The organism is Pigmentiphaga sp. NML080357, assembly GCF_002188465.1.
Lineage (GTDB): Bacteria > Pseudomonadota > Gammaproteobacteria > Burkholderiales > Burkholderiaceae_B > Pigmentiphaga.
In genome coordinates, this window is the sequence record NZ_NINW01000038.1 from 56979 (window position 1) to 171358 (window position 114380).

Below are 114380 nucleotides of genomic sequence, written 5' to 3' on the forward strand. Positions count from 1 at the left end.
CGCGGACGCAAGCCCTGGGCCAGCGTGAATTTCATCACGGCGCACGACGGCTTCACGCTGAACGACCTGGTGTCCTACAACGACAAGCATAACGAGGCCAACGGCGAGGACAACCGCGACGGCCATTCCGACAACCGTTCCTGGAACTGCGGCGCGGAAGGCCCCACGGACGATCCCGCGATCCAGGCCTTGCGCGAACGCCAGAAGCGCAACATGCTGGCCACCCTGCTGCTGTCGCAAGGCACCCCCATGATCCTGGCTGGCGACGAATTCGGCCGGACCCAGCGCGGCAACAACAACGCCTATTGCCAGGACAACGAAATCAGCTGGGTGGACTGGGAGGGAATCGACGAGGCCGGACATGCCCTGCAGGAGTTCGTGCGCAAGCTGACCTACCTGCGCCGGCGCCTGCCCGTGCTGAGGCGCAACCGCTTCCTGACCGGGGAATACAACGAGGCGCTGGCGATTACCGACGTGCAATGGCTGTCGCCCGCCGCCACGCCGCTGACGGCCGAACAGTGGGCGGACGACGCCATGCGCTGCTTCGGCATGCTGATCGACGGCCGCGCCCAGGCATCGGGCATCAAGCGGCCCGCCTCGGATGCGACGCTGCTCCTGGTTTTCAACGCCCACCACGACGCCGTCAACTTCACACTGCCCGACGTTCCGGGCCCCGACGCGTGGACCTGCCTGCTGGACACCAACATGCCCGTGCGCGAAGACCTCCCCGTCTTCAACGCCGGCGAGGTCTACCAGGTCACGGCCCATTCCCTGCTGCTGTTCGCGCTCGAGGCCAAGGGCGCCTCCGCCCGCGTACTGGCCAATATCGAGACGCGCCTGACCGATTCCACCGAGTAGATCCAATCGGTCCCGCGGCTTGAGCAGGCTCACGAGGAGATTCCCAGCACAAAACGAAGTGGGTACAATGCGGCCCGGCCGCAACAAGTAACCCTTTATTTCAATTGATACCATATTCCCGATGTCGGCTGACCGAGCGAGCCTCCAAGTGACCGATGCCGGAGCCTTTTCCCCCAAGCCTGTTGCCGTACGGCCGCGCATACGCGGGCGAGGCCTGATCTACGGGCTCTCCGCCCTGGCCCTCCTGGCCTGCTCGGTCACCGGAGGGCTCCACTGGCCGATCGCGCTTCCCCTCATCGCCACCCTGGTGGCCGGCGCCATCGTCCTGCCGCTGCGAGAATCGACGCTGCTCGCGATGGCCGCCGTGGTCTTCACCTCGCTGCTGGATTTCTGGAGCTGGGTCGTAGGCCCGCTGCCGCTCATCTGGCGCATGCCCGAGGTCCCGGCGGCCCCGTTGTTCGCCGTCACCGCCCTGCTGTCGGTCGCCATCGTCCATCTCTGCCTGTCCGCCGCCCAGGCGGCAACCGAGGACGCGGCGGCCCGCGCGGCGCAATCGCCGACCAGCCGGCCCGCCTCGCGCCTGGAACCGCTGCTGGATGCCCTGCCCCACGCGGTGGCCATTGCCGACGCCGGCGGCGCGCTGACCTACGCGAACGGCCCTTATCTCGCCCTGCTCGACAAGCCCTCGTCGGTCGCGCTGGGGCGTACCCTGGCCGAGCTCTGGCCCCGCCGAGCCGCCTCGCTCCTCGCGCCTCCCATGGAGCAATCGTCGCACGGCAAGGCAACCAGCTTCCGCCTGCCGTTCACCACCCCGGACAACGTCAAGCGCGAGTTCGACGTGTTTCTTTCGCCTCATGGCGACGGCCAGGGCGGCGCGCACGCGACGCTCATGATGCTGGTCGACGTGACGGACGCCGTGCGCGCCAAGCACGGGCTGATCGAACGGGAGTCGATGTACAAGGCCGTAATCGAGCACGCGCCGATCGGCATCCTGAGCCAGGTCGACGGACTGCTGATCTACGCGAACCCCGCGGCGCTGCTGATGCTGTCGGCGGACTGGTCCGGGCGCGCCATCGGCAGGCCGTTTTCCGACTTCATCATCGAGCGGGACCGTGAAAAGGTCCGCCGCCGCATCGACGAACTGGCCCAGGCTCCCGGGTTCGCGGAATTCAAGCCCTACCGGCTGGTCGCGCTCGACGGCCAGAAGCGGGACGTCGAACTGGCGGCGATCAGCGTCACGCGCGACGGCAAGCAGCGCGTGGAATTGTTCTGCGTCGACGTCACGGAACGCCGCCTGACCGAGGACAAGATACGCCAGTTGAACGAAACGCTGGAATTGCGGGTGGCCGAGCGTACCGCCGAGCTCGAGGCCTTCACCAGCTCCGTCAGCCACGACCTGCGCGCGCCAGCCCGACAGATCATGTCGGCGGCCGACATCATGCTGCGCAAGAGCGGGCAGCCCGGCAGCGACCTCAAGCCCATGCTGTCCGCGCTGCTGACCACCGCCGAGCGCATGAACCGCACCATCGATGCGCTGCTGGAGCTCTCGCGCCTGGGACGGGCCGGCATCGTGCCCTCGCTGTGGCCCCTGGGCACCATGGTGCAGGAGATCCGTTCCGAATTGACCGCCAGCCTGGGCGACCGGTCGATCGCCTGGCGCATCGACAACCTGCCGCGGGTCTTCGCCGATCCGCACCTGATCCGGCTGGTGATGGTGAACCTGCTCGACAATGCGATCAAGTTCACACGCTACACGCCCAGCCCGCTGATCGAGATCTGGGCCGACGAATACGAGCAGACCATCGCCATCAACGTGCGCGACAACGGCGCCGGATTCGACATGCGTCATGCGGGCAAGCTGTTCACGATGTTCAGCCGCCTGCACTCGAACCGCGATTTCGAAGGCACGGGCGTCGGCCTGGCGCACTGCCGCCGCATCGTCGAACGCCACGGCGGACGCATCGTCGCGCATGGCGAGCCGGGCAAGGGCGCCACGCTACGCTTTACGCTGCCGCACGAACCCCATCCCGCCTGAAGGCCGCTGCGCCGCCGGCCGCGCTTGTCGAGCATAAAAAAACCTCCCGCGACGGGGAGGTTTTGCATCGAACGGCGCTCGCCTCGCGGAGCGCCTCCGGGGCAACACGTCCCCCGGTCTTACTTGCCGGCCTGCTGGTAGCGGCCGATGCTCTGCGTGATCTCCTGGCGGGCCGCGTCGGGGCCGTCCCAGCCCTTGACCTTGACCCACTTGCCCTTCTCCAGGTCCTTGTAGTGCTCGAAGAAGTGCTGGATCCGCAGGAGGTATTCGGGGGGCAGGTCTTCGGGCTTCTGCCAGTCGCGGTAGATCGGCAGGATCTTGTCGACCGGCACGGCCAGCAGCTTGGCGTCGCCGCCCGCTTCGTCGTCCATGTTGAGGATGCCGATGGGGCGGCAACGCACGACGGCGCCCACGGTGACCGGATGAGGCGTGATGACCAGCACGTCGACGGGATCGCCATCGTCGGACAAGGTCTGCGGCACGTAGCCGTAATTGCACGGATAGTGCATGGCGGTCATCATGAAGCGGTCGACGAACAGCGCGCCGGTTTCCTTGTCGACTTCGTACTTGATCGGATCCGCGTTCATCGGGATCTCAATGATGACGTTGAATTCTTCCGGCGCCTTTTTGCCGGGACCGACTCGATCGAGATTCATAACTGCCTGGGAGGTTGAGAAAATTACTGGACCGGCCGCGCGGGGCGGCCGGCATGGAGATTCCGGCCGGCGCTACAGCCCGGCGGCGCGATCGGGCGCGACGGCCTCCTCGCTTTCGAACTGCGGGCGCGACGCCGCGGCGCCGAACAGCACCGTGTCGTCGGCCTTGAGCACCGGCACGCCTATCATGCCTTCGGTCGCGAGCCGCCAGTGGCGCACGGCCTCCACGGCGCGATCGGTGCGGTCGTACAGGCTGGCCAGCAAGGCGTGCGTGCGGGAATCGTCGCGCTCGCTCAGGCTGCGCTCCAGGTACCGCTGCGCCGGCCCCCACAGGCGGCCGCACAGGCACAGCGTGCCGAGCGACTGCAGCAGGTCGGGATCGTTCGGGTGCTCGCGCAGCCAGCCTTCGGCCTTCTCGAGCCGAGGCTGGATCTGCTCGGGGGTGCAGCGGGCATAGGCCTGCAGCAGGGCCGGCGTCAATTGCGCATCGAGCGCGGCCTCGAGGATCCTGCGGGTGCGCATCTCATCGCCATCGGCCTCGAAAACGGCGGCGCCGGCCAGCGCGACTTCGGGCAGGATGCGCTCGTCGTCCTTCAGGTCTTTCCAGATCGCCCGGCGCGTGGCGGCATCGCTGGCCGAACGCAGCAACTCGGCCGCCGCGGTGGCGATCATGCGGTTGCTGGCGGCAGGATGCAGCGCATTGCGCTTGGACAAATTGCGCGCCAGCTTCAGCACCTCGGCCCAATGCCCGAGGTCGCGATGCGCGCGCAACGTGAGCCGCAGCGAGTGCATGTGCCGCGGACCGCTTTCATGCAACTGGGACAACAGCGCCAGGGCTTCTTCGGGGCGCTGCTGATCGAGGAGCATGTCAGCCTCGACGATGGCGACGGCGGGCTTGAGCGCGGTGTCGGAGCCCGCCGCTTCGCGCGCCTGCGCGAGCAGCGTGTCGCGCCGGGCGAACTCCTGCATGGCGTGGGCGGCGCGGGCCGCCGACAGGTTGGCCAGCACCCGGCGCGAAGGCACGTCGGTCTGGCCCGCCACGCCGCTCATGTCGGATTCGGCCTTGGCATAGCGTCCCTCGAGCAGGTTGATCCAGCCCCGTTCGAGCAGTTCCTGCTGCTGGGCGAGCGCCCGGCGCGCGCGCCAGCGGCGTACGCGCACCGGCAGGTCCAGCGTCCAGGAGATGGCCCGCAGCGCGGCGTACAGTGCCGCGAATAGCACGAGCAGGATCAGCGCCGCCAGGCTGGCCGACAATTCCACGCGATACGGCGGCAGGAGCAGCGCCACATTGCCCGAGTGATAGCGCAGCCCCACCGCGAGTCCGACGGCGGCCACCAGCAGCAGCAGGGTCCAGAACCAGGTGCGCATGCTTACCTCTGCACGCCCGGAGCCGCGCTGCGCGGCAGGACCGAGCGCACCGCGGCCAGGCTGTCGTTGAGGCTGGGCAGCTCGATGGAAATATCGGTCTCGCGGATCTGCTTGAGCAGCGCCATGGCGTTGCGCGTGGCGGGCGCGGCGGGATCGAAATAGGCGGGCAAGGCCTGGGCGACGGCGTCGAGGTCGGCGCGCCATGCCTGCTCCTGGCGCGACAACAGGGCCAGGCGGGCATTGAGCAGGCGCAGCTTGAGATTCTCGCGCACCATGCTGCCTTGCTCGGGCGATACCAGCAAGGCCTCGGGCTTGTCGATGCGGCGGATACGGATCAGGTCACGCATGTCGTCCATGAAGCCGTCGCGCAGCGGCCCCCACCAGGCGAAGGCGCGCTTCCACCAGGACGCGTCCTCGCCGGCCGGCGGCTCGGCGGCCGGCGCATCCGGCGTCGCAACGCCGTCGGCTTCGTGGGCCGGCTGCACGCTGGCCAGGAGCGGAAGCCGGTCGAGCAGCGCGATCAACTGGTCGATCTTCACCACCAGGCCGGAGACGTCGATGGACGGCAATCCCCGCAGGCGTTCGAGGTCCTGGGCGATGGCGCGGCGCACCGCGGTGAATTGCGGGCGGTCGGCGCGCGCCAGGCGGGCATCGGCCACCTGCAGCGCGGCGATCGAATTCTGCACGTTGCCCGCCAGTTGCAGTTGCTGCGCGGCGATGGACAAGGCCTGCTCGACCTCGATCAGCGTCCATTCGTCCTCGCCGCGCGACAGTTCCTGGTAGAGCTGCTCGAGCGCGGCCTGCTGGCTCTGCGACTCCAGGACCTTGGATTCGAGCACGGCGAGCTTGTCGGTATTGCCCTGGGCGACCGACAGCGCCTGGCGCGCCCTGGCCTGCGCATCCCGCGCGAAGGAATCGATCTCGTTGAAACGGCGGGCCGATTCGCGGCCGATGGCATCGACCAGCTGCTGCTGGCGCCACAGGGCTGCCGCCAGCACCACGATCACGATCAGCGCGAAGGCGAGCACGGTGCCCAGCCAGGGGAAGGAGCGATTGGCCCTGCCCTTGGAAGCGCGGCTGAGGCGCTCGGTTGCGGAACGGGAATCGTTGGGCGCAGGCCCCTGAGCGGAAGCGGGAGATGCGTTCTCGGATGCAGTCATGACACCGATTCTATCGCGGCCAGGATTTCCTCATCCCTGGGCGCGCAAGTTTGTAACATTGGCGGGCCGCCGCGGCCGTGCGCCGCCTGGGCGACCACCGATATTAAATGCCGGGCGATCCGCGGATGGGTTGCAATGAGGCGACAATCCGCCCACCAGGCGAGCAGGCCGTGAGGCGCGAGTTGCGCCCGGATGGCGTCCACTCCTTCGGCGCTGGTCAGCAGCCAGGTTGCCGGCTGCCCTTGCCGGGCCAGCGTGCGCAGCGATTCGATCTGTGCCGGCGTCCATGCCTGCGGCCGGCGGCGATAGGCGGCGTACACCGTCAAGGCGGTGCCCGATTCGCGCAGGCGCGCCGCCAGCCAGTTGCGGCCGCTGCCCTGGTCGCCGTGGCCGCCGCGGACGATCAGCGCCCTGGCGGGGGGCGCCTGGGCCGAGAGGACCGCCCACAGCGCTTCGGAATCGAATTGCGGGCTGTCGGCCGGCGGCTGCAGCAATCGCGGCGCGGCGCCGAACGCCGGATGCTCGCGCAAGGCCCGGGCGCTGGCAGGGCCGACCACCGCCGCGGCGCAATGCGCCGGCCAGGACCAGCCCGGGCCGCCCGTCGCCCGCCATTTGTCGAGGAACACGCGGACGGCGTTGCCGCTCACGAACACGACGAGGTCGAAGTCCGCCGGATCCGGCGCGGCGCCTTCCTGCGGCGTCAGGCACAGCGCGGGCAGGTCCAGCACCCGCCATCCGCGCGCCGCCAGCGCCTGTCCCAGGACGCCGTTCTGCCCCTGCGGGCGGGTCAGGATGACGGTCGGCACGGGTGACGGAGCCGGCATGGCGGCTCAGCCCAGGGTAGCGAGTAGATCCGCCGCGCCGGCCTGCAGGAGTTCTTCGGCGACCGCCAGGCCGAGCGCCTCGGCCTGCGCGGCGGGTCCGACGCGTTCGGCGCGTATGATGCGGCTGCCGTCGGGCATGGCGACCAGCGCGCGCAGCCGCAGGGAATCCCCTTGCGTCTGCGCATAGGCGGCCAGCGGCACCTGGCACGATCCACCCAGCCGGCGCGACACCGCGCGCTCGGCCAGCGCCTGGGCCATGGTGGGCGCATGGGTGAGCGGCGCCAGCACCGCGCGCAGGTCATTGCGGTCGGCTCGTATTTCTATGCCCAGCGCGCCCTGCCCGGCCGCCGGCAGGCTGTCCTCCGGCGCCAGCAGCATGCGGATCCGGTCGGTCAGGCCGAGGCGCCGCAACCCGGCCGCCGCCAGCACGATGGCGTCGTACTCCCCGCGATCGAGCTTGCCGAGGCGGGTCTGCAGATTGCCGCGCAGCGGCTTGACCTGCAGCTGGGGATGGCGCTCACGAACCTGGGCCTCGCGGCGCAGGCTGGACGTGCCGACCACCGCTCCGGGCGGCATCTCGGCCAGACTGCCGTAGCGCTGCGATACCAGCGCATCGCGCGGGTCGTCGCGCTCGGTGACCGCGCACAGCGCGAACTCCGGCGCCAGGTCGACCGGCACGTCCTTGAGCGAGTGCACGGCGAGGTCGGCGCGGCCGTCGTGCAGCGCCGCTTCCAGTTCCTTGACGAACAAGCCCTTGCCGCCGACCTTGGACAGCGTGCGGTCGAGGATGCGGTCGCCGCGCGTGGTCATGCCGAGCACTTCGACGGTGCAGTGGGGGTACAACGCACGCAGCCTCGCCTGGACGTGCTCGGCCTGCCACATGGCCAACTGGCTTTCGCGCGTGGCGATGATCAAACGGTCGGTATTCAACGAGGGAGTCTCTGATTGGATGCGGACGGGCTTCCGCGCATGCGGCGCCCCCCTTCGGAATTATAGAAGTATTCGATACGCGGCAGCTTTTCATCGCCGGGCCGCCTCAAGATGAAAAGCGTCCCCTCGGGGGGCAGCGCAGCCGCGACGAGGCAAGCGTGGGGGCATTTTTCATGGCATGCTTGTCCTGGCGCCGCACGGCGCCTTTTTGCAGCAGCCGACTCCAACGACAACACGCGCGACGCTCCATGACCTCCTCGCTTCACGATCCCGACCTACCCCTCCGCAACGACATCCGACTGCTGGGCCGCCTCCTGGGCGACGTGATCCGCGCCAGCGAAGGCGCTGGCGTTTTCGACACCATAGAAACCGTACGCCGCACGGCCGTGCGTTTTCGCCGCGACGGCAACGCCACCGACGGACGCGCCCTGGAAAAACGTCTCAAGCAACTGGCGCCCGACGAAACCAACTCGGTGGTGCGCGCCTTCACTTATTACCTGCACCTGGCCAATATCGCCGAGGACCGCGACCAGAACCGGCGCCGCCGCGCCAGCCTGCTGCAGCAGGACGCGCCCGCGCGCGGCAGCCTGCAGGACGCCGTGGCCCGGATGCGGGCGGCCGGCATCGGCCAGGCGCGGATGCGGCAACTGCTGGATGACGCGCTGATCTCGCCCGTGCTGACCGCGCACCCGACCGAGGTCCAGCGCAAGAGCACGTTGGACGTGCACAAGGAAATCGCCCACCTGCTGCAAGGCCGGGATGTTCCGCACACCACGGAGGAGGCCTTCGAGCAGACGCTGGCGCTGCTGGGCCGGATCACGACACTGTGGCAGACGCGCATGCTGCGCAATTCCCGCCTGACCGTGGCCGACGAAATCGAGAATGCGCTGTCTTATTACCGCAGTACGTTCCTGGCCGTGATCCCGCAGCTCTATGGCCATCTTTCGCGCCTGCTGGGCCGCGAGCCCGGCGATCCGTTCGGTCCCCAGCCCGGTCCGCTCAAGGCCTTCCTGCGCATGGGCAGCTGGATAGGGGGAGACCGCGATGGCAATCCCAATGTCGACGCGAATACGCTGAACCTGGCCTTGCTGCGACAGAGCACCACGGCCTTCGAATACTACCTGGACGAGACGCACGCGCTGGGCGCCGAGCTTTCCATGAGTTCGCTGCTGACTCCGGCGTCGCAGGCGTTGAGCGCGCTGGCCGAGCAAGGCGGCGACGTTTCCGAGCATCGCCGCGACGAACCCTATCGGCGCGCCCTGATCGGCATCTACGCCCGCCTGGCCGCCTCCGCCCGGGCCCTGACCGGCCGCGAACTCGCCCGCCGCGAGGCGCCGCCCGCGCAGCCCTACGCCGAGCCCGGCGAATTCGCCGCCGACCTCGCCGTGATCGCCGCCTCGCTGGACGGCCACCATGCCTCGCCTGTGGCGCGCCTGCGCCTGTCGGCCCTGCGGCAGGCGGTGGACGTGTTCGGTTTCCACCTCGCCACCATCGACCTGCGCCAGAGTTCGGACGTGCACGAGCGCACCCTGGCCGAACTGTTCGCGCGCGCCGGGGTGGAAGCCGACTACGCCGCGCTGGACGAACCCGCGCGCATCGCGCTGCTGCGCCGGGAATTGGCCGAGGCCCGTCCGCTGGTCTCGCCATGGATACGCTACAGCGAGGAAACCACCCGCGAACTGGACATCTTCCGCGCCGCGGCCCTGGCCCGCCAGCGATTCGGCGCGCAGGCGGTGCATCATGCCATCGTTTCCCATACGGAAACCGTGAGCGACCTGCTGGAGGTGCTGGTGCTGCAGCAGGAGACCGGCCTCATCGCGCCGGGCAGCGGCGCCGGCGCCAAGCATCCGCCCGCCGACGGCGAGGGGCTGATGGTGGTGCCTTTGTTCGAGACCATCCCGGATCTCGCCAACGGCCCCGGAATCATGGCGCAGTTCCTCGACCTGCCCGAGGTCAAGGCCCGCGTCAGGCATGCCCAGCGCGGCGTGCAGGAAGTCATGCTGGGCTACTCCGACAGCAACAAGGACGGCGGCTTCCTGACGTCGAACTGGTCGCTCTACCAGGCCGAACGCGCGCTGGTCGAAGTCTTCAAGGCGCGCAAGGTGCGGCTGCGGCTGTTCCACGGACGGGGCGGCACGGTCGGGCGCGGGGGCGGCTCCAGCTTCGACGCCATCCTGGCCCAGCCGCCGGGCACGGTGGCCGGACAGATCCGGCTCACCGAGCAGGGCGAAGTCATCCAGAGCAAGTACAAGGACGCCGACATCGGGCGCTGGCACCTGGAATTGCTCACCGCCGCCACGCTGGAGGCCAGCCTGGCCGACAGCACCGAGAGCGCCTCGGCCGAGGACGCGCTGTTCGCCAGCTACGGCCCCACCATGGACAGGCTGTCGGAAACGGCGATGCGCGCCTATCGGGCCCTTGTGTACGAGACGCCCGGCTTTGCCGAGTACTTCTTCGCTTCAACGCCGATTTCGGAAATCGCCGAGCTCAACATCGGTTCGCGGCCGGCATCGCGCAAATCCACGGGCCGCATCGAGGACCTGCGCGCCATTCCGTGGGGCTTCTCGTGGGGGCAGTGCCGTCTGCTCCTGCCGGGATGGTACGGCATGGGCTCGGCGATCGACGACTACCTGCGCAACGGCGAAGGCAACCGGCGCGACCGCATCCAGCACCTGCAGGCCATGGCGCGCGACTGGCCCTTCTTCCGCACGCTGCTGTCCAACATGGAAATGGTGCTGGCCAAGACGGACCTGGTCATCGCGTCGCGCTACGCCCAGCTCGTCCCGGACACCGCGTTGCGCAAGCGCATATTCGGCGCAATCAGCGACGAATGGAAACGGACCATGAGCGCGCTCAAGCTGGTGACCGGCCAGCGGCAATTGCTCGCCGACAACCCGTCGCTGGCGCGGTCCATCCGCGATCGCATCGCCTACATCGATCCGCTCAACCACCTGCAGATCGAACTGATCCGCCGCTACCGCGCGGGCCGGGGCAAGAGCGGACGCGCCAGGACCGATCCGGCCGGGCGGACCCAGAACGGCATCCACCTGACCATCAACGGCATCGCCGCCGGCTTGCGCAACAGCGGCTGACGTGGAGAACGGACGGGCCGCCGCCTGCGCGGCCGTCCTTCCGCCCCGGGACTCGGTGCCGGCCATCTCGGGACATCGAGCTGCCGGCGCTTGCATTTAGCGACCGAACGGTCCATATTCTGGCGGATGACCGCAACCGCCGTTCCACGCCAGCCCCGAGGCCGCCCCCGCGAGTTCGACCCGGACCTCGCCGTCCGGCGAGCCATGCATGCGTTCTGGTCCGGTGGCTACCATGGCACGTCGCTGCCCGACCTGCTTCGCGCCACCCGGCTGTCCCGGGGAAGCCTGTACACCGCCTTCGGAGACAAGCGCGGCCTGTTTCTGCATGCGCTTGACCGCTATATCGACGAGTCGCTGGCCCGGGTCGATACGGAACTCGACCCCGCCCGGGGCGCCGTCGCGGGCCTGAAAGTGTTCCTCGCCGGTTATGTGGACCGTGCCAGCGGCACCAGGGGGAAACGGGGATGCCTGGTCGTGGCCACGGCCATGGAGCTTGCCGGGCAGGACACCGAGGTGGAAAGACGCATCCGCCGCTTCTTCCGCGCCCTGGAAAACCGGCTCGCCGACGCATTCGCGCGAGCCAGGGCGGAAGGACATCTGGCCGACGGCGTCGATCCCGCCGACGCCGCAAGAGCCCTACTCGGCCTGGTCGAAGGCTTGCGCGTCATCGCCAAGACGGGCGTGGACAGAGCCGTCTGGCAGGCCACCGCCGACGCACTGCTCGGCCGCTTCACGACGTAGCGCTTCCGCATCACGGCTCTTTCGCTTCTTTCGCGCCGATTTTTGAACCGATCGGTCTTTAATTAATTCACCACGCACCGTGGCCATTCGCCGTACCGTCAGGAGCACACGCATGAACGCCAGTACACGCCAGGCAACTACCGCGGACGACCCGGTCAAGATCGCCGTGGTGACTTACGTCTCGGGAGGCGCCGCCGGCCCTTTCGGCTTTCCCGCGCGCAATGCCGCGGAGCTGATGGTCGAAGCCCTCAACATGGGGGACGAGCTGCCGGCTCCCTACGAGGCACCGGGTTTCGGCGGCCGCAAGCTGCGTCTGAACGTCTACGACGAGGCCGGCTCTCCCGCCGAGCAGGTGGACCTGTTCCGTCGCATCCATGCGCAGGGCGCGGACGTGGTGGTCGGCTATGCCGGCAGTGCGGTCGCCTCGGCGATCGCTCCGGTTGCCGAAGAACTGGGTCTGCTCACCGTCATCTCCGGCGCCGGCACCAGCCAGCTGTACGCCGGGCAAGCCTGGAACTGGGTGTTCCGCACCCAGACCACGACCGTCACGGACTCCATCGGTGCCGCGCGATACGTGGCGGCCCAGCCCTGGATGGCCGGCGCGGCGTTCGGCGGAATCAACCAGGACTACCTGTGGGGTACGGACAGCTGGACCGAATTCCGGGCCGCGCTGCTGCGGCTGCGTCCGGATGCCCAGGACCTGGGCGGCCACTTCGCCCCGCTCTATTCCGCCGCCGTGGAAACGCCGCTCGTCCGGTTGCGGGAAGCGGGCGCCAGGCTCATCCACTCGGGCAACTGGGGTATCGATCTCTTCCGGCTGGCGGAGATGGCCCCGCAATTGGCTCCCGGGGCGCGCCTGCTGCTGGTGGCCGCGGAAAGCGGGCTTTCCCGGCTGGCCGCGTCCATCCCGGAAGGCGCCATCATCGGCGGCCGGGGTTCGCACGGCTGGCTCGCTCGCGACACGGCGCTGAACCGCTGGTTCGCCGCCAGCTACCGCGATCGCTACGAAATCTCTCCCATTTATCCCAGCTACGGAGTCGCGAACGCCCTGCTCGGGCTGAAGGCCGCCTGGGACAAGGCGGGCGCGGACGCCTCGACGGCGGAAGTCGCGGCCGCGCTGGCCGGCTCCACCTTCGAAGGGATCGGCTCGACGATCGCGATGGCGCGCGCCAATGGTCGCCAGGCCATCGCCGAGGCCGCCTACGGAACGGTGAAACGGCATGCGGGCAGCGGACGAATCGAACTCGCCGACGTGCTTCGTTTTCCTGCCGACAGCGTCAATCCGCCGGACGGCGTGCCGGGCCTGGCATGGATCGAGAACGGTTTTCGCGAGGTATCCCGCCCTCAGTGACTTCCCCATGTTGATCCAGCCTGGATTTAAGTTTTATATTCAAAAAAAGTTTTCTAATACAAAACAAAAGGCTGGATATGAAAGACGTGGACATCGCGATCGTCGGCGCCGGCATAGGCGGCATGGCCGCCGCCATTGCGCTGCATCGCGCCGGATTCGAGGTCGGCATCTACGAACAGGCGCCCAGGTTCGGGCGCGTGGGTGCCGGCATCAATCTGACGCCCAATGCCGTCAAGGCGCTGGACGGGCTGGGTGTCGGCGCCGCCCTGCGGGAGACGGCGTACGAGCCTCTGTGCCGCGTCAGCCGCCTCTGGGACACGGGCGAGGAAACCTCGCGGCTGGAACTGCATGCCCAAGGCCAGCGCCGATACGGCGCGCCGCAACTGACCATCCATCGCGCCGACCTGCTCTCGGCGCTGGAATCGGCACTTCCCGCCGGTTCGGTGCACCTGGGCAGCAAGACCGTGAGCGTGGGACAGGACGAGACCGGCGCCTGGGTGGAACTGGCTGGAGGCGCCCGCGTCGCCGCCCGGGCGGTGATCGGATGCGACGGCATTCATTCGGTCGTGCGCGAAGCCCTGGCCGGTCCCGAGGCGCCCCGCTTCACCGGCAAGGTGGCTTTCCGCTCGATCGTCCCCACCGCCCCGCTCTCCCGCTACGACCTGACGCCCACCACCAAGTGGTGGGGGCCCGACGCTTCCAGCCAGATATTCACCTTCCTCATCAACCGCGGACGCGAGCTTTTCGTGTTCGCCACCGTGCCCGAAACCGAATGGACGCATGAGTCCTGGTCCATACAAGGTCACAAGGAAGAACTGCTGCGCGCCTACGCCGGCTTCCACGAGGAAGCCCGGGCCATCCTCGATCAATGCGACGTGGTGCTGAAGACAGCCCTCTACGCGCGCGACCCGATGCCGCGCTGGACACACGGCCGCATCACCCTGCTCGGCGACGCCTGCCACGCCATGCTGCCTTTCATGGCGCAGGGCGCGGCCATGGGCCTGGAGGACGCGGTGGTCCTGAGCCGTTGCCTGCGGGAGGCCCCCGGCGATGCGCCCGGCGCGCTGCTGCGCTACGAACAGGCCCGCCTGGAGCGGGCAAGCCGCATCCAGCGGGGTTCGCTGCAGAACGATTGGCTGCGGTCGGACACGAACGCGGACTGGGTCTATGGCTACGACGCCTGGGCCGAAGCACTGCCGCCACGGCCGGCGCATTGATCATCCCCCTTCCCATTGCGGAGCCTTGCCATGCAAAGACGACATTTCCTCGGCACGCTGATCGCCGGCGCGGGAGCCGGTACGGTCCCGGCCGTTCGCGCGCAGCCGCCCTTCCCCTCCCGGCCGATCCGGATGCTGGTCGGATTCGCCCCCGGCGGCGCCACCGACGTGGCCTTTCGCGTGCTCGCGCAGAACGCGGCCGGCATCCTGAAACAACCGGTCATCGTCGAAAACAAGCCGGGCGCGGGCATGGTGATTCCTGCCCAGATCATGCAGACCACCGCGCCCGACGGCTACACCATCGCGCAGATCGCGGTGTCGGTATTCCGCACGCCCTACCTGGTCAAGACCGCCTGGGATCCGCTCAAGGACCTCAAGTACATCATCGGCCTGGCCGCCTATCCCTTCGGGCTCGTGGTGCCGGCGGCCTCGCCCATCCGGACGCTGGCGGACTACATCGCCTACGCCAAGGCCAATCCGGGAACGATGACCTACGGCACGCCCGGCACGTTGTCCTCGCCGCACCTGACCATGGAAGACCTCGCATTCCAGGCCGGCGTGAAGTTCAACCACGTTCCCTACAAGGGCGGCGCCGAGGCGCTGGCCGCGCTGCTGGGCGGCCACATCATGTCGCTGGCGGATGGACCGAGCTGGGCCCAGTATGTCGAAGCGGGACAATTGCGCCTGCTCGCCACGGGCGGCGAATCGCGCAGCGCGCGTTTTTCCGCCGCGCCCACGCTCAAGGAATCCGGCTACGACATCGTGCAGAACGCCCCGTTCGGCCTGGCCGCGCCGCGCGATACCGATCCGGCCGTGGTCCGCATCCTGCACGACGGGTTCAAGCAAGCGATGGAAATGGACAATTACCGGGCGGCGCTCAAGCAGTACGACCTGGAACCGGCCTACCTCAGCAGCGAACAGTTCACGCGATTCGCCTCCGACACCATGCAGAAGGAAAAACTCCTGATCGACCGGATCGGCCTGCGCAAGCTATAGAATGGCGAGGCGGCGGCGCCCGCCGCCTCTTCGTTGCGTGCCCTTTCCATGACAGACAAGAAGAAGCCAGCTACCGACGACAGCGACGGCTCGCCCGAGCACCCTTCCACGCCCCGCAAGGATCCATACTGGGTCGACGCGCTCGCCCAGGGCCTGGCCGTGCTCGAGGCCTTCGATTGCGACCAGCCTTCGCTCACGCTGACCGAACTGGCGCAGCGGCTGGGATGGAGCCGCAGCAAGCCCTACCGCTTCGTGCATACGCTGGAAAAGCTCGGTTTTCTGGAACGCGAGGAAGTCGGCCGCCGCTACCGGCTCACCGCGCATGCGATGAAGCTGGGGTTCGCCTACCTGAGCCGGCTGCCCCTGGTCGAACTGGCCCAGCCGGTACTGAACCGGTTGCGTACCGAAGTCGGCGCCTCGGTGCACATGGCCATCCTCGACCGCGGCGAACTGGTCTACGTGGCGCAGGCCCGCATCCCCCTGCCCACGTCCATCGACATCCACGTGGGCTCGCGCATGCCCCCCCATTCCTCGTCCATAGGACGCATCCTGCTCGCCTTCCAGCCGGCCGAGGAAATCGACCGGCTCCTGGGCGACGCGCCGATCCCGGCCTTGACCGAGAAATCCACCGTCGACCCCGCCGCCTTTCGCGCGCTGCTGGCCAACGCCCGCCAACGCGGCTACGTCTACAACGACGAAGAATTCCACCGCGGCGTACGTTCGATCGCCGCCCCGATCTTCGATGCCTCGGGCGCCGTGGTGGCCGGCCTGAATGCGACCGCCATGGTCTATACCTTCACCGACGAGCTCGTCACGCAAACGGTGATACCGGCGGTGGTGCGCGCAGCGCGCGAATTGTCGCAAGGACTGGGCTATCGCGAACGATCGATGCCGCTCGCTGCGGATCAGCGCAGGTAACTCACCGCAATCGCCACCGCCACGCCTATCGCGCCGATCAGCACCAGCATCTGCATCAGCGTCATGCCCTTCTGAAACTTCTTCATATCATCCTCTGGCGCCCCGCAAACCGGTGGCGCGCTTTCTGAAAATTCCGCAGAAACGACGACGCCCTGCCAGGCAGGGCGTCTCGCACCGGTGCGCCGGAGCCCGTCCCCGGGCCCCGCCGGCATCAAGCTTGCTCGGGGGCTTCCGCCTTCTTGCGGCGGGCCAGCAAGGTTCCCACGATCACGACGATCAACGCGCCCACGATTTCCGCACCGTAGGTGATCTGCGTATTGTAGGGCGCGAGCGAGCTCGGCTGAATCACGTTGCTTTGTACCGCCACGTCGGTCGCCAGCATGCCGCCGGCAATCCAGCCCAGCAGCGCGCCGCCCAGCGTCACGACGATGGGGAAACGGTCGATGAGCTTGAGCACCAGCGTGCTGCCCCAGATGATGATGGGCACGCTGACCAGCAGGCCGAACACGACCAGGCCGATCTGGTGGGCTTCGTCGGCTTGCTGGGCCGCGCCGGCGATGGCGATGACGTTGTCCAGGCTCATGACGAAGTCGGCGACGATGATGGTCTTGATGGCGCTCATCAGGGTAGCGCCGCCTTGGATGTTCTCGTGCGACTCATGCTCGGGAATCAGGAGCTTGATGCCGATCCAGAACAGCAGCAGGCCGCCCACGACCTTCAGGAACGGAATCTGCAGCATCGTGACCGCGAAGGAAATCAGCACCACGCGCAGGATGATGGCGCCCGCGGTTCCCCACAGGATGCCCTGCATGCGCCGCTTGGCCGGAAGATTGCGGCAGGCCAGCGCGATCACCACCGCGTTGTCCCCGCCCAGCAGAATGTCGATCAGAATGATCTGGAATACGGCCGCCCAACTGAGCGTCTGAAGAAACTCGAGCACGTGTAACTCCCTGAGAGATTCGTCGGATCGGCGAACCTTCCTGCCGGAATATCCGCCCTTCCTTTTTCTTTGAATTCAACCGACTCCCCCGATCAGCCTGCAGACGCCCGCATGCCGCCAACGCCGCCTCGGGGGGAGAAGGCCGGCCCGGCATCGATGCCAGGCCGGTGCACTACGACAATTGCGACCCCCGGCGCCTCAGGCGGGCTGGTCGCCGGAACCACGCCGCGACATCAGCACCTTGCCGATCGCCAGCACGATGATCGCGCCCACCACGCCCGCGGCGATCTCCGCGCCATGGTGCGTCAAGCCCATGGACGCTTCGAGCGCTTCGGCATGCAGGGCCGGGTCGTTGACGAACAGCTCGCCGGCGATGAAGCCCAGCAATGCCGCGCCCGCCCAGACGATGAGCGGGAAACGCTCGATCACCTTGAGCAGCAGCGCGCTGCCGAAGATCACGAGCGGGATGCTGATGGCCAGACCCAGCACCAGGAGCACGGTATTGCCCATGGCGGCGGCCGCCACGGCGATCACGTTGTCCAGGCTCATGACCAGGTCGGCGATCAGGATGGTGCGGATGGCGGCCATGAGGCCGTTCTTGGCCAGCTTGCCTTCGTCCTCTTCGCCTTCCGGCATCAACAGCGAAACACCGATATACAGCAACAGCAGCGAGCCGATCAGTTTCAACCAGGGCAGTTGCAGCAGTTGGGCCGCAACCAGCGTCAGGATGATACGCATCACGATGGCGGCCGCAGAGCCGATCACGATTGCTTTCTTTTGTTGATGGGCGGGCAGCGAACGCGCTGCCAGCGCGATGACCACCGCGTTGTCCCCCGACAACAGGATGTTCACCCAGATGATTTGAATGAGGGCCAATATGAAGGCCGCTGAACCGAATTCCACGCCTATCTCCTGAAAATGCCAACGGGCGCGGCGAAGTCCGCCGCGCCCGTCATGCTCGTTTTTCTTACAGCACGGACTTGAGCAGCTTGCCCATCTCGGACGGGTTCTTGGTCGTCTTGATGCCGCAAGCTTCCATGATCTCGAGCTTGGCCTGCGCCGTGTCGGCGCCGCCGGAGATCAGCGCCCCGGCGTGACCCATGCGCTTGCCGGCAGGAGCCGTGACACCCGCGATGAAGCCCACGACCGGCTTCTTCATGTTGTCCTTGGCCCACTCGGCGGCATTGACCTCGTCCGGACCGCCGATTTCGCCGATCATGATGACGGCGTCGGTGTCGGGATCGTCATTGAACATCTTCAGCACGTCGATGTGCTTCAGGCCGTTGATGGGGTCGCCGCCGATGCCGACCGCGCTCGACTGGCCCAGGCCCAGTTCCGTGACCTGCGCCACGGCTTCGTACGTGAGCGTGCCCGAACGGCTGACGATGCCCACGCGGCCCTTGCGGTGGATGTGGCCGGGCATGATGCCGATCTTGATTTCGTCGGGGGTGATGAGGCCCGGGCAGTTGGGTCCGAGCAGCAGCGTACGCTTGTTCTGGGCGCGCATGCGATTGCGCACTTCCAGCATGTCGCGCACCGGGATGCCTTCGGTGATGCAGATCACCAGGTCCAGGTCGGCCTCGACGGCCTCCCAGATCGCGGCGGCGGCGCCCGCGGGCGGGACGTAGATGACCGACACGGTGGCGCCGGTGGCAGCCTTGGCGTCGGCGACGTTGGCGTAGATGGGCACGCCTTCGAAGTCCTCGCCGGCCTTCTTGGGGTTCACGCCCGCCACGAAGCAGTTCTTGCCGTTGGCGTACTCGCGGCACATGCGGGTGTGGAATTGACCGGTCTTGCCGGTGATCCCCTGCGTGATGACCTTGGTATCTTTGTTGATCAGAATCGACATTTCGAGTCCTTAATATCCTTTGCTGAGCGCAACGATTACTTCTTGGCGGCGGCCACGACGGCGGTGGCGGCTTCGGCCATCGTGTCGGCGCTGATGATGGGCAGTCCGGAGTCGGCCAGCATCTTCTTGCCGAGCTCTTCGTTGGTGCCCTTCATGCGCACCACCAGCGGCACGCTCAGGCTGACGGCCTTGCACGCGGCGATCACGCCTTCGGCGATGACGTCGCAGCGCATGATGCCGCCAAAGATGTTGACCAGGATGGCCTTCAGGCCGGGGTTCTTCAACATGATCTTGAAGGCTTCGGTCACTTTCTCGGCCGTGGCGCCGCCGCCGACGTCCAGGAAGTTGGCCGGTTCGCCGCCGAACAGCTTGATGGTGTCCATGGTGGCCATGGCCAGGCCGGCGCCGTTCACCAGGCAGCCGATGTTGCCGTCGAGCTGGATGTAGGCCAGGCCGAACTTGCTGGCCTCGATCTCGGCGGGATCTTCTTCATCGGTGTCGCGGTAGGCCACGATCTCGGGGTGGCGGAACAGCGCGTTCGAATCGAAGTTGAACTTGGCGTCCAGGGCGATGATCTTGCCCGATCCGGTGACGATCAGGGGGTTGATCTCGGCCAGGTCGGCGTCGGTTTCGACGTAGCAGGTGTACAGCTTCTGGATCTGGTCGGCCGCATCGGCGATCGAGGCGTCGGGAACGCCGATGCCGCGGGCCAGTTGCGAGGCTTCCTCGGTGGTCAGGCCCTTGGCGGGATCGACGAACACCTTGAGGATCTTCTCGGGGGTGGCGTGGGCGACCTCTTCGATCTCCATGCCGCCTTCGCTCGAGGCCATCACGCAGACGCGCTGCGAGCTGCGGTCGGTCACGATGCCGACATACAGTTCCTTCTTGATGTCGGCGCCTTCCTCGATCAGCAGGCGGCGGACCTTCTGGCCTTCCGGGCCGGTCTGGTGCGTGACCAGCTGCATGCCCAGGATCTGGCCGGCCAGCGTGCGCACTTCCTCGATGGAACGGCCGAGCTTGACGCCGCCCCCCTTGCCGCGGCCGCCCGCGTGGATCTGGGCCTTGACGACCCACACCGGGCCGCCCAGTTGTTCAGCAGCCTTCACGGCCTCGTCCACCGAGAACACGGGGATGCCGCGCGGAACGGTGACGCCAAATTTTTTCAGAAGCTCTTTGCCCTGATACTCGTGGATTTTCATGCGGAGCCTTCGCTGTCGGGGAGACGTTGAATGTTCGGTTGAAGAAGACCAGCGCCATGAGGGGTCATGCGCATGGCTGCGGATGGGGATAGCGCCTTCGTGGCCGCGGCCGGATAAACAAATGCCCACGCACCCGCGCTCAGGACGAGCGAGGTCGCGGGCGTTCGCATAGCGAGGCAGTTGGCGATTACGGACATGCGCTAAAGGATGCCCGGTTGCATCAGGCGCTGGCAGACAGGGACGCAGCGGGGAAGCAATGGGCGGGCGATAAAACCCGATGAGTATAACCCAGCCTGCCAGGGCAACCCCGTCCGGGGTTGCCCCCAATCCGGGGGCCGGGTTTGTATCGCCTTATGACAGGACGGGGAGGCGGCGCCCCGGCGCGGCCGTCCGCCGCGCCGGATCCCGCCCCGTCATGCCGGTTGCGCGGCCTCTTCGCGCAAGATGCGCGCCGCCGCCACCATTTTCACCAGGGCCGCCTCCGTTTCGGGCCAGGCGCGGGTCTTGAGCCCGCAATCGGGGTTGACCCAGAGCCGCTCCCTGGGCAGGCGCGCCGCCGCCTTCTGCATGAGCTCGACCATCCACCCCACCTCCGGGACGTTCGGCGAATGGATGTCGTACACGCCAGGGCCGATGTCGTTGGGGTAGCGGAAATCCTCGAAGGCCTTGAGCAACTCCATGTTGGAGCGCGAGGTCTCGATCGTGATGACGTCCGCGTCCATCGCCGCGATGGCCTCGATGATGTCGTTGAATTCCGAATAGCACATGTGGGTATGGATCTGGGTATCGTCCTGGATGCCCGCCGTGCTGAGCCTGAAGCAGTCCACCGCCCAGTCCAGGTACCCGGCCCACTGCGCCCGGCGCAGCGGCAGCCCTTCCCGGAAGGCCGGCTCGTCGATCTGGATGACCCGTATGCCGGCCGCCTCCAGGTCCAGCACTTCTTCGCGCAAGGCCAGGGCCAATTGCTCGCAGGTCTTGCTGCGCGGCTGGTCGTCGCGCACGAAGGACCATTGCAGGATGGTGACCGGGCCGGTCAGCATGCCCTTGACGGGCTTGTCGGTAAGCGACTGCGCGTAGGCGGCCCAGCCGACGGTCATCGGCGCGGGACGCGAGACGTCGCCGAAGATGATCGGCGGCTTGACGCAGCGCGAGCCATAGCTCTGCACCCAGCCGTTCTGGGTGAAAGCAAAGCCGGCCAGCAGCTCGCCGAAATATTCGACCATGTCGTTGCGCTCGGACTCGCCGTGCACCAGTACGTCCAGGCCGACCCGCTCCTGGAAGGCGATGCTGTCGGCGATCTCCTTGCGGATGGCCTTTTCGTAGGCCGCGTCGCCCAGCGAACCGGCGCGCCAGTCGCGGCGCAGGGCGCGGATCTCCGGCGTCTGCGGAAACGAGCCGATGGTGGTGGTGGGAAAGGCCGGCAGCCGCAGCCGCGCCTGCTGCGCGGCAATGCGCCGGGCAAAGGGCGCGCGCTGGCGCGGGAGGTCACCGGCCGCCTGCTGGCTGGCCCGGACCCGCGGATTGTGGATGCGGCTCGATTCGGCGCGCGTCCGGCAGGCGCGGCGCTGCACCGCGAGCGCATCGGCGACGGACGCGACCGCGTCGGCCGAATCGCCCAGCGCCACCGCCTTGGCCAGCAGCGCCAGCTCGTCCAGCTTCTGGTGGGCGAAGCTGAGCCAGCTCTTCAATTCATCGTCGAGCAGCGTTTCCGCGGACACGTCCACCGGCACGTGCAGCAGCGAGCAGGACGGCGCCAGCCACAGGCGGTCTCCCAGCGCCGCCGCGAGCGGGGCCAGCCGGGTGCGCCACGCGTCCAGGTCGGCCCGCCAGACGTTGCGGCCGTCGATGACCCCGGCCGATAGCACCTGGTCCGGCCTCAGGCCGGCAGCCACGCGGGTCAGTTGCTCGGGGGCGCGCACGAGGTCCACGTGCAGCCCGGCCACCGGCAGGGCTAGCACGGTCGGCAGATTGTCGTCCAGGCCGCCGAAGTACGTGGCCAGCAGGATGGACACGGGCGTCCGCGCCAGGCGCTCATACACCGGCGCAAACGCATCGCGCCAGGCGGCGGGAAGATCCAGGACCAGGACGGGCTCGTCGATCTGCACCCACTGCACGCCGGCCTCCGCCAGGCGAGCCAGCACCTGCTCGTACGCCGGCAGCAGCGCTTCCAGTAAGGCCAGCTTGGCGGCATCCCCCGCGCCCCGGTAGGCGTCGCCCTTGCCCAGCCACAGCCAGGTCAGCGGACCGGGGATGACCGGCTTGGCGGCATGGCCCAGGGCCTGCGCTTCGCGCACCTGGTCGAACAAGGCCGAGCGGGCGACGCGGAATTGCTGCTCCGGATGCAGTTCGGGGACCAGGTAGTGGTAATTGGTATCGAACCACTTGGTCATCTCGCAAGCGGCCGCGGGCGGGCCGCTCGGGGCGCGTCCGCGTGCCATGCGGAAGACCGTGTCCAGCGCCACCGGCTCGTCCTCGGGCTGGGCGAAGCGGGCCGGCACGGCCCCCAGCGTGGCCGACCATTCGAGCATGTGGTCGTACCAGGCGAAATCGCCTACCGGGACGAGATCGATGCCCGCCTGCGCCTGGACCGCCCAGTGGCGGGCACGCAGCTCTCGTCCGGTGGCCTCCAGTTCCTGCGCCGAGGATAGTCCGGCCCAATAACTTTCCAGCGCGCGCTTGAGCTCGCGCTGCACGCCCACGCGCGGAAAACCCAGGTTATGCAAGGTAGCCATGATGTATCGAATGTCCCGATGCTCTTAGAAGCAGCACATTGTGCAAGGACTGGTTCGTGAATCAAAATCAAGTTCTGCATATTTAATATGAGAAAAATTCAAGTTAATATCGGCCCATGCTGGAAATCCGCCATCTCGAGACCCTTGTGGCCATCCGCGAGGGAAGCAGCCTGGTCGAAGCTTCCGAGCGCCTGCACGTCACCCAGTCGGCCCTGTCGCATCAACTGCGCGAACTGGAGGAGCGCCTGGGTACGCAGTTGCTCAACCGCCGGACGCGGCCGCTGCGCTTTACCACCGCGGGCTTGCGCGTACTGGCGCTGGCCGACGACGTCCTGCCCCGGATGCGGGCGGCCGAGCGCGAACTCACGCGGCTCGCCGCCGGGCGCACCGGGCGGCTGCACCTGGCCATCGAATGCCACTCCTGCTTCCAGTGGCTGATGCCTGCACTAGACGTCTTCCGGGAGCAATGGCCCGAGGTGGTGCTGGACCTGTCGGCGGCCTTTTCCTTTGCGCCGCTGCCGGCGCTGGTGCGAGGCGACCTGGACCTGGTCATCACCTCGGACCCCATCAAGCTCGACGCGGTGCGCTACGTCCCGCTATTCCGCTACGAACTGGTGCTGGCCGTGGCGCGCAACAGCCCGCTGGCCGCACTCAAGAGCATCGAGCCCGCCCAACTGCAGGACCAGACGCTGATTACCTACCCGGTCGATCGGGACAGGCTCGACATCTTCACGGCCTTCCTGGATCCGGCGGACGTGGAACCGGCGGAAATACGCACCACGGAATTGACGCCCATGATCATCCAGCTCGTGGCGAGCGGACGCGGCGTGACGGCCATCCCGAACTGGGCGTTGACCGAATACCTGGACCAGGGCTTGCTGCACGCCTGCCGGCTCGGCGCGGAAGGCGTATGGCGCACGCTGTATGCAGGCGTGCGGGTGGAGGATCAGGACGCGCCCTACATCCAGAATTTCCTGGACATCGCGCGCGAACTCACGTTCCGGAACCTGACCGGCATCCGGGCGCCGCGGCCCGAGCGCTGAAGGAGCGCCGCGCCAACGCCGCCCCTGGCACCGCCGGGGCGGCATTGCCGCTACTGGACGACCACCGTCAAGGCCGAACCGGCCGGCACGGCGACGGTTTCGGTATAGGTGGCCCCGGCGGGCCGGCGCACCACGGGGAAATGGCCCGAGGCCTTGAGCGAAGAAGGCGCGCTGGAGGGCAGATTGCGCAGCGAGGCATAGTCGGGGCCATGGATGGCCGGCAAGTCGTAGCCGTCCTGCGCGCGGCGCGGATAGCCGAAGCCGGCCGGCGGCGTGGCCGGCAGCAGGGCGAGCGCCGCGCCCCAGTCGCGCAAGGCGGTGCGCGCGCCGGAGCCGCCCGCCTGCTTGATGGCCTGGTCGAGCAAGGCGAACGAGTCGGTGGAAGACGTGCCCCGCACTAGGCTGCGATAGAACCCGATGCCGTACTGCCGCAGCAGGTAGCCGCCGAAATTGGCCGCGATGGGATACGAGAAGCAGCTCGAGTTGACATCGGCGTCCCACTGCCGGATGTAGTCGCAGTTCTGGCTTTGATGGATCCAGTTTCCGAAATCGGCATCCCGCAACGGATTGAAGCCGGGGACCACCCGGCCCGACGCCACGTCTTCCATCATCATCGCCGTGGTCTCTTCCAGCCAGACGGCGAATCGGTTGTCCGGATTCACGCCCGTACGCGCCGCGCGCTGATAGAAATTGACCATGTGGGTCATTTCGTGGGCCAGCGTCGTATACCCGGTGTTCCGGCCCTGCTCGCCGCCCAGGTACATGGTCTCGGTATCCAGGAACAAGGCCACGGCTTCGTTGCTGAGCTGCTCATAGCTCTTGAGGAAGGCGTTGGCGCTGAAGAAATAACCGATGAGGCCCCAGGGCTGGCCGTCGGGCGTCAGGTTGGACATCACGATGTGCAGGTCCTGCTCGGGACCGATGTAGCCGCTGCCCACGGTCGCGCCCCAGGGAGCGCCGACGAGATCGGTCACGATGGGGTAGACGGAATTCTGGTTCGAGGAGAACCTGGCCTTTACATTATCGAGCAGGGCTTCGCTCACCTTCGCGTCGCCGCGCTCGCCGTTCTCCACCCAGATGTTCAGCATGCGCCCGTCGGTCGCCGCCCAGCGCCGGGCCAGCGTGGCCTGGAAGGCCTTGCCGCTGCTGTCCTGCCATTCGCGCGTATCGCCTTCGGCGGCGGCGCGGACCGCGGCCGCCACGCGGTCCTGGCGCGCCGTGGCCTGGCTGGCGCGCTCGATCGGCGGCTGGTAGTCGCGGATGTGCGGAGGAATCTGGTTGATGCCGGGCACATGGGCCGGGTCGGGCCGCGCCTGCTTCGAGGCCATGGCCGGGGGTGCCGCCACCGATGCGCTGATGGACGGCATGCTGGCATCGCGGTCGGAAACGTTGGTGAAGACCAGGGTGACCGTACGGCCGCCAACCCCATTGAGGGTGATGGGCACCGAGGTGCCGGAACCCGAGTCGCTGTTGTCGTAGCGCCAGATGCCCACACCGCTGCCGCGGTAGGTCTGGGCGTCGGAGGCGCCGCATTGCGCGCCGCTGCAGGCAACGGAAAGCGTGCCCGATCCCGACACTTCGCCACCGCCACCGCCTCCGCAGGACGCCAGCAATGCGGCCAATGAGAACCCGGCCAGAGCCCGGGAGGTAACCACGGTATAGCGATTCATCTTGCCCCCGCCGAAGAAGCTTTTGACGCAACATACCATGACCGCCCGTTCGTTGCCGGACGGCGTACGGGCCTCAGCGTATGGCTTGCACGTCCAGTTGGGCGGGCGGCCCTTCGCCGGGGGGACGGGCCACGACACCGGTGACGGTGACCGTGCGGGATTGCAGGTCGAGCATCTGTTGCCGGGTCAGGCCCCGCAGATCCCATTGCCTGTCGCCTGCATCCAGCACGGCGACGATGAAAGGTTCGTTGCCCTTGAGAACGACGCGCCCCTCCACGGTGATCACATCGCCCGCCTTGGGAGGCGTCTGGGCACAGGCCCACAGGCTGGACACACCCAGGCACAGGGCCAGCAGCAATGCGCGCATGGCAGCCTCGCGGCAAAAACGGATAAGGGAAGTGTACGGGCTTTCCTCGGTGGCGGCGAATGCCGGCCAACCGACGTCTGAGACGCTGGCCCTCGGCCTGGCCTGAGGGCTTAGTCGAAGTCATCGAGGTCGTCGATGTCCACGCCGCGCAACACCTGCCGGATGGTGTCCTGGCCGAAGCCCCGGGACATCAGGAAACGCACCTGCTTGGCACGCTGGCCGGCATCGGCGGGCAGTTGGCCGAAACGCTTGCGCCAGACCTCGCGCGCACGAGCCAGTTCAGTGGCCTGGAGGTTGCTGCGCAATTCGGAGATCTGGGCGTCGGCCACGCCATGCTGGCGCAACTCGCGCAGGATGCGCAGCGTGCCCTGCTTGGCGGCCAGCCTGTGCACTACGCTCTGCGCATAGCGCTGAGTGGACAGCCAGCCTTCCTTCTCCAGGCTGTCCAGCACCGCGCGGACCTCGTCTTCCTCGCCGAAACGGGAGAGCTTGCGCCCCAGCTCCACACGGCTGTGTTCGCGCCGGGACAAATAACCTACCGCTCGGGCCTTCAGCGACGGCCCGGAGGCAGGCTTGCCATCGTCATTCGTCTTCAAGCTCTTCGGCAACGCTGCCGCCGACCCGTGCCGTGACGCCCAGGCTGTCGCGCACGCGGTTTTCGATCTCGATGGCCATTTCGGGATGTTCCTTCAGGAACTCGCGCGCGTTGTCCTTGCCCTGGCCGATGCGCTCGCCGCCATAGCTGAACCAGGAACCGGACTTCTCGACGATGCCGGCCTGCACGCCCAGGTCGAGGATCTCGCCCTCGCGCGAAATACCCGCGCCGTACATGATGTCGAACTCGGCGCTCTTGAACGGCGGCGACACCTTGTTCTTGACGACCTTGACGCGCGTTTCGTTGCCGACGACCTCGTCGCCCTTCTTGATGGAGCCGGTACGACGGATGTCCAGCCGGACGGAGGCATAGAACTTCAGCGCGTTGCCGCCGGTGGTGGTTTCGGGGTTGCCGAACATGACGCCGATCTTCATCCGGATCTGGTTGATGAAGATGACCATGCAGTTGGTGCGCTTGATCGAGGCGGTGAGCTTGCGCAGTGCCTGGCTCATCAGGCGGGCCTGCAGACCCGGCAGGGAGTCGCCCATCTCGCCTTCGATTTCGGCCTTGGGCACCAGGGCCGCGACCGAGTCGATGACGATGAGGTCGACCGCGCCGGAGCGCACCAGGGCATCGGTGATTTCGAGGGCCTGCTCGCCGGTGTCAGGCTGCGAGATCAGGAGGTCGGTGAGGTTGACGCCGAGCTTGGCGGCGTACTGGACGTCGAGCGCGTGTTCGGCGTCGATGAAGGCGCAGGCGCCGCCCAGCTTCTGCATTTCGGCGATGACCTGCAGCGTGAGCGTGGTCTTGCCGGACGACTCCGGGCCGTAGATCTCGATGACGCGGCCACGGGGCAGGCCGCCCACGCCCAGCGCGATGTCCAGGCCCAGCGAACCGGTGGAGACGACCTGGATGTCGTGCTCGACTTCGTTGTCGCCATAACGCATGACCGAGCCCTTGCCGAACTGCTTTTCGATCTGGGACAGCGCGGCGGCCAGGGCCTTGGTCTTTTCGGTCTGGGCGGCGGCGGCGGCCTTGGAAACTTTGGTGTCGTCCATTCTGGGATCCTTGGGTTGATGGGCGAATTATGGCACTGGTCGATACTGTATAAAAAAACAGTATAGGACTGCAAGCTCCAAGGCCAAATTAACAACGCATGCGCCCGCCCCGTGCGCGCTAATACCCTGCCCGCGCGTAAGGATTGGTCCCCCGCCGGTACACCATCAGCGCGCGCCGGTAGCGGTTGACCATCTCGCCGCGCTGGTTCCGCGCCTCGGTCAGCACCGTCACCACGCCCTGATCGGGCCGCGAACCGGACAGGCGCGTCCCCTCCACGGTAGACCTCGCCTCCAGCGTGTCGCCCGGCATCAGGTCGGCGCCGAATTCCACGTCGGTCCAGCCGAGGTTGACCGTGACCCGGCCGAAGGTCCGGGTGGACAGCGCCACCGCCACCGCGATCCCCCAGGTCTGGGGCACGGCGGGCGCGGGCAGCCCCAGCGCCTGCGCGAACGCATGGTCGTGGCTCTGGGGCTGCCACTCCATCGCCCGCAGGGCATGCAGCGTGGCTTCCTCGGCCAGCAGGGTCTTGCGCGGGCTGTGGACGAAGGTCTCGCCTTGCCGCAGGTCTTCGAAGAACAGCCCCGTCTGTTCGACCCAGGCGCCGTCGTCCCTGCGCGCGTGCGAAAGAAACCGCTCCTCGGTGGCGGCCGACGCGCCGGCGACGGCGTCGGGCCCCGCGGCGCCGTGCCACAGCTCGACCACGTAGCGCAGTTCGGCCACCTGCTCGCCGCGCTGGTTGAAGCCTCGCGTGAGCAGGCTCGCGCGGCCCAGGTGCGCGTCCACGGGCCCGGTCCCCAGCACTTCGGTCTCGGCGTACAGAGTATCGCCGCCGAACATGGGCCGGGTCAGCGCGATGCTGGACATGGACACGATGCGCCGGCGGCGGCCGAAGGTCTTGGCCGTCATGCCGACCAGCCGCTGCAGGGTCAGCGTGCTGACCATCAGCGGCCGCTTCCAGTCCGTCAGCCCGGCGTAGCAGTCGTCGTAGTGCACCATGGCCGAATTGACGGAATCCAGGGCTTCCTGCACGTTGTCCTGCTGCGAGAAGGTGAGGCCGGGACGGTGGACGAAGCGCTGTCCCGCGGCCACGCTGCCCGAGGTCATCGCCCAGTTGAAGTCGCATCCGGGCAAATTCAGCTACGGCTCGCCGGGGACGGGATCCACCAGCCACCTGAGCATGGAAGTGTTCAAGCAGCTGGCCGGCGTGGACCTGGTACACGTTCCCTACAAGGGCAGCGCACCGGCGCTCACCGACCTGATCGGCGGTTCGATCAAGCTCATGATCGACGCGCTGCCCAGCGCCTTGCCGCAGGTCAAGTCCGGCCGGGTCCGCGCGATTGCGATCACCAGCAGCAGCGAACCTTCCACCATCGTTCCGGAGATTCCCCTGGCCAGCGCTGCCGGCCTTTCGGGCTTGCCGGGCCGCGCCTGGTACGGGATGTTCGCGCCCAAGTCCACGCCGCCCGCCGTGGTGGCCAAGATCGTGGCCGACGTGGGAAGCGTGCTGCAGTTGCCGGAGATCGCCGCCAAGCTGCCCCAGCTGGGTCTGGAAGCGGTCAAGCCGATGACGCCGGAAGAATTCGGCCGTTTCCTCGACAAGGAAACGGCGTACTGGGTCGACGCCACGCGCCGCACGGGCATGTACCAGATCGAATAGCGGTAGTGACGAGGCCATCCGCCTGAGGGAAAATGCCGGGGAAACCGGGATGCGTTACCCCGACGCTACAATTCCTCCATGCGTATCCTCATCGCCGAAGACGACAACATCCTTGCCGACGGCCTGTCCCGCTCGCTGCGCCAGAGCGGCTATGCGGTCGATGCCGTGCATGACGGACTCGAGGCGGACTCCGCGCTGGCGGCACAGCCCTTCGACCTGCTGATCCTGGACATCGGCCTGCCGCGCCTGTCCGGCACCGAAGTGCTGCGGCGCCTGCGGGCCCGCAACTCGCACATGCCGGTGCTCATACTGACGGCGGCCGACAGCGTGGAACAGCGCGTCAAGGGCCTGGACCTGGGCGCCGACGACTACATGGCCAAGCCCTTCGCCCTCTCCGAGCTGGAGGCGCGCGTACGCGCGCTGACCCGGCGCGGCGCCGGCGGCGGGCCGGCCGTGCTGCGCCATGGCCGGCTGACCTTCGACCAGGTGGGCCGGGTCGTCACCATCGACGACCAGGTCGTGGAACTGTCGGCGCGCGAAGTCAGCCTGCTCGAAGTCCTGCTGTCGCGCAGCGGCCGCATGGTCAGCAAGAAACAACTGGTGGACCATCTGTGCGAATGGGGCGAGGAAGTCAGCACCAACGCCATCGAGGTCTACGTACACCGCCTGCGCAAGAAACTGGAGCCGGGCGACGTCAAGATCGCCACCGTGCGCGGCCTCGGATACTGCCTGGAGCGCGAACCCGGCGCCCACAGCGGCGCGGGCTGAGCCGGCAAGACGGCGCATGGACGACGACCGCAAAGGGCTGCCGCCCGTCCCGGCCATCGAGCGGCCGGCCCGGTCGCTGTTCGGCGAGATCCTGGACTGGATGCTGGTCCCGCTGTTCTTGCTCTGGCCGATCAGCGTCGCCATCACCTACGTCGTGGCCCAGTCGATCGCGGTCGCTCCCTATGACCGGGGCCTGGCCAACAACGTGCTGGCCCTGGCCCAGCAGATCAAGGACGTCAACGGGCGCGCGCGCCTGCAGTTGCCGGTTTCCGCGCGCGAGATGCTGCGCGCCGACGAGACCGACAGCGTGTTCTACCTGGTGCTCGGCAACCGCGGCGAATACCTGGGTGGAGACCGCGAGCTGCCCCTGCCCTCGCTGGAGCGTCCGCTCCCCGGCATCGTGCAGTATCGCGACGACGTGATGCGCGGCTTTGCCGTGCGCGTGGCCTATACCTGGGTGGCGCTGCCGACCTCGCCCGGCGCGCAGCCGGCGCTGGTGCAGGTGGCCGAGACGCTGGAGAAGCGCTCCCAACTGGCCAACGAAATCATCAAGGGCGTGATCCTGCCCCAGTTCGTGGTGCTCCCCCTCGCCGTGGTGCTGGTGTGGTTCGGCCTGTCGCGCGGGATCGCGCCGCTGGGCAAGCTGCAGGAGCGGCTGCGCGCCCGCCGTCCCGATGACCTGTCGGCCATCGACGAACGGGAAGTGCCGCAGGAGATCGCCCCGCTGGTGCGCGCCATGAACGAGCTGCTGCAACGCCTGTCGGCCAACGTCGCGGCGCAGAAGCGCTTCGTGGCCGACGCCGCCCACCAGATGAAGACGCCGCTGGCCGGCATCCGCACGCAGGCCGAACTGGCGCTGCGCAATGCCAGCCCGGAAGACATGGAAGCCAGCCTGCGGCACCTGATCTCCGGCGCCGAGCGCGCTACCCGACTGGTCAACCAATTGCTGGCGCTGGCGCGGGCAGAAGACACCGGCAGCCAGGTCGACACCTCGGTCCGCGTCGATCTGCAGGCAATTGCCAGCGAGCAGACGCAGAACTGGGTGCACGAGGCGATGGAACGCCGGATCGACCTCGGCCTGGAGGGCCCGGAGGCGCCGGTCGAGGTCGTAGGCAACGCCCTGCTGCTGGCCGAGCTGATCAACAACCTCATCGACAACGCGCTGCGCTACACGCCCGGCGGCGGCACCGTCACCGTGCGCGTGACGCAAGACGACCATGGCGCCACGCTGGACGTCGAAGACTCCGGCCCGGGCATCCCGGCCGAGGAACGCGAACTGGTGTTCGACCGCTTCTACCGCATCCTCGGCTCGAATGCCGAGGGCAGCGGGCTCGGACTGGCCATCGTTCGCGAGATTGCGCAGCGCCACGGCGCCACGCTGTCGGTCTCGGACAACCCGCAGAGCGCAACGCCGGGCATGCCGGGCACGCGCATCAGCGTGCGTTTCCCGCCGGCGGCGGCAAGCTAGGGCGCACGCGCCTCAGAACCGCACGCCGGCCTCCCGCGCCGCCATGTCGTAGAGCGCGCGGCGCATGAGCAACCCCGGCTTGTCGGGCGCGAAGTTCAGGTCGAACTGCGGCTCGGCGTCGTGCGTCACCACGTCCAGTATCCATTCCAGCGCATCGACGTCCTCCAGGTAGGCCTTGGCCGAGGCCTCGTACAGGTAGGCGTCGGCGGCGGGATCCTGGAGGTTGGAATCGCGGCTGTTGAACCACCAGTAGTGGATGCTGCCGTTGGTTTCCGGGGTGAAGGCATGGGTGATGTTGAAGCGATAGGTGCGCGGCTTGCCGGCGGGGTCGTGGTTGTCGACGATGCGGGCGAAGGCCACGTGCAGGCCCGGCGACGCGAAACGCGCCTCCGAATAGCGGTCCACAGGCTTGCCGGTCAGGCCCGTGGGCACGCCGTACACGTCGGGCGGCGGCGAATTCTTCAACGCCCGGTCGATGATGACCACGTCGCCTTCCTGGCGCACGTCCAGCTTGCTGCGCGCGTACTCCGGCGTGCCGATCGCGCCGGGATGCAGGAAGGGAAAGTGCGTCTGGTCCAGCAGGTTCTCGTGCATGGACACATAGTCGGCCTTCATGTGGAACGTCCCTCCCACGCTCTTCCAGTCCGGGCTGGCGAGCCAGCTCGTATCGGGGATCAGCGCCTGGTCGGCGTGGTCGGGGTCGCCCATCCATATCCAGACCAGCGGCGCACGTTCGACGATGGGATAGCTGCGCACCTGGGCGTTGGTCGGCACGAGCGGCATGGACGGCATCTTCACGCAGCGGCCCGATGGATCGAATTGCATGCCGTGGTAGCCGCACATCAGCACGTCGCCGTCCAGGCGCCCCTTGGCGAGCGGAAAGGAACGATGCGGGCACCGGTTGCGGACCGCCACCGGCTCGCCGGCCTGGGTGCGGTACAGGGCCACGTCCACGCCCAGGAAGCGGCGGCTCCTCAGCTCCCGCGTGATTTCGCTGGAGAGGCCGGCGACGTACCAGCAGTTGCGCACCAGCGGCGTGGCATGGTCGGCGAACCCGCCCGGCTCGAAATGGAAGTCGGTCCGTAGTTCGGGGATGGGATCGGCTATGCGGTTCATATGCGACACGCTCCTGAAAAGGTTCGGATGGTCAGGCATCGAGCACCAGGCGCGTTCCGCGGAGCCTGGACACGCAAATGCAAAGGGTGTGGCCGGCGGCGCGCTCTTCTTCGCTCAGATAGCGATCGCGGTGATCGATGGGACCGTCGGCGGAGACGACCGGCAGCGGGCACAAACCGCACTCGCCCCGCGCGCAGTCCCACAGCACGGGCACGTCGGCCAGCCGCAAGGCGTCAAGGATGCTGGCGTCGGGACCTACCTGGACGAGCTTGCCGGAACGGCGCAACTCGACCTCGAAGGCGGTTTCGTCGCTGGCGGGCCCGGCGGCGAACAATTCGCTGCGCACCCGGTCGGGTTCCCATCCGAGGTCGGCCCCCGCCTGGCGCGCCGCCGCGATCATGGGCGCGGGGCCGCACACGTATGCGCGGGTGTCCTCAGGCTGGGAAGCGAGCAGGCCTCGAAGGTCCAGCACGCCTTCCTCGTCGCTATGGTGAAAGCGGACACGGTCGCCGGCCAACCGCGCGAGGGTGTCGCGATAGGCCATGAACGCCGCGTTGCGGCCGGCGTACACCACGCTGTAGCGGCAGCCGCGGCGGGCCAGGCTGCGCGTCATGGACACGATGGGCGTCACGCCTATGCCGCCGGCGATCAGCAGCGTGGAGGCGTCTCGCCGGTCCAGCGGGAAGTCGTTTACCGGCGGCGAGATCCGCAGCCGGGTGCCGGGCTCGAAGGTATCGTGGATGAAAGCCGACCCGCGTGCGCGGTCTTCGCGCTGCACGGCGATGCGATAGACGTGGCGCGGGTCATCCTCGCCGGCCAGTCCCCCGATCAGCGAATAGTGCCGCACGATGGGCCCGCGCGTGTCCGACACCATGTGCAGCGCCACGTGCGCTCCCGGCTCGTAGCGCGGCAGGGGCCGGCCGTCCGCGGCTGCAAGGAGGTATTCCCTGATGCGCGGCGTCAGCGTCCGGATGCCGGCGACCACTACGTCGATGTACTTGCTTGCCACAAAGCCACTCCTGTGCGGGCATCAGTCCAGGCGGATGTCCGCGCCTTTGATGATCGGCCCCCACTTGGCGATTTCCTCGTCCACCAGGCGCGCCATGTCGCGCGGCGGCATCGTGTAGGGCTCGTAAGTGAAAGTCGCGAGTTTCTCGAGCACGTCGGGAGCCTTGAGCGCAGCGGCGATGCCCTGGTTCAGGCGCTGCACGATGTCCACCGGCGTGCCCTTGGGGACGAACAGGCCGTTCCAGCCGCCCACTTCATAACCCGCCGGGCCGCCGGCCTGCGCCACGGTCGGCACCTGCGGATAGCCGGGCAGGCGCTGCGGCGCCGCCACGGCGAGGAAACGCACCTTGCCCGCCTGGTAGACCGGGCCGGCCGACACGGGCGTGCCCAGCGTCCAGTCCACGTCGCCCACCGCCACCGATTGGTACAGCTGGGCCGATTCCTTGTAGGGAACGTGCATCATGCTGGTGCCGGTGGCCGACTCCAGCAGCAGCCCGCCTAGATGCGCGGGGCTGGCGATGCCCCAGGAGCCGTACGACACCTGGCCGGGCCTGGCCTTGCCGGCCGCGACCAGGTCGGCGAACGTGCGCCACTTGGACCCGGCCGGCACCACCACGAAAAAGTAGTTCTTGACCAGCGGCGTGACGGGGTCGAAATCCTTGCGCACGTCGTAGGGCAGCTTGGCGAACAGATGCGGCTGCGTGCCCACGTGGTAACTGTCCATGTGGACCAGGGTGTAGCCATCCGGCGCGGCGCGCTTGCCGGCCTCGAACGCGAGGAAGCCGCTGGCGCCGGGGCGATTCTCCACGATCACCTGCTGGCCCAGCGAGGCGGTGAGCTTTTCAGCCACGATGCGCAGCAGCACGTCCGGCCCCTGCCCCACCGCAAAGGGTGTGACGATCTTCACCGGCCGGCCGGGATAGGCGGGCGCGGCGGCGGTGGCGGAACCCGCCGCCGCGACCAGGACGGTCGCGGCGAGCAGGCGCGCGATCAGCGATGTCGGCATGTTCTGTCTCCTCTTGCCCCTGGGGTCTTGCCGCGGGCCGATGGCCCGCTTGTGGGAGAGGATTTTATTGAGGAATAATGGAGAATATTTGTTCAAAAAATAGCAATCAGTAAGCTCGATCTGGAATAAATTGGACGCCATCACCCAGCTACGAACCTTCACCACCGTCGTCGCCTGCGGCGGGTTCTCGGAAGCCGCCCGGCAGATGAATGTCGTGCCGTCCGTGGTGGCCAAGCGCATCCGGCAACTGGAGGCCACCGTGGGGGCGCGGCTGTTCGAGCGGACCACGCGCACGGTGCGCCTGACCGAGGCCGGCGAGAAGCTCCATGCCCGCGCGGGCGTGCTGGTCGCCAGTTTCGAGGACCTCGTGCAGAGCGTGGAGCGGGACGCCAGCCAGCTGGTCGGGCATCTGCGGGTCGCTACCCCCACCACCCTGACCACGGTCCGCCTGGGGCCGATCTTCAACGCCTTCCTGCGCCGGCACGATCGCATCACCATGGAGATCTCGCTGGTCGACCACTCCACCAACCCGGCCGAACGGGACTACGACGTGGCCATCAGCGGCCGGCCCGCCAGCTACGAAGGCGTGGTGGAAATCCCGCTGTGCCCGGTCGACGCCCTGCTTTGCGCCGCTCCCGCCTACCTGCGGCGGCACGGGCGGCCGCGCCACCCCCAGTCCCTGACCGAGCACGCCTGCCTGGTTTTCAAGCCGTCCGGCACGGCCTGGCATTTCCGCAGCGCCAAGGGCGGCATCAGCGTGGACATTCCGCCGCGCCTGGTGGCCGACGACAACCTCACGCTGCGCGACGCGGCCGTGTCGGGCCTGGGCATCGCCGCCCTGCCCGCCTATGTCGCCCACGAGGCGCTGGCAGCCGGTACGCTGGAGGCCGTGCTCGACGATTTCCCGTTGCAGGAGACCTGGTTCAAGGCCTACGTGCCGCGCCGCAAGCAGCACGTCGCCCGGGTCGCCGCGCTGGTCGAATGGCTGGCGCAGCACCTGCGGCCCGACGCGCCGGCCGAAAGCTAGCGCCGGCGGCACGACTATCTCACCGCACCGTGAAAATTCAGCTTTTAGTAAGAAAATCGTCAGCACCGCGTCAGTAACTGTTTCTACTCTGGTTTCAAGCCCGAGGCTCCCGTGGCACGGGCCAGTCTGCAATCACTTCACCCTCAAAAAAGCAGGCCCTACCCGAGGAGACATCCTTTCATGAGCACCACCGTCAGCAGTACCGGGGCGCCGACACCGGCCGCGCGCCCCATGACCAAGGAAGAGCGACGCGTGATCTTTGCCTCGTCGCTCGGCACGGTATTCGAGTGGTACGACTTCTATCTATACGGATCGCTGGCCGCCATCATCGCGCGGCAATTCTTCTCTGGGGTCAATGAAACCGCAGCCTTCATCTTCGCACTGCTCGCATTCGCGGCCGGTTTCGCGGTCCGGCCGTTCGGCGCGCTGGTGTTCGGGCGCCTGGGCGACCTGGTCGGCCGCAAGTACACCTTCCTGATCACCATCCTGATCATGGGCGTGTCCACCTTCATCGTCGGGATCCTGCCCTCCTACGCCTCCATCGGCATCGCCGCGCCGGTCATCCTGATCATCCTGCGGCTGGCCCAAGGCCTGGCGCTGGGCGGCGAATACGGCGGCGCCGCGACCTACGTTGCCGAGCATGCCCCGCACGGCAAGCGAGGCGCCTATACCAGCTGGATCCAGACCACCGCAACGCTGGGCCTGTTCCTGTCGCTGCTGGTGATCCTGGGCGTGCGCACGGCCACCGGGGAAGAAGCCTTCGCCGCCTGGGCCTGGCGCATCCCCTTCCTGGTCTCCATCATCCTGCTGGGCATCTCGGTCTGGATCCGGCTCAGGCTGAACGAGTCGCCCGCCTTCCAGCGCATGAAGGCTGAAGGCAAGCAGTCCAAGGCGCCGTTGACCGAATCCTTCGGCCGCTGGGGCAACCTGAAGATCGTCCTGCTGGCGCTGCTGGGCCTGACCGCCGGCCAGGCCGTGGTGTGGTACACGGGGCAGTTCTACTCGCTGTTCTTCCTGACCCAGACCTTGAAGGTGGACCCCACCACGGCCAACATCCTGATCGCGCTCGCGCTGCTCATCGGCACGCCCTTCTTCGTGATCTTCGGCGCGCTGTCCGACCGCATCGGCCGCAAGCCCATCGTCATGGCGGGCTGCCTGATCGCCGCACTCGCCTACTTCCCGCTGTTCAAGGCGATCACCCACTATGCCAACCCGGCGCTGGAGGCGGCGCAGACCAAGGCGCCCGTGGTGGTCGTGGCCGATCCCAAGACCTGCTCGTTCCAGTTCAACCCCGTGGGTACGGCCAAGTTCGTCAGCTCGTGCGACCAGGTGAAGTCCTTCCTCGCCTCGAACTCGGTCAACTACAGCAACGAGGCCGCGCCGCCGGGAACGGTGGCGCAGGTGAAGATCGGCGACACGGTGGTCCAGTCCTTCGAAGGCGCCGGCCTGCCCGCCGCCGAACTGAAGAGCCGTGGCGACGAGCTCAAGGCGCGCCTGACCAGCGAGATCCGCAACCACGGCTATCCGGCCAAGGCCGATCCGGCCCAGGTCAACAAGCCCATGCTGGTGCTGCTGCTCACGCTGCTGGTGATCCTGGTCACCATGGTGTATGGCCCCATCGCCGCGATGCTCGTGGAGATGTTCCCCACTCGCATCCGCTATACATCGATGAGCCTGCCCTATCACATCGGCAACGGCTGGTTCGGCGGCTTCCTGCCCACCACCGCCTTCGCCATCGTGGCCGCCACCGGCAACATCTACAACGGCCTGTGGTACCCCATCATCGTCGCGGTGATGAGCCTGGTCATAGGAACGCTCTTCATCCGGGAAACCAAGGACAACCCCCTCGAAGACTGACCCCTGGCGGCGGGCGGCCACGCCCGCCCTTCCCGCATCGCGGCGCACGCACAACACCCGAAGGGCGGCGCCGCATGTGCCTTCCCGTATGCCCATCAGTTGGGTTATCGTACGGAAAGTTACAACCCCGGTAGCGGGGTTTTGTTTTTTTGGCACGTGGGAGACTTCGCCATGCGGGCTAACGAGTCCCGGACCCCTTATCGCCCACAGGGGAATGCACCGAGCCTCGTTGCTGAGTCTCTCAGCAAATCCTTTCTATCCGGTAATGTTCGCGAGCGTATTTTGCGCGATTTGTCGGTTAGCATCATGCCCGGCGAACTTACGCTGATTTCGGGGCCCTCGGGCTGCGGCAAGAGTACCCTGCTGGCCATACTTAGCGGCATGCTTCGTCCCGATGCCGGCATGGTGCGGGCGCTGGGCCAGGATCTTGGCCTGTTGCAACTTCAAGAGCTTGAACGCTTCCGGCTCATGCACACCGGCTTTGTTTTCCAGGGCTTCAATCTTTTCCCGGCACTGACTGCCCTCGAGCAGGTCGTGCTGCCCCTGCGCTATGTGGGCCTGCCCCTGCGCCAGGCCGAGGAACAGGCCTGGTCGGCGCTCGAGGAAGTGGGCATGGGAGGACGCGCGCGGCTTCGTCCTTCCGGCCTGTCGGGAGGCGAACAGCAGCGCGTCGCCATCGCCCGGGCGCTCGCCAAAGAGCCCGAACTGCTTTTCGCCGACGAACCTACCAGCGCGCTGGACGCCGGCAACGGCATGAAGGTCATCGACATCCTGCACCGGATCGCCAAGCGCCATGGCGCCACGGTGCTGTGCGTCAGTCACGACCCGCGCCTGATCAGCCATGCCGATCGCGTCCTGACCATGGAGGACGGACGCATCCTGGACGATCGCCGCACCGACGCCGCGATCGCCGCAACTTAGGAAGTCTTGACCACGTGGCTAAGCTTTTCTCATCCTTCCGCCTGGGACTCCTGGCCACGCTCGCCAGCAGCCTGCTGATGTCGGCCTGCTCGCGCGAGCCCGAGGCCGACGAGCGCGCGGCGGACCAGCCTCCCTATGCCGCGGTCGCGCGCGGCCGGGTCGATGTCGAGGGGGGACTGGTGCGGGTGGGCGCTGCGGTGGACGGCACCGTCATGCGCGTGAGCGTGCGAGACGGCGACCAGGTCAAGAAGGGCCAGCCCCTGATCGAGCTGAATCCGGCCGCGGCGCAATTGGCGGTGGACGCGGCCGAGGCGGAACTGCGGCAGGCGCAGGCGCAGGAGCGCGTGCTGCGCAGCCGCCTGCCCGGCCTCAAGCAGCGGGCGCAGCGCCTGGCCGAAGCGGCCGCGGGCGGCGCGGTGGATGGCCAGGCGGCCGACGATGCGCGCAACGCCGTGGCCCAGTCCGAGGCCGAGGCGGCCGCGTCGCAGGCGGCGGTAGACGTCGCGCGCCAGAAACTGCGCGCTGCGCAGTGGACGCTGGAACGCCAGCAGGTGCGCGCCCCCATCGATGGCGAAGTCGTCGGGCTGGAGGTGCAGGTCGGCAACGCCGTGGCCGCCCAGACCGAATTGCTGCGCCTGCTGCCCAAGCGCCGGCTCATCGTCCGCGCCGAGGTGAACGAGGCCTATGTCGCGGCGCTCAAGCAAGGAATGCAAGCCGAGATCGTGATGGAAGCCACGCCCGGCAGCGCGCCCATTCCCGCCCGCCTGGAGCGCATAGGCAGCGTATTCCAGCTCATGGCGCCGAGCGACGATCCTCAGGAGCGGATCAGCCGCCGCGGCGTCGAATGCCTGCTGTCGCTCGACAATCCCGATAAGCTGCGCGTCGGCCAACGGGTACTGGTACGTTTTCTTCCCTAAAGGCTTGTCATGTTGCTCAGTCAGTACGTCGCCGATGGACAACCCGGATCCGAATGGATCGTGTTGTGCGATTTCGACGGCACCATCTCGAAGCAGGACGTCACCGATACCCTGCTGGAACATTTCGGCAAGCCGGGCTGGCAGGAACTGGAAGCCGCATGGGAGCGGGGCGAGATCGGCTCGCGCGAATGCATGGCCAAGCAGATCGCGCTCCTGGACGCCAGCCGCGAAGAGCTGGACGACCTGGTGACCGGCATAGAAATCGATCCCGCCTTTCCTGACTTCGTCGCGCGGGCGCGCCAGCTCGGCACCCCGGTACACGTGGTCAGCGACGGACTGGCGTCAGTCATCACCGCCATCCTGGACCGCCACGGACTGGCCGACCTGCCCGTGGTCGCCAACCGGTTCGAACAGGCCGGCCCGCGCAGCTGGCGCCTGGCGTTCCCGTATGCCGACGCGGCCTGCCGCAAGGCGAGCGGCACGTGCAAGTGCTCGTACGGCTCGGGCGTGCGCAACGCCCATGGCAAGATCCTGTACGTGGGCGATGGCGCTTCGGATTTCTGCGTATCGGGCACGGTCGACTTCGTGCTGGCCAAGCACCGCCTGATCGACCATTGCCGCGAACACGGCCTGGTGCACATTCCCATCGCGGGTTTCGACCAGGCCCGCAATGCGCTCGACTTCATCCTGAACGGCCAGTTGCACGCCATCGCGCAACCCCCGCGCGAATTCACGACCCCACCCGCGGCGGCCAGCACCGCCTGAGCCGCATGCGGCGACGAAGCACCTCATGATCAAAGCTGCGGACTATTATTTCGAGGGCGGCCGGGCCGGCGTGCTGCTCATTCATGGATTGACCGGCACCCCAAACGAAATGCGCACCGTTGGCAAGGGCTTGCACCGGGCCGGCTTCACCGTCTATGGCATGCAGCTCGCGGGACACTGCGGCGATGTCGAGGATCTCGTCCGCACCGGCTGGAAGGACTGGTACGCCAGCGTGCTGGAAGGCGTGGACAGGCTGCGCCGTGACGTGGACCACTGCTTCGTTGCCGGCCTGTCGATGGGCGCCGTGCTGGCCCTCAAGGCGGCTGCCGAAAGGCCCCAGGACATCGCCGGCGTCGGCGTCTATGGCGCCACCTTCCGCTACGACGGCTGGAACATCCCCTGGTACTGGCGCCTGTCGTTCCTGCTGCCCTGGTTCAAGCGCTTCAACCTGTTCCAGGACAAGGTATTCGACGAAGAGCCGCCCTACGGACTGAAGGACGAGCGCCTGCGAGCCGCGGTCTCCTCCAGTATGCTGGGCGGCGACAGCGCCGATGCCGGACTGCCCGGCAATCCCTATCCTTCGCTGGCCGAGCTGATCGAGCTGTCGGCCTCGGTGCGCCGGCAGTTGCACGAGGTGCGCTGCCCCTGCCTGGTCATGCACGCCGCCGAGGATGACATGGCCAGCGTGGGCAACGCGCACCTGGTCATGAACCGTGTCAGCGGCCCCGCCAAGCTGGTGTTGCTGCACGACAGCTACCACATGATCACGGTGGACCGCGAACGGCGCGAAGTCATCCGCGAATCGGTCGAATTCTTCTCCAGCGTCGCCGCGCAGCGCGAGGGATCCGGCGCCGCCGCCAACGCCTCGCTGGCCGCCGCAGGATGACTCCCCTCGTCGCCCTGCTTTGGACGCTGAACGTGCTTGTGGACACCGGCGGCCAGCTCGCATTCAAGGCCGCGGCCACCAGCCCGGCCAGCGGTACCGGCCTGCAGTACTGGCGCCAGCTGGCGCGGCGGCCCTGGATATGGATAGGGATAGGCTGCTATGTGCTGGAATTCGTCGTCTGGCTGGCCTTCCTGTCGCTGGTCCCGCTGTCCGAAGGCGTGTTGCTCGGATCGATCAACATCGTCGCCATCATGATCGCCGGCCGCTTCCTCTTCAACGAACGCCTGACGCCGCTGCGGGTGGCCGGCATCGCGCTGATCGCGGCGGGCGTCGCCGTGGTGGGACTGCCCTGATGCGCCGCTTCTATCTCATCGGCTTCGGCTTGCTGATGGCCTTCGACACGCTGGCGCAGATCAGCTTCAAGTACGCGGCCAACCACGCCATGCCGCTCGCGGCAGACCTGGACTGGCTGCTGCGCGTGTTCGGGCAACCATGGATCTACGGCGCGTTCGTCGGCTACATCGGCGCCTTCTTCACCTGGATGTCGCTGCTCAAGCGCGCCCCCATCGGGCCGGCTTTCGCGGCGTCGCACCTGGAAGTGGTGACGGTGATGCTGGTGTCGGTATGGCTGTTCGACGAACGCATCAGCGCCAGCCAGGCGCTCGGCGCGCTGCTGATCATCGGCGGCATCGTGTGCCTGGCCTTCGGCGAAGCGCGGGAGTCCCGGCACCCGGCCCCGGAGCCCGGCGGTGCGGACGCCTAGCTCCGGGGCCGCCGGCATCGAAGTCCCGCCTACCGCGGGCCTGCCGCTGCAATGGCGGGACCTCCTGCCTGGCGGACCCGCTGACCTCGAGGCCCGGATCGCCGCCTGGCTGGACGTGCCTGCCCTGCAGCTGGAATGTTCCGGCACGGCCAGCCTGGTCGTCGCGCTGCGCACCCTGGCCGGCCGCAGTTCCCGCAGGACGGTGATCCTGCCCGGCTACACCTGCCCGCTGGTGGCCCTTGCGGTGCACCATTGCGGACTGCGGCTCAAGCTGTGCGACCAGGCGCCCGGCCATTTCGATTTCGATCCGCAAGCCCTGGAAGAGGCCTGCGACGACGACACGCTGGCCATTGTCGTCACCCACCTGGCCGGCCGCGTGGCCGACACCGCCTTCGCACGGCGCTGCGCCGAACGTTGCGGCGCGGCGCTCATCGAAGACGCGGCCCAGGCCCTGGGCGCGCGCCGGCAGGGGCGCAGCGTCGGGCTCGACGGCGACATCGGTTTTTTCAGCCTGGCCGCGGGCAAGGGGCTGAGCATCTACGAAGGCGGGCTGCTGCTGGCGCGCGAGGCCGGCCTGCGCCGCGCTTTGCGGGAAACCAGCGACCGCACCGTCGGCCGCCACCTGGGATGGGAATGGCGGCGCAGCCTGGAGCTGCTGGGCTACGCGGCGCTCTACGGACCGCGCGGCATGCGGCTGGCCTACGGCAATCCGCAGCGCGCCGCCTTGCGCGCCGGCGATCCGGTGCGCGCCGCGGGAGACGACTTCTCGCTCGACATCCCGGTACACCGCGTCGGGCGCTGGCGCCGCGGCGTCGGCGCCAAGGCTGCGCAGCGCCTGCCGGCCTTCCTCGACCGGGCCGCGGCGCGCGCCGCGCGGCGGTTGCCACGGCTGCAAGGCCTGCCCGGGGTGGAGGTGCTCAAGGATGGTCCCGGCGAGCAGGGCGTCTGGCCGTTCTTCATGCTGGTGCTGCCGGATACCGCGGCGCGCGAGCGGGCGCTGGCCCGGCTCTGGGGCGCCGGGCTCGGCGTGGGGCCGCTGTTCGTGCATACCCTGCCCGACTACGATTACCTTCGCCCCATCGTCGAGGACGCCGACATTCCAGGGGCCCGCGATTTCGCCGCGCGCACGCTGAGCGTCACCAACAGCCATTGGCTGGACGACGAAGGCTTCGAGACCGTCTGCGCCACGATCGAGCAAGCGCTGCGATAGCAGCCAGCCGCGCGTGACGGTCGTTCAGAGGAAGCGATCCAGTATCCGCCGGCTCGTGCGGTCCAGGCGCTCGAGGTCGCGTATCAGGAAATGGACGCCGTGGCCGTCGGAAATCAGCAGCTTGGACATCGAGATGCGCCGGATGTCCTGTTCGCTCTTGAGCCACAGCCTGGCCTCGCCGCGATTGGTCTTGACCGTCCAGGTGGTGGGCGTGACATAGCCGGACACGCCAACGATGCGTTGGATCTCCGGCATGAATTCGCGGTGGTTCAGCTCTTCCCGCACGAGATCGCGCGCCTCGTCCGGCAGGTCGGCCAGATTGGATATCCAGGCCACCTCGTGCCCGCCCGGCCCCACCAGGGAGATGTCCTCCGACTCTGCATGGATGGGGAACGCGCGCACCGGTACGACCTCTTCAGGAGGGCTGCCGTCGGCCGGGGTATAGATGAGCTTGCCGAAGGCATTGCGGCTGAGCGTGTAAGGGAAACCGGTCGTCATGCCTGCTCCTCGTCGTCGCCGTCCCAGTTGCTGTCGCTGCCGGGCGGATCGAGCTGCCGGGTCTGCGCCAGGTGCAGGCGGTAATACGCACCACCCTTGGCGATGAGTTCTTCATGGCGGCCCTGCTCCACGATACGGCCGCGATCCAGCACCACCAGCCGGTCGGCGCGGCGCAGCGTGCTGAGCCTGTGCGCGACGGCGATGGTAGTGCGGCCTTGCACCAGGTTGTCGAGCGCCTTCTGGATTTCCTGTTCGGTGGAGGTATCGACGGACGACGTCGCCTCGTCCAGGATCAGGATGCGCGGATCGATGAGCAGCGCACGGGCGATCGAGATCCGCTGGCGCTCGCCGCCCGACAACGCCTGCCCCCGCTCGCCCACCAGCGAATCGTAGCCGTGGGGCAGCCGCAGGATGAACTCGTGCGCATGAGCCGCGCGCGCGGCGGCGACGATCTCTTCGCGGCTGGCGTCTGGCTTGCCATAGGCGATGTTCTCGGCCACCGTGCCGAAGAACAGGAACGGTTCCTGCAGCACCACGCCGATGTTGTGCCGGTACTCGGGAATCGATAGCGAGCGGATGTCGACCCCGTCCACCATGATCGACCCCTGCGATACGTCGTAGAAACGGCAGATGAGGTTGACCAGCGTGCTCTTGCCCGAACCGCTGTGCCCCACCAGCCCGATCATTTCGCCGGGCTGGATGTCCAGGTCGATGCCGCGCAGCACGGCGCGGGTACCGTAGCGGAACGCGGCATCGCGGATCTGGATGCGGCCCTCCACGTGCGCGAGCGGAACCGGATTGGCAGGCTCGGGCACGCTCGAGACGCGGTCCAGGATGTCGAAGATGCGCTTGGCGCCGGCCGCCGCCTTCTGCGTGACCGACACGATGCGGCTCATGGAATCCAGCCGCAGGTAGAAGCGGCTGATGTACGCCAGAAAGGCCGCCAGCACGCCGACCGAGATGTGGTGGTTGGCGATCTGCCAGATGCCGAAGATCCAGACCACCAGCAGGCCGATTTCCGTCAGCAGGATCACCGTGGGCGAGAACATCGACCAGACGGTATTGACCTTGTCGTTGACCGCGAGGTTGTGGTTGTTGGCTTCGCGAAAACGCGCCACCTCCCGCTTTTCCTGCGCGAAGGCCTTGACCACGCGTATGCCGGGGATGGTGTCGGCCAGCACGTTGGTGATCTCCGCCCAGTTGCGGTCCACTTTCTCGAACCCGTGGCGCAGCTTGTCGCGCACAAGATGGATAAGCCAGGCGATGAAGGGCAGCGGCAGCAGCGTGACCAGCGCCAGCCACGGATCGATGGAGACCAGGATGCCCGCCGTCATCAGGATCATCAGCACGTCGGTGGCGAAGTCCAGCAGGTGCAGGGACAGGAAGACGCAGATGCGATCGGTCTCGTTGCCGATGCGGGCCATCAGGTCGCCGGTGCGCTTGCCGCCGAAGTACTCCAGCGACAACTGCTGCAAATGCTCGTAGGCGGTGGTGCGCAGGTCGGCCCCGATGCGCTCGCTGACCCAGGCCAGGATATAGGTGCGCGACCATCCCAGCACCCAGGCCACCAGCGCCGCGCCCAGCAAGCCCGACAGATACAGCGTCGCCAATCCGTAGTCGATGGGCTTGCCGTTCTGGAACGGGATCAGCACATCGTCCATCAACGGCATGGTGAGATAAGGCGGCACCAGCGTCGCGGCGGTGGACAGGATGGTCAGGATGAAGCCCGCCAGCAGCCGGCCCCGGTACGGCCGCGCGAAGCGTCGCAGCCGCAGCAATGCCCATTCCTTGTCGGCCACGGGCGCATCCGCCTCGCAGGCCGGGCAATGCTTCTCGCCCGGGGGCAGGGGCGCATGGCAGCGCGGGCACGCGGGCGCAAGGCGCGCGGCGGTCCCGCCTTCGGTCAGCGCCTCCCGCTGGCGATCGAACTGTTCGGCCAGGCGCACGGCGCCCGCGTGCTGGGCCATGGTGGTGCGCCACAGCGCCTGGCGTTCATGGGACGTGACCAGTTCCAGCGTGACGACCCCCGCATGATCCGAAAGCGCCAGCCGCAGCCCCTCGCGCAGCGGCCAGCCGGTCCAGCCGGCAGGACTGCCGGCCAGCAGCCGGGTTTCGGTCAGCACCAGGATGCCCTGGGCATAGTGCAAGTCGGTGTCGAGATCCAGCTCGACCCAGGCGCAGACGGTTTCACCGTCCGCCAGCGGCGGCGCAGCCTGGCCCCGCCAGGTGTCGGGCAGGGAGGAAAGCGGGTGAGACGGAAAAGTCATTGACGGGCAGCGCCCCAAATAAGCAACACAGTATTTGTAACTATTTCTGATTCATGGAAATATGTCAGCCTCGCGTAAGTATTATAGTTGCCACTATTTTCGTTGTCCGAGAAACCGATGCGTTGTAGCGTCGCATCTAGGGGATTCCCTAAACACCCTGTCCGACCTTGCCTGGCGTGCGAGGGGGCAATACATTTCCGCTCATCAGCCTGTCATCGGACCGATTCGAGTACGCCCCGAGAGCGTACACCCTGCTCCCGTCCCACCCGGACCCCCGTCCCAACTCACTGCACATACGCACCGCCTGCCCGCCCCGCTTCCCGCTTGCGCACCGGGCGCCCGCCCCTGACCGATTTTCATCATGAACCGCAAACACATTGAATTCCGCGATGTGCTGTCCCTGCGCGGGCCCAGCATGTGGACGTATCCGCCCGTACTCGAGGCCTGGATCGACATCGGAGATCTCGAGGACTATCCCTCCAACCTGATCCCCGGTTTTTACGAGCGCCTGGAAGCCTGGCTGCCCACGCTCATCGAGCACCGCTGCAGCTACGGCGAGCGCGGTGGCTTCCTGCGCCGCGTGCGGGAGGGAACCTGGCCTGGCCACATCCTCGAACACGTCACGCTGGAGCTGCAGAATCTGGCCGGCCTGCCCGGCGGCTTCGGCAAGGCCCGCGAAACCTCGACGCGCGGCGTCTACCGGGTGATCGTCAGCGCCTACCAGGAAGAAGTCACTCGGGCCGCGCTCCATGCCGCGCGAGACCTCGTCATGGCCGCCATCGAGGACCGGCCGTTCGACGTCGCCGGCGCCATCGACGCCCTGCGCGACCTGGTCAACGAATACTGGCTCGGCCCCAGCACGGCCAGCATCGTACAGGCGGCCGAGGAACGCCGCATTCCCTATATCCGCCTGAACCAGGGCAACCTGGTCCAGCTCGGCTACGGCGCCGCCCAGCACCGGATCTGGACCGCCGAGACCGACCGCACCAGCGCCGTGGCCGAGGGCATCGCCTGCGACAAGGACCTGACCAAGAGCCTGCTCCAGGCGTGCGGCGTGCCGGTGCCCCAGGGCCGCATGGTGGAAAACAAGCAAGATGCCTGGGACGCGGCGCAGGAGATCGGCCTGCCGGTGGCCGTCAAGCCGTGCGACGGCAACCACGGCCGCGGCGTCTTCCTCGACCTGCATACGCGCGAAGCGATCGAAACGGCCTTCGACGTGGCCAGTGGCGAAGGCAGCGGCGTCATCGTCGAGCGCTTCGTGCCGGGCAACGAACACCGGCTGCTGGTGGTGGGCGACCGCATGGTGGCCGCGGCCCGCGGCAAGACGGCCTCGGTAGTCGGCGACGGCCGATCGACCATCCTGGAATTGATCGCCAGCCAGCTCAACTCCGACCCGCGCCGCGGCAACACCGAGGAACACCCGCTCAACCTCGTCACGCTCGACTCCGCCGCCCGGATCGAACTGGAGCGCCAGGGCTATCACGGCGACTCCGTCCCGCCCGCGGGCGAGGAAGTGCTGATCCAGCGCAACGGCAACGTCGCCTTCGACGTGACCGACGAGGTGCATCCTTCCATCGCGTCCCATGTGCGGCTGGCGGCACGCATCGTCGGCCTGGACATCGCCGGGGTGGACCTGGTGGCCGAAGACATCTCGCGCCCGCTGGAAGAACAAGGCGGCGCCATCGTCGAGGTCAACGCCGGCCCGGGACTCCTGATGCATCTCAAGCCCGCCGACGGCCAGCCCCGGCCCGTCGGGCGCGCGATCGTGGACCATCTGTTCCCCAATGGCGACGAAGGCCGGATTCCGCTCGTGGGCATCGCCGGCAGCCACGGCAAGACCATGGTGGCCCATCTGGTAGGGCAATTCCTGCGGCTGGCCGGCCGCCGCATGGCCGTCGCCTCCAGCCTGGGCCTGTTCTTCGACCAGCGTCGCGTCGACGCCGCGCCGGCGGACTGGAACGCCGCCCGCCGCGCGCTGATGAACCCGATGATGGAAGCGGCGGTCATCGAGAACGGCGCACGCGCCATTCTCACCGAGGGTCTGGCCTACGACCGCTGCCAGGTCGGTGTCGTGACCGACCTGGACCCCGCGCACACCCACCCCGATCTCTGCATCGTCGAACCGGAGCAGATCTACAACGTGCTGCGCACGCAGGTCGACGTGGTGCTGCCCAGCGGCTGTGCCGTCCTCAACGCCGCCGACGACCGGGTGGCCGAGATGGCCGCGCTGTGCGATGGCGACGTGATGTTCTTCGCGGTCGACGGCCGCCTGGCGCGCATCGCCGAGCACCTGGCGCAGGGCAAGCGGGCTGTGTTCGTGCGTGCCGGCGCCATCGTGCTGGCGCACGGCAAGGAAGAAACCACGCTTACGCGCCTGGCGTCGGTGACGTGCCTGGCCGGGCAGCACGGCGGCCGGGAAGCCGCGAATGTCCTGGCCGGCGTGGCCGCCGGCTGGGCATTGGACTTGCCGCTGGATTGCATCCGGGCCGGTGTCGAAACTTTCGGCATGCCGGCGCCGGTGGCCGCCACGGCCTGAACCCAGAGGAAACGAGCACGGCGCCGGGCGCCAGCGTTACAGGAAAACATCCATGGAAGTCTCACGTATCCGCGCATTGCGCGGCCCCAACCTCTGGAGCCGCCGTACCGCGCTCGAGGCCATCGTCTCGTGCACCGAGCCCGAGTGCGCCATCGCCAATATCCCCGGCTTCGAAGCCCGCCTGCGCGCCCGCTTCCCCGCCATCGGGCTGCTGCAGCCGGTCGGACAGGAACGCTCCGTATCCATGGCGCGCGCGCTGGGACTGGCCACGCTCGCCCTGCAATCCCAGGCCGGCTGCCCCGTCACTTTCGTGCGTACCGTGCCCACGCTGGAGACGGGCATCTATCAGGTGGTCGTCGAATACACCGAAGAAGAAGTCGGCCGGCTGGCTCTCGAGTTCGCGCTGCAATTGTGCGCGGCGGCCGAGCACGACACGCCCTTCGACCTGGAGTCGGCGCTGGCAAGGCTGCGCGACCTGGACGAAGACGTGCGCATCGGCCCGAGCACCGGCGCGATCGTGCAGGCGGCGGTCCAGCGCGGCATTCCCTATCGCCGCCTGACCGACGGCAGCCTGATCCAGTTCGGCTGGGGCAAGCGCCAGCGCCGCATCCAGGCCGCCGAGATGGACCGCAGCAGCGCCATCGCGGAATCGATCGCCCAGGACAAGGAGCTGACCAAGACACTGCTGCACGCGGCGGGCGTACCCGTGCCGCAAGGCCGGCCCGTCGAGGACGCCGAGGATGCCTGGGCGGCGGCGCAGGAAATCGGCGCGCCGGTAGTGATCAAGCCGCGCGACGGCAACCAGGGCAAAGGCGTGGCGGTCAACGTGACGTCCCGCGAGCAAGTGCTGGCCGCCTACGCGGTGGCCGAGAAATACGGCTCGGAAGTGCTCGTCGAGCGCTACATTCCCGGCCACGACTTTCGCCTGCTGGTCGTGGGCAACACGCTGGTCGCGGCGGCCCGGCGCGATCCGCCCCAGGTTTTCGGCGACGGCGTGCACACCATCCGGGAACTGGTGGAAGCCGTCAACAAGGACCCGCGCCGCGGCGAAGGCCATGCCACCAGCCTGACCAAGATCCGGCTGGACGACATCGCGGTGGCCACGCTGGCCAAGGCCGGCTATACGCCCGACTCGGTGCCGCCCAAGGGGGCGCTGGTCATCCTGCGCAACAACGCGAACCTCAGCACCGGCGGCACCGCCACCGACGTCACGGACGAGGTCCACCCCGAGTTCGCCGCCCACGCCATCGCCGCGGCGCGGACGGTGGGGCTGGACATCTGCGGCGTGGACGTGGTGGCCAATACGGTCATCAAGCCGCTGGAAAGCCAAGGCGGCGCCATCGTCGAGGTCAACGCCGCGCCCGGACTGCGCATGCACCTGGCGCCCTCCTACGGCAAGCCCCGCCCGGTGGGCGAGGCGGTGATCGCCGAGATGTTCGCGCCGGAGGACAATGGCCGCATCCCGCTGGTCGCGGTGGCCGGCACCAACGGCAAGACGACCACCGTGCGGCTGATCGCCCATCTGCTGGGCGTCAAGGGCCATCTGGTCGGCATGACCAACTCCGATGGCGTCTACATCGGCCAGCAGCGCATCGACGTGGGCGATTGCAGCGGTCCGCGCAGCGCGCGCAACGTGCTGCTGCACCCCGACGTCGACGCCGCGGTGTTCGAGACGGCGCGCGGCGGCATCCTGCGCGAAGGCCTGGGTTTCGACCGCTGCGACGTCGCGGTCGTGACCAACATCGGCATGGGCGACCACCTGGGGTTGAATTTCATCAGCACGGTCGAGGATCTCGCGGTGGTCAAGCGGGTGATCGTGGAGAATGTGGCGCCCACCGGCACGGCGGTACTCAACGCCAGCGATCCCAACGTCGCCAACATGGCGGGAAGCTGCCCCGGTTCGGTCATTTTCTTCTCCAGCGATCGCCAGCACACGCTGATCACCACCCATCGCGCCAAGAACCAGCGCGTGGTCTATCGCGACGGCGACGCCATCGTGGCCGCGCTCGGCGGCGACGAATACCGCATCCAGCTCGCCGACATCCCGCTGACCTATGACGGCACCATCGACTTCCAGGTCGAGAACGCGATGGCGGCCATCGCCGCCGCATGGGCGCTCGGCCTGGACTGGCAGGTCGTCCGGCGGGGCCTGGCCAGCTTCGTGAGCGACGCGCAGACCGCGCCCGGGCGCTTCAACCGTTTCGAATTCCGCGGCGCCACCATCTTCGCCGACTACGGCCACAACCCTGACGCCATCCAGGCACTGGTGCGCGCGATCGAACGCATGCCGGCCAAGAAGCGGTCGGTGGTCATCAGCGGCGCAGGGGATCGCCGCGACATCGACATCCGGAAACAGACGGAGATCCTGGGTTCCGCGTTCGACCAGGTCGTACTGTACGAGGATCAATGCCAGCGCGGCCGCGAGGACGGCGAGGTGCTGGCGTTGCTGCGGCAAGGATTGGCCGGCGCCGTCCGGACCCACGACGTGCGCGAGATCCGCGGCGAGTTCCTGGCCATCGACACGGCCATGGACGAACTGGAAGCGGGCGACCTCTGCCTGATCCTGGTGGACCAGGTGGAAGAAGCGCTGGCGCATATCGAGCGGCGCGTGGCCGCCGATTGCGCGATCAGCGCGGCGATGCGGCAGACAACCGGTCGATCAGTCGCGCATTGAGCGCGTGCTGCTGCGCCTGCCATTGCGCCAGGCGCCCGGCCGACGGCGCCTCCTGCCCGTCGGCCGCACTCAGCCAGCGCTTCCACCAGCTGCGGTACTGGTAAAGCGAGACCTCGCCGGTGATGTCGCTGCCTATCACGCGGCCCGCGAGCGCGTCCAGCGCCTGCGCCAGATGCGCCTCCGCCAGCACGCCCTGGTCCCAGTTGGTGCGCGCCACCTCGGGACTGAACACGTCCTTGTCGATAGATACGTAAGTCGGCTCGGACGAAGCCTCCAGCATGGGCAGCACGGCCCGCATCAGCGCGTCGGGCCCGTCGAAACTGCGCACCGCTCCCGCCAGCCCGAGCAGCCTGGCCCAGCCCACGTCGACATTCATGCACCAGTAGCTCAGCTTGCCGCCGGCCAGCGGACGCAGGTAGTTCTCCCAGCTGTGCCCCCAGCCCACGTCGCCCGACGTGATGCCGATCACGTGCACGTGGGACACGAACGGCAGCGCGGCGACGCGGCGCACCCACGAGCCGCAATGGATGCCGAACAGATAGCGCATGTTGTCGGGATGATTGTCGAACACCACCACCCGGAACGGCCCACGCAGCCGCTGGCGTTCGATGAGCGGCCAGCTCAGGTGGTGGAAATCGCCGCTGCCCATCAGCACCGGGCCGTGCCGCTCCGGCATGGCGGCGTCGAGTTCGCGCCGCAGCGTGCGGAAGGTGGACAGCGGGCAGCCGAAGCGCACCGCCTCCTGCCACGCCTGCAGCGGCAGGACCGTGGCACCCTCGACCAGGCCGCAGGCGTCATCGAAATTGAGGACCAGCGGCGCGCCGTCTTTCATGAATGGTCCTCGCTCCAGGCGCGGTCGCCCTCGAAGCGGCCGGCAAAGCGCCTGAGCACCGCCCGCAGCAGCGGGTTGCGTATGTAGACGGCATGCCGGGTGAAAGTGAACGATGCGCCCAGGTAGGACTTGATCTCGGGATCTGTCCAGCCGGCGATGTAGTGGCGCAGTCCACGCTCCAGCGCGTATTCGAGATTGACCATCCAGCTGACGAAATACAGGTTGCAGTCCCGGGCCTCGGGATAGCGGAAACCGATGTACTTGTCCACCAGGTTGCCGTCGCACTCGAAGCAGAGGTTGTAGCCTATCATCCTGCCGCCATGCCGGTAGACGAAGACGATGCCCCCGCTCTCGCCGTCCTGCAGCACGCGCTCGAAGAAGGCCTCGGTCAACAGGTCGAAGTGCATCTCGCTCTGCGCGTACACGTTCATGTAGAGCGCATAGAACTCCCGCAGCACCTCGGGATCGCGGAACCGCGGGTCGCCCGTCCTCACTCGTTCGATGTCCAGCTCGGCGCGCTTGCGCAGCTTGCGGCGGATATTCTTGCGCCGCGAATATGACAGCCGTTCGAGATAGCCGTCCTGGCTGGCGAAATCGATCGGGACATAGGCCAGCGCCTGCCCCTCGACCAGGACGAAGCCTTCGCGCTCGCAAGCCTGGGCCAGCGCGGCGGCGTGGTCGTTTTCCCGCCGGCTCAACAGGGGCGACGCCTGGGGCAGGTCCTTGACGATCAGGAACGGCTGCTGGCCGCCGTACTCCTCTTTCAACTGCGCCGCCAGGCGTGCCGGATCGCTGCCGCTGGCAAGCAGCGCATATTCCGATACGGTCGTGCCGACGAAAGCGGTGCGCGGCTGCAGCAGGCGCTGCCACAGCCGGAATCCCGGCAGGCGCCGCACCAGGCGCTTGGTGCCATCGTCGGCGGTAGTGAGCAGATCGAAGCGCGCGCGGAACATCGGACCGCCGGAGGCGGTCACCCACGCGGAAAACCCCTGGGGCGGGCAGGCCAGGAAATGGCCCACCAGCCCCTCGGGTTCAAGCCGGTTCAGGTACGGCCGTAGGAAATCCGGGGATGCCCCCGGACCGGCGCCATCAACCGCCGTTCTTTGCACGAGTCAGCAACTGGTCGAGCAGGGCCAGGCCCTGGTCGATCTCTTCCGGCGTAATGTGCAGCGACGGCGCGAACGTGATGACGTTCTTGTAGTAGCCGCCCACGTCCAGGACCAACCCCATCTTCTTGCCCTTGTAGTCGAGATCGCCGGACAAGCCGATGTCCACCATGCGATCGAGCAGCGGCTTGTTGGGCGTGAACCCGTCCTCGGTGCAGATCTCGGCCCGCAGCGCGAGGCCCAGGCCGTCGACATCGCCGATCTCGCGGTGGCGCTTCTGCAGGTCCTTCAGGCCTTCCAGGAAATGCGCGCCGCGCGCCATCACCATGGATTCGTAGTCGGTCTCGGCCAGCATCTTCATGGTCTCCAGGCCGACGGCGGTGCCGAGCGGGTTGGAGGCGAAGGTGGAATGGGTCGAGCCCGGCGGGAACACCGTGGGGTTGATCAGCTCTTCGCGCGCCCACAGGCCGGCAAGCGGATTCAGCCCGTTGGTGAGCGCCTTGCCGAATACCAGCACGTCGGGCTTGACGCCGAAATGCTCGATGGCCCAGAGCTTGCCGGTGCGATAGAACCCCATCTGGATCTCGTCGACGACCAGCAGGATGCCGTACTGGTCCAGCACCTTCTTCAGGCCCTTGAAGAAGCCGGGCGGCGGCACGACATAGCCGCCCGTGCCCTGGATGGCCTCGACATAGAAGGCGGCATACTCGGCCTGCCCCACCTTCGGATCCCAGACACCGTTGTACTCGGTCTCGAACAGGCGGGCGAAACCGGCCACGCAATGCTCGCTGTATTCCTCGGGGGTCATCCCGCGCGGGCGGCGGAACGGATACGGGAACGGCACGAAATGGGCACGTTCGCCGAAGTGGCCATAGCGGCGGCGGTAGCGGTAGCTGGAAGTGATGGCCGAGGCGCCCAGGGTACGGCCATGGTAGCCGCCCTCGAAGGCGAACATCAGGCTCTTGCCCTCGGTAGCGTTGCGCACCAGCTTGAGGGAGTCCTCGACGGATTGCGATCCGCCGACGTTGAAATGCACGCGGCCCTTGTAGCCGAACTTGCGCTCGGCGTCCTGGGCGATGATCTTGGCCAGCTCGATCTTGGTCGGATGCAGGTACTGGCTGGCGACCTGCGGCAATACGTCGAGCTGCCGCTTGAGCACGTTGTTCAGGCGTTCGTTGCCATAGCCGAAATTGACGGCCGAATACCACATCTGCAGGTCGAGATACGGCGTGCCTTGGGCATCGAACATGTAGCTGCCTTCGCAGCGGTCGAAAATCTTGGGGGGATTGACGTAATGGACGGTATCGCCGAACGAGCAGTATTGCGCTTCGTCGGCAAGCAGTTGGGATTCGGTGCTCATTAAGGGAAACCTCGGGGAGATCAGTTACAGCCGCAGTTATGGTGGGCCGAGCGCCCAACGCTTATCTTTATGATTGAGTTCTATCGGAAAGTCCCCACGACCTTCGCGACCCGCATCGCGAAGTATCGCAGAAATGCCGCGGGCTGTAGGCGCCCACAGGGCCTGAAGACCGCCCCTGTTGTAAGAGGCGCATAGGGTACGCGGCGGCATGGAACATTTCCATTACCATTCGGTTAGCCTGCATCGAAAGCCGCGCCTCCCGGCCCGCATGGCGGCTCCTTCGGCTCCCGCGCGGCCGCAACTGACAGTAAGATCACGTCTGGCCGCAACGCGCCGCCCCAAGGCGGACGTCCGCGCAGAGTCGACCCGCCAAACAGCCACGCCCTACGTCATGCCGCTTTCCCGTTCCGCGCCGCCCAAGTCCGCCGGCCTGGCTCGTTCAGCACTCCGATCCGCGCTGGTTCTCGCCGCGTCGGTCCTCGCAGGATGCGCCAGCATTCCCGAGCCCACGCTGCAGGCCGACGTGCCGGCGCAGTGGCATAACACCCGCGCCGGCGCCCCGGCGCCCGACCCGGCCTCGTGGTGGAAAGCCTACGGCGATCCGCTGCTCGACGGCCTCGTCGAGCAGGCCCTGGCGGAAAACCTCACCGTCGCCGAGGCGCACGCGCGCCTGCAGGCAGCGCGCAAGCTGCACGGCGTGGCCGACACCCCCTACCGTCCCGAGCTCGCGTTCCGCACCCGCGACGCGGTCGCGGCCGATGCCCGCAGCTCTTACTTCCAGGCCGGCTTCGACGCGACCTGGGAATTGGGCCTCTTCGGCCGCTCGGAAGCCGCCGAGCGGCTCGCGCGCGCCGACCTCGACGCCGCCGCCGCGACCCTGCAGGGCGCACGGGTCAGCGTCGTGGCCGAAGTGGTCCGCACATACCGGGAATTGCGCCACGCCCAGGCGCGCGAACAGTTGCTGAACGAAGCGGTGGCATTGCAGGAACGCCAGGTGGAACTGGTATCGCTGCGGCAACGCACGAGCCTGGCGTCCCGGATCGACACCGAGCGGGCGCAGGCGGCGCTGGAACAGGCACGCGCCGCGCTCGCCGATCCCGGCGTGGCAATACGCCAGAGCGCACTGCGGCTGGCAACGCTGCTGGGCCGCAACGAGCCTGATCCGGCCTGGACCCGCGCGCCGGCCGCGACCACGGTCGCGCCGATGCGCGCCGCCATCCGCAGCGCGCCGGCCGACATACTGCGCACGCGCCCCGACATCCAGATGGCCCAGGCGCGCGTGCTCGACGCCGCCGGTGCGCTGGGCATCGCCCGCGCCGATCTTTATCCGCGCCTGGGCCTGGGCGGTTCGCTGACCATCGCGAGCAACTTCGCCAACAACTTCAATCGCCGGGGCGACGCCGCCACGAGTACGCAGGCGATCTTCTCACTCGGCCCCCTGATCGACATCCCCTTGTTCGACTGGGGACGGCGGCAGGCCACCGAACGCGCTCGCGGCGACGAACTCGAGGCCGCGCTGCTGGCCTATCGGCAGGCCGTCCTGAATGGCGTGGCCGAGGCCGAGTCGGCGCTGATCGAACTGGACGAGTACCGCCAGCGCCGCGAAGCCGAGGAACGGGCGCTCCAGGCCCTCGAGCGCGCGTCCGACCACGCCCGCCGGCTCACGGCTTCGAAGCTGTCGAGCGAATTCGACAACGCCGACCTGGCCTCGCGCCGCATCCAGGCCGGGCTGGCGCTATCGGCCACGACGCTGGCCCAGGACCTGGCCTTCATCTCGCTGCACAAGGCGGTGGGAGGAGGGGGGGTGCCCACTTCCTACGCGCTTCGCACGCCCCCTCAAGGGGGCGGCACTGGCGGACCGGCGGAGCCGGATCCGCGGTGCCCTGGGTGTGCCGGGGGGACGGCGGAAGTGGCTGCGGGCGTTGCCTGGCGGGACTGACATGCTGGCGCGCAAGACTCTCATACACGAATGGCCCCGGTTCCTGCCGGCGGTGGTGGCGGTGGCTTTCTCGGGGCTGCTGCTCTTGGCGCAGGCCGGGCTGGTGCTCGGCATCTTCGGCAATGCCGCGGTCTACATCAACGGCTCCAGCGGGGACCTGTGGGTGGGTTCGCCGGGCACGCAGAGCATCGACCAGGGGCTCGCGCTGAATCCGGACATCGAAATGCCCCTGCGCATGGACCCGGGCATCTCCGCCGTAGAGCCCTTCTACCTGCGCTATGCCGAATGGCGCAGCCCCGAGGTGCGCGGCGGCATGAGCGTGGCGGTGTCGGGCATCAACATCCGGCCGGACGGCATGCTGTTTTCCAGGGTGCTGCCGCTGGACCTGCGCGAGCGGCTGGCCGAGATCGGCACCATCATCGTGGACCGCGCGGATCTGCACAAACTGGGCACGCGGCTGGGCGGCCAGGCCACGCTCAATGGCCATCCCGTTCGCGTGGTCGGCGTCGTCAGCGGCCTGCGCGCGCTCGACGGCGCCAACGTGCTGGCCTCGTCCGATACCGCGCGCCTGATCAGTTCGCCCGAGGAAGGCGACCTCCCCACCTATTTCGTCGCCAAGGTGCGCGACCCGGCGCAGGCCCTGGCCGTGCGCGACCGCATCTCGCACCACCGCAGCTTCGGCGCCTACGAGGTCTGGACCAGCAAGGCGTTTTCCAAGAAAACCCAGTTGTACTGGCTGCTGCAGACCGGCGCCGGCGCGGGCGTGCTGTTCCTGGCCGCCGTGGTGTTCGTGGCGGGGGCGGCCATCACCAGCCAGACGCTGATCGCCGCCATCGCGGGATCCATGCGGGCCTACGCCACGCTCAAGGCCATGGGCGTGGGAGTGGCCTCGCTGCGTACCGTGGTGCTGCAGCAAGCCTTCGGCGTGGGCCTGACCGGCACGGCGCTGGCGGCCGTCCTGTGCGCCATACTGCTCTCCGTGGCGCACAGCCAGAATGTGCCGGTGCGCATGAGTCCGGTGGTGGCGCTGGTTTGCGCGGTCCTCGTGATGGGCATCGCGCTGATCTCCGGCCTGTTCGCCGTCCGCCGGCTGCACCGGGAAGACCCCGCTTCCCTGCTGCGTTGATTCAGTCGTGCAGCGGCCTGGCGTCGCGCGGCCAATCGCGCCGGGTGGTGAACATGGACAGCAGCCGCTCATCGTCGATTCCCATCGGGGCGAGCCGCGGCTGCCAGGCGCGGGCGCGGGCGGCCACGGCGCTGCGGTCGGGCAGGCGCCCGGCCACCGCGAGAATCACGCGGTTGGCGCTGCGCAGGTTGTAGAAATCGCCGAACACCTCGGCATAGGTCGCCGATTCGCTCGCATACGAGCCGCTGGACGAAAAGGTATTGGCCGCGAGCACGCCTTCGGGCTCCAGGATGGCTCGCACCTCGCGCATGAATTCCACCGTCGACAGATGCCGCGGGATGTAGGTCTCGTCGAAGGCGTCGAGCATGATGAGATCGTAGCGTTCGCCGCCTCGCGCCGCCGCCTGCACGAACTCGCGCCCGTCGGCCACGTGCACCCGCATCGCCGGCCCTTCCTTGAAGCCGAAGAAGCGCCGCGCCACCCGCGCCACTGCAGGATCGATCTCGACCACGTCGATGTGCGCGGCGGGCACCGCGGCGGCCAGCGCCATGGGGAGGCTGCCGCCTCCCAGTCCGATGACGAGAATCCGCCGGGGATCCGGGCGCAGATAAAGCGAAGCCATCATCATGCGGGTGTAGTCGAACAGCAGCGCCTGGGGCCGCTCGGGCGACTGGCAGGTCTGGCGGCCAGGCGCGGACACGCTGCCGAACTTCATGCAGCGCTCGCCCGCGGACTCGTAGACCACGATGTCCTCGAAGGCCGATTTCTCGTTATGGAGTATGGTCTGCGCCGACAGCGGCATCGCCGCCGCCAGCGCCAGGCAACCCGCCGCGCACGCCCTCAGGCGCGAGTACCGCATGAACATGGGATCCCGCTCCGATGTCCTGGCGGACGACGAGGGCTATTGGTTGAGGATGATGCTGGTGATGATGCCGGAGGCGATCGCGACCAGCAGGTACTCGGAACCGACCTGCACCCATTGATACCCCGGACGAGGCCGGTACAACCGGTGCGCGTGCCAGTCATGGACCACATAATAACCGCCGCGATGGTAATTGGGCAGGCGGTCGCCGCGCACCCAGCGGCGCGGGGGCGGCGGCGCCCAGCCACGGTGGATGACGCGCGGGGCGTCGCGATAGCCATCGCGATATCCCTTGCGATAGTCGCGGTCGCGCCAGTGGTCGCGATCCCAGCGGCCATGCTTCTCGTAGTGGCCATGACCATGGCCATGGCCGCGGCCCCAGTCCCGATCTCCCTTGGCCTGGGCCGCAGCGCCCAGGGCGATGCCGGCACACGCCATCGCAACGACCAACGTCTTCTTGATCATGATGTCATTCCCGATAGAACCCGAAGCCGCGAGGCCGCGCCCACAAGGCGCAAGCAGCAAGCACACTTGGCTTTCGGTAGGCTGACTGTACACCGCGCTTGTGTATGCCTATTGCTACATACGTAATCAAACGTGATGCGACCCCGCCCGAAAGGCCGCCGCGCCCTGGCGCGACGCGGCCGGCGAGGTGTTGCAATGACGTCGCCGGCCCGGCCTTCCCGCCTTGCCGGACGTCGCCGCTGCGAGACACCGCAGCCTGCTACGCGGCGGGCGCGGCCTCCCGCGCGAGCAGTTGCCTCATGATGCGCCGGATGCGGATCGAACCGGTGTCGGTAGCCAGGAGCACGGGCTGGGTGTCGAACAGGTCGGCCCCGCCCAGCAGCCGCTGCTGCGCCTCGATGATGGGCTTGTCCTCCTCGACGAAGACCCGCGTCATCAGGGCGTGCCGCAATTGCGTCATGTCGGCGTCTTCCTGCCGATACTCGCGAGTGAGCCAGTACCAGTAATGCGACGAGGACCGCGTCTCGGGCGTGACGATGTGGGCATTGAAGGTGCGCAGCCCGGTCTCGGGCGGCGCGTCCAGCGGCGCGACGCTGATGTCGAGCTTGAGCAGCCCCGCGGGGCTCCAGGTGACCCGGTTGACGAAATCCACCGGGACTCCCGGCTGGGGCAGGAAGCGGTCGTAGACCGGCGGCGCGGCCTGCCCCCGGCTGCGCAGTTCGATGACTACGTCGGTGCCCTGCTCGGATACGACCGGGCGGTTCTCGACGAAGGCACCGCCGCCCAGCGTGGTGGCATGCAGGTACTCCACATGGCTGAGATCGGCGACGTTGTCCACGATCAATTGATAGTGGCAGGCCGACGGCATGGACCCGCGCGACTGCGCCGTGGCGGGCACGCGCGCCATGTGCGCCAGGTCGGGCGCGCGGGCCCGGTCGGCCGCGGCCGGTTCGCCCATCCAGATCCAGATGATGCCGTCGCGTTCGGCCAGCGGAAATCCGGGTACGCAGGCCTTGGCCGGAATGGCGCCATGCGGGTTCTCGACGCAGCGGCCCGAGGCGTCGAAGCGCAGCCCATGGTAGACGCACCGCAATGTATCGCCCACCAGCGTGCCGCGGCTCAAGGGCGCCACGCGATGCGGGCAGCGATCCAGCAGCGCGACCGGCGTCCCGTTCCCCTGGCGGAACAGCACCACGGGCTGCTCCAGGAAAGTGCGGGCCAGCAGCGTGCCGGCGGGAAGCTCGTCGCTCCAGCCGGCCATGTACCAGCAGTTCTTCAGAAACTCCATGCCCGCCTCACGACATGCGGCATTGCGCGTGGAAGCTGTCCTTGGCGTCGGGCAGCGGTTTGGAGACGGTCTTCAGGCTGACCCGTCCCCGGGCATCCTTGGCGGCGACGAACATGTAGAAATCCTGGATGGGATAGTTGTTGGTGTTGAACCGGAAATTGCCCCGCACCGACTTGAAATCGGCGGCACGCAAGGCCTTGCCCAGGGCCGCCTTGTCGTCCACCTTGCCGCCGGTGGCCTTGAGCGCCGAGCCGATCAGGCGCGCGGCGTCATAAGACTGCGCGGCGTATTCCGAGGGGATGCGCTGGTACTTGGCCTCGAAGGCTTCGACGAACTGCCGGTTCTCGGCATTGGGCAGGTCCGGCCCCCAGTTGCTGCTGTTGAACACCCCCAGGGCGGCCTCCTTGAGGGCGGGCAGGTTGGTGCCGTCGGCCGCCGCGTTGGTCAGCAGCGGGATCTTTCCCAACAGCCCCGCCTGCCCGTAGGCGCGCACGAAAGCCACCCCGTTGGCGCCCGGGTAGAAGGCGTAGACGGCATCGGGCTTGGCCGCGGCGATGCGGGTGATCTCGGCCGAGAAGTCGAGCTGGGCAAGCGGGGTATAGATCTCGTCGGCCAAGGGCTGGCCGTAGTTGCGCTTGAAGCCGGCGACGAAATCCTTGCCCGCCTGGTAGTTGGGCGCGAGCGCGATCACGCGCGCATAGCCCTGCTGCTTGGCGTAGGTGCCGCTGGCTTCGGCGAATTGGTCGTTCTGCTTGGCGGCCGAAAAGAAATAGGGGGTACAGGCGGAGCCGGCGGTGGGCGAAGGTCCGGCATTACCCGACACCACGTACACCTGCGCCGCGGCGAACTTGCGGGTCACGGCCATGGCCACGTTCGAGAACGTCAGCCCCGCCACCAGCGGCACCTTCTCCCGCTCGATCAACTCGTCGGCGATCTGCGTGGCGACCTCGGGCTTGAGCTGGCTGTCGCGGCGCACGATGGTAACCGGCACGCCGCCGAGCTTGCCGCCCTCCTGCTCGACGGCCAGCATGAAGCCGTCGTACATGTCCTGGCCCAGCATGGCCTGCGGGCCCGAGAGCTCGGCCATGAAGCCTATCTTCACCTGGGCCTGCGCCGTGCCGGCGGCGATGCCGCCCAGGCAGGCCAGGACGAGGGCGGCTATACGTGAGTCATTCATCTGCATGGAATACGTCTCCTGTCGGCGACTCGCGCCTTGTCCTTGTGGGTGGGCTTCGTTGCGATGGGGCGGCCATCGCCGTGCTCACGGCCGAAATGTACCGACAGCCGAAGAATTCCAATAGCAAATATTTTCAATATCAAGTATTTGATTATCGAATAATATGCCGTGGCGTTCCCGCTCGAGAGACATGCCGTGAAGACCGATCTCAACCTGCTGCGGGTGCTGGTGGCCATCTACGACACGGGCAGCGTCAGCGCCGCCGCGAACCGCCTGTCCATGAGCCAGCCCGCGGCCAGCGCCGCCCTGTCGCGCTTGCGCGCCTCGCTGGGCGACCAGTTGTTCGTGCGGCGCGGCGCCCGCATGGAAGCCACGCCGCGCGCGCAGCGCATCATCGCCCGCACCCGCGAGGTCATCCAGGTCATCGATCACGAAATCCTGCCGAACCCGGAATTCTCGCCTGCCCGCTTCACGGGCGAACTCACGCTGTGCATGAGCGAGATCGGCGAGGCGGTCTTCCTGCCGGCGCTGTACCGGCGCATCCGCGCGGAAGCGCCCGGCGCGCGCCTGCGGACCATCGGCCTGCTGCCGGCCGAGCTCGAAGGCGCCCTGTACGACGGCAGGGTCGATTCGGTGCTGGGCTACTTTCCCGACCTGCAGTCCAATTTCATCTTCCAGCAGCGGCTTTATTCGCACGACCTGACCTGCCTGGTGCGGCAAGAGCATCCACTGGCCGGCCCCTCCATGACGCTCGCCGAATTCCTCGACATGGAACACGTGCTGGTGCGCGACGACGGCCGCAGCCAGGAGATGTTCGAACAGGAACTCGCGGCGCGCGGCATAGAGCGCAAGATCGCCTTGCGCACCTCTCACTACATGAGCCTGGGCACGCTCATCAACGACAGCGACCTGATCGTCGTGCTCCCCCGGGCGGTCGCCGAACTCCATGTGCGAAGCGCCAACGCACGCATCATCGAGCCTCCCTTCCCCATCCGCCGCTACGACCTCAAGCAATATTGGCATCGCCGCTTCCACGACGATCCCAAGAGCATCTGGCTGCGCACTCTCATCCAGGAAGTGCTGGGACAGCACGCGCCCGCGGCGCCGTAGGCACGCCCATTCACTTCGTTGTCACCCGCGGCGGGTAGCCTGCCCGGCGTTTCCCCCACGCGATTACGACGAACATGACCGATACCACTTCGCGCCGGCGCTTCCTGCGCGGCGTCGCCCTGGGAGGCGCAAGCGCCGCCTCGACCCTGGCCCTGGCCGCCTGCGGCGGCGACGGCAGCGACTCCGTCGATGTCAGCTTCACCCATGGCGTGGCCAGCGGCGATCCGCTGGCCGACCGCGTCGTAATCTGGACCCGCGCCGTTCCGGCCACCGGCGACGAGGCCGAAATCAAATGGGAGATGGCCACGGACGAGGCCTTCAAGAACATCGCCAAGAGCGGCTCGGCAACCGCCCATGCGGACCAGGACTACACCGTCAAGATCGACGTGGCGGGCCTGGCGGCCGGCACCCGATACTGGTACCGCTTCACGCATGAAGACAAAGTCTCGGCCATCGGCCGGACGCGCACCCTGCCCACCGGTTCGGTCAAGCAGGTCAGGCTGGCGGTCTTCTCCTGTTCCAACTATCCCGCCGGCTATTTCCACGTGTACGCCGAAGCCGCCAAGCGCGACGACCTCGATGCCGCCGTCCACCTGGGCGACTACATCTATGAGTACGGACGCAGCGGGTATGCCTCGGAACAGGCGCAGGCGATGAACCGGCAATCCGAGCCGGCGAACGAGATCGTCTCGCTGGCCGACTACAGGCGCCGCTATGCCCAGTACCGCAGCGACCCGGACCTGCAGGCCGTCCATGCGGCGCTGCCCTTCATTGCCGTCTGGGACGACCACGAGATCACCAACGACACGTGGCAGGACGGCGCGGAAAACCATCAGCCCGACACCGAAGGCGACTTCGCGCTGCGCAAGGCCGCCGCGGTGCGGGCCTATCACGAGTGGTTGCCCACGCGCCCGCAGTCCCCGCTGAACGTCATCTACCGCAGCTTCGACTTCGGCAACCTGCTGTCCCTGCACATGCTCGATACGCGCGTGCTCGCGCGCGCCAAGCAGCTGTCCTACGCCGACTACTTCGGCGCGCTGCTGGGCAATCCCGATCCGGCGGCAGGCCTGGCGCAATTCGTCGCCGACTTCACGGCCGACGTCGCCGCCCCCGGCCGCCAACTGATGGGGCAGGCCCAGACCGCATGGCTGAAAGAACGCATGAGCGCCTCCGGGGCGACCTGGCAGGTGCTGGGCCAACAGGTGCTCATGGGCCCCGTGCACCTGCCCATGCCGGTGCTGCTGGGCCTCCTGTCCTCCGCCGGCCAGCTCGGCGACGTGGCCATTCCCCCGCAATACGCCGTCGATCCGGCCACTTACGCGCAATTGGTGGCCCGGCAGCAGGCCAACGACCCGACGCTCACGGCGCAGGAGCGCGCCCTCCTCGCCCTGCCGTGCATCCCCTACAACCTCGATTCGTGGGACGGCTATTGGGCAGCTCGCGACACGGTCCTGGGCATGGCGCGGCAACTCGACAAAAACCTCGTCGTACTGGCTGGCGACACCCACAACGCCTGGGCCAGTGAACTGCGCGACAAGGATGGAACCGCGGTGGGCGTGGAATTCGCCACCTCCTCGGTCACCTCGCCCGGGTTCGAGGAATACCTCGGCGACGGCGTGCCGCCGGCCCAGCTGGCCGCGCTGGTCACCGGCCTGGCGAACCTGTCCACGCTGCCCGCCGGCGGCAAGTGGGCCGGCAGCCTGAAGTACGCCGACACCAGCCTGCGCGGCTACATGGTGCTGACCGCCACCGCCGAGCGCATCCGCGCCGACTGGCACTATGTCGACACGGTGCACGAACGAGGATACCGGGCGTCGATGAACAAGAGTCTTGCCACGCTTCCCGGCTCGGGCCACCGCAAGCTGCTCGAAGTCTGAGGGCGTCCGGAGGCACGGCACCAAAGCGAGCCGCGGCGCGCCAGTCCGGTGCGTCGCGTACTGCTATTGTGCATTGCAACATTTTTCTGGCGATCCCACGTTTCCGGCGCTACCATCGTAGGGACTCTCAGGATTTTGACGAACGTGCAATGCACAACGAAACTCGCTGCAATCTCTTGTCGGCTGCCATTGCGCTGAGGTCGGAACTGCAGTTCCACTACAACGGCGCAACCCGCATCGCGCATCTCCATTCGATCGGGTCGACGACCGACGGCACCCTCATCGTGATCGCCTGGCAGCTCGACGGCCGCGCGGGCGATCCCCCCGGCTGGCGCCTGTATAACGCCGAAAAAATGAATCGGCTGGCGCGTACCGGCCGGCGCTTCGATCCCTTGCCCGCGCCGCCTTACAAGCTGAGCGGCCTCATCAAGGCGCCCGTTGACGCGCCCGCCCTGCGGGACCATGCCTTCGATCTGCCGCCGCTGGTCACCCAACAGCGCAAGAGCCGCGGACGCTGGCTCCGATCGTTCGATTTCGCGCGCGAACACTAAGCGCGGGATCTCCCCGCGCGGCCCGGGCAATCACCAGGGCGCCATGGAAATAACTACGGCGATCAAGGCCACGATCGCCGCCAATGTCAGGAAACGGGTCGTTTTTGGACTCACGGGTGAACCTCCACAAGACACGATTGGCTCAGCCATTTCCGTGCCCATTCTTTCCCGGAAAGCCCCACGCCCGTCCGGCCACCGGCGCTGCGCGAAAAAAAACGCCAGCCGGAGCTGGCGCAAGTTCGGGTTACTTCACGTCAGTCGCGTTGACTCCCGACCGACTTGCTCAGATTACGCGTTACGCCTGTCAACGACATGTCAAATTCAATTCACCGGCCGGGGAGTTGTAATAATGCAACATTCAATAGGAGAAGCGTCGTCGAATTCTCACCATTGCAATGGATTGTAAATGTAGTGGCAAGTGCATCGCCGAGGAGCAAAATTTACAAACCTGCCATCTCCCTCTTTTCCCATGGCTAGCTCTCCTCCTCCGTTTCTCGAATTCCTGGACCATGATGGGGAATCGCACCGTGTCACGCTCAAGTGGCCGGGCGCCGAGATCGACAGCCCCGTGTACCAGCATCGCGATGGCCGCCTCTTGCTGCTCGAAACGGACGGCTATCTGGTCGACAACAAGGGAAACCGCTTCCTTCCTCGCCCGCCCGCGGACAAGCCGCATTGAACTGAGGGTCAGTACTCCGCCTCCAGCGCGGCGCTGCGATAGCGCGCCACGGCGATAACCCCGCGGATAGTGCCGAGCGCCGAACATGCCATGTGCAGGCTCAGCTTCCACTCGCGCTGCGCGCCCTCGCTCAGGAAGAACTCGTGCGCGCCCAGGTCTCCGCGAATGAGTTGAATGTAGAGCCATGTGCGGATTTTCGCCGCGACGCCCGGGTCCAGTTCCGGTGCTACCAGGTCGATCCTGACTTCCTCGTACGATTTCAAATTCTTCACTGTCCGGCTGTAGCGGACCGACGCTTCGTCCTTGCCGTTCTGCATCCATGTCCCTTTTTCGAGGCTGTGCCAGCGGCCTCTTCCGGGGATGCGGGGTAGCAATTCAAAGACCTGCCCAAGCCTTGTTTCGGCCTGCTTCAAATGAAAAAGCCCCCGCAAACTGCGGGGGCTTTTCCGGAAGCTCTGGTGGCGCATCCCTGATTCGAACAGGGGACCTGCGGATTATGATTCCGTCGCTCTAACCGGCTGAGCTAATGCGCCAAAAAACGTAAGACCAAGATTATATACAGCCTCCTGGAGAACGCGCAAATCGCCGCCGCCCTCCGTCAGACGCCGGGGCCGCCGGTCCGTTCGCCGACGGCAGGCAGAGCTCGTGCGACTCTGCAAAAAAAATGGCCCGACAGTAAACTGTCGGGCCAATAGGGAGCACACAATGCCGCGCCTCAATATGCTCGCGGGGGAAGCGCGGTATCGGTGTCGGATGATCGACTCTGCCAGGCGCCGGGGATCTGCGGATTCCACCGGCACCCGCGGTGGCAAAGCAATCATCTGAGCTTGCAGTCTAGCCCTGGTGTACTGACAGAGTCCTGAACAATGCGCAACGTCCGCCACGCGACGCCCGGGACCGGTCCGGCGGGCGGCGAAAGCCGGAAAAGCGCCCCGCTCTGTTAAAATGCGAGGTCCACCCTCGCCTTGCCGGCCTACTACGAGACCAGGCAGGTTTTCCGCTTTTCGTGCCCCCGGGCTATAACCCCGCTACGGCAACCACCATGAAAACGATATTCGCCTCCTCTCCATCCGCCGTCCTCTCCGGACCGCAGGGGTGTTGCTGACATGAGCACCGCCACTCCCCGCAAGCTGTACATCCGCACCTTCGGCTGCCAGATGAACGAGTACGACTCGGACAAGATGGTGGACGTGCTCAATGCCGACCAGCCGCTGGAGGTCACCGACCGCCCGGAAGACGCGGACATCATCCTCTTCAATACCTGTTCCGTGCGTGAGAAGGCGCAGGAAAAGGTGTTCTCCGACCTCGGGCGGGCCAGGATGCTCAAGCGCGAGAAACCCGATCTCGTCATCGGCGTGGGCGGCTGCGTCGCCAGCCAGGAAGGCGAGGCCATCGTCGCCCGGGCGCCCTACGTGGACGTGGTGTTCGGGCCGCAGACCCTGCACCGGCTGCCCGAGCTGATCGCCAGGCGGCGGGCCTCCGGCGTCTCGCAAGTGGACATCAGCTTCCCGGAAATCGAAAAGTTCGACCACCTGCCGCCGGCGCGGGTCGAAGGCCCCACGGCCTTCGTCTCGATCATGGAAGGCTGCAGCAAGTATTGCAGCTTCTGCGTGGTCCCCTATACGCGCGGGGAAGAAGTCTCGCGCCCCTTCGAGGACGTGCTGACCGAGATCGCCGACCTGGCCGACCAGGGCGTCAAGGAAGTCACCTTGCTGGGGCAGAACGTCAATGCCTACCGGGGCAGGATGGGCGACAGCGCCGAGATCGCCGATTTCGCGCTGCTGCTCGAATACGTGCACGACATCCCGGGCATCGAGCGCATCCGCTACACCACTTCGCACCCGAAGGAAATGACGCCGCGGCTGATCGAGGCCTATGGCCGCCTGCCCAAGCTGGTTTCTTTCCTGCACCTGCCGGTGCAGGCGGGCAGCGACCGCATCCTCATGGCGATGAAGCGCGGCTACACGGCGCTGGAGTTCAAGTCCATCGTCCGCAAGCTGCGCGCGGTGCGCCCCGACCTCGCGCTGTCGTCGGACTTCATCGTCGGCTTCCCCGGCGAGACCGAGGAAGATTTCGAGAAAACCATGCGGCTCATCGAGGACGTCGGCTTCGACGCCTCTTTCTCGTTCGTCTATTCTCGCCGCCCGGGCACGCCTGCCGCCGACCTGGCCGACGACACGCCGCAGGCGGTCAAGCTGGCGCGCCTGCAGCGCCTGCAGGCGCGGATCAACGAACAGGCCGCCGCCATCAGCCGCGGCATGATCGGCTCCATCCAGCGGGTGGTGGTCGAAGGACCGTCGCGCAAGGATGCGAGCGAACTGATGGGCCGTACGGAAAACAACCGTATCGTGAACTTCCCCGCGCCGGCGCGCCTGGTCGGCCAGCTGGCCGACATCCGCATCACGGCGGCGATGTCGCATACGCTGCGTGGCGAGGTCGTCACGCGCGACACCGCGGCCGCGCCGGGCACGCCCGCATGACGGCGGCCTCTACCCGCGCCGCCCACCGCCGCGCCGCCCCGGTCGTCGTCACGCTGGACGACGACAACACCCGGCTGTCCAATCTTTGCGGACCGCTGGACGAGAACCTGCGCCAGCTCGCCGCAGCCTACGGCGTAGAACTCGCGCGCCGCGGCCACCGGATCACGCTGGAAGGCGAGCGCGCCGATGCGGCCGGCGCCGCGCTGCAATACCTGTTCGAACAGGCAGACCATCCGCTGTCGGTCGACGAGCTGCAATTGAACCTGGTCGAGCTGGGCGCCATGACCGCGGCCCACGATGCCGACGAGGACACGCCGCCGCAAGGCACCCCCGGCGAGGCGGAAGTCGTGCTGCGCCTGCCGCGCCGCCAGGACCTGCGCGGCCGCACCCCTCGCCAGCGCGACTACCTGCGCAACATCCTGGCGCACGACATTTCGTTCGGCATGGGACCCGCCGGCACCGGCAAGACCTATCTGGCGGTGGCGTGCGCGGTGGATGCGCTGGAACGGGAATCGGTGCGGCGCATCGTGCTCACCCGGCCCGCGGTCGAGGCGGGCGAACGGCTGGGCTTCCTGCCCGGCGACCTGACCCAGAAGGTCGACCCGTACCTGCGCCCCCTGTACGACGCGCTCTACGACCTGCTCGGCTTCGAGCGCGTCGGCAAGCTGTTCGAGAAGCAGACCATAGAGATCGCGCCGCTGGCCTACATGCGCGGGCGCACGCTGAACCACGCCTTCGTCATCCTGGACGAGGCGCAGAACACGACGCCGGAGCAGATGAAGATGTTCCTCACTCGCATCGGCTTCGGCAGCAAGGCGGTCATTACGGGCGATCCGTCGCAGGTGGACCTGCCCCGGGGCCAGCGCAGCGGCCTGCTGGACGCCTCGCAGGTCCTGTCGTCGGTGCACGGCATTTCGTTCACCCAGTTCACCAGCGGCGACGTGGTGCGCCACCCGCTGGTGGCGCGCATCGTCGATGCCTACGAAAAGCATGCCAAGACGTCCCCGGGCCGCTGAGGCGCCCGCCGTGCCGGCGCTCTCGCTCGCGGTGCAGTACGGCAAGGAAGAGCCGCGCCTGCCGCGCTGGCGCTTGCGGCGCTGGATCGCCCGGGCGCTGCGGGCGCCGGAGCTTGCCGGCGTGGCGGGCGTCGCGCTGACGCTGCGCCTGGTGGGCTCGGCCGAAGGGCGTCGCCTGAACCGCGAGTTCCGGCAGCGCGACTACGCCACGAACGTGCTGACGTTCGAGTACGGCGCCGGACCGGACGGCGTGGTCGGCGGCGACATCGTGCTCTGCCTGCCCGTGCTCGCGGCGGAAGCCAAGACCCAGAAAAAGCCGTTTTTGCATCACGCCGCCCACCTGGTGGTGCACGGCGTGCTGCATTCGCTGGGCTACGACCACCTGAACGAGCGCGACGCCAAGCGCATGGAAGCGCTGGAAACGCGCATCCTGGCCGAGATGGCAATACCCGACCCGTATCGGGTATCCTAAACTTTTGCAACTGTCCTCCAAGGACGATGTCAGACACCTCCCCTAGTCCGGCGTACGCCTCGCGTGCGCCCAAACACACACCCAAAACCTTCTTCGAACGGCTTTCGGCGCTGATCCACCGCGAACCGGAAGACCGCGAGGACCTCAAGGCCGTGCTCGAGGCCGCCTACGGCCGGGACCTGCTCGACGCCGAGGCGCTGTCCATGATCGAGGGCGTGCTGGCGGTGTCCGAACTGACGGCGGGCGACATCATGATCCCGCGCTCGCGCATGGACATGCTCGAGGTCTCGCAACCCATCGACGCCCTGCTGCCCACCATCATCGAAACCGCCCATTCGCGCTTCCCGGTGTTCGAGGACAGCCGCGACAACGTCATCGGCATCCTGCTGGCCAAGGATCTCCTGCGCTACATGGTGGACCGCGAACTCGACCTGCGCACGCTGCTGCGGCCGGCGGTGTTCATCCCCGAATCCAAGCGCCTGAACGTGTTGCTGCGGGAATTCCGCAGCAACCGCAATCACATCGCGATCGTGGTGGACGAACACGGCGGCACCGCCGGCCTCATCACCATCGAGGACGTGCTGGAACAGATCGTCGGCGAAATCGAGGACGAGTTCGACGACGCCAGCGTCGAGCAGTCCATTTTCCCGGACGGCAAGAACCGCTGGCGCGTCATGGCCCTGACCAGCATCCGCCGCTTCAACGAAACCTTCGGCTCGTCGCTGGACGACGACGAATACGATACCGTGGGCGGCTGGATGGCCGGCACCCTGGGCCGCATTCCCCGCCGCGGCGACCGCATCGAACGCGACGACCTGCGCATCGACGTCATCCGGGCCGACGCGCGCCGCGCCCTGTGGCTGCGCGTCTCCCGCCTGGCGCCCGGCGTCGCGCCGGCAGCCGCGTTCTCCAACCAAGGTTGATCCGACCCGTGTCCATCCCCCACGCCGCGCTGGCCGGCGCGCTGATCCTCGGCATGCTGCACGGGCTGGCCTTCGCGCCGGCCCCGTTCCCTGCGTGGTTCCTGCCGCTGCTCCAGCTGTCGACCTTCGGCGCGATGAGCTGGCTGGTCTGGCGCGCCGCGACGCTCAAGCGGGCCATCTGGATCGGCGCGGCCTTCGGCGCCGGCACGTTCGCGGTCGGCGTCTCGTGGATCTACATCAGCCTGCACGTCTACGCCTACATGGCGGCGCCGCTGGCGGCGCTGGGCGTGGGCCTGCTGGCCGCCTACCTGTCGCTGTACCCGGCGCTCGCCACCGGCCTGGCGTGGTGGCTCGCTCAGCGGCCGGCGGGCGATGCCGGGCCGGGACGCACCGCCTCGGCCCTCGTTTGCATACCGGCCCTGGCCGCGGCCTGGACCGGCTCGGAATGGCTGCGCGGCGTCCTGTTCACCGGCTTTCCCTGGCTCAACGTCGGCTATGCCCACGTCGACGGGCCCCTGCACGGCTGGGCGCCGCTGCTGGGCGTCTACGGCGTCGCATTCGCGTCGACGCTGGCGGCGGCGGGACTGGCCTGGATCGTGGCCGCGGCTTGCCGCCGGGGCGAAGCCGGCGTAGCCCTGCGTACCGGCTGGCCGGCCCTGGCCGCCGCCGTCGCGGCGCTGGCGGTCGGCCTGGCCGGCGCGGCCTGGTCCTGGGTGCGCCCCTACGGCCCCGCGCTGGACGTGCGGCTCGTGCAAGCCAACATCCCGCTGTCCGACAAGTTCGACCCGGCCCAGATCTGGCAGGGCATGGACCTGCACCGCGATCTGGCCGAACGGCCGCGCGCCGACGGCCGGCCGGTGACGCTCACGGTGCTGCCCGAGACCGCCGTCCCGGTCTTCCAGGACCAGCTCAGTGCCGAGGCCTGGAAAGAATGGGTGGACAGCGCCGCCGTGCGCGGCGGGACGTTCGCGCTGGGTGTCGCCATGCGCGACATCCGCGCCGACCGCGACTACTACTACAACAGTGTCATCACGCTCGACGGCCAGACCGCGCCGGAACGGCTGGTCAGCGGACACGTCGACCGCCGCTACGACAAGCGCCACCTGGTCCCGTTCGGCGAGTTCGTCCCGCCGGGATTCCGCTGGTTCGTGGACGAGATGGTCATGCCGCTGGGCGATTTCGACCGCGGACAGCCGCGGCAGAAGCCGTTCGACATCGGCGGGCAGCATATCGCCATGAACATCTGCTACGAGGACGTGTTCGGCGAAGAGCTCCTGCCGGCCGTGCGCCCCGGCGCCTCGGACCCCGGGGCGACCATCCTCGCCAACGTCAGCAACCTCGCCTGGTTCGGCAATTCCCTGGCGCTGCCTCAGCACTTGCAGATGTCGCGCATGCGCGTACGGGAAACCGGCCGGCCCATGCTGCGGGCAACCAATACCGGAATGACGGCCGTGGTCGACGCCCAGGCGCGCGTGGTGGGTGAGCTGGCGCCCCATACCGCGGGCGTGCTGGACGCCACCGTGCAGGGTACGACGGGCCTGACGCTCTATGCCCGCACCGGCAACGCCCCCATCCTGGTCCTCGTCGCGGCGCTGCTGGCCGCGCTGGCATGGGTGCGGCTGGCTCGCCGCCAAAAGTGATCCCGTCCGGGCCGGGCGGGCCCGATGCCGGCGCGCATTTCATCCGGGCCAGTTAAAATCCGGGGTTTGGCCGTGCCGATGGCCGCATCGCGGCCGCATTGATTCCAACACCATGCTGACATTTCAACAGATCATTCTCCGACTCCAGGAATACTGGAGCCAGCAAGGTTGCGCCCTGCTGCAGCCCTACGACATGGAAGTCGGTGCCGGCACGTCGCACACCGCCACGTTCCTGCGTGCCCTGGGTCCCGAACCCTGGCGCGCGGCCTACGTCCAGCCCTCGCGCCGTCCCAAGGACGGCCGCTACGGCGAGAACCCCAACCGCCTGCAGCACTACTACCAGTACCAGGTAGTGCTCAAGCCCTCGCCTCCCGACATCCTCGACCTCTACATCGGCTCGCTCAAGGCGCTCGGCATCGACCCGAAGGAGCACGACATCCGCTTCGTCGAGGACGACTGGGAGAACCCCACGCTGGGCGCCTGGGGCCTGGGCTGGGAAGTCTGGCTCAACGGCATGGAGGTGACGCAGTTCACCTACTTCCAGCAGGTGGGCGGCATCGATTGCAAGCCCATCATGGGCGAAATCACCTACGGGCTGGAGCGCCTGGCCATGTACCTTCAGGGCGTGGAGAGCGTCTACGACCTGGTCTGGACCGAGGCGCCGGATGGCACGCGCGTCACCTACGGCGACGTCTACCACCAGAACGAGGTCGAGCAGTCCACCTACAATTTCGAGCACTCGTCGGCCGAGACCCTGTTCCGCCACTTCAACGACTACGAGGCCCAGGCCAAGCGGCTGGTGGAAGTGCCGCTGGCGCTGCCGGCCTATGAAATGGTCCTGAAGGCCGCGCATACCTTCAACCTGCTGGATGCCCGCGGCGCCATCAGCGTCACCGAGCGCGCCGCCTACATCGGCCGCATCCGCAACCTGTCGCGCGCCATCGCGCAGGCGTACTACGACTCACGAGAACGACTGGGCTTTCCCATGCTTGCACGCAAGGAGGCCGCGTAAATGCCGGCCGCTCAACCCCTCCTGCTGGAACTGTTCACCGAGGAACTCCCGCCCAAGGCCTTGAACCGCCTGGGACAGGCCTTCGCCGACGGCATCGCCGCCGGGCTGCAGGGCCGCGGACTGGTGGCCGAAGGCAATACGGTCACCGCCTATGCCACGCCCCGGCGGCTGGCCGTGCGCCTGTCGGCCGTGTTGCCGCAGGCCGCCGATACCGAATTCTCCGAAAAGCTGATGCCGGTCTCCGTGGGCCTGACGGCCGACGGGCAGGCCACGCCCGCCTTGCTGAAGAAACTGGCCGCCAAGGGCCTGGAGACGATCGACATATCCGGCCTTGCGCGCGAATCGGACGGCAAGAACGAGCAGCTCGTCTACCACGGCATCGCCAAGGGCGCCGCGCTCGCCGCGGCCTTGCAGACGGTGCTGGAAGACACGCTCGGCAAGCTGCCCATTCCCAAGGTGATGAGCTACCAGCTGGCCGACGGCGCGACTACTGTCCGCTTCGTCCGGCCGGCGCATGGCCTGGTCGCCCTGCACGGGGACGCGGTGGTCGACGTGACGGCGCTGGGCCTGCGCGCCGGCCGCGTCACGCGCGGCCATCGCTTCCAGTCCGAAGGGCCGATCGAGCTCGCCTCGGCCGACGTCTACGAAGACCGCCTGCATGACCAGGGGCGGGTCATCGCGTCGTTCGCGCAGCGCCGCGCCGCCATCGAGCGGCAACTGCGCGACCAGGCCAGCCGGCTGCACGCCTCGCTGGGCGATGAAGCCGACGTGGCTTCCCTGCTCGACGAAGTCTGTGCCCTGGTCGAATATCCCACGGTCTACGTGGGCGAGTTCGAATCGGAGTTCCTGGCCGTGCCGCAGGAATGCCTGATCCTGACCATGCGGCTGAACCAGAAGTATTTCCCGCTGTTCGATGCCGCCACGGGCAAGCTGACCCACCGCTTCCTCATCGTCAGCAACATGGCCCTGGCCAATCCTTCCAACATCGTCGAAGGCAACCAGCGCGTGGTGCGGCCGCGCCTGGCCGACGCGCGCTTCTTCTTCGAAACCGACAAGAAGGTGCCGCTGGCGGGCCGCGTGGAACAGCTCGGCACCGTCGTCTATCACAACAAGCTGGGCACCCAGCTCGAGCGCTCGCAGCGGGTGCGCGCGCTGGCGCGCTGGGTGGCCGAAGCCATAGGCGCGGACCCCGGCCGCGCGGACCGCGCGGCCCTGCTGGCCAAGGCCGACCTGGTAACCGGCATGGTGGGCGAGTTTCCCGAGCTGCAGGGCATCATGGGCGCCTACTATGCCGCCGCCGACGGCGAAACGCCGGACGTGGTGGAAGCCATCCGGCAGCAGTACCGCATCCGCCTGGAGCAGCCCGTCACCGACGACACCGCCACCATGGCCGCGCTGTTCCTCGCCGAACGCGCGGAAACGCTGCTGGGCATCTGGAGCATCGGCCTCGTGCCCACCGGCGACAAGGATCCGTACGGCCTGCGCCGCGCCGCGCTGGGCCTGATCAGCGCGTTCGAACAACTCGACGCCGGCGGGCGGCTGCCGGCGGACGGCTCGGGCCTGACGCTGGACGGCCTGCTCGCCCGTGCGGCCTCGACCTTCGCGACGCCGCCCACGGCGGCGCAGATCGACGAGGTGCGCGCCTTCATTTTCGAACGCTACCGCAACCAGCTGGCCGGCCAATTCGATCGCGCCGCGGTCGACGCGGTAGTCGCCGTCGCGCCGCCGCTGGCCCAGGTGCCGGCGCGGGTACGCGCCGTGGTCGCCTTCTCGGCGCTGCCCGAGGCCGCGGCGCTGGCGGCCGCCAACAAGCGCATCGGCAACCTGCTCAAGAAGGTGGAGGGCGAACCCGGCCCCGTGAACGAGGCGCTGCTGGCCGAACCGGCCGAACAGGCGCTGGCGCAGACGCTGCGCACGCTGCGGCCGCAGGCCGAAGGCAAGTTCGCGCTAGGCGATTTCGCCGGCGCGCTGACGGTGCTGTCGCAGGCGCGCGGCCCGGTCGACGCCTTCTTCGCCGACGTCATGGTCATGGCCGAGGATCCGGCAACGCGGGCCAACCGCCTGGCGCTGCTGGCCGAACTGCACCGCGTGATGAACCACGTGGCGGACCTCTCGCGTTTAGCGACCGCTTGACATGCCCACCACCCCTGCCCGCCCCAAGCTGGTGATCCTGGATCGCGATGGCGTCATCAATCAGGACAGCCCCGATTTCATCAAGTCGCCGGACGAATGGATACCGCTGCCGGGCGCGCTCGAGGCCATCGCCCGCATCAACCAGGCGGGGTATCGGGTCGTCGTGGCGAGCAACCAATCGGGGCTTGGGCGCGGCCTGTTCGACGCGGCCACGCTCAACGCCATCCATGCCAAGCTGAAAGCCCAGCTGGCCAAGGCGGGCGGCGCCATCGACGCCATCTTCGTCTGCCCGCACGCGCCCGACGCGGGCTGCGATTGCCGCAAGCCGCTGCCTGGCCTCTACCGCGAGATTGCACGGCGCTTCGAACTCGACCTGCAAGGCGTGCCGTCGGTGGGGGATTCGGCGCGCGACCTCGAGGCCGCCGCGGCGGCGGGTTGCACCCCATGGCTGGTTCTGACCGGCAACGGCCCCAAGACGCTGGCCAAGGGTAAGCTGCCGCCCGGCACCGTCGTCTGGAAGGATCTCAGCGCGGTCGCCGACGCGCTCGAGGCGGCCGCCCAGCCCGAGGAACATTGATGCGCTGGCTACGATCGCTGCTGTTCTCGATCTTCTTCATCGGCACCATGGTGCCCTACGCCATCGCCTGCGTCATCTGGCTGCCACTGCCGCTGCACTGGCGCTATCGGCTCACGGTAGGCTGGCCGCGCCTGGCGGTCTGGGGCGCGCGCTGGATCGTCGGCATACGCTGGCGCATCAAGGGCTGGGAAAACCTGCCGGACCATCCCGCGATCGTTCTCGCCAAGCATCAATCGACCTGGGAAACCCTGTTCCTCGCGGGCTGGCTCCCGCACGAGATCTGCTATGTCTACAAGCGCGAACTGAACTGGATTCCCTTCTTCGGCTGGGGTCTGGCGGGGCTGCGCATGATCGCGATCGACCGCAAGAAAGGCAGCGGCGCTTTCGAACAGGTCGTGGCGCAGGGCCGCGAGCGGCTCGCTGCCGGGCGCTGGCTCGTCATGTTCCCCGAAGGCACCCGCATCGCCCCCGGCAAGAAGGGCAAGTACAAGAGCGGCGGCGCGCGCCTGGCGGTACGCACCGGCGCCTGGGTCGTCCCCATTGCCCACAACGCGGGCGAATGCTGGCCGCGCAGGACGTTCGTAAAACGCCCCGGGATGGTTACCATATCGATCGGACCGGCCATCGACCCCCAAGGCCTGACGGCCGACGAGATCAACCGCCGCGTCGAAGACTGGATCGAAAGCGAAATGCGCCAGCTCAACCCCGAACGCTATCCCGAAACCCGGGGCGCCGCGGGCTAAGGGCCCGTGCAAGGCTCCTTTCAGCGTGAACAGACCCTAACGCCATGGCCAGACGCCCCGCTTCCGCACCCGCCGATCTGTCGGCCTCGCGGCGTGAGGCCGATCTCGCCTCGGCGCAGCTCGACCTCTTCGCCGATCCACCCCATGCGGCCGTCGAACCGCCTCCCAGCCGGCCCCTGGCGCCGCAGCCGCCCGCGATCCAGTTGCCGCCTGGCGCGCGCTGGCGCGAGGTGATGGCCGAGGGACAATTGATACGCTTCGTCCTGCAACGCTCGCGCCGGCGGACCATAGGTTTTCTGATCGGCGATGACGGCCTGCGCGTGACCGCGCCGCGCTGGGTAGGACTGGCCGAGATCGATGCCGCCGTCCGTGAAAAGGCCCGCTGGATACTCGCCAAGCTGCACGAATGGCACCAGCGCAAGGAACGCCTCGCGCTCAACCAGACCCGGTGGGAAGACGGCGGGGAACTGCCCTATCTTGGCCGGCGCATCGTGATGCGCCTCGATGCCCAGCGCGATACCGCGCTGGCGTGCGCCGACCCCGACGCACCCGTAGACGGCGACGTGCTCTGGCTGGGCCTGCCGCCCGACGCCACCGCGGCGCGCATACGCGATACCGTCCAGGCCTGGCTGCAAGGCCGCGCGCGCCACTTGTTCGACGCGCGCCTGCGCGACTTCCTTGCCCGCACGGGCCTGTCGATCAAGCGCTGGAGACTATCGTCGGCCGCCACCCGCTGGGGCTCGTGCACCAGCGAAGGCAACATCCTGCTCAACTGGCGGCTGATCCATTTCCCGCTCGACATCATCGACTACGTCATCGCGCACGAGCTGGCGCACCTGCGCGAGATGAACCACGGTCCCGGCTTCTGGGCCGAAGTGGGGCAACTGCTGCCCGGCTTCGAAAGCGCGCGCGAAGTATTGCGGCGGCACGATCCGGCCAGCCTTCCGCAGTTCGACTAGCAGCCTGTATACACTTGGTCCTTCCAACCCCTATACGCGAGGCAATCCATGCGACTACTCCACACCATGCTCCGGGTCGGCGACATGCAGCGCTCGATCGATTTCTACACCAAGGTCCTCGGCATGCGGCTGCTGCGCAGCAAGGATTATCCCGACGGCAAGTTCACGCTCGCCTTCGTAGGCTATGAGGATGAAAAGGACGGCGCCGTCATCGAGCTCACGCACAACTGGGGCGTGGACAAGTACGACCTCGGCACAGGCTACGGCCACATTGCGGTCGAGGTCGACGACGCCTATGCGGCCTGTGACCGCGTCCGCGAACTGGGCGGCAAGGTCACGCGCGAGGCCGGCCCGATGAAGCACGGCAGCACCGTCATCGCCTTCGTCGAGGATCCCGACGGCTACAAGATCGAGTTCATCCAGGCCAATAGCCGCAAGGACTGAAACCGCGGGGCCTACCGCAGGCGTTCCAGGGCGGCGAAGAACGCGTCGACCTTGCCCTGCCCGTCGCGCCGCAACTCGAGATTGCGGCGCGCGCAGTCTTCGGCCTCCTCCAGCGCGCCTGCCTGTCCTACTTGCCGGGACACGTCCTGCACCAGCTTGCACATGGGATGGCGGCGCGCGGCGAACTTCCGCAGCGCCTCCTCCAGCGGATGCGGTTCCGCGAGCACCTCGGCCAGCACTACCGCGTCCTCCAGCGCCATTGCGCCCCCCTGGCCCATGAAAGGCGTGGAGGCGTGCACGGCATCGCCGATCAGCACGACGCGGCCCGCATGCCAGGGCAGGGGCGCGATGACTTCCTCGACGCCGGTATAGAGAACTTCGCTGCCAGGCCCGAGCTGGTGGAGGAAGGGCGCGGCCGGGCCGCCGAATTGGCCGAACCGCTCCCGCATCAGCGCCGGCCAGTCGGCCGGCGCGTACCAGCAATCCTGCGGCTCGAGCATGACGCCGAACATGTAGAGCTTCTCCTCGCTGATCGGCATGATGCCCAGGCGCTTGCCCACGCCCATCATCATGATCTTCGCATCGAGGCCCCGCGGACGATCGTGCACGCTGCGCCAGACGCCGAAACCGGAATAGGCCGGCGCGATGTGCGCGAACGCCTCGGCCCGGACTTGCGAACGAATGCCGTCGGCGCCGATCACGAGATCGAACGCGTCTTCCGACCCGTCGGACAGCGCAACGCGCGGCGGCGCGCCTCCGCCGGCGGGCGGCATGCGGATCACGGTCGTTCCCAGTTTGAGCGCGATGCCGAGTTCATCGATACGGCTCGCCAGGATGCGATGCAGCTCGGCACGCTTGATGCCGAGAATGGCCGGCAGGCCCTCCAGCGACGGATAGACGGTCTCGACGATGAATGAGCCGTCCTGGTCGAAATAGCGGTTGCGGCCACCGGGCACGGCGAATCCGGCCTCGAGAATCGGCGGCAGCACGCCGATGGCGTGCAGCGCGCGCAGGCCGTTGCTGTAGATGAAAAGCCCCGAGCTCAGGAATTTCCAGGCCCGCTGCTTTTCCACCATGGTGACGCGCACGCCTTGCTGCGCGAGCGCGATCGCGGCGGAACAGCCGGCGATGCCGGCGCCCACGATCAGGGCGTGGTCGATTCGAGGCATGATAATCTCCGTGTCGATGCCCGTAGTGTCGGCGCCGGCGGCTTGCGCCTCAACCCTCGGAACGCCGGATCGGGGAACCGACCGTCCGGAAATCCGGTGCAGCGCCCACAAAGCACTCCAGCCACCCTCCATGCACGCACGTCCCAGCGACCTCCTCAGCCGCCTGCTGGCCCATTGGCGCTCCGACCGGGCGGTCACCGCCCGCTTCTCGCTGTCCGCCCCTTGGGCGCTGCGCTCGGCCGGCGTCGAGGGAGCGCTGATCCGGATGTGCGCCGGCGCGCCCTACTGGCTCGCGGTAGGCGCCGAAGCCGCGATACCGCTCGAAGCCGGCGACATCGCCATGCTGCCCCACGGCGATGCCCACACCATTTCGTCCGCGCCCGGACTGCCGGCGCAGCCCTTCCAGCCCTTGATCGCCGCGCACCAGGTGGGCGCGCACGGCGACCAGCCCATCGTATTCGCGCACGGCGGCGATGGCCCGGCCACCGAGATGTTCTCGCTCCACCTGTGGCTGCCCGACGGCCCCGGGGCGCTGGCCCATGCCCTGCCCAGCCTGATCGTCATTCGCCAGCGGGAAGCGCCGATGACCGGCGCGCTGGCGCAGGCGATGGAATCCCTGGTCAACCAGAGCCTGGAGCAGCCGCCGGGATGGCAGCTCGCCACGGCGCGCATGGCCGACCTTCTGCTGGTCCACATCCTGGGGGAGTACCTGCGCACGCCGGCCGAGCGGCGCGCGGGCATGCTGCGAGGCATGCAGGACCGGAGTATCGCCCGCGCCATGCTGCGCATCCACGAGCATCCCGAACAGCCCTGGACCGTCGCCACCCTGGCGGCCGAGAGCCACCTCTCGCGCACGGTCTTCAGCGAACGGTTCCACCGTTTGGTGGGCATGACGCCCATGCAATACCTGTCGTCCTACCGCATGGCCATCGCCGCGGAAAAGCTCAAGAACCCCGGCTCGAACCTGGACGAGGTCGCCCAGTCCGTCGGCTATGAATCAGGCAAGGCCTTTTCGCGGGCATTTCGCCGCTGGAACGGCATGACGGCGGCGCAATACGCTCGCCGCGGCTGACTGCGGCAAGCGAGTCGCTACAATCAGCGGGTCTGCCGGGCCCCGGCTTCTCCTGAACGGACCGCGTTCCCCTCGCATGCTGAACAAACTCTGGCTGGGCTTTTTCGTCGTCGCGGCAATCGCCGCCCTCGCCCGCTGGGGAATCGGCCACGATCCTGCGGTTTTCCAGGCCATGGTGGCCGCGCTGTTCGCGATGGCCAAGCTGTCGGTGGAAATCATGGTGCTGCTGTTCGGCACCATCGCGCTCTGGCTGGGCTTCCTGAAGATCGCCGAACAGGCGGGGCTGGTCGATGCGCTGGCCCGGCTCCTGGGACCGCTGTTCGCGCGGCTCATGCCGGAGGTGCCACGCGGCCACCCGGCGATCGGCCTGATTACGCTGAACTTCGCCGCCAACGTGCTGGGCCTGGACAACGCCGCCACGCCCATCGGGCTGCGGGCGATGAAGTCGCTGCAGACCCTCAATCCCAGCACCACCACGGCCAGCAATGCCCAGATTTTCTTCCTGGTGCTGAACGCGTCGTCGCTGACGCTGATCCCGGTGACGATTTTCATGTACCGAGCGCAACAGGGCGCGGCCGACCCGACGCTGGTCTTCCTGCCCATCCTGCTGGCCACCAGCGCCTCCACGCTGGCCGGCTTCCTGTGCGTGGCGGCAATGCAGCGCCTGCGGGTCTGGGACCCTGTCGTGCTGGCCTGGATCGTCGGGACCGCTCTCATCCTGGGCGGCTTCATGGCCTTCCTCTCCACCCTGTCGGTGGCGGCGCTGGGCGCGCTGTCCTCGCTGCTGGGCAACCTGACCTTGTTCGCGCTGATCCTGCTGTTCCTGATTGCCGGCGCCATCAGGAAGGTGCCCGTCTATGAAAGCTTCATCGAAGGCGCGAAAGAAGGCTTCGACGTCGCCAAGGGACTGCTGCCCTACCTGGTCGCCATGCTGTGCGCGATAGGCGTGCTGCGCGCATCCGGCGCGCTGGATTTCGTGCTCGACGGCCTGCGCGCCGCCATCCATTGGCTGGGCTTCGACACGCGTTTCGTGGACGCGCTGCCCACCGCGCTGGTCAAGCCCTTCTCGGGCAGCGCGGCGCGCGCGCTGATGATCGAATCCATGCAAACCTATGGCGTGGACAGCTTCCCCGCCCTGCTGTCGGCCACCATCCAAGGCAGCACCGAGACCACCTTCTACGTGCTGGCGGTCTATTTCGGCGCGGTGGGCATACAGCGTACCCGGCACGCCGTCGGCTGCGCGCTGCTGGCCGACCTCGCGGGCGTGCTGGCCGCCATCGGCGTGTGCTACTGGTTCTTCGGATAACGGCCGGCGTCAGACCGGCTGCGCGCCCTTGCTGCGCGCAAAGTCGCGCAATGAATCGAGCATGAGCGCATGCATGTGCGCCGCCGCGGGCGACAGAGAACGCCCGGCGCTGCGCAGCACGCCCACGCGGCGTTCGATGCGCGGCGCCGTGAGGGGAATAAAGGCCAGGTCGTGCTCGGGCGCGGGCTGGGCCAGGGCCGGCAGCACGGTAATGCCCAGGCCGGCCTTGACCGCGGCGATCAGCGAGGTGCGGTTCTTGATCACCATGTGAGGCCGGTCGAGCAGTGTACCCAGGCGATGCTCGCGCAGCGCATGGAAGGTCGTGTTCTCGATGAGGGGCTCGCCCCGCAGGAGGCGCCACGGCACCGAGCGATGCTGCCGGGCCAGGGGATGCCCGCGGGCGCACACCACGCCGAAGGTATCGCGCGCCACCGGCGTGCAGTCCAGCCCGGCGATCTCGCCCGTCAGGCCGGCGATGCCGAGCTGCGCCTCGCCGCTGGCCACCAGGGGCCCGACTTGCGGCGAGGACACGTCCGCGATGCGAAGGCTCACGCCCGGATACGAAGCGGCAAAGCGCCTCAGCATCAGCGGCAGCCACTCCTCCGCCAGCGAGGGCATGACAGCCAGAGCGATGGATCCCTGTTCGCCCGCTGCGAGCAACGACACCTCGTTCTGCACGCGGTCGTGGAGCGCGAGCAATTCCTGCAGCAGCGGAAGCACGGCCTCGCCTAGTGGCGTCAGGCGCGCCTGGTGTCCGTGCTCGAACAGGCTGGCGCCGACCTGGGCTTCCAGGTTCTGCATGGCGAGCGTCACCGCCGCCTGGGTGCGGTGGGTTTCCTCCGCCGCCGCGCGCAGGCTTTGCCGGGAAGCGGCAATGACGAACTGCCTGAGCTGGGGAATCTTGAACGCGTCGCGCATGGGAGGAATCATCCGAACAAAAACAGCATGACTTAATTTTAATTAATAAAATTAAAATTGTTAAAACTCTTCCCAAGGCGGATAGTGGCGGGGACTCAAGGAGACCCCATGCCCCACCAAGCATCACTCTGGCCGGACGGCGCCCGCATCGTGGTGGCGCTCACCTTTCTGATCGAGAGCTGGTCGGAAGGCAAGGCGCCGCCATATTCACCCATGACAAGTCCGCCCAAGCCCGGCGCCAAGGATCTGGCCGGTATCACCTGGTCGGAATACGGCGCGCGGGCCGGCGCGTATCGCCTCATGCGACTGGCCCGCGACCGCGGCCTGCCGGCCACGTTCTGCGTCAACGCCCGCGTAGCCGAACTGTTCCCCGAGGTCATTCACGCCATCGTCGGCAATGGTTTCGAACTGGCGGGCCACAACTACGCGCAGGACGAAGTCCTGCCGGGATTGAGCGAGGCCGAGGAGCGCGCACTGATCCGCAAGAGCCTGGACATACTGCACCGGACCTCGGGCGTGCGGCCCTGCGGCTGGCTGAGCTCCACCATCGCGACCACCGAACGCACCGCCGACCTGCTGGCCGAAGAAGGCATGCTCTGGCACGGCGACTACAACTACCTGGACCTGCCCTGCCGGATCGAGACCAGGCACGGCAGCATGGTGGCCATCCCGCACAGCGACTTCGCCGACAACCGGGTCCTGCGCGCCGCGCCGCGCGACTTCTTCCAGTGCTATCGCGACACCTTCGACTTCCTTTATCGCAAGGAACCCAACGCGTTCATCAACATCACGGTGCACGGACACTTCGGCGGCCGCCCGCTGATCAGCGCCATGCTGGACGAAATCCTCGGCTATATCGCGGCGCATCCGGGCGTCTGGTTTCCCCGCCACGATGAACTGGCCCGCTGGGTCGACGAACGGCGCATCGACTTCATTCCCTATGCCGAACGCTTTCCGCCAAGCGCCTGAGAGCGCCGCCGCGGCGGTCCGCGCAGCGGCCGCCGCCTCGATCACGAGGAGACATCATGAAATACTTGAAAGGGGCGCTGGCTGCCCTGTGCCTGGTGCCGCTGATGGCGGCCGCCCAACCCTTCCCCAATCGCCCAGTGCGATTGGTGGTCCCGTTCGCGGTAGGCGGCGCGGCCGATACCGTTGCCCGCGCCGTCGCGCAGAAGCTCACCGAAACGCTGGGGCAGAGCTTCATCGTCGACAATCGCGCCGGGGCCAACAGCATGATCGGTTCGGAACTGGTGGCGCGCGCCGAGCCGGACGGTTATACGCTGCTGATGCAGCTGGGACCGCCCCATAACACCCTGCCTTTCTTCTCGCGCAACGTCCCTTACGACCCGGTCAAGGACTTCACGCCGGTGGCGATCATCGGCACGGCGCCGCAGGCCATGGTGGTCAACGCAGCGCTGCCCGTGCGCGACCTGAAGGAATTCCTGGCCTACGCCAAGGCGCATCCGGGCAAGCTGTCGTATGGAACCTCGGGTGTGGGATCTTCCCAGCAGCTGGGCGGAGAGTTGCTCAAGGCCGCGACCGGCATCGACATGACCCACGTTCCCTACAAGGGCGGATCGTTGGCTCTCAACGACGTGGTCGGCGGGCAGGTGCAAGTCGGAATCCTGGTGCTCTCGAACGTCCTGCCTCATGTGAAATCCGGCAGGCTGCGCCTGCTCGGCGTCCTGCAAGCCGAACGGGCCAAGGCCGCCCCCGAGGTGCCCACCCTGGCGCAGGCGGGCATCCCGGGATTCGCGGTGCCGGACACCTGGGTCGGACTACTGGGCCCCGCCGGCATGCCTGCCGCCGTGGTCGACCGGCTGCGCGCCGGCATCGACAAGGCGCTGGCTTCGCCCGAGCTGCAGGCCCGGCTGGAAACGGCCGGTTTCGAAGTGGAGGCGCATCCCTCGCCCGGGAAGTTCGCCCGCCTGCTGGCGGGCAGCGTGGACACCTATCGCGACATCGTCGCCAAGGCGGGCATCCAGCCCGAGTGAAATGGGGTGAAAGCGTCGGGCGGCTTGTTGAGTTCTTAAATCGGTCTTGTCCGATGCGCGGGGGCCGGGCGGGCGGTGGAGCGCATTCGGAGCCGCCGGAGTTGGCGCGGTCGGCGGGGAAGCAAGGGCGTGCATGTTTGAGCGCGGTAGTAGGAACAGCCCGGGGGGCTGTTCCCGCGCGAGTTCTCGCCCGCCCCGCCGACCGCGCCAATTCCGGGAAGTCCCGCGTAGCGGGACCGGCTTCGCTGCGCTCCACCGCCCGCCCGGCCCCCGCGCATCGGACAAGACCTGCACCGTTTGGCACCGCCCCACCGACCAAGGACGGTTCAAGAACTCAACCAGCGATTGAACGCCCGCTCAGCCGACGACACCCGCCTCGTGCAGAACGTCGGCCAAGGCAATGAACTGCACCACCGACAATTCCTCGGCGCGCGCCGTCTCCTTGATGCCCAGGGCCTCCCAGGGCACCAGCGCCGCCCAGTCGCCCAACCCGCGGCGCAGCATCTTGCGGCGCTGCGCAAACGCCTTGGCCACGGTAGCCGATAAAGCCTCGTCGCTGCGCGCCCGCGGCCGGTCGGGCGGCAACGGGATCATGCGCACCACCGCCGACACGACGCGCGGCGGAGGATCGAAGGCCTCGGGCGGCACGTCGAACAGCTTCTCCATGTCGTAGCGCGATTGCAGCATGACCGAGAGGCGCCCGTAGTCGGCATCGCCCGGGCGCGCCACCATGCGGTCGATCACTTCCCGCTGCAGCATGAAATGCTGGTCTCGCACCTGGTCCGCATAGGCCATCAGGTGAAAGAGCAGCGGGCTGGATATGTTGTACGGCAGGTTGCCCACCACCCTGAGGGACGGGCCGAATTGCGCGAAATCCACCGTCAGCGCGTCGGCCTCGGTCACCTGGAGGCGCTCCGGCGGATACTGGCCGCGAAGGCGCGCCGCGAGATCGCGGTCGATCTCGACCACTTTCAGGCTGTCGAGCCGTTCCAGCAACGGACGGGTGAGCGCCGACAAGCCCGGGCCGATCTCCACCACGTTGTCGGCGGGACGCGGGTTCACCGCGCGCACGATGGATTCGGTAATGCTGTCGTCGACCAGGAAGTGCTGGCCAAAGCGCTTGCGCGCCTGATGCTTCATGCGGGGACTCCGGCGCCGGGGCCCGTATGGCCGCCGGCGCGTATCATCTGGATGGCGGTCACGATGGCTTCCTGCAGACTGCCAGGATCGGCCTTGCCCGTGCCCGCCAGGTCGAGGGCGGTGCCGTGGTCCACCGAGGTGCGCACATAGGGCAGGCCGAGCGTGATGTTGACGCCGTGCCCGAAGCTCGCGTGCTTGAGCACGGGCAATCCCTGGTCATGGAACATGGCCAGCGCAGCATCGAACTGCGCGACGTGCGAAGGCACGAAGAGCGTATCGGCGGGCAGCGGCCCCCGGGCGTCGATGCCGGCGGCCCGGGCCCGGGCGACAGCCGGCGCGATGACGTCGATTTCTTCCCGCCCCAGATGGCCTCCCTCGCCCGCGTGCGGATTCAGGCCGCACACGGCGATGCGCGGCTGCGCCAGCCCGAAGCGCCGGCGCAGGTCGGCATCGAGGATGGACAGGACCCGGTCGAGCGTCTCGGCGGTAATGGCGTCCGGAACGGCGCGCAGCGGCAAGTGCGTGGTGGCCAGCGCCACGCGCAGGCCGCCGCCGGCCAGCATCATGACGACCTTGTCCACGCCCGCGTGCTCCTGCAGGTATTCGGTGTGGCCGGAAAACGCGACGCCGGCATCGTTGATCACGCCCTTGTGCACCGGCGCCGTAACGATGGCCTGCGCCCGGCCTTCCGCCACCATGCCAATGGCCGCATCCAGCGTATCGAGCACATAGCGCGCATTGGCGACGGCCAGCCGCCCCGGCTCGGACGCGGCTCGCAGCGGAACGTGGTGCACGGCCACGCCAGCCAGCGCGGACAGGTCCACGCCGCCGCGCCGGGCAAGCAAGTCGCGGTCGCCGACGAGGACGAGCTCGGCATCCGCCGGCACGTCGCCCCGCCCCCGCGCCCCGGCAAACCAGGCGGCGGCAGCGGCCGACAGCTCGGGCCCTATCCCGGCGGGCTCGCCCGTGGTCAACACCAGTGTGCGTCGTTGGCTCATTTCAATTCCAATTGAGGGAAGCCCACCCCCTTGCGGCCTCCGGCCGCTCCCCCTCAAGGGGGCGGCGCTGGCGGACCGGCAAAGCCGGATCCGCGGCGCCCAGGGTCTAGTGCGAATTTCTCAGGCCGCTACACCGTTGCTGCCGCTGGCAGCCAGCGAAGCACAGGTGCCCCCCCCCAAGATAACGGCCCTAGACCCAGGATGCGGTGGATCCGGCTCCGCCGGTCCACCCGCATCGCCCCCTGGGGGGCGCGCGTCAGCGCGTAGGGGGGGTCACCTATCCAGACGGATTTCAACGTAGGCTTTGTCGCGCAGCTCGCGCGCCCAGTCCTCGTAGGCCTGGTCCAGCTTGCGCTGGAACAGCGTCTGGCGTGCTTCCGAGCGTTGCCGTTCGCGTCCGACGTCTTGCGTGCGGCGTTCGATGACCTGGATCAGGTGCCACCCGAACGGGGACTGCACCGGTTCGCTCACCTGCCCGGGCTGCAGCGCATCCATGGCGCGCTCGAATTCGGGTACGGTTTCCTGCGGCGAGAGCCAGCCCAGGTCGCCGCCCTGCGGGGCCGACGCGTCGTTGGAATACTGGCGCGCCATGTCGGCGAAGCTGGAGCCGCCCTGCACGATCCGCTGCCGGATGTTGACCAGGCGGTCGCGCGCCTGCTCGGCGGTCAGGACTGCGGTGGTGCGGATCAGGATGTGGCGGGCATGGGTCTGCTGCACCGGCATCGCGGCGGCGCCGGCACCGCCGCTGGCGGTCTTGCGGTCGACCAGCTTGATGATGTGGAAACCGTTGCCGCTCTGGACGATCTCGCTGATGCCGCCCGGGCTCAACTGCGCCACGGCGTCGACGAACATCGACGGCCAGCGGTCGGACGGCCGGGTGCCGAGATCGCCGCCGCGCAGCGCTTCCTCGCCGTCGGACGAGGCGGCCGCGAGGCGAGCGAAATCGGCGCCGCCCCGGGCCTGACCGAGCAGGTCCTCGGCCTTGCGGCGCAGGCGCGCCACCATGTCGGAGGAGCTGCCTTCCGGCACCCGCACCAGGATCTGGGACAAGGTCAGTTCGGCCGGCGCCGCCTCGTGCTGTTCGGCCAGGTAGGCGTCGATCTCGGGTTCGGAAATCTGGATCTGGCTGTCGACCGCCCGCTCGCGCAGGCGCAGCAACGTGACCTCCTGGCGCAGGTCTTCCCGATACACCGAGAACGGCAGGCCGTCGCGCTCGATCTGGTCGCGCATCTGCGACACCGAGACGTTGTTCTGCTCGGCGATGCGGCTGATGGCGCGATCGAGCTGCATGTCGTCGATGCGGATGCCGCTCTGCGCCGCTTCCTGCAGCTGCGTTTTCTCGACGATCATCCGTTCGAGCACCTGCCGCTCCAAGGTCTTCTGGTCGGGCGGCGTGATCTGCTGGCGCGCCAGGGTCGCCACGGCGGCCTGAACGCGCGTGTCGAGTTCGCGGCGCGTGATGACATCGGTATTGACCACGGCGACGATGGCATCTCCCAATTGGATGCGCGAGCCCGAGCTTGCACGGGGCGCGGCCGGCGCCGGCGCCGCGGGAGCGGTCATTGCCGGAGCGGTCATTGCCGGAGCGGTGGGCGCCGGCGCTGGCGCCATGGGCGCGGGAGCGGGCGACGCTTGCGGCGCGGTCAAGGAGGGCCCGCCGCCGCCGAGCTCGCCGGGCAGGCGCAGACCCTGCGCGGCCGCCGGCCCGCTGGCCAGCGCGGCCAGGCAGCAAAGGGCGACGCCGCGCGTCGCTTTCGTCATACTGGGCAATACCTTGGAAACCATCATTCGTACCTTTCGAACACCGTCCCTTTCTCAGGCGGCGGGTTGATTACCTGATAACCCGGGATGCTACGGCGCAGCGTGGTCATCGGACTGGCCCCGATGCCGCCGAATCCGGTCAGCTCGAGCTGGAAGAACATCGCGGTCGTGGCATTGTTCTTGGCCACCGCGTAGCGCTGGCCGACCAGACGGAAGGCCCAGCAGCATCCGCCGTTATATTCGATGCCGGCCACCGCTTCCGCGATCCGGTTCTCGAACAGCGAATAGTTGATGCGACCGATGCCGAACCAGCGCGGCGCCAGGGGCCACTGGAAAGCCACGTCGATCAGTTCCTGGCCGGGCACGCTGACGGATTCGCGCTTGTAGCGATAGGCCACCGAAATGGTGCTCAGGCGCTGCGGGCTCCAGCGCGCGCCGATGGTGGACCGGGTCACGCGGTCGATCTTGGGATTGTATTGCACCGTGGTCTCGCCGCTGAGCGTGGACGTCAGCGCGCCGTACACGGACACCAGGAAATCGGAACGGCCGTCGGAGTTCGGCTCCTCGCCGGGCAGCGTAACGCGCTGGTCGCTGAAGTACAGGCGCTGCGCGCCCATGATCCGCGCCCGCTCGATGCCGGTCTTGGGGTCCAGCCAGCGCGTGGTCAGCGCGGCGGTCAGCTGGTTGGCCTCGGCGATCCGGTCCCACCCCGAATAGAGGTTCTCGGAGAAGATCTGCGCGAAGTTGAAATCGGCCAGCGCGGTGTCGTAGATGGGCAGGTTGGACTGGTTGCGGTACGGCACGCGCAGGTAATAGAGGCGCGGCTCGAGTGTCTGCCTGGCCGCCTGCCCCAGCAGCGAGCTGTCGCGCTCGAATATCAGCCCCGTATCCAGCGACATGATGGGCACGGTGCGCGTGGCGTCGTAGGATGCCGCGCCCTGGAAGGAATCGGTGTTGTAGCGGGTGGAGTGGATGCCGATCTTCGGAATGAAAAAGCCGCCCGGCCGGATGATGGGATAGGACACCGACGGATAGGCGTAGGCGCGCGATCCGTTCACCCTGTCATTGCTGCGAAAGCGCGTGGCATCCGCGTCCAGGCGCAGGTCGAAGCCGTTCCAGTCGTAGCGCTGGCCGGTCAGGTGCAACTGCGGCTCGCGGCCGTACGGCGGCACGATGGGCGCGAGCGGATCCTGCAGGGTCTGGTAGCTCACCATGCGTCCGAAAGCGCTCCAGTAGCCCTTCTGCCAGTTCAGCGAGAACGAACGCTCGAGGGTGGCGGTCGAGGCCAGTCCGGTGCCCAGTACCGACAAGTCGCGGAAATACGCGTCGTCCGACGCCTTGGAGACGTTCCAGTTGAAGCCCAGGTTCGGCGTCAGCTGCTGGCGATGCTGCGAGCTGAACAGATAGCGGTCGCGCCCCGAGACGCGGTCGTCCGGCAGGTAGCTCAGGCGCGTTTCACCGCTGAACGAAGGCTCCAGGTAGCGGAACTCGCCCGTCAGCTGCAGGCCGCGGCGCACCATGAATTTGGGCGTGAGCGTGGCGTCGCGGTTGGGCGCGATGTTGAAGTAGTACGGAATGGCGAATTCGGCGCCGCTCTTGCTCGTCAGTCCGAACGTGGGCGAAAGGAAACCCGACTTGCGGTCGTTCGTGATGGGGAACGACATGATCGGCGAGGCCAGGATGGGCACATCCTTGAAATACAGCACCCCGCCGTAGCCCAGCGCCTGGCCGGCGTTGTAGTCGAAATCCACCCGCCTTGCGCGCAACTCCCAATCCGGATCCTCGCACGCGCACCCGGTATAGCGCACGCGGTCGGCACGGATCCGGTTCTGCCCCAGTAGGCGGATCTGCTGGGCCGAGCCGCTGCCGCCATTCACGCCGAAGAAAAAGCGCGCGTCGTTGATCTCGCCCGTGCCGCTGCTCATGTTGAGCTTCAGGCGCGGCCCGGTCAGCAGGTTGCCGTCGCGGATCAGCCGCACGCTGCCAAGCGCCTCGAGCTCGTCCTCGACCTGGTCGTACTCGATGCTGTCGCCTTTCAGGATGGTGTCGCGGCGCCGCACCTGGGCATTGCCTTCGAGCTTGAGCGTGTCCTGGCCTTCGGCCGTCAGCGTGTCGGCCTCCATGAACACGGGCAACTGATCGGGATCATAGGTATGCATGCGCAGGCCGGGCGACAGGCGCAGGCCCGGCCCGGAGACGCCGCCGGCCGCGGCCGGCTGTTCGGGCGAACCTTCTTGCGCATAGGCCAACGGCGCTACCGCGAACGCTGCAAATAGGCTGAACCACCGGATCAATCGCACGGGCCTTCAGGAATGAAAAAAACGGAAAGTCGAAGAATACGCGACCCGGCGGCCGCGCGCGGTAAAAAAAGATAGCGGCCCGCGTCCTTCGGCGGGTGCCGGACTCCCCATGTTCGAGGAGCGGCCTTCGTTCCGGGATCCGATATCGGTCGGTATTATAGGAGGCATGAATGCCACCACCGACCTTGCCGCCGGCCAGTCCGGCGCCGACCCCCGGCTGACCCGGCTCGCCGCCTGGATATCCGGACTTCCCCCCGAACTCGAACTCGACCCCGCTTCCCTGCAGCCGGCCTCGAGCGATGCCAGCTTCCGCCGGTACTTCCGGCTCGGCATGGGCGCCGGCACCGCCGTCGTCATGGACGCCCCGCCGGACAAGGAGGACTGCCGCCCGTTCCTGCACGTGGCCGGCCTCCTGCGCGATGCCGGCGTCCACGTACCGCAGGTGCTGGCCCAGGATCCCGCCCAGGGTTTCCTGCTGTTGTCCGACCTGGGGCGCACCACCTACGTGGACTACCTGCGCGGCCAGCCGACGCCGCACGACACCCACCGCATCTACATGGACGCCCTGGCGTCGCTGGTGAAGTTGCAACAAAGCGCAACCACCGGCCTCGTGCACTATGACAAGGGCCGCCTGGCGACCGAACTCGAGCTCTTCCCCGACTGGTACGCGGCCCGCTACCGCGACCTGCCCCTCGATGCCTCCGACCGCGATGCCCTGAACGCGGTCTTCGACACCCTGATCGACGCCAACCTCGCCCAGCCCTTCGTACTGGTCCACCGCGACTTCCACTCGCCGAACCTGATGGTGACCGACCTGCCCGCGGACGGGCCGAACTATGGCCCCAACCCCGGAGTCATCGATTTCCAGGACGCGGTCGTCGGGCCCATTACCTACGACCTGGCGTCCGTGCTCACCGACGCCCGCACCACCTGGGACGAAGCGCAGCAGCTGGACTGGGGCATCCGCTACTGGGAGATGGCCCGCAAGGCGGGGCTGCCGGTGCCCGGCGACTTTGCCGAGTTCCATCGCGCCTACGAGTGGATGGGGCTGCAGCGCAACCTGCGCATCCTCGGCGTGTTCGCCCGGCTCGCGCACCGCGACGGCAAGCGGCACTACCTGGACCACATGCCGCGCGTCAACACCTACGTGCGGCAGGTGGCCGGACGCTACCTGGCCTTCAAGCCGTTGATGAAACTGCTGGACAAGCTCGACGGACGGCAGGCGGCGACGGGATACACCTTCTGATGCGCGCGATGATTCTCGCGGCCGGGCGCGGCGAGCGCATGCGGCCGCTCACGGACACGGTCCCCAAACCGCTGCTGCAAGCGGGCGGCAAGCCGTTGATCGTCTGGCACATCGAACGCCTGGTGGACGCCGGACTGCGCGACATCGTCGTCAACCACGCCTGGCTGGGCGGCCTGATCGAGCAGGCGCTCGGCGACGGCAGCCGCTGGGGCGCGCGCCTGCGCTACTCGGCCGAGCCGCGGGCGCTGGAAACCGCCGGCGGCATCCGGCAGGCGCTGCCCATGCTGGGCGAGGACCCGTTCCTCGTCGTCAACGGCGACATCTGGACCGACTGGGATCCGGCCGGGGCGCATGCCGCCGCCGAGACGCTCGAACGGGACGACCGGCTGGCCTGGCTGGTGCTGGTGGACAATCCCGAGCATCATCCCGCGGGGGACTTTCGCCTCGACCCCGCCGGCCTGGTGCAGGACGGCGAGCCCCGGCTCACGTTCGCCGGCATAGGCGTCTACCGGCCTCGGCTGTTCGCGGCCCTGCCCCCGGGCGAACCGGCCAGGCTGGCGCCGCTGCTGCGCGCGGCCATGGCCGAGGGCCGTGTCGCCGGCACCCGCCACGCCGGCCGCTGGACCGACGTCGGCACGCCGCAGCGCCTGGCCTGGCTCGACGCGAGCCTACAATAGTCCTCGTCATTCCGCGTACGGATACGCCGCCATGAGCATTCCCGCCCAGGACCTCTCCCCTTTCGCCGCGCGTCGCAAGCGTCTGATGGACATCATGCGGACCCGCGGCGGCGGCATCGCGATCCTGCCCACGGCGCGCGAAGCCGTGCGCAACCGCGACGCCGAATTCCCGTACCGCTTCGACAGCGATTTTTTCTACCTGACCGGTTTTCCGGAACCCGAAGCCTGGGTCGTGCTGGTCGCCGGCCGCGAAGACCGCAGCATCCTGTTCTGCCGCGGCAAGAATCTCGAACGCGAGATCTGGGACGGCTACCGGATCGGCCCCGAAGCGGCCGCCGACCAGTTCGGCTTCGACCAGGCCTTCCCGGTGGAATCGCTGGCCGACGAACTGCCCAAGCTCATCGCCGACCAGCCCGCGCTGTTCGTCCCCCTGGCCGGCGACCGCCTGTTCGACCTGAGCCTGCGCACCTGGCTGGACAAGGTGCGCGCCATGGGCCGCTCCGGCGCCACGGCGCCGGGCTGCGCCCACGACTTGCGCGCCATCCTGGCGGAAATGCGCCTCGTCAAGGATGCCAGCGAGATCGACACCATGCGCCGCGCCGGCGCCATTTCGGCCGGCGCCCACGTACGGGCCATGCGCGCGACGCGGCCGGGCCTGCGCGAATACGAGATCGAGGCCGAACTGCTGCACGAATTCCGCCGCCACGGTTCGCAATCGGTCGCGTACAACTCCATCGTGGCCACCGGCCACAACGCCTGCGTGCTGCACTACCGGGCCGGCGACGCCGAACTGAAAGACGGCGACCTGCTGCTGATCGACGCCGGCTGCGAACTGGACGGCTATGCCTCGGACATCACCCGCACCTTTCCCGTTAACGGCCGCTTCAGCGGCCCACAGCGCGCCCTGTACGACATCGTGCTGGAAGCGCAGAAGGCCGCCACGGCCCACACCCGCCCCGGCGCACGCTGGAACGATGGCCACGAAGCCGCCGTGCGCGTGCTGGCGCAAGGCATGATCGACGAAGGACTGCTGAGCGGCACCCTCGATGGCGTGCTGGAATCCCAGCACTACACCCGCTTCTACATGCACCGCACCGGCCACTGGCTGGGAATGGACGTGCACGACGTCGGCGACTACCGGGAACCAGGCGCGCCGCCGTCCGCCGACGAAACGCGCCCGTGGCGCATGCTGCGCCCCGGCATGGTCCTCACGATCGAACCGGGCATCTACGTCCGTCCGGCGGCCGACGTGCCCGAGCGCTTCTGGGATATCGGCATACGGATCGAGGACGATGCCGTCGTGACCGAGACCGGCTGCGAGCTGATCACCCGGGGCGTGCCCGTCGCCGCGGACGAGATCGAAGCGTTGATGAGTTGACCCCCTGCGCGCTGACGCGCGTCCAGATGGCGCCCTCCCGGCCGCTACGCGGCAGCTCCCCAAGGGCCGGGACCCGCCTTGGGGCGGCCCGGCGGCGGGTCCCGAGGGCTCTACTTGCGGACCGGCGGAGCCGGATCCGCTGTGCCCCGGATGGTGGCGTGGTGCAAGAGCGGGTCGTGCCATAGGTATTTACATGCAAGCGGACATTACTATTTTGGGCGGGGGGCCGGTCGGGGCCACGCTGGCGCTGCTGCTGGCCCGGGCGGCCGCGCGGCCCGAGAACATCGTGCTGTGCCGGCCGCGGCGGCCGTCGGTGGCGCCGGCCACGGCGGCCGACCCGCGCTCGATGGCGCTCAACCATGGCAGCCGGGTCCTGCTGGCCTCGCTCGGCGCCTGGCCCGAGGGCGGCGCCGACATCCTCGACGTCCACGTCTCGCAACGCGGACGCCTGGGCCGCACGCACATTTCCCACGCCGACTTCGGCGTGCCGGCGCTGGGCACGGTGCTGCCGTATGCCGCCATCGTCGAGGCGCTCGATGCCGCGCTGGACCTAAGCGGCATCACCATCCGCGCCGGCGCGCCGGCGGCCATCCTCCGGCACGATGGCGACCGCGCGGTCGTCCGCCAGGACGACGACGAATGGACCAGCACGGTCTGCGTCCACGCCGAAGGGGGCACTTTCGACCACCAGGCTCGCAACGACCTGCACCGCAGCTACCGCCAGCACGCCATACTGGCCATCGTCCGCGCCAGCCGGCCCCGCCCGGGCTGGGCCTGGGAACGCTTCACCGACGAAGGCCCGCTGGCCTTGCTTCCCTACCCCGCCGGCGCGGCCCGCGACACCGGCCGCTATGCCATGGTCTGGTGCTGCCGCCCCGAGCACGCCGAACGGCTGGCATCCCTGGACGACGCCAGCTTCGCCCAGGCGCTCGGCCGTGCCTTCGGCGCCCGCCTGGGCGACTTCGCCGCGGCCGGGCCGCGCCACCGCTACCCGCTCGGCATCAACCTGCGCCGCAAGGTGGTCGACGGCACCCGCGTCGCCATCGGCAACGCAGCCCAGACCCTGCACCCGGTCGCGGGCCAGGGCATGAACCTCGGCCTGCGCGACGCCGCCGGCCTTGCGGAAGCTCTCGCCCCCCTGCTGCGCAATCCCGCCACCCCCGCCGCCCCCCTGCTCGCCGCCTACGCCCGCGCCCGGGCCGCAGACCGCTGGGTCACCAGCGGCCTGACCGACTTCATGCCCCGCATCTTCGCCACCGGCCTCGCACCGATCGAACACGCCTGCGGCCTCGCCCTGCTCGGGCTGGACCTGTCGCGCACGGTGCGGGGGCCGCTCGCGCGGCAATTGATGGAAGGCTTGCGCTAGTAGATTGCCCCCTACGGGCTGACGCGCGCCCGGCATGGTGGCCCCCAGCCGCGACGCGGCAGCCCCCCAAAAGGGGCCGGGCCCGGGCCTTGGGGCGGCGCGGCAGGCCCGCCGCCCGCGGCCCTCCGCACCTTGCGGCGCCCCGGAAAGCCAACTCTCTCGCGTAACAACTCTCCCCCCCCGACAGCGGTACAATCCCCGCCTTCCTCAGACATTTTTGCCCACGCGCGCCGCTTCCTCCATGATCGAGGCAGACGGCGCATTCAGTCATGCGCATTGGCCCCTACGACCTCCCGAACAACGTCTTCGTCGCCCCCATGGCGGGCGTCACGGACCGGCCGTTCCGCCAACTGTGCAAACGCCTGGGGGCCGGCCACGCCGTTTCCGAAATGGCCGCCAGCAATCCCAAGCTGTGGAATAGCGTCAAGACTTCCCGGCGCCTGGACCATGCCGGGGAAAGCGACCCCATCGCCGTCCAGATCGCCGGCAGCGACCCGGAAATGATGGCCCAGGCCGCGGTCTTCAACGTCGGCAAGGGCGCGCGCATCATCGACATCAACATGGGCTGCCCAGCCAAGAAAGTGTGCAACGTCGCCGCCGGCTCGGCGCTGCTGCGCGACGAAGACCTGGTCGCCCGCATCCTCGAAGCCGTCGTGCGCGCCTGCGCGCCCCTGGGCGTGCCCGTCACGCTCAAGACCCGAACCGGCTGGTGCCGCGCCGACCGCAACGTGCTGCGGGTCGCCCGCCGCGCCCAGGACATCGGCATCGCGGCCCTCGCCCTGCACGGGCGTACCCGCGAAGACCTCTACATGGGCCAGGCCGAATACGAGACGATCGCCGAGGTCAAGGCCGAGCTCGCCATCCCGGTCATCGCCAACGGCGACATCGATACGCCCGAGAAAGCGCGCCAGGTACTGGAGGCGACCGGCGCCGACGCCGTCATGATCGGCCGCGCGGCCCAGGGCCGCCCCTGGCTGTTCCGGGAAATCGATCACTACCTGCGCACCGGCGCCTTCCTGCCGGGGCCGACGCTCGCTGAAATGCGCGACCTGCTGCTCCAGCACCTGGACGACCACTACCGTTTCTACGGCGAATACACAGGCGTGCGCACCGCACGCAAGCACATCGGCTGGTATCTGAGCTCCCTGCCGGGCGGGCCGCAGTTCTGTGCACAACTGAATTTGATAGAAAACACGCGCGACCAATGGCACGCGGTGGCCGCATGGTTCGATCGTTCGATCGGGCCGCACGCCTCGCCGCGACTCGCTGCCTAGGCCGCGCTTCAAGGACAAAAACATGAAAGAACATACGCTTGAAGAATGCGTACGCCATACTCTGGACCGCTACTTCAAGGATCTCGAAGGCGAGACCACGAGCGGCATCTGGGACATGGTGCTGACCGCCGTCGAGCGTCCCATGCTCGAAGTGGTGCTCGAAAAGGCCGACCGCAACCAGTCGCGCGCCGCCGAGATGCTGGGCATCAACCGCAATACCTTGCGCAAGAAGCTCGACCATTACCAGATCAAGGTCTGACGCGGCCGCCCTCATCCCATTGCTCCGTGCCGGCCCTGGCACGCCATCCTGTCCAACTGATATGAAAATCGAACGCGCGCTTCTTTCCGTTTCTGACAAATCCGGCATCGTCGACTTCGCCAGGGCCCTGCACGACCGTGGCGTGCAGCTCCTGTCCACCGGCGGCACCGCCAAGTTGCTGGCCCAGTCCGGCCTGCCGGTGCAGGAAGTATCCGACTACACCGGCTTTCCCGAAATGATGGACGGCCGCGTCAAGACGCTGCATCCCAAGATCCACGGCGGCCTGCTCGCCCGGCGCGATGCGCAGGCGCACCTCGACGCCATCGCCAGTCACGGCATCGGCCGCATCGATCTGCTGGTGGTCAACCTCTATCCCTTCCGCGAAACCGTCGCCAAGCCCGGGTGCACGTTCGCCGACGCGGTCGAGAACATCGACATCGGCGGTCCGGCCATGCTGCGCGCGGCCGCGAAGAACCACGGCACCGAGGCGGGCGGCGTCACCGTCGTCATCGACCCGGCCGATTACGCGAAAGTCCTCGAGGAAATCGACGCCACCGGCGCCACCTCGTATGGACTGCGCCTGAACCTGGCCAAGAAGGTGTTCGCCCATACCGCCGCCTACGACGGCGCCATCGCCAATTACCTCACCAGCCTGGCCGAAGCTCCCGCGCAGGAAGCGGTGCCCGCGCGCGAGGCCTACCCGGAAATCCTCACCTTCCAGGTTTCCAAGAGCCAGGCCATGCGCTATGGCGAGAACCCCCACCAGTCGGCGGCGTTCTACCGGGACCCGGCGCCGGCGGCCGGCCTGCTCGCCAACTATCGGCAGTTGCAGGGCAAGGAACTCTCCTACAACAACATCGCCGATGCCGACGCGGCCTGGGAGTGCGTGCGCACCTTCGAGGCGCCCGCCTGCGTCATCATCAAGCACGCCAACCCGTGCGGCGTGGCCGTTTCCACCGACGCGCTCCACGCCTACCAACAGGCGTTCAAGACCGATCCCACTTCCGCGTTCGGCGGCATCATCGCCTTCAACCGCCCTGTCGACGCCGCGACCGCGCAGGCCGTCAGCAAGCAGTTCGTCGAAGTCCTGCTCGCGCCCGCCTACGATGATGGCGCGCGCGAGATCTTCGCCGCCAAGCAGAACGTGCGCCTGCTGGAAGTGCCGCCCGGCGACGGCGTCAACGCCTTCGACGTGAAGCGCGTGGGCGGCGGCTGGCTTGTGCAGCAGCCCGACGCCTTCAACGTCTCGCGCGACCAGCTCAAGGTCGTCACCAAGATCGCTCCCACCGAAGCGCAAATGGACGACCTGCTGTTCGCCTGGAAAGTCGCCAAGTTCGTCAAGTCCAACGCCATCGTCTTCGCCGGCGGCGGCATGACCCTGGGCGTGGGCGCCGGCCAGATGAGCCGCGTCGATTCCGCCCGCATCGCCTCGATCAAGGCCGAGAACGCCGGCCTCTCGCTCAAGGGTTCGGCGGTGGCGTCCGATGCCTTCTTCCCGTTTCGCGACGGCCTGGACGTGGTGGTGGACGCCGGCGCGACCTGCGTCATCCAGCCGGGCGGCAGCATGCGCGATCCGGAAGTCATCGCCGCCGCCGACGAGCGGGGCATCGCCATGGTGCTGACCGGCACCCGGCACTTCCGTCATTGATGGGCCCACCCCGCGCGGCTTACGTCGCACCCCTCAAGGGGCGGCGCTGGCGGACCGGCGGAGCCGGATCCGCGGCGCCCTGGATGGGGGCAGCGTTTTCAGGCGTTTCGGGTGGGGTGGTGATCTGATGGAATTGAGATCGTGCGCATATTAGGTGTGGATCCCGGCCTGCGGCGTACCGGCTTCGGGGTGATCGAATCGAACGGGGCACGGCTGCGCTACGTCGCCAGCGGCACCATCGTCGTGCCCGCGGACGATGATCTCTCCGGGCGGCTGAAGGTCATTCTCGACAATCTGCGGCAGGTCGTGCGGGATACCGCGCCCGATTTCGCGGCGATCGAGAAAGTCTTCGTCAACACCAATCCGGTTTCGACCCTGCTCCTGGGGCAGGCGCGCGGCGCCGCGCTGTGCGCGCTGGCCGACAGCGGCCTGGCGGTGCACGAGTACACGGCCTTGCAGATCAAGAAATCGGTGGTCGGCACGGGCCGCGCCGCCAAGATGCAGGTCCAGGCCATGGTGCAGCACCTGCTGTCGCTGGATGGCTCGCCCGCGGCGGATGCCGCCGATGCGCTCGCCTGCGCGATCTGCCATGCGCACGTCGCGCCGCTGGCCGACCGACTGCGCGAACAGAACGGTCATCCCGCATTCGGCCGCCGCGGCACCCGGCTGCGCGCCGGAAGACTGGTGTAGGGCCCGCCCTGGGGCGCGGCGGATCGGCAAAACCGGACCGCGGCGCCCTGCTTGAAGAAATGAGATAGCGTATGCTGCGGGGAAATTTTTGAAGGCCATTTCATGATCGGACGCCTGACCGGAACCCTGGTCGAGAAGCAGCCGCCCACCGTGTGCCTGGACGTGAACGGGGTCGGTTATGAACTCGACGTGCCGATGAGCACGCTCTACTCCCTGCCCGAGCTCGGGGCCAGGGTGACGCTGCTGACCCACCTCGCCATACGCGAGGATGCGCACGTGCTGTATGGCTTCGGCACGGCCGCCGAGCGCTCGACGTTTCGCGAACTCATCAAGGTCAGCGGCGTCGGCGCCAAGATCGCGCTGGCCGTGCTGTCCGGCATGACGGTATCCGAGTTGTCGCAGGCCGTCACCCTGCAGGAAGCCGGACGGCTGACGCGCGTGCCAGGCATCGGCAAGAAAACCGCCGAACGACTGCTGCTCGAGCTCAAGGGCAAGCTGGGCGCCGACCTCGGCGCCGCCGGCGGCACGGTGGCCGCGGATGGCCAGGCCGATATCCTCAATGCGCTGGTTGCGCTGGGCTATTCCGATCGTGAGGCCGTGGCCGCCGTGAAGAACCTGCCGGCAGGCGTGGGCGTATCCGAAGGCATCAAGCTGGCGCTCAAGGCCCTGGCGCGCTAGCGGACCGGCCGGCAGCAGTCGCCGGCACGCGGAGGGAAGACGGCATGCTAAGGATCTGGGGAAGGCGCAGTTCGTTCAATGTGCAGAAGGTCCTCTGGTTCGCGGGCGAACTAGGGCTGGCCTACGAGCACATCTCCGCCGGCGGCGACTTCGGCCTGGTTTCCACCCCGGATTTCCTGGCCATGAATCCCCACGGCCGGGTCCCGGTCATCGACGACGGCGGCACCGTGGTGTGGGAGTCGCACGCCATCCTGCGCTACCTGGCCGCCCGCTACGGCGCGCCGCGTTTCTGGCACGCAGACCCTGGGCAACGCTCCGAGGCCGAGCGCTGGATGGACTGGGCGCAAACCGCATTGCAGCCGGCCTTCCTCGGCGGCGTATTCTGGGGTTACTACCGGACTCCGCGGGCGCTGCGCGACCCCGTGCGGATACGTGAGCAAGTCGAGCTGAGCGCGGCGTATTTCACGCTGCTGGACGGCGTCCTGCGCGACCGGCCCTTTCTCGGCGGCGCGGTCCTTACGCTGGCGGACATCCCCGCCGGCACGGCCTTGTACCGCTACTTCGAGATCGACATCGAACGGCCCGAGATACCGCACGTCCGGGCCTGGTACCAGCGGCTGCAGCAGCGGCAGCCTTACCGCGCCCACGTCATGGTGCCTTTCGGCGAGCTGTACGGCAAGCTCGACTACTGACGGCACGTCGCGGGTCCGGACCGGAGCGCCGCCGACGGCGGCCGGCGGGCCGGGAAAAAGAAAAATCGCTGGCGGAACGGGCTAACATACAGCCAGTTCAAGGCAGAATACCCCCATGGCGATACAGCCCGACAAACTTTCCGCCCGAGACGACGCCCTCGATACACGCGTCATCTCTCCCCGCGCCTCCTCGCCCAACGAGGAAGCGATCGAACGCGCCCTGCGCCCCAAGGCACTCGACGAATACGTCGGCCAACGCCGCATCCGCGAACAACTGGAAATCTTCATCGCCGCGGCGCGCAACCGCCACGAATCGCTGGACCACGTGCTGCTGTTCGGCCCGCCTGGCCTGGGCAAGACCACCCTGGCCCACATCATTGCCCGTGAAATGGGCGTGCAACTGCGCCAGACCTCGGGGCCGGTGCTCGAACGTCCGGGCGACCTGGCCGCGCTGCTTACCAACCTCGAGAAAAACGACGTTCTCTTCATCGACGAGATCCATCGCCTGTCGCCCGTGGTCGAGGAAATCCTCTACCCCGCGCTGGAAGACTTCCAGATCGACATCCTCATCGGTGAAGGACCCGCGGCGCGCAGCGTCAAGCTCGACCTGCAGCCCTTCACGCTGGTCGGCGCCACGACCCGCGCCGGCATGCTGACCAACCCGCTGCGCGACCGCTTCGGCATCATCGCGCGCCTGGAGTTCTACACCGCCGAGGAACTGGCGTCCATCGTCACCCGAAGCGCGGGCCTGCTCAACGCCGCCATCGCCGAGGACGGCGCCCGGGAAATCGCCCGCCGTTCGCGCGGCACGCCCCGTATCGCCAACCGGCTGCTGCGCCGCGTGCGCGACTACGCCGAAGTCAAGGCCGGCGGCCGCATCACCGGCGAGGTCGCGCAGGCGGCTCTCTCCATGCTGGACGTCGACCCGGCCGGCCTGGACATCATGGATCGCAAGCTGCTGGAAGCCATCGTCTACAAGTTCGACGGCGGCCCGGTAGGCCTGGACAGCCTGTCGGCCGCCATCGGCGAGGAACGCGACACCATCGAGGACGTGATCGAACCCTACCTGATCCAGCACGGCTACGTACAACGCACGCCGCGCGGACGCATCGCCACGCAAGGCACCTACAGGCACCTGGGCCTCGCCCCCCCACCCCAGGCCGGCAGCGCCGAATTGTTCTAGAGGGGGGGGGGGAGCCCACCCCCTCCGCGCTTCGCGCGTCCCCCTCAAGGGGGCGGCGCTGGAAGGAGAGGCCACCCCACGCGGCTTACGCCGCGCCCCTCAAGGGGCGGCGCTGGCGGACCGGCAGGGAAGTCCACCCCACGGGGCCTGTGGCCCCGCCCCTCAAGGGGCGGCGCTGGCGGACCGGCAAAGCCGGATCCGCGGCGCCCTGGGTCTAGTACCGCTTTCTCCAATTGCCACACCGTTGCTACCGCTGGCAGCCAGCGAAGCAAAGGCGCCTCAACCCAAGAAAGCGGTCCTAGACCCAGGATGCGGTGGATCCGGCTCCGCCGGTCCACCCGCATCGCCCCCTGGGGGGCGCGCGTAAGCGCGTAGGGGGGGTAATACAAACACAAAAGCCCGTGCTGGGCATCCCCCAGTTCACGGGCTTCGCTGCGCAACGCGCAGTTGACATCAAGTCGGACGAGATCATGCACGGCACCGATGACGCGGCCATGACAGCAAACCGTCCGATCCATAAAAAGAAGGTGGAAGCGTCGATAACCCGAACGGCGCCACCCACGCACCCGAAGCCGCACAGGCTTGCATCAACGCTCCCTGCGGTCTGACGACCAGGCCGCGCTAAAGTTTCCCCCTTTACAAGCCGTCACAATTGGTGGAAAGGTAGGATCCGGACCGGATGCCCGGCGACGGCGGGTTGTTTACAATTTCGCCCCGGGGCCACCCCGCCTCCAAGCTTGCTAGACTCATACCAAGGTTCACCTCGTGTCCAACCCCGCCAGTGACGATTTCCGGTTTTCCATCCGGGTCTACTACGAAGATACCGACGCCGGCGGCGTGGTCTACTACGCGAACTATCTGAAGTTCTTCGAACGCGCGCGCACCGAATGGCTGCGCGCCTTGGGCGTAGAGCAGCGCGTGCTGGCCGAGGAAACGGGCTGCATCTTCGTGGTACGCGGAATCGAGGCCCAATACCGCCGGCCGGCCGCATTGGACGATCTTCTGACCATACGCAGCAAGGTATCGCGACTGGGCAAGGCTTCCATCGATTTTTCGCAGTTCTGCGAGCGCGGCGATGAACTGCTGGCGGCCGGCAAGGTCCAGGTAGGGTGCGTCGACCGGGCGACGATGCGCCCGCGCGCCCTGCCGGCGGGCCTGGCCCGCACGCTCGCCCCGCTGGCGGCGGAGCCCGCAACGGATTAACCCTCGATCAACCCTTCAGGCACTTTCTTCCCATCCGCCCCCCAAAGGACTTTGCATGAACGTCAACCAGGACATGTCTATCCTGTCCCTGATTACCCAGGCGAGCTTTACCGTCCAGTGCGTGATGGCCATCCTGGCCATCGTCTCGCTGATGTCCTGGACCTACATCTTCCGCAAGCGCTTCGCCATCAAGCGCGCCCAGCAGCAGACCGACCGCTTCGAGGCCGACTTCTGGTCGGGCGGCGACCTGAACATGCTGCACCAGGCCGTGACCGCCCGGCGCGGCGAGCAGGGCGCGCTGGCGCGCATTTTCGAGGCCGGGATGGCCGAGTTCGTGAAAAGCCGGCAGAACAAGCTGAACGACGTCAACACGCTGCTCGACGGCGCCCGCCGCGCGATGCGCGCCGCCTACCAGCGCGAGATGGACTCGCTCGAATCGCACCTCGCCTTCCTGGCCTCCACCGGCTCGGTCAGTCCCTACGTCGGCCTGTTCGGGACGGTGTGGGGCATCATGCACGCCTTCCGGGGCCTGGCCAACGTGGAACAGGCCACGCTCGCCAGCGTGGCGCCCGGCATCGCCGAGGCCCTGGTGGCCACCGCCATCGGCCTGTTCGCGGCGATTCCTGCGGTGGTCGCCTATAACCGGTTCTCGCACGACATCGACCGGCTGTCCATCCGCTTCGACAGCTTCATCGACGAGTTCCAGAACATCCTGCAAAGACAGGTGCGCTGATGCCTTCGACCCGCTCCAGCAATCGCGGCGGCCGCGGCGGACGCCGCTCCATGAACGAGATCAACGTGGTGCCGTACATCGACGTCATGCTGGTGCTGCTGGTGATCTTCATGGTCACCGCGCCCATGATGTCGCCCGGCGTCATCGACCTGCCCACGGTGGGCAAGGCGTCGCAGGTCCCGGTCAAGCCGCTCGAGGTCATCCTGGCCGCGGACGGCACCGTCACCATCCGCGACCGGGAACGCGGCGACAGCACGCCGCAAGCCATTCCGCGCAGCGATCTCGCGCGCGTCGCGCGCGACCGCCAATCCCAGCACCCCGACCAGCCCGTCGTCATCTCCGCCGATCGCAAGGCGCAGTACGAGTCCGTGCTGAAAGTCATGGACGAATTGCAGCGCCAGGGCGTCAAGCGAGTCGGCCTGCTGGTCAAGCAACAAGGCTCCTGATTGCCCATGGCGCCCAACGACCGCTCCAACCGACCTCTCCGTCAACCGCCCGAACCGGGCAAATGGAAGGCTTTCGGCCTGGCCGTGCTGATGCACCTCTTGCTGGCCGCCGCGCTGATCTTCAGCCTGAACTGGAATCGCCGCGCTCCCGGCCCCGTACAGGCCGAACTATGGACCGCGCTGCCCTCGCCCAACCAGCCCGAGCCGCCCGCCCCCACCCCCGAGCCCGAACCCCAGCCGGCCACGCCTCCGCCGCCCCCGCCTGCGCCCGAACCCAAGTTGACGCAGGAAAAACCCGACATCGCCATCGAGCAGGAAAAGAAACGCCGCGAGGAACGGGAGCGCCGCGAAGCCGAGGAAGCCGAACGCAAGCGCGAGCAGCAGCTGCAGGAAAAGAAGCTGGCCGAAAAACGCGCGCAGGAAAAGAAGGAAGCGGAGCAGCGCGAGGCCGAGAAGAAAAAGGCCGAGCAACTGGCCGCCCAGAAAGCCGCCGACGAGAAAAAAGCCGCGGCCGAGAAAGCCGCCGCGGAAAAGAAAGCCGCGGCCGAGAAGAAAGCCCAGGCCGAGCGCGACCGCAAGTTGCGCGAGGCCTTCCGCAACGACACGGCCCGCGCGGCCGGTCTGGAGGGCGGCCGCGAAGGCGGCACCGCCAATCGCAACCAGGCCGGCGGCGGGGGCGGCGATCCCGGCTATGCCGACCTGGTGCGCGCTTGCATCAAGCCCGGAGTCATTTATAGTGCAAGTGGCAGTTCCGCCGACGGGAACCCTACGGCCGTGTTCCGGGTCCAGTTGCTACCCACCGGGGAACAGGCAGGCGGGCCGCGCCTGGTTCGCTCCTCCGGCGTCGCCGCTTTCGACCGCGCGGTGGAAAACGGTATCCGGCGTTGCGATCCCTTCCCGCGGCCGTCTTCCGGCCGGTACGAGTCCAACATAGAAGTTCAATATCGGATGTTCGACTGATGACATTTGCAAATCCCGCTTTCCCCTCCTCGTCCGCCACGTCCGGCAGTATCCGCCTGCGAGACCTCGGCACCCGGCTAGGACGGCGGCTGCTGCAATGCGCCGCCGCGCTTGCCGCGACGGCCTTCGGATTGGGCGCCGCGCCTGCCCAGGCCCAGCTCACCGTCCAGATCTCCGGCGCCGGGGCCAACCAGTATCCCGTGGCCATCGCCAATTTCGAATCGGCCGATCCGCAAGGCCGGGCCATTGCCGAGATCATTCGCGCCGACCTGAACCGCACCGGCCTCTTTCGCCTCATCGACGCCGGCGAAACGCCCCTGTCCGACTCCGCCGTGATCGGCTTTGCCGCATGGAAGACCCGCGGCGCCGACGCGCTTGCGGTGGGCAGCGTGCAGCGCACCGGCGATGGCCGCTACGACATCCGCTATCGGCTGGTGGATACCGTCAAGCAGGCCCAGATCGACGGCGTCGCGTTCTCGTCCGGCGCCAACGAGATGCGCCGTACCGCGCACCAGATCGCCGACCGCATCTACGAGAAGTTGACGGGTGACCGTGGCATTTTCGCAACACGAATCGCCTACGTGCTCAAGCGCGACAACATCTACGAACTGCAGATCGCCGACGCCGACGGGCAGAACGCCCAGACCGCCCTGCGTTCGCGCGAGCCCATCATCTCGCCCTCGTGGTCGCCCGATGGCTCTCGGCTGGCCTACGTCAGCTTCGAATCCCGCAAACCGGTTGTGTATGTGCACACTATCACCACGGGCCAGCGGATTCCTGTTGCCAATTTCAAGGGGAACAACAGTGCCCCCGCCTGGGCGCCCGACGGCAACCGCTTGGCGGTCGTTCTGACGCGCGACGGGCTCTCGCAGCTCTACATGTTGAACGCCGACGGTTCCGGCCTGCGGCGCCTGACCCAGTCGCCGGGCATCGACACGGAACCGACTTTCACGACCGACGGACGCGCCATACTCTTCACCAGCGACCGGGGCGGCAGCCCGCAGATCTACCGGCTCAACCTGGACAACAACCAAGTCGAGCGCGTTACGTTCAAAGGGGCTTACAATATTTCTCCCCAGTTGTCGCCTGATGGCAAAACCTTGCTGTACGTCACCCGCCGCGCCGGCTTCCAGATAGCTTCGCTAGACCTTGCCACCGGTAATGAGCTCGTCCTCACCAACGGCGGCAGGGACGAATCCCCCAGCTTCGCACCCAACGGAAAGATGATTCTTTATGCAACATCGCAGTCCGGCCGCGGTGTTCTGGCTGCGGTTTCGAGCGACGGTCGCGTCACCCAGACATTGTCGGTGCTCAACGGCGACGTGCGCGAACCCACCTGGGGGCCTTTCCTCAACAATTGATTACCTGGAATGGGCCATGCTGTCGCGGCTCCGCATCGTTGTCACGTCTTGCAACGTTGTCTGCCGTGTGGCCCATGTGACACTTTAGGATCACGTTTCCGCTAGTCATTGTCTTTCCAAACCCACTATCGTCGTCGAAACCCAAGGAAAAATCATGTCTACTCGTGCATTCAAAATGTTCGTCGTGGCGAGCGTTGTCGCGGTAGTCTCGGCTTGCAGCAGCCCCGTCAAGCTCGATGAGAGCAGCAACGTCCCGGTCGAAGACCGTTCCGGCCAGACCTCCGGAGCCAATCCCAACGGCGTGGCGCGCGTCGATACGACCCAGCAAGGCCTCGATCCGCTCAACGATCCCAAGGGCGTGCTGGCGCAGCGGTCCGTGTACTTCGACTTCGACAGCTACGTCGTCAAGGACCAGTACCGTCCCATCGTCGAGAACCATGCCCGGTTCCTGAACAACAACCGCAACCGCAAGGTCGTGATCGAGGGCAACACCGACGACGTCGGCAGCAGCGAGTACAACCTGGCACTGGGCCAGCGCCGCTCCGAAGCCGTCCGCCGCATGATGGTGCTGCTGGGCGTGCGCGACGACCAGGTCGAAGCCATCAGCTTCGGCAAGGAAAAGCCCAAGGCGACCGGTACGGATGAAGCCTCCCGCGCCGAAAACCGCCGCGCCGACATCGCCTACCGCTAAGGATCCGCCTTATGACGCTCCGCATTTCCCGCCTCCGGCTGCTGGCCGCCACCGCCTGCATCGGCGCCAGCCTGTCGGGTTTCTCGGCCCACGCGGCCCTGTTTTCCGACGACGAGGCGCGCCAGGCCATCATCGACCTGCGCAAGGAAGTGCGCGAGCGAGCCGATCAGCAAAGCCGCAAGCTGGCCGACGATCTGGCCCAGAGCCAGCGCAGCCAGCTCCAGCTCGCTTCGCAGATCGAACAGTTGCAACAGGAAATCGCCCGCCTGCGCGGTCAGATCGAAATCCTGACTAAGCAGGTGGCCGATACCCAGCAGGCCCAGAAAGACATCTACCTGGACGTCGACACCCGCCTGAAGCGCCTGGAGCCGCAAACGGCCTCGATCGACGGACAGCAGGCCACCGTGGGCGCGGACGAGAAACGCGCCTACGACGCCGCCATCGACCTCTTCCGCAACGGCAACTACGCCGACGCCATCCCCGCCCTGTCGAACTTCGTCCGCCAGTATCCGCAAAGCCCCTACGCGCCGGCCGCGCAGTTCTATATCGGCAGCAGCCACTACGCGCTCAAGGACTACAAGGCGGCGATCGCGCAGCAGCAATCGCTGGTCAAGAACTATCCCAGCAACGTCCGTGCGCCGGACGCGCTGCTCGTCATAGCCGGCAGCCAGGTCGAGCTGAACGACCGGCGCGGCGCGCGCAGCACGCTGGAACGCATCATTCGCGACTATCCCGGCGTCCCCGCCGCGCAGACCGCGAAGGATCGCCTCGAGCTCCTGAAGTAGAGTTCCTGAAGTAAGGCATTCGCGGCGCACTTGCCCTCCCGCATCGCGCACGCTTTGTTTGACAAGCTCATGTGAACTTGCCATAATTTCGGGCTTCGGGTCGTTAGCTCAGTCGGTAGAGCAGCGGACTTTTAATCCGTTGGTCGCGCGTTCGAGTCGCGCACGACCCACCAGATGTAAAAAAGGCCCCCGCCATGGCGGGGGCCTTTTCTTTTGGCTCAGGATGGCTCGATAGCCTCTATTCGTTCGTAACCGCCTTGGGATGCAGCCGCAAGGTGGCCTGGGAGGAAGAAGGCCCTTGCGCGGCATACGGGCGCATCGCCCGCATATCCGTCACGTTTTCGATCCCTTCGTCCTTGACCCGTTTCAGAAAGCTCACGCGCTCCCGGTAATACTCGGCATACATGACCGCGTCGCGCACGCGTTGTTCGGCGCGATAGAGCGCCATTCTCGCCTCGTACAGCGCCTTCTCGGCTTCCTTTTCCGGCGTTGGGGCGTGACTCAGAACCCATCTGCGAAGCCACTCGAGCATCATGCCCTCCAATTGAGATCAGGTTGGCAATGAGCTTAATGCAGGATCTTCTCCGGCAATCGATTTTCGCGCCTGTGTTGTTTTCTTATGTGTAACGCTTTTACCAGGCGTCACGCCCCACGGACGGCGGATGAGGAAACCGCGGCATCGCCTGGTGGGGGGATGCGGGCCACGGCCGGTCCCCTTTTCGCGCGCAAGATCCGTCCAGATGCCGGCCACAACGGGCAAGTAGGCCGCAAGATCGCGCCAAGCGGCAAACTGGCCCGGCCCGCCGGCAAGACGGCCGCCGGCGTCGTGGAGTGGCGCCGGGGAATTGCGAAATTTTCAATCCGTTGCCATGCGCTCCCGGGCCGCCTCACCGGGGCATCATCGACTGGATCTGCCCGGCGGCACGCAGCAGCACCGGCAGGCACTCGCTCTTCAACTCGGCTGCCTTGCGGCTGCCCAGCACCATGCTCACGCTCAGGCCCGCGACCATGCGTCCGTCGTGCCCGCGCAGCGGCACCGCCACGCCGGCAAAGCCATCCACCAGCTCGCTGACGGAAATGCAATAGCCGTCGCTGCGCACCTGCCTGACGAGCTTGCGCAATGCCGTCTTCGAGACGGTGGTGCTCGAAGTCAGGCGCTTGAGCTCCACCGTCTGGAGATAGGTTTCCAGCGCGGCATCCTCCAGGCCGGAGAGCAGCACGCGGCCCAGCGAGTGGGGATAGGCGGGCAGCCGGCTGCCTACCGACAGGTCCAGGCGGAACGGCTTGGGCGCATCTTCGCGCGCAAGAAAAACGACATCCTCGCGATCGAGCACGCCAAGCGAGCACGTCTCTCCCAGCGTATCGGCCACCTGCCGCATGGCCGCGCGCGCCAGTTGCGGCAGCTTCATCGCCGCGAAATAGGCGTAGCCCAGGTCCAGCACCTTGGGCGTGACGGAGAACTGCCTTCCCGCCTGATTCACATAGCCGAGCTTCTCGAGCGTCAGCAGGATGCGCCGCGCCGCGGCGCGGGTCACGTCCAGCCGTTCGGCCACCTCCTGCATGGTCAGCGCCGGCACCCCGCTCGCGTAGATCTGCAGCACCTGCAACCCGTTGGCCAGGCCATCGAGGAACTCCTCCTTCTTTTCCTTTTCTTCGCTCAGCGTCATGTTCATCCGTATCCGAGGCAGTGTCGCGGATTGTAGTTTGACAGCGCCTCGCTCCGGGCGTAAATTGAATTAGCGAACATTTGTTCGCTAATTGAGGGGTGCATATCGAACCCCGAAGAGGAGACATCATGACCAACACGTTCAAGCTGGGATTGGCCTGCGCGGCGCTCGCCGGGCTCGTCTCGGCCGCCGCGGCGGGCGCGGCCGAGACCTATCCCGCCAAGCCGATCCGCTTCATCGTCCCCGCGGCCGCCGGCGGCCCGACCGAGATCGTCACGCGCCTGCTGGCCGAGAAAATGTCCGACAGCATGGGCGTGCCCGTGGTCGTCGAAGCCAAGCCCGGCGCCGGCGGCAACATCGGCGCGGACGCCGTCGCCAAGGCAGCCCCCGACGGCTACACGGTGCTGATGGGCACCATAGGCACGCACGCCATCAACCAGACGCTCTACCGCTCGCTGCCCTTCGATCCGATCAAGGACTTCGCGCCGGTCACCCAGGTCGTGTCGTATCCGCTCATGGTGGTCTGCAATCCCAAGCTGCCGGTGCGCAACGTCGCCGAGCTCATCGCTTACGCCAAGGCCCATCCCGGCGTGCTGAACCGAGCTTCGGGCGGCAGCGGCACGTCCATGCACATGTCCGGCGAGCTTTTCAATGAGATGGCCGGCATTTCCATGCAGCACATCCCCTACAAGGGCAGCCTGCCGGCGCTGACCGACGTCATGGGCGGCCAGGCCGACCTGGCCTTCGACAGCATGGTGGTGGCGCTGCCGCTGGTCAAAGCCGGCAAGCTGCGCGCCCTGGCCGTCACCGGCCCGCAGCGTTCGCCCGCGGCTCCCGACGTGCCGGCCATCGCCGAGACCGTGCCGGGCTACGCGATGACTTCGTGGATAGGCGTGTTCGCACCGGCGGGCACGCCCCGCCCCATCGTCGACCGGCTGCAGCGCGAGATCGCCAAGGCGCTCACCGACCCCAAGATCAAGGAACAACTGGTTTCTCAAGCCGCCGACCCGGTCGGCAGCACCCCCGACGACTTCGCCCGCTTCGTCCGCGAGGAAACCCGGAAATGGGCACCCATCGTCAAGGCGTCGGGCGCGTCGGTATCTTGAACCACGGAGACACATCCATGCAGGCCATCGATTTCCCGGCGCGGCGCCGCAACGTCGCCCGCCACGTTCGCGAGGCGGGCTTCGACGCCTATCTCGGCACGCGCCAAGGCGCATTGCACTACCTGAGCGGCGCCTTCATGCCGTGGCGCGGCGCCGTGCTGGTCACGGCGGACGGCGCGTGCGAATTCCTCTACTGGGCCATGGACGCGGCCCGGGTCTCGGCCGAGGGGCACGAGATCGACATGCATACCTTCGAGTTCTCCGACTTCCCGCAATTGATCGCGCAGCGCCTGCGCCATCACGGCCTGGACGCCGGTCGCGTCGGCCTGGATCTCGCACACCCCGGCGCCGCGCAAGTGGCGCCCGGCATGCTGACCGCGGCGGAGTACTTCGAGATCGCCGAACAGCTGCCCAATGCGAAGCTGGAGAACGGCGTCGACCTCATCGACGAAGCCATGCTCATCAAGGACGCCGCCGAGATCGAGCGCCTGCGCCACGCGGCCCATGTATCCGACCATGGCTTCGAGCAGGGGCTGGCCGCCATCCGGCCCGGCGCGACCGAGAACGAGGTGGCGGGAGAAATCGAACGCGCCATCCGCCGGCGCGGCAGCACGTGGTCGTGGGCCGTCACCGGCGGCACCGAGGTAGGCGCCGGCGAACGCACCGGCTTCCTGCGTGGCGTCACCCAGCAGGCCACCGACCGTCCCATCCGGAACAACGAATTCGTCATCCTCGACCTGCATCCCATGCTGGACCTCTACCTGGCCGATACCGCGCTGCCGGTCTTCCTGGGCAAGCCGGACGCGCGCCAGCAAGCCATGATCGATTGCTGGGAAGCGACCGTGGACACGATGCTGGCCGGCCTGCGGCCGGGGCGCCCGATTCCCGACTGCGTAAAAGAGGGGCTGGCGGTGTTCGAGAAGTTCGGCCTGCGCGAATTCGGCCTGCCGCTGTTCGGACACGGGCTGGGCACCTGCGCCCGCACGCGTCCCTTCATCAATCTGCGCAGCCAGGACGTCGTGCGGCCCGGCATGGTGGCCGCGCTGGGCACGCATCTCTACCAGCCGGGCGTGGGCGGCCTGCGGCTCGAATATCCCGTCCTCATCGGCGAACAAGGCGCCGAGCCGCTGGTGCGCACGCCCGCGCGCGTGCAGCGCGTTTCCTGATACACGAGGAGCCATCCATGCAAGCCACTCCGCTCAGCCCCTTGATCGGCGCCGCCATTCGCGGCGTGGACCTCGGCAACCTGGACGATGCGACGTACGACCGCATCTACCAGGCGTTCCTCGACCACCAGTTGCTCGTGTTCAAGGACCAGGCCCTGTCGCCGGCACGGCAACTGGCCTTCAGCCGCCGTCTCGGTCCGCTCGACATCCACGTGCTGTCCCAATACAACCACCCCGAGTATCCCGAGATCTTCGTGCTGTCCAACGAGGTCAAGAACGGCGTGCCCGCCGGCATCGCCGACGGCGGCTCCTACTGGCACTCCGACTTCGCCTTCCGCGAAAAACCCGCCAAGGCCACGATACTCAATGCCCAGGTCATTCCCCCTGAGGGGGGCAATACCCTGTTCGTCAACATGTACCGCGCCTACGATGACCTCGACGACGAAACGCGATCGCGGCTGGAAGGCCAGCGCGCCGTGCACCGCTATCGCCCGCGCCGCGACAAGACCGACGACGGCACACGCGTGGTCATGGACCGCGCCCAGCTCGCGCAGACGCCCGACGTCGTGCACCCCATCGTGCGCACTCACCCCGAGACCGGCCGCCGGGCGCTGTTCGTCCATCCGGGCATGACGGCGGAAATCGTCGGGTGGCCAGAAGAGGAAAGCCGCCGGATGCTGGACTACCTGTTCGCCCACTGCACGCAGGAAAGCTACCAATATGCGCTCCAGTGGTCGCCCGGCGACGTGGTCATGTGGGACAATCGCTGCGTCATGCACAAGGCCACCACGCGGGACTTGCCGGCGCACTTGAAGCGCACCATCCTGCGCACGACCGTGCTGGGCGACCGGCCGGTCTGACCTCCTCTTCGCCTACGGAAGCCATGCCCGACGTCGTCGCCTCGACCGGCATTCATGCCGAGCCGGAACTGCCGCTCGACAGCGGCGCGCGCCTGGCACCGGCGCTTCTCGGCTGGTGCCGCTATGGCCCGGAGCCGGCGCGGGCCAGGCGCATCGTGCTGTTCCTGCATGGCATCTCCGCCAGCCCCCAGGCCCTGCCCGTGCCCGGCGCCGCGCCCGCGCCCGATACGGGCTGGGGAGCGGACTGGATCGGCCCCGGCCGCCATTTCGACACCCGCGACTGCTGCGTGCTCGTGCCCAATGCCCTCGGGTCGTGCTTCGGCTCGAGCGGACCGGCCGACGCCGATCCCGAACGCTTTCCCGCCATCACCATCGGCGATACGGTACGCCTGCAGGGAAGATGGCTCGCGGCACAGGGCATCGATCGGCTGGACGAGGTGATCGGCTATTCCTACGGCGGCTACCAGGCCTTCCAATGGGCCGTGGGCGGCCCCGTCGAAACCGGGCGGATCGCCGTGCTTGCCTCCTCTGCGCTAGGCAGCGGGTCCCCGGCGGAGCTGGACAGGTTGCGCGCGCTGGCCCGCGCCTGCCGGCAAGACGACCCGCGGGGGCGGGCACAGTGGCGGCGGCTGCGCGAAGCGACGCTGGCCCGGTACGGCATGGCCGACTGGCTGGCCGCCCAGGGATGCGCCGATCCTGCCGCACGCATCGCGGCAGAGGCAAAGGCCTGGGCGGAACGGTTCTCGCCGTGGTCGCTGGCAGCCCTGCGCGCCGCGGCCATGGCCTTCGACGTGCGCGCGCGACTGGCATCCTGCCGCGTCCCGCTCGCCTGGCTGCGCGGCGCCGGGGATCTGCTCTTTCCGCCGGAAAACGAAAACCCGGCCGCGCCGTCTATCCGGCAGGCCACTGTTCCCGGCCTCGCGGGACACCTGTCCCCGTTGCTGGAGAGCGCCGCGTGGCAAGCGGCGCTGCGCAGCCTGCAGCAAGCCTGAGCGCGTTACAGCCGCTTGCGATTCGGCTCGCCCGCAAGGCGCACGGGTGGCGTTAAGCTAATCGGCCAGTCATCCAGGAGGCGCTCATGAAGAAAACGGCATCGGCCGTCTGGAAAGGCGGCATCAAGGACGGCAAGGGCACACTGTCCACCGAAAGCGGCGTGCTGGCCCAGACGCCCTACAGCTTCCATACCCGGTTCGAGGGAGGCAAGGGAACCAACCCCGAAGAGCTCATAGGCGCGGCCCATGCCGGCTGCTTCTCGATGGCGCTTTCGGCCGAGCTGGGCAAGGCAGGCATGACCGCCGAAAGCATAGAGACCACGGCCACGGTCACGCTGGACAAAGTCGGCGACGGTTTCTCCATCACCACCGTACACCTGGACGTGACCGTCTCCATACCCGGCGCGGCCCAGGCGGCCTTCGAAGCGGCGGCCAACGCCGCCAAGGCCGGCTGCCCGGTCTCCAAGGTGTTGAATGCGCAGATCACCATGGACGCCCGCCTGAAGGCCTGACGTCCACGGAAGGGCGGGGCGCGGGACACAGTCGGCAGGAACCCAGGGCAAACCCCTGGAAACCGCGATCTGTCGCCATTCCGCCCTGCCCGGCCACGACCGCTTGTGATTCAATAGGGGCCGCGGCGGACGCCGCGTAGAGTCCTGGTCGTGGAGGAATGACACCGTGCAGATCGATGCGCAAGCCACGACGGCGTGGTCCGCGCAGCAATTGGCCGCCGCTGCCTATCAATTGGCGATGCAGTCGGCGCCCTGCGGCATGTTCATGTGCGACGCCCAGGGCGTCTTCACCATGGTCAATCCCGCCTATGAGCGCATCACGGGCTATCCTGCAGCCCAATTGATCGGCAAGTGCCGCTTCGACGCCTTGCATGACCCCTCTGAAGTGGCCGTCCGCCAGGACGAGCTGTCGAACCCTCCGGTACGCGACATCG

Annotated in this window: 103 protein-coding genes, 2 tRNA genes and 1 pseudogene (2 of these 106 cut by a window edge); 69 read left to right on the top strand and 37 right to left on the bottom strand. The window is 67.7% G+C overall.

Going from position 1 to position 114380, the window contains the following annotated elements; genetic code table 11:
* Window positions 1-858 carry the end of a glycogen debranching protein GlgX gene (glgX, locus tag CDO44_RS17270; RefSeq protein WP_087781521.1) on the top strand. 1317 nt of this gene lie to the left of the window's left edge, so 858 of the gene's 2175 nt are visible here — the last part of the coding sequence; its start codon lies beyond the left edge, outside the window; its stop codon occupies window positions 856-858.
* Between the two features lie 148 nt (window positions 859-1006).
* The gene (locus tag CDO44_RS17275; RefSeq protein ID WP_158213321.1) at window positions 1007-2893 is read left to right on the top strand and encodes an ATP-binding protein; all 1887 of its coding nucleotides are present in this window, start codon (window positions 1007-1009) and stop codon (window positions 2891-2893) included.
* 119 nt (window positions 2894-3012) lie between these two features.
* Here the strand turns inward: CDO44_RS17275 and ppa are convergent, their stop codons facing one another.
* From ppa to hemC, 5 genes are all read right to left on the bottom strand, one after another.
* Window positions 3013-3549 carry an inorganic diphosphatase gene (gene ppa, locus CDO44_RS17280; protein WP_087781523.1) on the bottom strand — a complete coding sequence of 179 codons (537 nt, stop codon included), beginning with the start codon at window positions 3547-3549 and terminating at the stop codon, window positions 3013-3015.
* Between the two features lie 72 nt (window positions 3550-3621).
* Window positions 3622-4917 carry a heme biosynthesis HemY N-terminal domain-containing protein gene (locus tag CDO44_RS17285; RefSeq protein ID WP_087781524.1) on the bottom strand — a complete coding sequence of 432 codons (1296 nt, stop codon included), beginning with the start codon at window positions 4915-4917 and terminating at the stop codon, window positions 3622-3624.
* A 2-nt stretch (window positions 4918-4919) separates the two neighbouring features.
* A complete protein-coding gene (locus tag CDO44_RS17290; protein WP_087781525.1) occupies window positions 4920-6077 on the bottom strand; it encodes a uroporphyrinogen-III C-methyltransferase in 1158 nt (385 codons plus the stop codon).
* Window positions 6074-6901, bottom strand: coding sequence for a uroporphyrinogen-III synthase (locus CDO44_RS17295; protein ID WP_087781526.1), 828 nt, complete (start codon window positions 6899-6901; stop codon window positions 6074-6076). Before CDO44_RS17295 ends, CDO44_RS17290 begins: the two co-directional genes overlap by 4 nt.
* 6 nt (window positions 6902-6907) lie before the next feature.
* Window positions 6908-7831, bottom strand: a complete 924-nt coding sequence (gene hemC / locus CDO44_RS17300; protein ID WP_304528378.1) for a hydroxymethylbilane synthase — start codon at window positions 7829-7831, stop codon at window positions 6908-6910.
* A gap of 248 nt (window positions 7832-8079) precedes the next feature.
* Here hemC and ppc point away from each other — a divergent pair, with 248 nt between their 5' ends.
* The 6 genes from ppc (at window position 8080) to CDO44_RS17330 (ending at window position 16146) form a co-directional block, all read left to right on the top strand.
* Window positions 8080-10923: a phosphoenolpyruvate carboxylase gene (gene ppc, locus CDO44_RS17305; RefSeq protein WP_087781527.1), complete on the top strand. Its 2844-nt coding sequence runs from the start codon at window positions 8080-8082 to the stop codon at window positions 10921-10923.
* A gap of 126 nt (window positions 10924-11049) precedes the next feature.
* Window positions 11050-11664 (top strand): TetR/AcrR family transcriptional regulator, encoded by a 615-nt coding sequence (locus CDO44_RS17310; RefSeq protein WP_087781528.1) that lies wholly within the window; start codon window positions 11050-11052, stop codon window positions 11662-11664.
* Between the two features lie 112 nt (window positions 11665-11776).
* Window positions 11777-13015: an ABC transporter substrate-binding protein gene (locus CDO44_RS17315; RefSeq protein ID WP_087781529.1), complete on the top strand. Its 1239-nt coding sequence runs from the start codon at window positions 11777-11779 to the stop codon at window positions 13013-13015.
* Between the two features lie 77 nt (window positions 13016-13092).
* Window positions 13093-14232 (top strand): FAD-dependent monooxygenase, encoded by a 1140-nt coding sequence (locus CDO44_RS17320; RefSeq protein WP_087781530.1) that lies wholly within the window; start codon window positions 13093-13095, stop codon window positions 14230-14232.
* Window positions 14233-14262: 30 nt separating this feature from the next.
* Entirely contained in the window at window positions 14263-15228 is a 966-nt protein-coding gene (locus CDO44_RS17325; RefSeq protein ID WP_087781531.1) for a tripartite tricarboxylate transporter substrate binding protein, read from the top strand.
* Window positions 15229-15276: 48 nt separating this feature from the next.
* Window positions 15277-16146, top strand: a complete 870-nt coding sequence (locus tag CDO44_RS17330) for an IclR family transcriptional regulator (RefSeq protein ID WP_087781532.1) — start codon at window positions 15277-15279, stop codon at window positions 16144-16146.
* A 211-nt stretch (window positions 16147-16357) separates the two neighbouring features.
* On the opposite strand, the gene CDO44_RS17335 is transcribed toward CDO44_RS17330, so the two are convergent.
* The 5 genes from CDO44_RS17335 to metE all read right to left on the bottom strand — a co-directional run bounded on the left by CDO44_RS17335 (window position 16358) and on the right by metE (window position 22866).
* Complete coding sequence (locus tag CDO44_RS17335) at window positions 16358-17086, bottom strand: TerC family protein (protein WP_087781533.1); 729 nt, start codon at window positions 17084-17086, stop codon at window positions 16358-16360.
* A 198-nt stretch (window positions 17087-17284) separates the two neighbouring features.
* The gene (locus tag CDO44_RS17340) at window positions 17285-17989 is read right to left on the bottom strand and encodes a TerC family protein (RefSeq protein ID WP_087781534.1); all 705 of its coding nucleotides are present in this window, start codon (window positions 17987-17989) and stop codon (window positions 17285-17287) included.
* Between the two features lie 64 nt (window positions 17990-18053).
* Window positions 18054-18935: a succinate--CoA ligase subunit alpha gene (gene sucD, locus CDO44_RS17345; RefSeq protein WP_087781535.1), complete on the bottom strand. Its 882-nt coding sequence runs from the start codon at window positions 18933-18935 to the stop codon at window positions 18054-18056.
* A gap of 35 nt (window positions 18936-18970) precedes the next feature.
* Complete coding sequence (sucC, locus tag CDO44_RS17350) at window positions 18971-20134, bottom strand: ADP-forming succinate--CoA ligase subunit beta (protein WP_087781536.1); 1164 nt, start codon at window positions 20132-20134, stop codon at window positions 18971-18973.
* 413 nt (window positions 20135-20547) lie between these two features.
* The gene (gene metE / locus CDO44_RS17355; protein ID WP_087781537.1) at window positions 20548-22866 is read right to left on the bottom strand and encodes a 5-methyltetrahydropteroyltriglutamate--homocysteine S-methyltransferase; all 2319 of its coding nucleotides are present in this window, start codon (window positions 22864-22866) and stop codon (window positions 20548-20550) included.
* Between the two features lie 116 nt (window positions 22867-22982).
* On the opposite strand from metE, the gene CDO44_RS17360 reads away from it, so the two are divergent.
* A complete protein-coding gene (locus CDO44_RS17360; protein ID WP_087781538.1) occupies window positions 22983-23909 on the top strand; it encodes a LysR family transcriptional regulator in 927 nt (308 codons plus the stop codon).
* Between the two features lie 50 nt (window positions 23910-23959).
* Here the strand turns inward: CDO44_RS17360 and CDO44_RS17365 are convergent, their stop codons facing one another.
* From CDO44_RS17365 to CDO44_RS17385, 5 genes are all read right to left on the bottom strand, one after another.
* The gene (locus tag CDO44_RS17365) at window positions 23960-25579 is read right to left on the bottom strand and encodes a hemagglutinin (protein ID WP_158213322.1); all 1620 of its coding nucleotides are present in this window, start codon (window positions 25577-25579) and stop codon (window positions 23960-23962) included.
* A 73-nt stretch (window positions 25580-25652) separates the two neighbouring features.
* Window positions 25653-25946, bottom strand: a complete 294-nt coding sequence (locus tag CDO44_RS17370; RefSeq protein ID WP_087781540.1) for a hypothetical protein — start codon at window positions 25944-25946, stop codon at window positions 25653-25655.
* Between the two features lie 110 nt (window positions 25947-26056).
* Window positions 26057-26542 (bottom strand): recombination regulator RecX, encoded by a 486-nt coding sequence (gene recX / locus CDO44_RS17375; RefSeq protein WP_233146244.1) that lies wholly within the window; start codon window positions 26540-26542, stop codon window positions 26057-26059.
* Entirely contained in the window at window positions 26529-27599 is a 1071-nt protein-coding gene (gene recA / locus CDO44_RS17380) for a recombinase RecA (protein WP_087781542.1), read from the bottom strand. Before recA ends, recX begins: the two co-directional genes overlap by 14 nt.
* Window positions 27600-27717: 118 nt before the next feature.
* On the bottom strand, window positions 27718-28731 hold the full coding sequence (locus CDO44_RS17385; RefSeq protein WP_158213323.1) for a MaoC/PaaZ C-terminal domain-containing protein: 1014 nt from the start codon (window positions 28729-28731) through the stop codon (window positions 27718-27720).
* Between CDO44_RS17385 and CDO44_RS17390 the strand changes: the two genes are divergently transcribed.
* The 3 genes from CDO44_RS17390 to CDO44_RS17400 all read left to right on the top strand — a co-directional run bounded on the left by CDO44_RS17390 (window position 28712) and on the right by CDO44_RS17400 (window position 31493).
* On the top strand, window positions 28712-29257 hold the full coding sequence (locus CDO44_RS17390; RefSeq protein ID WP_158213324.1) for a tripartite tricarboxylate transporter substrate binding protein: 546 nt from the start codon (window positions 28712-28714) through the stop codon (window positions 29255-29257). The two genes, CDO44_RS17385 and CDO44_RS17390, sit on opposite strands and share 20 nt — an antisense overlap.
* 78 nt (window positions 29258-29335) lie before the next feature.
* Entirely contained in the window at window positions 29336-30025 is a 690-nt protein-coding gene (locus CDO44_RS17395; RefSeq protein ID WP_087781545.1) for a response regulator transcription factor, read from the top strand.
* A 16-nt stretch (window positions 30026-30041) separates the two neighbouring features.
* Window positions 30042-31493, top strand: a complete 1452-nt coding sequence (locus tag CDO44_RS17400; RefSeq protein ID WP_087781546.1) for a sensor histidine kinase — start codon at window positions 30042-30044, stop codon at window positions 31491-31493.
* A gap of 12 nt (window positions 31494-31505) precedes the next feature.
* On the opposite strand, the gene CDO44_RS17405 is transcribed toward CDO44_RS17400, so the two are convergent.
* From CDO44_RS17405 to CDO44_RS17415, 3 genes are read right to left on the bottom strand one after another with little or no spacing between them, the layout of a single operon-like run.
* On the bottom strand, window positions 31506-32609 hold the full coding sequence (locus CDO44_RS17405; protein ID WP_087781547.1) for an aromatic ring-hydroxylating dioxygenase subunit alpha: 1104 nt from the start codon (window positions 32607-32609) through the stop codon (window positions 31506-31508).
* Between the two features lie 31 nt (window positions 32610-32640).
* Entirely contained in the window at window positions 32641-33618 is a 978-nt protein-coding gene (locus CDO44_RS17410) for a PDR/VanB family oxidoreductase (RefSeq protein ID WP_087781548.1), read from the bottom strand.
* A 21-nt stretch (window positions 33619-33639) separates the two neighbouring features.
* Complete coding sequence (locus tag CDO44_RS17415) at window positions 33640-34623, bottom strand: tripartite tricarboxylate transporter substrate binding protein (protein ID WP_087781549.1); 984 nt, start codon at window positions 34621-34623, stop codon at window positions 33640-33642.
* 130 nt (window positions 34624-34753) lie between these two features.
* Here CDO44_RS17415 and CDO44_RS17420 point away from each other — a divergent pair, with 130 nt between their 5' ends.
* The 9 genes from CDO44_RS17420 to CDO44_RS17460 all read left to right on the top strand — a co-directional run bounded on the left by CDO44_RS17420 (window position 34754) and on the right by CDO44_RS17460 (window position 42969).
* On the top strand, window positions 34754-35650 hold the full coding sequence (locus tag CDO44_RS17420) for a LysR family transcriptional regulator (RefSeq protein WP_087781550.1): 897 nt from the start codon (window positions 34754-34756) through the stop codon (window positions 35648-35650).
* Between the two features lie 180 nt (window positions 35651-35830).
* Entirely contained in the window at window positions 35831-37507 is a 1677-nt protein-coding gene (locus CDO44_RS17425) for an MFS transporter (RefSeq protein ID WP_087781551.1), read from the top strand.
* Window positions 37508-37678: 171 nt separating this feature from the next.
* Complete coding sequence (locus tag CDO44_RS17430; protein ID WP_087781679.1) at window positions 37679-38428, top strand: ABC transporter ATP-binding protein; 750 nt, start codon at window positions 37679-37681, stop codon at window positions 38426-38428.
* A 14-nt stretch (window positions 38429-38442) separates the two neighbouring features.
* On the top strand, window positions 38443-39345 hold the full coding sequence (locus CDO44_RS17435; RefSeq protein WP_087781552.1) for an efflux RND transporter periplasmic adaptor subunit: 903 nt from the start codon (window positions 38443-38445) through the stop codon (window positions 39343-39345).
* Window positions 39346-39354: 9 nt separating this feature from the next.
* Window positions 39355-40110 carry an MtnX-like HAD-IB family phosphatase gene (locus CDO44_RS17440; protein WP_087781553.1) on the top strand — a complete coding sequence of 252 codons (756 nt, stop codon included), beginning with the start codon at window positions 39355-39357 and terminating at the stop codon, window positions 40108-40110.
* A 25-nt stretch (window positions 40111-40135) separates the two neighbouring features.
* Window positions 40136-40996, top strand: a complete 861-nt coding sequence (locus tag CDO44_RS17445) for a carboxylesterase (RefSeq protein WP_087781554.1) — start codon at window positions 40136-40138, stop codon at window positions 40994-40996.
* Entirely contained in the window at window positions 40993-41349 is a 357-nt protein-coding gene (locus tag CDO44_RS17450; protein WP_087781555.1) for an EamA family transporter, read from the top strand. The genes CDO44_RS17445 and CDO44_RS17450 overlap by 4 nt, the downstream gene beginning before the upstream one ends.
* A complete protein-coding gene (locus tag CDO44_RS17455; RefSeq protein WP_087781556.1) occupies window positions 41349-41759 on the top strand; it encodes a multidrug efflux SMR transporter in 411 nt (136 codons plus the stop codon). Before CDO44_RS17450 ends, CDO44_RS17455 begins: the two co-directional genes overlap by 1 nt.
* A complete protein-coding gene (locus CDO44_RS17460) occupies window positions 41746-42969 on the top strand; it encodes a DegT/DnrJ/EryC1/StrS family aminotransferase (RefSeq protein ID WP_233146246.1) in 1224 nt (407 codons plus the stop codon). Before CDO44_RS17455 ends, CDO44_RS17460 begins: the two co-directional genes overlap by 14 nt.
* 24 nt (window positions 42970-42993) lie before the next feature.
* Here the strand turns inward: CDO44_RS17460 and CDO44_RS17465 are convergent, their stop codons facing one another.
* The gene (locus CDO44_RS17465; protein WP_087781557.1) at window positions 42994-43467 is read right to left on the bottom strand and encodes a DUF1854 domain-containing protein; all 474 of its coding nucleotides are present in this window, start codon (window positions 43465-43467) and stop codon (window positions 42994-42996) included.
* A complete protein-coding gene (locus CDO44_RS17470) occupies window positions 43464-45734 on the bottom strand; it encodes an ABC transporter transmembrane domain-containing protein (protein WP_087781558.1) in 2271 nt (756 codons plus the stop codon). Before CDO44_RS17470 ends, CDO44_RS17465 begins: the two co-directional genes overlap by 4 nt.
* A 361-nt stretch (window positions 45735-46095) precedes the next feature.
* Here CDO44_RS17470 and cphA (CDO44_RS17475) point away from each other — a divergent pair.
* Both cphA (CDO44_RS17475) and cphA (CDO44_RS17480) read left to right on the top strand, forming a co-directional pair.
* A pseudogene (gene cphA / locus CDO44_RS17475) lies at window positions 46096-48237 on the top strand (cyanophycin synthetase); the annotation flags it as partial.
* A gap of 85 nt (window positions 48238-48322) precedes the next feature.
* A complete protein-coding gene (cphA, locus tag CDO44_RS17480) occupies window positions 48323-50944 on the top strand; it encodes a cyanophycin synthetase (RefSeq protein ID WP_087781560.1) in 2622 nt (873 codons plus the stop codon).
* On the opposite strand, the gene CDO44_RS17485 is transcribed toward cphA (CDO44_RS17480), so the two are convergent.
* From CDO44_RS17485 to CDO44_RS17495, 3 genes are all read right to left on the bottom strand, one after another.
* The gene (locus tag CDO44_RS17485) at window positions 50898-51776 is read right to left on the bottom strand and encodes a hypothetical protein (protein ID WP_087781561.1); all 879 of its coding nucleotides are present in this window, start codon (window positions 51774-51776) and stop codon (window positions 50898-50900) included. The genes cphA (CDO44_RS17480) and CDO44_RS17485 overlap by 47 nt on opposite strands.
* Window positions 51773-52795, bottom strand: coding sequence for a GNAT family N-acetyltransferase (locus CDO44_RS17490; RefSeq protein ID WP_233146247.1), 1023 nt, complete (start codon window positions 52793-52795; stop codon window positions 51773-51775). Before CDO44_RS17490 ends, CDO44_RS17485 begins: the two co-directional genes overlap by 4 nt.
* A 70-nt stretch (window positions 52796-52865) precedes the next feature.
* Window positions 52866-54242, bottom strand: a complete 1377-nt coding sequence (locus tag CDO44_RS17495; protein WP_087781562.1) for an aspartate aminotransferase family protein — start codon at window positions 54240-54242, stop codon at window positions 52866-52868.
* Window positions 54243-54633: 391 nt separating this feature from the next.
* Between CDO44_RS17495 and CDO44_RS17500 the strand changes: the two genes are divergently transcribed.
* Both CDO44_RS17500 and CDO44_RS17505 read left to right on the top strand, forming a co-directional pair.
* The gene (locus tag CDO44_RS17500; protein ID WP_158213325.1) at window positions 54634-56181 is read left to right on the top strand and encodes a TolC family protein; all 1548 of its coding nucleotides are present in this window, start codon (window positions 54634-54636) and stop codon (window positions 56179-56181) included.
* Window position 56182: 1 nt separating this feature from the next.
* Entirely contained in the window at window positions 56183-57307 is a 1125-nt protein-coding gene (locus CDO44_RS17505; protein ID WP_087781564.1) for an ABC transporter permease, read from the top strand.
* Window position 57308: 1 nt separating this feature from the next.
* Here CDO44_RS17505 and CDO44_RS17510 read toward each other — a convergent pair whose 3' ends face one another.
* From CDO44_RS17510 to CDO44_RS17525, 4 genes are all read right to left on the bottom strand, one after another.
* Window positions 57309-58172: a spermidine synthase gene (locus CDO44_RS17510; protein ID WP_087781565.1), complete on the bottom strand. Its 864-nt coding sequence runs from the start codon at window positions 58170-58172 to the stop codon at window positions 57309-57311.
* 36 nt (window positions 58173-58208) lie between these two features.
* On the bottom strand, window positions 58209-58634 hold the full coding sequence (locus tag CDO44_RS17515; protein ID WP_087781566.1) for an RcnB family protein: 426 nt from the start codon (window positions 58632-58634) through the stop codon (window positions 58209-58211).
* A gap of 259 nt (window positions 58635-58893) precedes the next feature.
* Window positions 58894-59922, bottom strand: coding sequence for an aromatic ring-hydroxylating dioxygenase subunit alpha (locus CDO44_RS17520; protein WP_087781567.1), 1029 nt, complete (start codon window positions 59920-59922; stop codon window positions 58894-58896).
* A 7-nt stretch (window positions 59923-59929) separates the two neighbouring features.
* The gene (locus tag CDO44_RS17525; RefSeq protein ID WP_233146248.1) at window positions 59930-61099 is read right to left on the bottom strand and encodes an ABC transporter substrate-binding protein; all 1170 of its coding nucleotides are present in this window, start codon (window positions 61097-61099) and stop codon (window positions 59930-59932) included.
* 195 nt (window positions 61100-61294) lie between these two features.
* On the opposite strand from CDO44_RS17525, the gene CDO44_RS17530 reads away from it, so the two are divergent.
* The 4 genes from CDO44_RS17530 to CDO44_RS17545 all read left to right on the top strand — a co-directional run bounded on the left by CDO44_RS17530 (window position 61295) and on the right by CDO44_RS17545 (window position 65316).
* Window positions 61295-62209 carry a LysR family transcriptional regulator gene (locus tag CDO44_RS17530; RefSeq protein WP_087781569.1) on the top strand — a complete coding sequence of 305 codons (915 nt, stop codon included), beginning with the start codon at window positions 61295-61297 and terminating at the stop codon, window positions 62207-62209.
* A gap of 74 nt (window positions 62210-62283) precedes the next feature.
* Window positions 62284-64086 (top strand): alkaline phosphatase, encoded by a 1803-nt coding sequence (locus tag CDO44_RS17535; RefSeq protein WP_087781570.1) that lies wholly within the window; start codon window positions 62284-62286, stop codon window positions 64084-64086.
* Window positions 64087-64235: 149 nt separating this feature from the next.
* Entirely contained in the window at window positions 64236-64637 is a 402-nt protein-coding gene (locus CDO44_RS17540) for a hypothetical protein (RefSeq protein WP_087781571.1), read from the top strand.
* A gap of 469 nt (window positions 64638-65106) precedes the next feature.
* A complete protein-coding gene (locus CDO44_RS17545; RefSeq protein WP_087781572.1) occupies window positions 65107-65316 on the top strand; it encodes a hypothetical protein in 210 nt (69 codons plus the stop codon).
* Window positions 65317-65324: 8 nt separating this feature from the next.
* Here the strand turns inward: CDO44_RS17545 and CDO44_RS17550 are convergent, their stop codons facing one another.
* Entirely contained in the window at window positions 65325-65783 is a 459-nt protein-coding gene (locus CDO44_RS17550) for a hypothetical protein (RefSeq protein WP_144389542.1), read from the bottom strand.
* Window positions 65773-65849 (bottom strand) — tRNA-Met (locus tag CDO44_RS17555). The genes CDO44_RS17550 and CDO44_RS17555 overlap by 11 nt, the downstream gene beginning before the upstream one ends.
* Window positions 65850-66422: 573 nt before the next feature.
* Here CDO44_RS17555 and miaB point away from each other — a divergent pair.
* From miaB to gloA, 11 genes are all read left to right on the top strand, one after another.
* Window positions 66423-67796, top strand: a complete 1374-nt coding sequence (gene miaB / locus CDO44_RS17560; RefSeq protein ID WP_087781574.1) for a tRNA (N6-isopentenyl adenosine(37)-C2)-methylthiotransferase MiaB — start codon at window positions 66423-66425, stop codon at window positions 67794-67796.
* Window positions 67793-68812 carry a PhoH family protein gene (locus CDO44_RS17565; protein ID WP_087781575.1) on the top strand — a complete coding sequence of 340 codons (1020 nt, stop codon included), beginning with the start codon at window positions 67793-67795 and terminating at the stop codon, window positions 68810-68812. Before miaB ends, CDO44_RS17565 begins: the two co-directional genes overlap by 4 nt.
* Window positions 68787-69284, top strand: coding sequence for an rRNA maturation RNase YbeY (gene ybeY, locus CDO44_RS17570; protein ID WP_087781576.1), 498 nt, complete (start codon window positions 68787-68789; stop codon window positions 69282-69284). The genes CDO44_RS17565 and ybeY overlap by 26 nt, the downstream gene beginning before the upstream one ends.
* Before the next feature lie 26 nt (window positions 69285-69310).
* Entirely contained in the window at window positions 69311-70207 is an 897-nt protein-coding gene (locus CDO44_RS17575) for an HlyC/CorC family transporter (RefSeq protein ID WP_087781577.1), read from the top strand.
* 53 nt (window positions 70208-70260) lie between these two features.
* The gene (gene lnt / locus CDO44_RS17580; RefSeq protein ID WP_144389548.1) at window positions 70261-71847 is read left to right on the top strand and encodes an apolipoprotein N-acyltransferase; all 1587 of its coding nucleotides are present in this window, start codon (window positions 70261-70263) and stop codon (window positions 71845-71847) included.
* 112 nt (window positions 71848-71959) lie between these two features.
* Entirely contained in the window at window positions 71960-72859 is a 900-nt protein-coding gene (gene glyQ, locus CDO44_RS17585) for a glycine--tRNA ligase subunit alpha (RefSeq protein ID WP_087781579.1), read from the top strand.
* A complete protein-coding gene (gene glyS, locus CDO44_RS17590; RefSeq protein WP_087781580.1) occupies window positions 72860-74992 on the top strand; it encodes a glycine--tRNA ligase subunit beta in 2133 nt (710 codons plus the stop codon).
* Between the two features lies 1 nt (window position 74993).
* Entirely contained in the window at window positions 74994-75569 is a 576-nt protein-coding gene (gene gmhB / locus CDO44_RS17595; protein WP_087781581.1) for a D-glycero-beta-D-manno-heptose 1,7-bisphosphate 7-phosphatase, read from the top strand.
* Complete coding sequence (locus CDO44_RS17600; protein ID WP_087781582.1) at window positions 75569-76312, top strand: 1-acyl-sn-glycerol-3-phosphate acyltransferase; 744 nt, start codon at window positions 75569-75571, stop codon at window positions 76310-76312. Before gmhB ends, CDO44_RS17600 begins: the two co-directional genes overlap by 1 nt.
* A gap of 44 nt (window positions 76313-76356) precedes the next feature.
* Complete coding sequence (locus CDO44_RS17605; protein WP_087781583.1) at window positions 76357-77271, top strand: M48 family metallopeptidase; 915 nt, start codon at window positions 76357-76359, stop codon at window positions 77269-77271.
* A 48-nt stretch (window positions 77272-77319) separates the two neighbouring features.
* Complete coding sequence (gloA, locus tag CDO44_RS17610; RefSeq protein WP_087781584.1) at window positions 77320-77715, top strand: lactoylglutathione lyase; 396 nt, start codon at window positions 77320-77322, stop codon at window positions 77713-77715.
* An 11-nt stretch (window positions 77716-77726) separates the two neighbouring features.
* Here the strand turns inward: gloA and CDO44_RS17615 are convergent, their stop codons facing one another.
* Window positions 77727-78884 carry an FAD-dependent oxidoreductase gene (locus CDO44_RS17615; RefSeq protein ID WP_087781585.1) on the bottom strand — a complete coding sequence of 386 codons (1158 nt, stop codon included), beginning with the start codon at window positions 78882-78884 and terminating at the stop codon, window positions 77727-77729.
* A 130-nt stretch (window positions 78885-79014) separates the two neighbouring features.
* Here CDO44_RS17615 and CDO44_RS17620 point away from each other — a divergent pair, with 130 nt between their 5' ends.
* Together CDO44_RS17620 and CDO44_RS17625 are read left to right on the top strand one after the other, a co-directional pair.
* Complete coding sequence (locus CDO44_RS17620; protein ID WP_087781586.1) at window positions 79015-79956, top strand: AraC family transcriptional regulator; 942 nt, start codon at window positions 79015-79017, stop codon at window positions 79954-79956.
* 76 nt (window positions 79957-80032) lie between these two features.
* Window positions 80033-81262 carry a nucleoside recognition domain-containing protein gene (locus tag CDO44_RS17625; RefSeq protein WP_087781587.1) on the top strand — a complete coding sequence of 410 codons (1230 nt, stop codon included), beginning with the start codon at window positions 80033-80035 and terminating at the stop codon, window positions 81260-81262.
* A 9-nt stretch (window positions 81263-81271) separates the two neighbouring features.
* On the opposite strand, the gene CDO44_RS17630 is transcribed toward CDO44_RS17625, so the two are convergent.
* On the bottom strand, window positions 81272-82180 hold the full coding sequence (locus CDO44_RS17630; RefSeq protein WP_087781588.1) for a LysR substrate-binding domain-containing protein: 909 nt from the start codon (window positions 82178-82180) through the stop codon (window positions 81272-81274).
* 108 nt (window positions 82181-82288) lie between these two features.
* Between CDO44_RS17630 and CDO44_RS17635 the strand changes: the two genes are divergently transcribed.
* Window positions 82289-83149: a polysaccharide deacetylase family protein gene (locus CDO44_RS17635; protein WP_087781589.1), complete on the top strand. Its 861-nt coding sequence runs from the start codon at window positions 82289-82291 to the stop codon at window positions 83147-83149.
* 56 nt (window positions 83150-83205) lie between these two features.
* A complete protein-coding gene (locus tag CDO44_RS17640) occupies window positions 83206-84174 on the top strand; it encodes a tripartite tricarboxylate transporter substrate binding protein (protein WP_087781590.1) in 969 nt (322 codons plus the stop codon).
* 357 nt (window positions 84175-84531) lie between these two features.
* On the opposite strand, the gene rsmA is transcribed toward CDO44_RS17640, so the two are convergent.
* The 4 genes from rsmA to CDO44_RS17660 all read right to left on the bottom strand — a co-directional run bounded on the left by rsmA (window position 84532) and on the right by CDO44_RS17660 (window position 90373).
* Window positions 84532-85314, bottom strand: a complete 783-nt coding sequence (gene rsmA, locus CDO44_RS17645) for a 16S rRNA (adenine(1518)-N(6)/adenine(1519)-N(6))-dimethyltransferase RsmA (protein ID WP_087781591.1) — start codon at window positions 85312-85314, stop codon at window positions 84532-84534.
* On the bottom strand, window positions 85311-86312 hold the full coding sequence (gene pdxA, locus CDO44_RS17650; RefSeq protein ID WP_087781592.1) for a 4-hydroxythreonine-4-phosphate dehydrogenase PdxA: 1002 nt from the start codon (window positions 86310-86312) through the stop codon (window positions 85311-85313). The genes rsmA and pdxA overlap by 4 nt, the downstream gene beginning before the upstream one ends.
* A gap of 273 nt (window positions 86313-86585) precedes the next feature.
* Window positions 86586-88073, bottom strand: a complete 1488-nt coding sequence (locus CDO44_RS17655; RefSeq protein ID WP_158213326.1) for a peptidylprolyl isomerase — start codon at window positions 88071-88073, stop codon at window positions 86586-86588.
* Window positions 88074-88096: 23 nt separating this feature from the next.
* On the bottom strand, window positions 88097-90373 hold the full coding sequence (locus CDO44_RS17660; protein ID WP_087781594.1) for an LPS-assembly protein LptD: 2277 nt from the start codon (window positions 90371-90373) through the stop codon (window positions 88097-88099).
* A 166-nt stretch (window positions 90374-90539) separates the two neighbouring features.
* Between CDO44_RS17660 and CDO44_RS17665 the strand changes: the two genes are divergently transcribed.
* The 19 genes from CDO44_RS17665 (at window position 90540) to CDO44_RS17755 (ending at window position 107816) form a co-directional block, all read left to right on the top strand.
* Window positions 90540-91619 (top strand): aminoglycoside phosphotransferase family protein, encoded by a 1080-nt coding sequence (locus CDO44_RS17665; RefSeq protein WP_087781595.1) that lies wholly within the window; start codon window positions 90540-90542, stop codon window positions 91617-91619.
* On the top strand, window positions 91619-92296 hold the full coding sequence (gene murU / locus CDO44_RS17670) for an N-acetylmuramate alpha-1-phosphate uridylyltransferase MurU (RefSeq protein WP_087781596.1): 678 nt from the start codon (window positions 91619-91621) through the stop codon (window positions 92294-92296). Before CDO44_RS17665 ends, murU begins: the two co-directional genes overlap by 1 nt.
* Before the next feature lie 31 nt (window positions 92297-92327).
* A complete protein-coding gene (locus CDO44_RS17675; RefSeq protein WP_087781597.1) occupies window positions 92328-93674 on the top strand; it encodes an aminopeptidase P N-terminal domain-containing protein in 1347 nt (448 codons plus the stop codon).
* A gap of 193 nt (window positions 93675-93867) precedes the next feature.
* The gene (locus CDO44_RS17680) at window positions 93868-95040 is read left to right on the top strand and encodes a UbiH/UbiF/VisC/COQ6 family ubiquinone biosynthesis hydroxylase (protein WP_087781598.1); all 1173 of its coding nucleotides are present in this window, start codon (window positions 93868-93870) and stop codon (window positions 95038-95040) included.
* 269 nt (window positions 95041-95309) lie between these two features.
* Window positions 95310-96314 carry a tRNA dihydrouridine synthase DusB gene (gene dusB, locus CDO44_RS17685; RefSeq protein ID WP_087781599.1) on the top strand — a complete coding sequence of 335 codons (1005 nt, stop codon included), beginning with the start codon at window positions 95310-95312 and terminating at the stop codon, window positions 96312-96314.
* A 22-nt stretch (window positions 96315-96336) separates the two neighbouring features.
* Window positions 96337-96573 (top strand): helix-turn-helix domain-containing protein, encoded by a 237-nt coding sequence (locus CDO44_RS17690; RefSeq protein WP_087781600.1) that lies wholly within the window; start codon window positions 96337-96339, stop codon window positions 96571-96573.
* A gap of 61 nt (window positions 96574-96634) precedes the next feature.
* Window positions 96635-98221: a bifunctional phosphoribosylaminoimidazolecarboxamide formyltransferase/IMP cyclohydrolase gene (gene purH, locus CDO44_RS17695; protein ID WP_087781601.1), complete on the top strand. Its 1587-nt coding sequence runs from the start codon at window positions 96635-96637 to the stop codon at window positions 98219-98221.
* A 141-nt stretch (window positions 98222-98362) separates the two neighbouring features.
* Complete coding sequence (gene ruvC, locus CDO44_RS17700) at window positions 98363-98911, top strand: crossover junction endodeoxyribonuclease RuvC (protein WP_087781602.1); 549 nt, start codon at window positions 98363-98365, stop codon at window positions 98909-98911.
* Between the two features lie 102 nt (window positions 98912-99013).
* Entirely contained in the window at window positions 99014-99589 is a 576-nt protein-coding gene (gene ruvA, locus CDO44_RS17705; protein ID WP_087781603.1) for a Holliday junction branch migration protein RuvA, read from the top strand.
* Window positions 99590-99633: 44 nt separating this feature from the next.
* A complete protein-coding gene (locus tag CDO44_RS17710) occupies window positions 99634-100281 on the top strand; it encodes a glutathione S-transferase family protein (RefSeq protein ID WP_087781604.1) in 648 nt (215 codons plus the stop codon).
* A 115-nt stretch (window positions 100282-100396) separates the two neighbouring features.
* Window positions 100397-101464 (top strand): Holliday junction branch migration DNA helicase RuvB, encoded by a 1068-nt coding sequence (ruvB, locus tag CDO44_RS17715; RefSeq protein WP_087781605.1) that lies wholly within the window; start codon window positions 100397-100399, stop codon window positions 101462-101464.
* A gap of 765 nt (window positions 101465-102229) precedes the next feature.
* The gene (gene ybgC, locus CDO44_RS17720; RefSeq protein ID WP_087781606.1) at window positions 102230-102667 is read left to right on the top strand and encodes a tol-pal system-associated acyl-CoA thioesterase; all 438 of its coding nucleotides are present in this window, start codon (window positions 102230-102232) and stop codon (window positions 102665-102667) included.
* A 55-nt stretch (window positions 102668-102722) separates the two neighbouring features.
* Complete coding sequence (tolQ, locus tag CDO44_RS17725) at window positions 102723-103400, top strand: protein TolQ (RefSeq protein ID WP_087781607.1); 678 nt, start codon at window positions 102723-102725, stop codon at window positions 103398-103400.
* On the top strand, window positions 103400-103846 hold the full coding sequence (gene tolR / locus CDO44_RS17730) for a protein TolR (protein ID WP_198951380.1): 447 nt from the start codon (window positions 103400-103402) through the stop codon (window positions 103844-103846). The genes tolQ and tolR overlap by 1 nt, the downstream gene beginning before the upstream one ends.
* Window positions 103847-103852: 6 nt before the next feature.
* Window positions 103853-104806, top strand: coding sequence for a cell envelope integrity protein TolA (gene tolA / locus CDO44_RS17735; protein WP_087781609.1), 954 nt, complete (start codon window positions 103853-103855; stop codon window positions 104804-104806).
* Complete coding sequence (tolB, locus tag CDO44_RS17740) at window positions 104806-106167, top strand: Tol-Pal system beta propeller repeat protein TolB (protein ID WP_087781610.1); 1362 nt, start codon at window positions 104806-104808, stop codon at window positions 106165-106167. Before tolA ends, tolB begins: the two co-directional genes overlap by 1 nt.
* 154 nt (window positions 106168-106321) lie before the next feature.
* Window positions 106322-106858, top strand: coding sequence for a peptidoglycan-associated lipoprotein Pal (pal, locus tag CDO44_RS17745; RefSeq protein WP_087781611.1), 537 nt, complete (start codon window positions 106322-106324; stop codon window positions 106856-106858).
* 11 nt (window positions 106859-106869) lie between these two features.
* Window positions 106870-107643, top strand: a complete 774-nt coding sequence (gene ybgF / locus CDO44_RS17750; RefSeq protein WP_087781612.1) for a tol-pal system protein YbgF — start codon at window positions 106870-106872, stop codon at window positions 107641-107643.
* A gap of 97 nt (window positions 107644-107740) precedes the next feature.
* A tRNA-Lys gene (locus tag CDO44_RS17755) sits at window positions 107741-107816 on the top strand.
* A gap of 65 nt (window positions 107817-107881) precedes the next feature.
* On the opposite strand, the gene CDO44_RS17760 is transcribed toward CDO44_RS17755, so the two are convergent.
* The gene (locus CDO44_RS17760) at window positions 107882-108178 is read right to left on the bottom strand and encodes a hypothetical protein (RefSeq protein WP_233146249.1); all 297 of its coding nucleotides are present in this window, start codon (window positions 108176-108178) and stop codon (window positions 107882-107884) included.
* Window positions 108179-108530: 352 nt separating this feature from the next.
* Window positions 108531-109316, bottom strand: a complete 786-nt coding sequence (locus CDO44_RS17765) for an IclR family transcriptional regulator C-terminal domain-containing protein (RefSeq protein ID WP_087781613.1) — start codon at window positions 109314-109316, stop codon at window positions 108531-108533.
* A 122-nt stretch (window positions 109317-109438) separates the two neighbouring features.
* On the opposite strand from CDO44_RS17765, the gene CDO44_RS17770 reads away from it, so the two are divergent.
* The 6 genes from CDO44_RS17770 to CDO44_RS17795 all read left to right on the top strand — a co-directional run.
* On the top strand, window positions 109439-110416 hold the full coding sequence (locus CDO44_RS17770) for a tripartite tricarboxylate transporter substrate binding protein (protein ID WP_087781614.1): 978 nt from the start codon (window positions 109439-109441) through the stop codon (window positions 110414-110416).
* A 17-nt stretch (window positions 110417-110433) separates the two neighbouring features.
* Window positions 110434-111582, top strand: coding sequence for a Xaa-Pro peptidase family protein (locus CDO44_RS17775; RefSeq protein WP_158213327.1), 1149 nt, complete (start codon window positions 110434-110436; stop codon window positions 111580-111582).
* A 17-nt stretch (window positions 111583-111599) separates the two neighbouring features.
* On the top strand, window positions 111600-112442 hold the full coding sequence (locus tag CDO44_RS17780) for a TauD/TfdA family dioxygenase (RefSeq protein WP_087781616.1): 843 nt from the start codon (window positions 111600-111602) through the stop codon (window positions 112440-112442).
* Window positions 112443-112465: 23 nt separating this feature from the next.
* On the top strand, window positions 112466-113434 hold the full coding sequence (locus CDO44_RS17785) for an alpha/beta fold hydrolase (RefSeq protein WP_087781617.1): 969 nt from the start codon (window positions 112466-112468) through the stop codon (window positions 113432-113434).
* Between the two features lie 86 nt (window positions 113435-113520).
* Entirely contained in the window at window positions 113521-113946 is a 426-nt protein-coding gene (locus tag CDO44_RS17790) for an OsmC family protein (protein WP_087781618.1), read from the top strand.
* Window positions 113947-114112: 166 nt separating this feature from the next.
* Window positions 114113-114380: the beginning of a GGDEF domain-containing phosphodiesterase gene (locus CDO44_RS17795; RefSeq protein ID WP_087781619.1), read on the top strand. Its footprint extends 1481 nt past the window's final position; only the first 268 of its 1749 coding nucleotides appear in the window; the start codon lies at window positions 114113-114115; its stop codon lies beyond the right edge, outside the window.

Excerpts from the sequence above, each read along its gene's own strand:
- CDO44_RS17550 (WP_144389542.1), bottom strand. The coding sequence starts at position 65,783 with ATGCGCCACCAGAGCTTCCGGAAAAGCCCCCGCAGTTTGCGGGGGCTT.
- CDO44_RS17360 (WP_087781538.1), top strand. The coding sequence starts at position 22,983 with ATGCTGGAAATCCGCCATCTCGAGACCCTTGTGGCCATCCGCGAGGGA.
- CDO44_RS17770 (WP_087781614.1), top strand. The coding sequence starts at position 109,439 with ATGACCAACACGTTCAAGCTGGGATTGGCCTGCGCGGCGCTCGCCGGG.
- CDO44_RS17675 (WP_087781597.1), top strand. The coding sequence starts at position 92,328 with ATGAGCATTCCCGCCCAGGACCTCTCCCCTTTCGCCGCGCGTCGCAAG.
- CDO44_RS17315 (WP_087781529.1), top strand. The coding sequence starts at position 11,777 with ATGAACGCCAGTACACGCCAGGCAACTACCGCGGACGACCCGGTCAAG.
- tolQ (WP_087781607.1), top strand. The coding sequence starts at position 102,723 with ATGAACGTCAACCAGGACATGTCTATCCTGTCCCTGATTACCCAGGCG.
- ruvA (WP_087781603.1), top strand. The coding sequence starts at position 99,014 with ATGATCGGACGCCTGACCGGAACCCTGGTCGAGAAGCAGCCGCCCACC.
- CDO44_RS17635 (WP_087781589.1), top strand. The coding sequence starts at position 82,289 with ATGCCCCACCAAGCATCACTCTGGCCGGACGGCGCCCGCATCGTGGTG.
- gmhB (WP_087781581.1), top strand. The coding sequence starts at position 74,994 with ATGCCCACCACCCCTGCCCGCCCCAAGCTGGTGATCCTGGATCGCGAT.
- dusB (WP_087781599.1), top strand. The coding sequence starts at position 95,310 with ATGCGCATTGGCCCCTACGACCTCCCGAACAACGTCTTCGTCGCCCCC.
- rsmA (WP_087781591.1), bottom strand. The coding sequence starts at position 85,314 with ATGAAGCATCAGGCGCGCAAGCGCTTTGGCCAGCACTTCCTGGTCGAC.
- CDO44_RS17325 (WP_087781531.1), top strand. The coding sequence starts at position 14,263 with ATGCAAAGACGACATTTCCTCGGCACGCTGATCGCCGGCGCGGGAGCC.
- CDO44_RS17395 (WP_087781545.1), top strand. The coding sequence starts at position 29,336 with ATGCGTATCCTCATCGCCGAAGACGACAACATCCTTGCCGACGGCCTG.
- CDO44_RS17690 (WP_087781600.1), top strand. The coding sequence starts at position 96,337 with ATGAAAGAACATACGCTTGAAGAATGCGTACGCCATACTCTGGACCGC.
- CDO44_RS17370 (WP_087781540.1), bottom strand. The coding sequence starts at position 25,946 with ATGCGCGCATTGCTGCTGGCCCTGTGCCTGGGTGTGTCCAGCCTGTGG.
- glyS (WP_087781580.1), top strand. The coding sequence starts at position 72,860 with ATGCCGGCCGCTCAACCCCTCCTGCTGGAACTGTTCACCGAGGAACTC.
- CDO44_RS17765 (WP_087781613.1), bottom strand. The coding sequence starts at position 109,316 with ATGAACATGACGCTGAGCGAAGAAAAGGAAAAGAAGGAGGAGTTCCTC.
- pal (WP_087781611.1), top strand. The coding sequence starts at position 106,322 with ATGTCTACTCGTGCATTCAAAATGTTCGTCGTGGCGAGCGTTGTCGCG.
- ybeY (WP_087781576.1), top strand. The coding sequence starts at position 68,787 with ATGCCAAGACGTCCCCGGGCCGCTGAGGCGCCCGCCGTGCCGGCGCTC.
- CDO44_RS17485 (WP_087781561.1), bottom strand. The coding sequence starts at position 51,776 with ATGAAAGACGGCGCGCCGCTGGTCCTCAATTTCGATGACGCCTGCGGC.
- purH (WP_087781601.1), top strand. The coding sequence starts at position 96,635 with ATGAAAATCGAACGCGCGCTTCTTTCCGTTTCTGACAAATCCGGCATC.
- miaB (WP_087781574.1), top strand. The coding sequence starts at position 66,423 with ATGAGCACCGCCACTCCCCGCAAGCTGTACATCCGCACCTTCGGCTGC.
- tolA (WP_087781609.1), top strand. The coding sequence starts at position 103,853 with ATGGCGCCCAACGACCGCTCCAACCGACCTCTCCGTCAACCGCCCGAA.
- ybgF (WP_087781612.1), top strand. The coding sequence starts at position 106,870 with ATGACGCTCCGCATTTCCCGCCTCCGGCTGCTGGCCGCCACCGCCTGC.
- CDO44_RS17520 (WP_087781567.1), bottom strand. The coding sequence starts at position 59,922 with ATGGAGTTTCTGAAGAACTGCTGGTACATGGCCGGCTGGAGCGACGAG.
- CDO44_RS17515 (WP_087781566.1), bottom strand. The coding sequence starts at position 58,634 with ATGATCAAGAAGACGTTGGTCGTTGCGATGGCGTGTGCCGGCATCGCC.
- ruvB (WP_087781605.1), top strand. The coding sequence starts at position 100,397 with ATGGCGATACAGCCCGACAAACTTTCCGCCCGAGACGACGCCCTCGAT.
- tolB (WP_087781610.1), top strand. The coding sequence starts at position 104,806 with ATGACATTTGCAAATCCCGCTTTCCCCTCCTCGTCCGCCACGTCCGGC.
- CDO44_RS17655 (WP_158213326.1), bottom strand. The coding sequence starts at position 88,073 with ATGACGAAAGCGACGCGCGGCGTCGCCCTTTGCTGCCTGGCCGCGCTG.
- CDO44_RS17615 (WP_087781585.1), bottom strand. The coding sequence starts at position 78,884 with ATGCCTCGAATCGACCACGCCCTGATCGTGGGCGCCGGCATCGCCGGC.
- CDO44_RS17505 (WP_087781564.1), top strand. The coding sequence starts at position 56,183 with ATGCTGGCGCGCAAGACTCTCATACACGAATGGCCCCGGTTCCTGCCG.
- CDO44_RS17445 (WP_087781554.1), top strand. The coding sequence starts at position 40,136 with ATGATCAAAGCTGCGGACTATTATTTCGAGGGCGGCCGGGCCGGCGTG.
- sucD (WP_087781535.1), bottom strand. The coding sequence starts at position 18,935 with ATGTCGATTCTGATCAACAAAGATACCAAGGTCATCACGCAGGGGATC.
- CDO44_RS17640 (WP_087781590.1), top strand. The coding sequence starts at position 83,206 with ATGAAATACTTGAAAGGGGCGCTGGCTGCCCTGTGCCTGGTGCCGCTG.
- CDO44_RS17540 (WP_087781571.1), top strand. The coding sequence starts at position 64,236 with ATGCACAACGAAACTCGCTGCAATCTCTTGTCGGCTGCCATTGCGCTG.
- CDO44_RS17440 (WP_087781553.1), top strand. The coding sequence starts at position 39,355 with ATGTTGCTCAGTCAGTACGTCGCCGATGGACAACCCGGATCCGAATGG.
- ppa (WP_087781523.1), bottom strand. The coding sequence starts at position 3,549 with ATGAATCTCGATCGAGTCGGTCCCGGCAAAAAGGCGCCGGAAGAATTC.
- murU (WP_087781596.1), top strand. The coding sequence starts at position 91,619 with ATGCGCGCGATGATTCTCGCGGCCGGGCGCGGCGAGCGCATGCGGCCG.
- CDO44_RS17465 (WP_087781557.1), bottom strand. The coding sequence starts at position 43,467 with ATGACGACCGGTTTCCCTTACACGCTCAGCCGCAATGCCTTCGGCAAG.
- CDO44_RS17760 (WP_233146249.1), bottom strand. The coding sequence starts at position 108,178 with ATGATGCTCGAGTGGCTTCGCAGATGGGTTCTGAGTCACGCCCCAACG.
- CDO44_RS17310 (WP_087781528.1), top strand. The coding sequence starts at position 11,050 with ATGACCGCAACCGCCGTTCCACGCCAGCCCCGAGGCCGCCCCCGCGAG.
- CDO44_RS17470 (WP_087781558.1), bottom strand. The coding sequence starts at position 45,734 with ATGACTTTTCCGTCTCACCCGCTTTCCTCCCTGCCCGACACCTGGCGG.
- CDO44_RS17285 (WP_087781524.1), bottom strand. The coding sequence starts at position 4,917 with ATGCGCACCTGGTTCTGGACCCTGCTGCTGCTGGTGGCCGCCGTCGGA.
- CDO44_RS17680 (WP_087781598.1), top strand. The coding sequence starts at position 93,868 with ATGCAAGCGGACATTACTATTTTGGGCGGGGGGCCGGTCGGGGCCACG.
- CDO44_RS17575 (WP_087781577.1), top strand. The coding sequence starts at position 69,311 with ATGTCAGACACCTCCCCTAGTCCGGCGTACGCCTCGCGTGCGCCCAAA.
- CDO44_RS17545 (WP_087781572.1), top strand. The coding sequence starts at position 65,107 with ATGGCTAGCTCTCCTCCTCCGTTTCTCGAATTCCTGGACCATGATGGG.
- tolR (WP_198951380.1), top strand. The coding sequence starts at position 103,400 with ATGCCTTCGACCCGCTCCAGCAATCGCGGCGGCCGCGGCGGACGCCGC.
- CDO44_RS17455 (WP_087781556.1), top strand. The coding sequence starts at position 41,349 with ATGCGCCGCTTCTATCTCATCGGCTTCGGCTTGCTGATGGCCTTCGAC.
- pdxA (WP_087781592.1), bottom strand. The coding sequence starts at position 86,312 with ATGAGCCAACGACGCACACTGGTGTTGACCACGGGCGAGCCCGCCGGG.
- sucC (WP_087781536.1), bottom strand. The coding sequence starts at position 20,134 with ATGAAAATCCACGAGTATCAGGGCAAAGAGCTTCTGAAAAAATTTGGC.
- CDO44_RS17710 (WP_087781604.1), top strand. The coding sequence starts at position 99,634 with ATGCTAAGGATCTGGGGAAGGCGCAGTTCGTTCAATGTGCAGAAGGTC.
- recA (WP_087781542.1), bottom strand. The coding sequence starts at position 27,599 with ATGGACGACACCAAAGTTTCCAAGGCCGCCGCCGCCGCCCAGACCGAA.
- CDO44_RS17535 (WP_087781570.1), top strand. The coding sequence starts at position 62,284 with ATGACCGATACCACTTCGCGCCGGCGCTTCCTGCGCGGCGTCGCCCTG.
- CDO44_RS17330 (WP_087781532.1), top strand. The coding sequence starts at position 15,277 with ATGACAGACAAGAAGAAGCCAGCTACCGACGACAGCGACGGCTCGCCC.
- CDO44_RS17785 (WP_087781617.1), top strand. The coding sequence starts at position 112,466 with ATGCCCGACGTCGTCGCCTCGACCGGCATTCATGCCGAGCCGGAACTG.
- CDO44_RS17625 (WP_087781587.1), top strand. The coding sequence starts at position 80,033 with ATGCTGAACAAACTCTGGCTGGGCTTTTTCGTCGTCGCGGCAATCGCC.
- CDO44_RS17600 (WP_087781582.1), top strand. The coding sequence starts at position 75,569 with ATGCGCTGGCTACGATCGCTGCTGTTCTCGATCTTCTTCATCGGCACC.
- CDO44_RS17320 (WP_087781530.1), top strand. The coding sequence starts at position 13,093 with ATGAAAGACGTGGACATCGCGATCGTCGGCGCCGGCATAGGCGGCATG.
- CDO44_RS17430 (WP_087781679.1), top strand. The coding sequence starts at position 37,679 with ATGCGGGCTAACGAGTCCCGGACCCCTTATCGCCCACAGGGGAATGCA.
- CDO44_RS17425 (WP_087781551.1), top strand. The coding sequence starts at position 35,831 with ATGAGCACCACCGTCAGCAGTACCGGGGCGCCGACACCGGCCGCGCGC.
- CDO44_RS17450 (WP_087781555.1), top strand. The coding sequence starts at position 40,993 with ATGACTCCCCTCGTCGCCCTGCTTTGGACGCTGAACGTGCTTGTGGAC.
- cphA (WP_087781560.1), top strand. The coding sequence starts at position 48,323 with ATGGAAGTCTCACGTATCCGCGCATTGCGCGGCCCCAACCTCTGGAGC.
- CDO44_RS17665 (WP_087781595.1), top strand. The coding sequence starts at position 90,540 with ATGAATGCCACCACCGACCTTGCCGCCGGCCAGTCCGGCGCCGACCCC.
- CDO44_RS17620 (WP_087781586.1), top strand. The coding sequence starts at position 79,015 with ATGCACGCACGTCCCAGCGACCTCCTCAGCCGCCTGCTGGCCCATTGG.
- CDO44_RS17565 (WP_087781575.1), top strand. The coding sequence starts at position 67,793 with ATGACGGCGGCCTCTACCCGCGCCGCCCACCGCCGCGCCGCCCCGGTC.
- CDO44_RS17400 (WP_087781546.1), top strand. The coding sequence starts at position 30,042 with ATGGACGACGACCGCAAAGGGCTGCCGCCCGTCCCGGCCATCGAGCGG.
- CDO44_RS17780 (WP_087781616.1), top strand. The coding sequence starts at position 111,600 with ATGCAAGCCACTCCGCTCAGCCCCTTGATCGGCGCCGCCATTCGCGGC.
- CDO44_RS17790 (WP_087781618.1), top strand. The coding sequence starts at position 113,521 with ATGAAGAAAACGGCATCGGCCGTCTGGAAAGGCGGCATCAAGGACGGC.
- gloA (WP_087781584.1), top strand. The coding sequence starts at position 77,320 with ATGCGACTACTCCACACCATGCTCCGGGTCGGCGACATGCAGCGCTCG.
- CDO44_RS17525 (WP_233146248.1), bottom strand. The coding sequence starts at position 61,099 with ATGAATGACTCACGTATAGCCGCCCTCGTCCTGGCCTGCCTGGGCGGC.
- CDO44_RS17775 (WP_158213327.1), top strand. The coding sequence starts at position 110,434 with ATGCAGGCCATCGATTTCCCGGCGCGGCGCCGCAACGTCGCCCGCCAC.
- metE (WP_087781537.1), bottom strand. The coding sequence starts at position 22,866 with ATGGCTACCTTGCATAACCTGGGTTTTCCGCGCGTGGGCGTGCAGCGC.
- CDO44_RS17510 (WP_087781565.1), bottom strand. The coding sequence starts at position 58,172 with ATGTTCATGCGGTACTCGCGCCTGAGGGCGTGCGCGGCGGGTTGCCTG.
- glyQ (WP_087781579.1), top strand. The coding sequence starts at position 71,960 with ATGCTGACATTTCAACAGATCATTCTCCGACTCCAGGAATACTGGAGC.
- CDO44_RS17495 (WP_087781562.1), bottom strand. The coding sequence starts at position 54,242 with ATGAGCACCGAATCCCAACTGCTTGCCGACGAAGCGCAATACTGCTCG.
- CDO44_RS17295 (WP_087781526.1), bottom strand. The coding sequence starts at position 6,901 with ATGCCGGCTCCGTCACCCGTGCCGACCGTCATCCTGACCCGCCCGCAG.
- CDO44_RS17415 (WP_087781549.1), bottom strand. The coding sequence starts at position 34,623 with ATGCCGACATCGCTGATCGCGCGCCTGCTCGCCGCGACCGTCCTGGTC.
- lnt (WP_144389548.1), top strand. The coding sequence starts at position 70,261 with ATGCTGCACGGGCTGGCCTTCGCGCCGGCCCCGTTCCCTGCGTGGTTC.
- CDO44_RS17500 (WP_158213325.1), top strand. The coding sequence starts at position 54,634 with ATGCCGCTTTCCCGTTCCGCGCCGCCCAAGTCCGCCGGCCTGGCTCGT.
- CDO44_RS17630 (WP_087781588.1), bottom strand. The coding sequence starts at position 82,180 with ATGCGCGACGCGTTCAAGATTCCCCAGCTCAGGCAGTTCGTCATTGCC.
- ppc (WP_087781527.1), top strand. The coding sequence starts at position 8,080 with ATGACCTCCTCGCTTCACGATCCCGACCTACCCCTCCGCAACGACATC.
- CDO44_RS17405 (WP_087781547.1), bottom strand. The coding sequence starts at position 32,609 with ATGAACCGCATAGCCGATCCCATCCCCGAACTACGGACCGACTTCCAT.
- CDO44_RS17290 (WP_087781525.1), bottom strand. The coding sequence starts at position 6,077 with ATGACTGCATCCGAGAACGCATCTCCCGCTTCCGCTCAGGGGCCTGCG.
- CDO44_RS17605 (WP_087781583.1), top strand. The coding sequence starts at position 76,357 with ATGGCCAGACGCCCCGCTTCCGCACCCGCCGATCTGTCGGCCTCGCGG.
- CDO44_RS17365 (WP_158213322.1), bottom strand. The coding sequence starts at position 25,579 with ATGAATCGCTATACCGTGGTTACCTCCCGGGCTCTGGCCGGGTTCTCA.